Annotated in this window: 102 protein-coding genes and 2 tRNA genes (2 of these 104 cut by a window edge); 33 read left to right on the top strand and 71 right to left on the bottom strand. The window is 71.7% G+C overall.

Annotated features, from left to right (window positions below):
- Positions 1-100: the 5' portion of a glycosyltransferase gene (locus tag AOA12_RS22945; RefSeq protein WP_054679984.1), read on the bottom strand. The gene continues 1,112 nt to the left of window position 1, outside the view; only the first 100 of its 1,212 coding nucleotides appear in the window; it begins with the start codon at positions 98-100; its stop codon lies beyond the left edge, outside the window.
- Complete coding sequence (locus tag AOA12_RS22940; protein ID WP_054679981.1) at positions 97-1,473, bottom strand: lipopolysaccharide biosynthesis protein; 1,377 nt, start codon at positions 1,471-1,473, stop codon at positions 97-99. Before AOA12_RS22940 ends, AOA12_RS22945 begins: the two co-directional genes overlap by 4 nt.
- A gap of 172 nt (positions 1,474-1,645) precedes the next feature.
- Here AOA12_RS22940 and AOA12_RS03050 point away from each other — a divergent pair, with 172 nt between their 5' ends.
- Positions 1,646-2,572, top strand: a complete 927-nt coding sequence (locus tag AOA12_RS03050) for a glycoside hydrolase family 16 protein (RefSeq protein ID WP_054679978.1) — start codon at positions 1,646-1,648, stop codon at positions 2,570-2,572.
- 141 nt (positions 2,573-2,713) lie between these two features.
- On the opposite strand, the gene AOA12_RS03045 is transcribed toward AOA12_RS03050, so the two are convergent.
- From AOA12_RS03045 to AOA12_RS03035, 3 genes are all read right to left on the bottom strand, one after another.
- The gene (locus tag AOA12_RS03045; protein WP_054679975.1) at positions 2,714-3,094 is read right to left on the bottom strand and encodes a VOC family protein; all 381 of its coding nucleotides are present in this window, start codon (positions 3,092-3,094) and stop codon (positions 2,714-2,716) included.
- 199 nt (positions 3,095-3,293) lie between these two features.
- Complete coding sequence (locus AOA12_RS03040) at positions 3,294-3,590, bottom strand: transcriptional regulator (protein WP_054679972.1); 297 nt, start codon at positions 3,588-3,590, stop codon at positions 3,294-3,296.
- Positions 3,583-4,236 carry a hypothetical protein gene (locus tag AOA12_RS03035; protein WP_054679969.1) on the bottom strand — a complete coding sequence of 218 codons (654 nt, stop codon included), beginning with the start codon at positions 4,234-4,236 and terminating at the stop codon, positions 3,583-3,585. The genes AOA12_RS03040 and AOA12_RS03035 overlap by 8 nt, the downstream gene beginning before the upstream one ends.
- Before the next feature lie 89 nt (positions 4,237-4,325).
- Here AOA12_RS03035 and AOA12_RS03030 point away from each other — a divergent pair, with 89 nt between their 5' ends.
- Positions 4,326-5,261 (top strand): ATP-binding cassette domain-containing protein, encoded by a 936-nt coding sequence (locus tag AOA12_RS03030; protein ID WP_231637169.1) that lies wholly within the window; start codon positions 4,326-4,328, stop codon positions 5,259-5,261.
- On the top strand, positions 5,258-6,142 hold the full coding sequence (locus AOA12_RS03025; protein WP_054679966.1) for a hypothetical protein: 885 nt from the start codon (positions 5,258-5,260) through the stop codon (positions 6,140-6,142). Before AOA12_RS03030 ends, AOA12_RS03025 begins: the two co-directional genes overlap by 4 nt.
- Positions 6,143-6,187: 45 nt before the next feature.
- Here the strand turns inward: AOA12_RS03025 and AOA12_RS03020 are convergent, their stop codons facing one another.
- On the bottom strand, positions 6,188-6,631 hold the full coding sequence (locus AOA12_RS03020; protein ID WP_054679963.1) for an SRPBCC family protein: 444 nt from the start codon (positions 6,629-6,631) through the stop codon (positions 6,188-6,190).
- A gap of 249 nt (positions 6,632-6,880) precedes the next feature.
- A complete protein-coding gene (locus AOA12_RS03015; protein ID WP_054679960.1) occupies positions 6,881-7,357 on the bottom strand; it encodes a MarR family winged helix-turn-helix transcriptional regulator in 477 nt (158 codons plus the stop codon).
- Positions 7,358-7,771: 414 nt separating this feature from the next.
- Here AOA12_RS03015 and AOA12_RS03010 point away from each other — a divergent pair, with 414 nt between their 5' ends.
- From AOA12_RS03010 to istB, 3 genes are all read left to right on the top strand, one after another.
- Entirely contained in the window at positions 7,772-8,188 is a 417-nt protein-coding gene (locus AOA12_RS03010; RefSeq protein WP_054679956.1) for an SRPBCC family protein, read from the top strand.
- 240 nt (positions 8,189-8,428) lie between these two features.
- Positions 8,429-9,631: an IS21 family transposase gene (istA, locus tag AOA12_RS03005; protein WP_082405821.1), complete on the top strand. Its 1,203-nt coding sequence runs from the start codon at positions 8,429-8,431 to the stop codon at positions 9,629-9,631.
- Positions 9,631-10,428 carry an IS21-like element helper ATPase IstB gene (istB, locus tag AOA12_RS03000; RefSeq protein ID WP_054678490.1) on the top strand — a complete coding sequence of 266 codons (798 nt, stop codon included), beginning with the start codon at positions 9,631-9,633 and terminating at the stop codon, positions 10,426-10,428. The genes istA and istB overlap by 1 nt, the downstream gene beginning before the upstream one ends.
- Before the next feature lie 296 nt (positions 10,429-10,724).
- Here istB and AOA12_RS02995 read toward each other — a convergent pair whose 3' ends face one another.
- Positions 10,725-11,942, bottom strand: a complete 1,218-nt coding sequence (locus tag AOA12_RS02995; protein WP_054679953.1) for an MFS transporter — start codon at positions 11,940-11,942, stop codon at positions 10,725-10,727.
- Between the two features lie 74 nt (positions 11,943-12,016).
- Between AOA12_RS02995 and AOA12_RS23795 the strand changes: the two genes are divergently transcribed.
- A complete protein-coding gene (locus AOA12_RS23795) occupies positions 12,017-12,625 on the top strand; it encodes a CGNR zinc finger domain-containing protein (protein WP_054679950.1) in 609 nt (202 codons plus the stop codon).
- A gap of 78 nt (positions 12,626-12,703) precedes the next feature.
- Here AOA12_RS23795 and AOA12_RS02985 read toward each other — a convergent pair.
- The 5 genes from AOA12_RS02985 to serS form a co-directional block, all read right to left on the bottom strand.
- Positions 12,704-12,795, bottom strand: a tRNA-Ser gene (locus tag AOA12_RS02985).
- A gap of 50 nt (positions 12,796-12,845) precedes the next feature.
- A complete protein-coding gene (locus AOA12_RS02980; RefSeq protein WP_231637168.1) occupies positions 12,846-14,177 on the bottom strand; it encodes an LCP family protein in 1,332 nt (443 codons plus the stop codon).
- 174 nt (positions 14,178-14,351) lie between these two features.
- Positions 14,352-14,436, bottom strand: a tRNA-Ser gene (locus AOA12_RS02975).
- Positions 14,437-14,676: 240 nt separating this feature from the next.
- Positions 14,677-15,537: an HAD family hydrolase gene (locus tag AOA12_RS02970; protein WP_231637231.1), complete on the bottom strand. Its 861-nt coding sequence runs from the start codon at positions 15,535-15,537 to the stop codon at positions 14,677-14,679.
- A gap of 5 nt (positions 15,538-15,542) precedes the next feature.
- Positions 15,543-16,820: a serine--tRNA ligase gene (gene serS, locus AOA12_RS02965; protein ID WP_054679944.1), complete on the bottom strand. Its 1,278-nt coding sequence runs from the start codon at positions 16,818-16,820 to the stop codon at positions 15,543-15,545.
- Positions 16,821-16,855: 35 nt separating this feature from the next.
- Between serS and AOA12_RS02960 the strand changes: the two genes are divergently transcribed.
- Entirely contained in the window at positions 16,856-17,851 is a 996-nt protein-coding gene (locus AOA12_RS02960; RefSeq protein ID WP_054679941.1) for a diacylglycerol/lipid kinase family protein, read from the top strand.
- Positions 17,852-18,063: 212 nt separating this feature from the next.
- Complete coding sequence (locus tag AOA12_RS02955; RefSeq protein ID WP_231637167.1) at positions 18,064-19,098, top strand: LLM class flavin-dependent oxidoreductase; 1,035 nt, start codon at positions 18,064-18,066, stop codon at positions 19,096-19,098.
- Between the two features lie 550 nt (positions 19,099-19,648).
- Here the strand turns inward: AOA12_RS02955 and pheA are convergent.
- A complete protein-coding gene (pheA, locus tag AOA12_RS02950; RefSeq protein ID WP_231637166.1) occupies positions 19,649-20,590 on the bottom strand; it encodes a prephenate dehydratase in 942 nt (313 codons plus the stop codon).
- A gap of 81 nt (positions 20,591-20,671) precedes the next feature.
- Here pheA and pgm point away from each other — a divergent pair, with 81 nt between their 5' ends.
- Positions 20,672-22,312, top strand: coding sequence for a phosphoglucomutase (alpha-D-glucose-1,6-bisphosphate-dependent) (pgm, locus tag AOA12_RS02945; protein WP_054679935.1), 1,641 nt, complete (start codon positions 20,672-20,674; stop codon positions 22,310-22,312).
- A 397-nt stretch (positions 22,313-22,709) separates the two neighbouring features.
- On the opposite strand, the gene AOA12_RS02940 is transcribed toward pgm, so the two are convergent.
- Positions 22,710-23,801: a glycerate kinase gene (locus tag AOA12_RS02940; protein ID WP_054679932.1), complete on the bottom strand. Its 1,092-nt coding sequence runs from the start codon at positions 23,799-23,801 to the stop codon at positions 22,710-22,712.
- Between the two features lie 122 nt (positions 23,802-23,923).
- Here AOA12_RS02940 and galE point away from each other — a divergent pair, with 122 nt between their 5' ends.
- A complete protein-coding gene (galE, locus tag AOA12_RS02935; RefSeq protein ID WP_054679929.1) occupies positions 23,924-24,901 on the top strand; it encodes a UDP-glucose 4-epimerase GalE in 978 nt (325 codons plus the stop codon).
- A 348-nt stretch (positions 24,902-25,249) separates the two neighbouring features.
- Here galE and AOA12_RS02930 read toward each other — a convergent pair whose 3' ends face one another.
- The gene (locus AOA12_RS02930) at positions 25,250-26,299 is read right to left on the bottom strand and encodes a lipoate--protein ligase family protein (RefSeq protein WP_054679926.1); all 1,050 of its coding nucleotides are present in this window, start codon (positions 26,297-26,299) and stop codon (positions 25,250-25,252) included.
- A 394-nt stretch (positions 26,300-26,693) separates the two neighbouring features.
- Between AOA12_RS02930 and AOA12_RS02925 the strand changes: the two genes are divergently transcribed.
- On the top strand, positions 26,694-28,322 hold the full coding sequence (locus AOA12_RS02925) for a DEAD/DEAH box helicase (RefSeq protein ID WP_054679922.1): 1,629 nt from the start codon (positions 26,694-26,696) through the stop codon (positions 28,320-28,322).
- A gap of 473 nt (positions 28,323-28,795) precedes the next feature.
- Here the strand turns inward: AOA12_RS02925 and AOA12_RS02920 are convergent, their stop codons facing one another.
- Together AOA12_RS02920 and AOA12_RS02915 are read right to left on the bottom strand one after the other, a co-directional pair.
- Complete coding sequence (locus AOA12_RS02920) at positions 28,796-29,677, bottom strand: alpha/beta hydrolase (protein WP_054679919.1); 882 nt, start codon at positions 29,675-29,677, stop codon at positions 28,796-28,798.
- Between the two features lie 126 nt (positions 29,678-29,803).
- A complete protein-coding gene (locus AOA12_RS02915; RefSeq protein ID WP_082405880.1) occupies positions 29,804-30,358 on the bottom strand; it encodes an OsmC family protein in 555 nt (184 codons plus the stop codon).
- Positions 30,359-30,788: 430 nt separating this feature from the next.
- Here AOA12_RS02915 and AOA12_RS02910 point away from each other — a divergent pair, with 430 nt between their 5' ends.
- From AOA12_RS02910 to AOA12_RS02900, 3 genes are all read left to right on the top strand, one after another.
- The gene (locus tag AOA12_RS02910) at positions 30,789-31,220 is read left to right on the top strand and encodes a MarR family winged helix-turn-helix transcriptional regulator (RefSeq protein WP_054679916.1); all 432 of its coding nucleotides are present in this window, start codon (positions 30,789-30,791) and stop codon (positions 31,218-31,220) included.
- Positions 31,217-32,560: an MFS transporter gene (locus AOA12_RS02905; protein ID WP_054679913.1), complete on the top strand. Its 1,344-nt coding sequence runs from the start codon at positions 31,217-31,219 to the stop codon at positions 32,558-32,560. The genes AOA12_RS02910 and AOA12_RS02905 overlap by 4 nt, the downstream gene beginning before the upstream one ends.
- 138 nt (positions 32,561-32,698) lie before the next feature.
- Positions 32,699-33,721 carry an NAD(P)H-dependent flavin oxidoreductase gene (locus AOA12_RS02900; protein WP_054679910.1) on the top strand — a complete coding sequence of 341 codons (1,023 nt, stop codon included), beginning with the start codon at positions 32,699-32,701 and terminating at the stop codon, positions 33,719-33,721.
- Between the two features lie 358 nt (positions 33,722-34,079).
- Here AOA12_RS02900 and AOA12_RS02895 read toward each other — a convergent pair whose 3' ends face one another.
- From AOA12_RS02895 to AOA12_RS02885, 3 genes are read right to left on the bottom strand one after another with little or no spacing between them, the layout of a single operon-like run.
- A complete protein-coding gene (locus AOA12_RS02895; RefSeq protein WP_054679907.1) occupies positions 34,080-34,925 on the bottom strand; it encodes a transglutaminase family protein in 846 nt (281 codons plus the stop codon).
- A complete protein-coding gene (locus AOA12_RS02890; RefSeq protein ID WP_054679903.1) occupies positions 34,922-35,851 on the bottom strand; it encodes an alpha-E domain-containing protein in 930 nt (309 codons plus the stop codon). The genes AOA12_RS02895 and AOA12_RS02890 overlap by 4 nt, the downstream gene beginning before the upstream one ends.
- Positions 35,845-37,725: a circularly permuted type 2 ATP-grasp protein gene (locus AOA12_RS02885; RefSeq protein WP_082405879.1), complete on the bottom strand. Its 1,881-nt coding sequence runs from the start codon at positions 37,723-37,725 to the stop codon at positions 35,845-35,847. Before AOA12_RS02885 ends, AOA12_RS02890 begins: the two co-directional genes overlap by 7 nt.
- A 390-nt stretch (positions 37,726-38,115) precedes the next feature.
- On the opposite strand from AOA12_RS02885, the gene AOA12_RS02880 reads away from it, so the two are divergent.
- Positions 38,116-38,955, top strand: a complete 840-nt coding sequence (locus AOA12_RS02880; RefSeq protein ID WP_054679900.1) for a TIGR03620 family F420-dependent LLM class oxidoreductase — start codon at positions 38,116-38,118, stop codon at positions 38,953-38,955.
- A gap of 249 nt (positions 38,956-39,204) precedes the next feature.
- Here AOA12_RS02880 and rocD read toward each other — a convergent pair whose 3' ends face one another.
- Positions 39,205-40,425 carry an ornithine--oxo-acid transaminase gene (rocD, locus tag AOA12_RS02875; RefSeq protein WP_054679896.1) on the bottom strand — a complete coding sequence of 407 codons (1,221 nt, stop codon included), beginning with the start codon at positions 40,423-40,425 and terminating at the stop codon, positions 39,205-39,207.
- Positions 40,422-41,399, bottom strand: a complete 978-nt coding sequence (gene ddaH, locus AOA12_RS02870) for a dimethylargininase (protein ID WP_082405878.1) — start codon at positions 41,397-41,399, stop codon at positions 40,422-40,424. The genes rocD and ddaH overlap by 4 nt, the downstream gene beginning before the upstream one ends.
- Before the next feature lie 128 nt (positions 41,400-41,527).
- Here ddaH and AOA12_RS02865 point away from each other — a divergent pair, with 128 nt between their 5' ends.
- Positions 41,528-42,226, top strand: coding sequence for a hypothetical protein (locus AOA12_RS02865; protein ID WP_054679893.1), 699 nt, complete (start codon positions 41,528-41,530; stop codon positions 42,224-42,226).
- On the top strand, positions 42,223-42,936 hold the full coding sequence (locus AOA12_RS02860) for a hypothetical protein (RefSeq protein WP_054679890.1): 714 nt from the start codon (positions 42,223-42,225) through the stop codon (positions 42,934-42,936). Before AOA12_RS02865 ends, AOA12_RS02860 begins: the two co-directional genes overlap by 4 nt.
- A gap of 365 nt (positions 42,937-43,301) precedes the next feature.
- On the opposite strand, the gene AOA12_RS02850 is transcribed toward AOA12_RS02860, so the two are convergent.
- The 3 genes from AOA12_RS02850 to AOA12_RS02840 all read right to left on the bottom strand — a co-directional run bounded on the left by AOA12_RS02850 (position 43,302) and on the right by AOA12_RS02840 (position 46,267).
- Positions 43,302-44,645, bottom strand: a complete 1,344-nt coding sequence (locus AOA12_RS02850; RefSeq protein ID WP_197281045.1) for a hypothetical protein — start codon at positions 44,643-44,645, stop codon at positions 43,302-43,304.
- A gap of 43 nt (positions 44,646-44,688) precedes the next feature.
- Positions 44,689-45,576, bottom strand: coding sequence for an SMP-30/gluconolactonase/LRE family protein (locus tag AOA12_RS02845; RefSeq protein WP_054679883.1), 888 nt, complete (start codon positions 45,574-45,576; stop codon positions 44,689-44,691).
- A gap of 127 nt (positions 45,577-45,703) precedes the next feature.
- Positions 45,704-46,267, bottom strand: coding sequence for a thioesterase family protein (locus AOA12_RS02840; protein ID WP_054679879.1), 564 nt, complete (start codon positions 46,265-46,267; stop codon positions 45,704-45,706).
- A gap of 75 nt (positions 46,268-46,342) precedes the next feature.
- Here AOA12_RS02840 and AOA12_RS02835 point away from each other — a divergent pair, with 75 nt between their 5' ends.
- On the top strand, positions 46,343-46,846 hold the full coding sequence (locus AOA12_RS02835; protein ID WP_054679876.1) for a GNAT family N-acetyltransferase: 504 nt from the start codon (positions 46,343-46,345) through the stop codon (positions 46,844-46,846).
- Between the two features lie 152 nt (positions 46,847-46,998).
- Here AOA12_RS02835 and AOA12_RS02830 read toward each other — a convergent pair whose 3' ends face one another.
- From AOA12_RS02830 to AOA12_RS02810, 5 genes are all read right to left on the bottom strand, one after another.
- A complete protein-coding gene (locus tag AOA12_RS02830) occupies positions 46,999-48,423 on the bottom strand; it encodes an MmgE/PrpD family protein (protein ID WP_054679874.1) in 1,425 nt (474 codons plus the stop codon).
- Positions 48,420-49,877 carry an aldehyde dehydrogenase gene (locus AOA12_RS02825; RefSeq protein WP_231637165.1) on the bottom strand — a complete coding sequence of 486 codons (1,458 nt, stop codon included), beginning with the start codon at positions 49,875-49,877 and terminating at the stop codon, positions 48,420-48,422. The genes AOA12_RS02830 and AOA12_RS02825 overlap by 4 nt, the downstream gene beginning before the upstream one ends.
- Before the next feature lie 190 nt (positions 49,878-50,067).
- The gene (locus tag AOA12_RS02820) at positions 50,068-51,768 is read right to left on the bottom strand and encodes a cytochrome b/b6 domain-containing protein (protein WP_054679867.1); all 1,701 of its coding nucleotides are present in this window, start codon (positions 51,766-51,768) and stop codon (positions 50,068-50,070) included.
- A 2-nt stretch (positions 51,769-51,770) separates the two neighbouring features.
- Positions 51,771-52,748, bottom strand: a complete 978-nt coding sequence (locus AOA12_RS02815; protein WP_054679864.1) for an electron transfer flavoprotein subunit alpha/FixB family protein — start codon at positions 52,746-52,748, stop codon at positions 51,771-51,773.
- 10 nt (positions 52,749-52,758) lie between these two features.
- Entirely contained in the window at positions 52,759-53,535 is a 777-nt protein-coding gene (locus AOA12_RS02810) for an electron transfer flavoprotein subunit beta/FixA family protein (protein WP_054679861.1), read from the bottom strand.
- 187 nt (positions 53,536-53,722) lie between these two features.
- Here AOA12_RS02810 and AOA12_RS02805 point away from each other — a divergent pair, with 187 nt between their 5' ends.
- Entirely contained in the window at positions 53,723-54,556 is an 834-nt protein-coding gene (locus tag AOA12_RS02805) for an SDR family NAD(P)-dependent oxidoreductase (RefSeq protein ID WP_054679858.1), read from the top strand.
- A 22-nt stretch (positions 54,557-54,578) separates the two neighbouring features.
- Here AOA12_RS02805 and AOA12_RS02800 read toward each other — a convergent pair whose 3' ends face one another.
- Both AOA12_RS02800 and AOA12_RS02795 read right to left on the bottom strand, forming a co-directional pair.
- Entirely contained in the window at positions 54,579-55,367 is a 789-nt protein-coding gene (locus tag AOA12_RS02800; protein ID WP_054679855.1) for an SDR family NAD(P)-dependent oxidoreductase, read from the bottom strand.
- Between the two features lie 12 nt (positions 55,368-55,379).
- The gene (locus AOA12_RS02795; RefSeq protein WP_054679852.1) at positions 55,380-56,156 is read right to left on the bottom strand and encodes an enoyl-CoA hydratase-related protein; all 777 of its coding nucleotides are present in this window, start codon (positions 56,154-56,156) and stop codon (positions 55,380-55,382) included.
- A gap of 199 nt (positions 56,157-56,355) precedes the next feature.
- Here AOA12_RS02795 and AOA12_RS02790 point away from each other — a divergent pair, with 199 nt between their 5' ends.
- Positions 56,356-58,287 (top strand): flavin-containing monooxygenase, encoded by a 1,932-nt coding sequence (locus AOA12_RS02790; RefSeq protein ID WP_054679849.1) that lies wholly within the window; start codon positions 56,356-56,358, stop codon positions 58,285-58,287.
- Between the two features lie 143 nt (positions 58,288-58,430).
- On the opposite strand, the gene AOA12_RS02785 is transcribed toward AOA12_RS02790, so the two are convergent.
- The 6 genes from AOA12_RS02785 to AOA12_RS02760 form a co-directional block, all read right to left on the bottom strand.
- Positions 58,431-59,231 (bottom strand): SDR family NAD(P)-dependent oxidoreductase, encoded by an 801-nt coding sequence (locus tag AOA12_RS02785; protein ID WP_054679846.1) that lies wholly within the window; start codon positions 59,229-59,231, stop codon positions 58,431-58,433.
- The gene (locus AOA12_RS02780) at positions 59,228-60,130 is read right to left on the bottom strand and encodes a hypothetical protein (protein ID WP_197281044.1); all 903 of its coding nucleotides are present in this window, start codon (positions 60,128-60,130) and stop codon (positions 59,228-59,230) included. The genes AOA12_RS02785 and AOA12_RS02780 overlap by 4 nt, the downstream gene beginning before the upstream one ends.
- Before the next feature lie 53 nt (positions 60,131-60,183).
- The gene (locus AOA12_RS02775) at positions 60,184-61,266 is read right to left on the bottom strand and encodes an ABC transporter substrate-binding protein (protein ID WP_054679842.1); all 1,083 of its coding nucleotides are present in this window, start codon (positions 61,264-61,266) and stop codon (positions 60,184-60,186) included.
- A gap of 52 nt (positions 61,267-61,318) precedes the next feature.
- A complete protein-coding gene (locus AOA12_RS02770; protein WP_054679839.1) occupies positions 61,319-62,386 on the bottom strand; it encodes an ABC transporter substrate-binding protein in 1,068 nt (355 codons plus the stop codon).
- A gap of 77 nt (positions 62,387-62,463) precedes the next feature.
- Entirely contained in the window at positions 62,464-64,203 is a 1,740-nt protein-coding gene (locus AOA12_RS02765; protein ID WP_054679835.1) for an ABC transporter permease, read from the bottom strand.
- Complete coding sequence (locus tag AOA12_RS02760) at positions 64,200-65,381, bottom strand: ABC transporter ATP-binding protein (RefSeq protein ID WP_082405877.1); 1,182 nt, start codon at positions 65,379-65,381, stop codon at positions 64,200-64,202. The genes AOA12_RS02765 and AOA12_RS02760 overlap by 4 nt, the downstream gene beginning before the upstream one ends.
- A gap of 191 nt (positions 65,382-65,572) precedes the next feature.
- On the opposite strand from AOA12_RS02760, the gene AOA12_RS02755 reads away from it, so the two are divergent.
- Positions 65,573-66,487 carry an NAD-dependent epimerase/dehydratase family protein gene (locus tag AOA12_RS02755; protein ID WP_054679832.1) on the top strand — a complete coding sequence of 305 codons (915 nt, stop codon included), beginning with the start codon at positions 65,573-65,575 and terminating at the stop codon, positions 66,485-66,487.
- Here AOA12_RS02755 and AOA12_RS02750 read toward each other — a convergent pair.
- Genes AOA12_RS02750 through dctP form a run of 6 tightly spaced genes read right to left on the bottom strand, consistent with a single transcriptional unit; the run spans position 66,479 to position 71,523 of the window.
- A complete protein-coding gene (locus tag AOA12_RS02750) occupies positions 66,479-67,234 on the bottom strand; it encodes an SDR family NAD(P)-dependent oxidoreductase (RefSeq protein WP_054679830.1) in 756 nt (251 codons plus the stop codon). The genes AOA12_RS02755 and AOA12_RS02750 overlap by 9 nt on opposite strands.
- 1 nt (position 67,235) lies before the next feature.
- Positions 67,236-67,553, bottom strand: coding sequence for a 2Fe-2S iron-sulfur cluster-binding protein (locus tag AOA12_RS02745; protein ID WP_054679826.1), 318 nt, complete (start codon positions 67,551-67,553; stop codon positions 67,236-67,238).
- Positions 67,550-68,752 carry a cytochrome P450 gene (locus AOA12_RS02740; protein WP_054679823.1) on the bottom strand — a complete coding sequence of 401 codons (1,203 nt, stop codon included), beginning with the start codon at positions 68,750-68,752 and terminating at the stop codon, positions 67,550-67,552. The genes AOA12_RS02745 and AOA12_RS02740 overlap by 4 nt, the downstream gene beginning before the upstream one ends.
- Positions 68,749-69,990 carry an NAD(P)-binding domain-containing protein gene (locus AOA12_RS02735; protein WP_054679819.1) on the bottom strand — a complete coding sequence of 414 codons (1,242 nt, stop codon included), beginning with the start codon at positions 69,988-69,990 and terminating at the stop codon, positions 68,749-68,751. The genes AOA12_RS02740 and AOA12_RS02735 overlap by 4 nt, the downstream gene beginning before the upstream one ends.
- A gap of 4 nt (positions 69,991-69,994) precedes the next feature.
- Entirely contained in the window at positions 69,995-70,207 is a 213-nt protein-coding gene (locus AOA12_RS02730) for a ferredoxin (RefSeq protein WP_231637164.1), read from the bottom strand.
- 5 nt (positions 70,208-70,212) lie between these two features.
- Positions 70,213-71,523: a TRAP transporter substrate-binding protein DctP gene (dctP, locus tag AOA12_RS02725; protein WP_054679816.1), complete on the bottom strand. Its 1,311-nt coding sequence runs from the start codon at positions 71,521-71,523 to the stop codon at positions 70,213-70,215.
- 115 nt (positions 71,524-71,638) lie between these two features.
- Here dctP and AOA12_RS02720 point away from each other — a divergent pair, with 115 nt between their 5' ends.
- Positions 71,639-73,114 (top strand): aldehyde dehydrogenase family protein, encoded by a 1,476-nt coding sequence (locus AOA12_RS02720; protein WP_054679813.1) that lies wholly within the window; start codon positions 71,639-71,641, stop codon positions 73,112-73,114.
- Between the two features lie 80 nt (positions 73,115-73,194).
- Here the strand turns inward: AOA12_RS02720 and AOA12_RS02715 are convergent, their stop codons facing one another.
- Genes AOA12_RS02715 through AOA12_RS02700 form a run of 4 tightly spaced genes read right to left on the bottom strand, consistent with a single transcriptional unit; the run spans position 73,195 to position 76,706 of the window.
- Complete coding sequence (locus AOA12_RS02715) at positions 73,195-74,172, bottom strand: NAD(P)H-dependent flavin oxidoreductase (protein WP_054679809.1); 978 nt, start codon at positions 74,170-74,172, stop codon at positions 73,195-73,197.
- Between the two features lie 54 nt (positions 74,173-74,226).
- Positions 74,227-75,075, bottom strand: a complete 849-nt coding sequence (locus AOA12_RS02710; RefSeq protein WP_054679806.1) for an alpha/beta fold hydrolase — start codon at positions 75,073-75,075, stop codon at positions 74,227-74,229.
- 10 nt (positions 75,076-75,085) lie between these two features.
- Positions 75,086-75,868: an enoyl-CoA hydratase/isomerase family protein gene (locus AOA12_RS02705; RefSeq protein WP_054679803.1), complete on the bottom strand. Its 783-nt coding sequence runs from the start codon at positions 75,866-75,868 to the stop codon at positions 75,086-75,088.
- A gap of 19 nt (positions 75,869-75,887) precedes the next feature.
- On the bottom strand, positions 75,888-76,706 hold the full coding sequence (locus tag AOA12_RS02700; protein WP_054679799.1) for a FadR/GntR family transcriptional regulator: 819 nt from the start codon (positions 76,704-76,706) through the stop codon (positions 75,888-75,890).
- A gap of 174 nt (positions 76,707-76,880) precedes the next feature.
- On the opposite strand from AOA12_RS02700, the gene AOA12_RS02695 reads away from it, so the two are divergent.
- The 3 genes from AOA12_RS02695 (at position 76,881) to AOA12_RS02685 (ending at position 80,315) form a co-directional block, all read left to right on the top strand.
- On the top strand, positions 76,881-78,149 hold the full coding sequence (locus tag AOA12_RS02695; RefSeq protein WP_054679795.1) for an FAS1-like dehydratase domain-containing protein: 1,269 nt from the start codon (positions 76,881-76,883) through the stop codon (positions 78,147-78,149).
- A gap of 64 nt (positions 78,150-78,213) precedes the next feature.
- Complete coding sequence (locus AOA12_RS02690) at positions 78,214-78,981, top strand: SDR family NAD(P)-dependent oxidoreductase (RefSeq protein WP_054679792.1); 768 nt, start codon at positions 78,214-78,216, stop codon at positions 78,979-78,981.
- 68 nt (positions 78,982-79,049) lie between these two features.
- The gene (locus AOA12_RS02685; RefSeq protein WP_054679788.1) at positions 79,050-80,315 is read left to right on the top strand and encodes a cytochrome P450; all 1,266 of its coding nucleotides are present in this window, start codon (positions 79,050-79,052) and stop codon (positions 80,313-80,315) included.
- On the opposite strand, the gene AOA12_RS02680 is transcribed toward AOA12_RS02685, so the two are convergent.
- Together AOA12_RS02680 and AOA12_RS02675 are read right to left on the bottom strand one after the other, a co-directional pair.
- A complete protein-coding gene (locus AOA12_RS02680) occupies positions 80,312-80,740 on the bottom strand; it encodes an HtaA domain-containing protein (protein ID WP_054679785.1) in 429 nt (142 codons plus the stop codon). The genes AOA12_RS02685 and AOA12_RS02680 overlap by 4 nt on opposite strands.
- A 31-nt stretch (positions 80,741-80,771) precedes the next feature.
- The gene (locus AOA12_RS02675) at positions 80,772-81,794 is read right to left on the bottom strand and encodes an MBL fold metallo-hydrolase (RefSeq protein ID WP_054679782.1); all 1,023 of its coding nucleotides are present in this window, start codon (positions 81,792-81,794) and stop codon (positions 80,772-80,774) included.
- Positions 81,795-81,873: 79 nt separating this feature from the next.
- Between AOA12_RS02675 and AOA12_RS02670 the strand changes: the two genes are divergently transcribed.
- From AOA12_RS02670 to AOA12_RS02655, 4 genes are read left to right on the top strand one after another with little or no spacing between them, the layout of a single operon-like run.
- Complete coding sequence (locus AOA12_RS02670) at positions 81,874-83,073, top strand: cytochrome P450 (RefSeq protein WP_054679779.1); 1,200 nt, start codon at positions 81,874-81,876, stop codon at positions 83,071-83,073.
- Between the two features lie 35 nt (positions 83,074-83,108).
- Positions 83,109-83,873 (top strand): SDR family NAD(P)-dependent oxidoreductase, encoded by a 765-nt coding sequence (locus tag AOA12_RS02665; RefSeq protein ID WP_054679776.1) that lies wholly within the window; start codon positions 83,109-83,111, stop codon positions 83,871-83,873.
- A gap of 46 nt (positions 83,874-83,919) precedes the next feature.
- A complete protein-coding gene (locus AOA12_RS02660) occupies positions 83,920-85,200 on the top strand; it encodes a hypothetical protein (protein ID WP_054679773.1) in 1,281 nt (426 codons plus the stop codon).
- A 19-nt stretch (positions 85,201-85,219) separates the two neighbouring features.
- Positions 85,220-86,278, top strand: coding sequence for an LLM class flavin-dependent oxidoreductase (locus AOA12_RS02655; RefSeq protein WP_054679770.1), 1,059 nt, complete (start codon positions 85,220-85,222; stop codon positions 86,276-86,278).
- An 18-nt stretch (positions 86,279-86,296) separates the two neighbouring features.
- Here AOA12_RS02655 and AOA12_RS02650 read toward each other — a convergent pair whose 3' ends face one another.
- The 14 genes from AOA12_RS02650 to AOA12_RS02585 all read right to left on the bottom strand — a co-directional run bounded on the left by AOA12_RS02650 (position 86,297) and on the right by AOA12_RS02585 (position 103,222).
- Complete coding sequence (locus AOA12_RS02650; RefSeq protein ID WP_054679767.1) at positions 86,297-86,752, bottom strand: MarR family winged helix-turn-helix transcriptional regulator; 456 nt, start codon at positions 86,750-86,752, stop codon at positions 86,297-86,299.
- Positions 86,753-86,846: 94 nt separating this feature from the next.
- A complete protein-coding gene (locus AOA12_RS02645) occupies positions 86,847-88,502 on the bottom strand; it encodes a flavin-containing monooxygenase (RefSeq protein ID WP_054679765.1) in 1,656 nt (551 codons plus the stop codon).
- Between the two features lie 50 nt (positions 88,503-88,552).
- Positions 88,553-89,845, bottom strand: coding sequence for a TRAP transporter substrate-binding protein (locus AOA12_RS02640; protein ID WP_054679762.1), 1,293 nt, complete (start codon positions 89,843-89,845; stop codon positions 88,553-88,555).
- Positions 89,846-90,010: 165 nt separating this feature from the next.
- Positions 90,011-90,889 (bottom strand): LysR family transcriptional regulator, encoded by an 879-nt coding sequence (locus AOA12_RS02635; protein WP_054679759.1) that lies wholly within the window; start codon positions 90,887-90,889, stop codon positions 90,011-90,013.
- 49 nt (positions 90,890-90,938) lie between these two features.
- Entirely contained in the window at positions 90,939-92,420 is a 1,482-nt protein-coding gene (locus AOA12_RS02630) for an aldehyde dehydrogenase (RefSeq protein ID WP_054679757.1), read from the bottom strand.
- 31 nt (positions 92,421-92,451) lie between these two features.
- The gene (locus tag AOA12_RS02625; protein ID WP_082405876.1) at positions 92,452-93,588 is read right to left on the bottom strand and encodes a zinc-binding dehydrogenase; all 1,137 of its coding nucleotides are present in this window, start codon (positions 93,586-93,588) and stop codon (positions 92,452-92,454) included.
- Between the two features lie 52 nt (positions 93,589-93,640).
- Positions 93,641-94,567, bottom strand: coding sequence for an alpha/beta hydrolase (locus AOA12_RS02620; protein WP_054679754.1), 927 nt, complete (start codon positions 94,565-94,567; stop codon positions 93,641-93,643).
- A gap of 221 nt (positions 94,568-94,788) precedes the next feature.
- Positions 94,789-95,766: an NIPSNAP family protein gene (locus tag AOA12_RS02615; protein ID WP_054679751.1), complete on the bottom strand. Its 978-nt coding sequence runs from the start codon at positions 95,764-95,766 to the stop codon at positions 94,789-94,791.
- Positions 95,767-95,839: 73 nt separating this feature from the next.
- Positions 95,840-97,141 carry a hypothetical protein gene (locus AOA12_RS02610; protein ID WP_054679748.1) on the bottom strand — a complete coding sequence of 434 codons (1,302 nt, stop codon included), beginning with the start codon at positions 97,139-97,141 and terminating at the stop codon, positions 95,840-95,842.
- 52 nt (positions 97,142-97,193) lie between these two features.
- A complete protein-coding gene (locus tag AOA12_RS02605) occupies positions 97,194-98,696 on the bottom strand; it encodes an aldehyde dehydrogenase family protein (protein ID WP_082405875.1) in 1,503 nt (500 codons plus the stop codon).
- A 57-nt stretch (positions 98,697-98,753) separates the two neighbouring features.
- Positions 98,754-99,920: an acyl-CoA dehydrogenase family protein gene (locus AOA12_RS02600; RefSeq protein ID WP_054679745.1), complete on the bottom strand. Its 1,167-nt coding sequence runs from the start codon at positions 99,918-99,920 to the stop codon at positions 98,754-98,756.
- A gap of 10 nt (positions 99,921-99,930) precedes the next feature.
- Positions 99,931-101,037: an acyl-CoA dehydrogenase family protein gene (locus AOA12_RS02595; RefSeq protein WP_054679741.1), complete on the bottom strand. Its 1,107-nt coding sequence runs from the start codon at positions 101,035-101,037 to the stop codon at positions 99,931-99,933.
- Positions 101,038-101,058: 21 nt separating this feature from the next.
- Positions 101,059-102,060, bottom strand: coding sequence for an acyl-CoA dehydrogenase family protein (locus AOA12_RS02590; RefSeq protein ID WP_054679738.1), 1,002 nt, complete (start codon positions 102,058-102,060; stop codon positions 101,059-101,061).
- 10 nt (positions 102,061-102,070) lie between these two features.
- The gene (locus tag AOA12_RS02585) at positions 102,071-103,222 is read right to left on the bottom strand and encodes an acyl-CoA dehydrogenase family protein (RefSeq protein ID WP_231637163.1); all 1,152 of its coding nucleotides are present in this window, start codon (positions 103,220-103,222) and stop codon (positions 102,071-102,073) included.
- 208 nt (positions 103,223-103,430) lie between these two features.
- Between AOA12_RS02585 and AOA12_RS02580 the strand changes: the two genes are divergently transcribed.
- Entirely contained in the window at positions 103,431-104,267 is an 837-nt protein-coding gene (locus AOA12_RS02580; RefSeq protein ID WP_054679735.1) for an alpha/beta fold hydrolase, read from the top strand.
- Positions 104,268-104,293: 26 nt separating this feature from the next.
- Here AOA12_RS02580 and AOA12_RS02575 read toward each other — a convergent pair whose 3' ends face one another.
- The 5 genes from AOA12_RS02575 to AOA12_RS02555 all read right to left on the bottom strand — a co-directional run bounded on the left by AOA12_RS02575 (position 104,294) and on the right by AOA12_RS02555 (position 109,901).
- Positions 104,294-105,808 carry a class I adenylate-forming enzyme family protein gene (locus AOA12_RS02575; protein WP_054679734.1) on the bottom strand — a complete coding sequence of 505 codons (1,515 nt, stop codon included), beginning with the start codon at positions 105,806-105,808 and terminating at the stop codon, positions 104,294-104,296.
- A 31-nt stretch (positions 105,809-105,839) separates the two neighbouring features.
- Positions 105,840-107,330: a TRAP transporter large permease gene (locus tag AOA12_RS02570; RefSeq protein WP_054679733.1), complete on the bottom strand. Its 1,491-nt coding sequence runs from the start codon at positions 107,328-107,330 to the stop codon at positions 105,840-105,842.
- The gene (locus AOA12_RS02565) at positions 107,327-107,914 is read right to left on the bottom strand and encodes a TRAP transporter small permease (protein ID WP_156366365.1); all 588 of its coding nucleotides are present in this window, start codon (positions 107,912-107,914) and stop codon (positions 107,327-107,329) included. Before AOA12_RS02565 ends, AOA12_RS02570 begins: the two co-directional genes overlap by 4 nt.
- Before the next feature lie 85 nt (positions 107,915-107,999).
- Positions 108,000-108,881, bottom strand: coding sequence for a TIGR03619 family F420-dependent LLM class oxidoreductase (locus tag AOA12_RS02560; RefSeq protein WP_197281042.1), 882 nt, complete (start codon positions 108,879-108,881; stop codon positions 108,000-108,002).
- Between the two features lie 39 nt (positions 108,882-108,920).
- A complete protein-coding gene (locus tag AOA12_RS02555) occupies positions 108,921-109,901 on the bottom strand; it encodes a GDSL-type esterase/lipase family protein (RefSeq protein WP_054679718.1) in 981 nt (326 codons plus the stop codon).
- A gap of 104 nt (positions 109,902-110,005) precedes the next feature.
- Here AOA12_RS02555 and AOA12_RS02550 point away from each other — a divergent pair, with 104 nt between their 5' ends.
- Positions 110,006-110,788, top strand: a complete 783-nt coding sequence (locus AOA12_RS02550) for an SDR family NAD(P)-dependent oxidoreductase (RefSeq protein WP_197281041.1) — start codon at positions 110,006-110,008, stop codon at positions 110,786-110,788.
- Positions 110,789-110,834: 46 nt separating this feature from the next.
- Here AOA12_RS02550 and AOA12_RS02545 read toward each other — a convergent pair whose 3' ends face one another.
- Complete coding sequence (locus AOA12_RS02545; RefSeq protein ID WP_082405874.1) at positions 110,835-111,860, bottom strand: LLM class flavin-dependent oxidoreductase; 1,026 nt, start codon at positions 111,858-111,860, stop codon at positions 110,835-110,837.
- Positions 111,861-111,953: 93 nt separating this feature from the next.
- Here AOA12_RS02545 and AOA12_RS02540 point away from each other — a divergent pair, with 93 nt between their 5' ends.
- Positions 111,954-112,777 carry the 5' portion of an AMP-binding protein gene (locus tag AOA12_RS02540; RefSeq protein ID WP_082405873.1) on the top strand. Its footprint extends 766 nt past the window's final position, so 824 of the gene's 1,590 nt are visible here — the first part of the coding sequence; the start codon lies at positions 111,954-111,956; its stop codon lies beyond the right edge, outside the window.

Raw genomic sequence — 112,777 nt, 5'->3', positions numbered from 1 at the left:
CGTCGGAGAGCTCGCGAACGACGCGCTGCACGCCGCCGAGCACGTCGAGGCAGTCGGCGGCGAAGGCGATGCGCCGGGGCGCGGTGCGGGAGCGCGTCATGCGGGGGTGTGCTCCGTCTCGCGCGCGGCCGCCCCGTTCGGCGGTGTCCCGTGCGGCGGCGTCTCGTACCGGCCCTGGGCGCCGTCGCTGCTGAGCATCGCCCGCGTCATCTGGATCATCGGCACGGCGACGACCGCGAACGCGATCACGTCGGTGACGATGATGCCGACGCCCACGCCCGTGAGGCCGAACGGCCCGATCAGCAGCACGGCGCCCGCGACCGTGCCGACCATGCCGATGCACTGCATGACGACGAGCAGCCGCAGCCGTCCGAGGATGCGCGCGAAGGCGCCGTAGAGCAGCAGGATCTGCTGCAGCAGCAGGGCGGCGGCCATGCACAGCAGGTATCCCGACGATGCCGAGTATCCCGGGCCGACGAGCTGCAGCACGAGCGGGCCCAGCAGCGCGAACGCGATCAGCAGCGGCACCGCGACCCGCACCTGCAGCGCGATGATGCGGCGGGTGAGGTCGGCGCGGCGCTCGGGGTGCGCCGACGCCTCGACCACGTACGACGGGATGATCGCCGAGAGCGCGAGACCGACGGCCGACACCATGATCCAGGCGATGTTGAAGTGCGCGGCCGCCTCGGCGCCGAGGTGCTCGAGCACGATCAGCGGCACGGCGAGCGGCGCGACGACGTGCATGAGCATGATCGCGACCACGCTCGCGTGATGCCGCGCGAGCAGTCCGAGCGACGGCAGCCGTGAGATGCCGCGCCCGCGCACGGCGCGCAGCACGACGACGGCCGCGACGGCGCTCACGGCGAACGCGAGGGCCGTCCAGCTGCCCGTGACCGCGAGCGCCGAGCCCGACGCGGCGAGCAGCGGCAGGGGCGCGATCTTGAGGATCGACAGGCCGATGTTCTTCACCGCGACCGCGCGCGGCCGCTGCGCGCCGATGAGGATCGGGTCGAGCAGCGCATAGCAGGTCAGCACCGCCACCGTCAGCGGGAAGACGACCGCCTCGGCGGGATCGGCGAACAGGCTGCCGGCGGGACCGACGAGCACGAACACGACGCCCGCGCCCGCGCCCAGCACGGTCGTGCCGAGCAGCCCGAACAGGACGAGCCGCGGCGCGCGCCGGCCGGCGAGGGGCAGGAAGCGCTCGTACATCCCGCCGAGCGCGAGGCCGCTGAGCGTCGAGAGCATCGTCGCGGAGTTGATCACGGCGGACGCCCGGCCGACGACCGCGGTCGGGAAGCACTGCTCCGCGACGACCCAGAAGACGAACCCGAGCGCACCGGTCGCCGCCGAGGAGAGCGCCAGCACCAGCGCGTTGGCCTCCAGCGCCTTCGACAGGGTGCGCGCCTTCGGCAGACGGGCACGGCCGGCGCGCACACGCTCGACGATCGCGGGGACACGCAGGGTCGTCATCGGATAGAACCCCCAGGGTGGTTTTCGGGGCGGCGCGCTCTCGGAGCCGGGTACTCGCGGAGCGCTGCACGTGCGACGACGTCATCCGCCGAATTGTCGGCGCGCCGTGCTGGCAACATCCGACGATGATGTTTAGGCTACCCTAAAGACAACCGAAGATGGGTCGCCGAAGATGATCTCCCCCCTCTCATCCACGACGTCCGGCGCATGCTCCGCCCCGGGACGCCGCCTTCTCGCCGTCGTCGTCATGACGGCCGTCACCCTGGCCGGCGGCAGCTGCGCCTCCCTGTCCGCGGAGGCCGCGAGCGGCCCGGCCGTCGGCACGAACGGGCTCGTCTGGGCGGAGGAGTTCGCCCCGCCGACCTCCGGCTCCGGCGTGCGCACGACGGAGTGGCACATCGACCACCTCGCGGGCGGGTGGGGCAACAACGAGCTGCAGGCCTACACGCCGCGCACGCAGAACCTGTACGTCGACCGCGACGGCATCCTGCACATCGTCGCCCGCAAGGAGAACTACACCGACCCGCGCGGCAACACGGCGGCGTACACGTCGGCGCGCATCGAGACCGTGAAGGTCTTCCGCTACGGGCGCATCGAGTCGCGCATCAAGGTGCCCGCGGGCCAGGGCCTGTGGTCGGCGTTCTGGACGCTCGGCGCGGGCCACTGGACGACGGGCTGGCCGACGGTCGGCGAGATCGACATCGTCGAGCTGCTCGGCGACGCGGCGGTCGCGCACGCGGGCGTGCACGCGGCGCGCGGCAACGGCGGGCGCTGGAACCGGTCGGCCGATCTGCGGGCCGCCGACATCGGCGCGACGACGTTCGCGAACCAGTGGCACGTGTACGCGATCGAGTGGTCGGCGGACAAGATCGAGTTCTTCGTCGACGACGTCTCCTACCTCACGGTCGCACGCAGCTCGCTGCGTCCCGGCGAGCAGTGGGCCTTCGACAACCCCCAGCACCTGCTGCTGAACCTCGCCGTCGGCGGCAACTGGCCCGGCTCCCCCGACGCGACGACCCCGTTCCCCGCCGAGATGCTCGTCGACTGGGTGCGCGTGTACGACTCCGAGATCTCCACGCTCCCCCGCGGCACGCGCTGACGCCGTCGGCGCGCGGGGCACTCGCCGGCGCTACCGCCACCGCGTAGACCGTGCGCCGTGCAGGACGGATGGGCGATCCCGCGCGCGTCGCCCGCCCCTCAGCCCGCTGCGTGCAGATTGTCCTGCACGGCGCACAGGTCGTCACCCGTAGCTGCTGAGCTCCACGAGGTTGCCGTCGGGGTCGCGCACGTAGACGCTCCGCATGGGCCCCTGGGCGCCCTGGCGCGCGACGGGGCCCTCCACGATCGGGACGCCGTGCGCGTGCAGCTCCGCCTCCACGTCGGAGAGGTCGCCGTCGACGACGAGGCACACGTCGGCGCTGCCGGGAGCGGGGTGGGCGGCCCGCGGCAGGATGACCTCGTCGGCCTGATGCAGGTTGATCTTGTGGGGCCCGAACAGCAGGGCCGTGCGCGTGCCCGCGTACGTGTGCGGGGTCATCCCGAGGACGGTCGCGTAGAACGCGACGGTCGTCGGGATGTCCGCGACGGTGAGCACGAGATGGTCCAGACGGTCGATCTTCATCGGCATCCTCACGTCGACGTGTCGGTCCCTGTATTGTGCCCGATCCGGCCGGCAGGGATGCGGGATGCCTCTCGCCCGCGGCCGATGCGATCCGCCGCGCGGCGGCGTTCCTTCCCGAGGAGATCGCACCTTCCCGAGGAGGGATGCCGCGATATCCACCCTCGGGAACGCCATCCGCCCTCGGGAACGAAGGCGACCCTCACAGCGGCTCCTCCAGGAAGGCCCGGAGATCCCTCTTGTACACGCGAAAGGCCGTGCGTCCGTCTTCGGTCAGTCCGATGTAGGTGACAGGGCTGCGTCCTTCGAGCACCTTGCGCACGCGCACGTACCCGCTGTCTTCGAGCTTCCGCAGGTGCGTCGCGAGGTTCCCCGACGTCACGCCGAGCAAGGTCTGGAGACGCGGGAACGAGAGCTCATCGCCAGGACCGAAGGTGTCGAGGATGGCGACGATGCGGAGCCTCGCCTGCACGTGGATGACGGGGTCGAGCTCATCCATCGGTCGCTCTCGCGATCTGCCCCGAGGTGAGCCGAGGGCGCACGACCTCGAGCACCGCCAGCACGAGGAACCCGACACCGCCGACCACTCCCACCAGGAGGTTGTGCGGGGGCGCCACGGCGAGCGAGACGAATCCGACGGCCAGAGTCCAGCATCCGAAGATCAGCTGCGACCTGTCGTTCCACATCGCCGCGCCGACGACGATGAGGATGCCGACGACGAGGCAGGACGCGGCGAGCCAGTACGACAGCATCGTCTCGACCGAGACGCCCGCGCTCATGAGGCGCCATCCCAGCAGGCCCATGAGCGTGAACGCGACGCCGAAGGCGTTGCCGTAGATCGCGCCCTGCACCATGGACGGCCCGCGCGACCCGGCGCCCCGGCGCGCCGAGTGCACGGCCGACAAGACGATCGCGCCCACGAGCACCGCAGCGCCGATCGCCGCACCGGCGGCGAAGGGCAGGACGGGCCGCTCGGCCGGGACGAAGGTCGCGTAGAACGCGAGGAACCCCACGATCCACGCGACGCCCCACGTCGTGTACAGCAGCACGGGATTCGGGCTCAGGGCACGTTGGGCCTGCCGCTGCTCATCGTCGATCGCCCGCAGGATCGCCGATGGATCGCCGTCGTGCTCGCTGTCGCTCATGTTTTGTTTCTATCACATAGAGCTTTCTGACACACGCTACTTTGTGATAGAAAGTTTGCGAGATGCAGGGAGACGGAAGAGGTGTCGTCGTGAAGGAGAATCCGCAGCCGACGCTGATCGACGCACGGGAGGTCAGCAAGGCGTATCGAGGCGGCGCCCGCGTGCTCGTCGACGTCACGATGCACGTCGCGGCCGGCGAGGTGTACGGACTGGTCGGCCCGAACGGCGCCGGAAAGACCACGCTCCTGCGCACGCTGACCGGGCTCGTGGCACCGACGAACGGCAGCGTTCGCGTCGGCATCCCGGAGTCGCGCACGATCGCCGGCTCGCTGATCGAGGCCCCCGCGTTCTACCCCTCGCTCTCCGGGCGTCGGAACCTGACGCTGCTGTGCGCATACTGGGGCATCGACCCTTCGTCCGCGGATCGCGCCCTCGAACGGGTGGGGCTGAGGGGCCGGGACAGCCGTCGGCCGTTCCGTCACTACTCGCTCGGGATGAAGCAGCGGCTCGGCATCGGTGCCGCCCTGCTCGGCGATCCCGCCGTCGTCGTGTTGGACGAGCCGACGAACGGCCTCGATCCCGAGGCGATCGCGGGGGTGCGCGACATCGTGCGCGGGCTGCGAGACGAGGGATGCGCGGTGCTGCTCTCCAGCCACCTTCTCGGCGAGGTCGAGCAGGTGGCCGATCGCGTCGGCGTCCTCGCCGCCGGACGGCTCGTCGCGGAAGGCAGCATCGATGAGCTGCGGCACCGGCTCCGGGCCCGCCGGTCTGCCGAGGTCGTCGTGGACGACCCCGACGCCGCGACCGCGGTGGTGCGCGACGCGGGCCTCGCGATCGTCGACACGCTGGACCGACAGCTTCGCATCGACCTGGGCGAGACCATCGAGCCGCACGACCTCAACAGGATGCTCGTCGGCGCGGGCGTTCGCGTGAGCTCGCTCACCGAGGTCGGCGGCACGCTGGAGGCGGCCTTCTTCGACCTCGTCTCGCGCGCCGCCCCGATAGCCGAAGGAGCACACCGATGAGCACGCCGTCCGCCGTCCTCGCCCCCGCGACGCCGCGACCCCCGGGATTCGCCAGCGCCCTGCGCGGCGAGCTCCTCCTCAGCCGCCGGCGGCTCGCCCCGTGGATCTCGCTCGGCGTGTGGGCCGCGTGCATCGCCGTCTTCGCCTACCTCGTGAGCTACCTCTCGACCGTCGGCGCCGACTGGTACACGCCCGAGCAGCAGCGCCAGCTGGTGGACGCCCTGCTCCCCTCGGGCACCTCGTTCTACGTGCTCGCGTCGCTGCCCCTCTACGGGGCCCCGCAGTTCGCGATCCTCGGCGCGATCCTCGGAGCGTCCGACTATGCGCGCGGCACCATCCGCACGATCGCCGCCCGCTTCCCGGACCGCACGCCGTTGCTCACGGCCCGCCTGACGAGCCTTGTCGCCGTCTCCGCCGTCGCGGCGCTCGTCACGATGCTGACCAGCGTCGTCTCCAGCATCGGCATCGCGATCGCCGCGCAACGGGAGATCGCGTTCCCGCCGCTGGCCGATCTGGCCGTCGCGGCGACGGTGGTCTGGATCGCCGCCCTCGCGTTCATCGCCATCGGCTTCGCCCTCGGTGTCGCCACCCGCGCCGCGATCGCCGCGATCGCCATCGCCGTGGGATGGATGCTCGGTGTCGAGGCGCTGCTCATCGGCATGCTCGCACCGTCGGTCCCGGCCCTGGAGACCCTGCAAGGCCTCCTGCCGACGGGAGCGGCATCGTCGCTCGCCGCAGCGCTGGCTCCCGCCGGCCAGCAGACGGTTCCGGCGATGGTTGCCGCCACCACGCCCGGAGCTGCCGTCGTCGTGCTCGCGGCGTGGATCATCCTGGCCGGCGGCGTCAGCGGCATCCTGATGCAGAAGCGCGACCTCGCCTGAGGCGCGGGGCCGTCTCGCGCGCTCCGCGGGCGGCCTGCCGCTGACCTACCCGGCGGAGCGGAGGAGCGTCAGGTTGCGTTGCCGCAGGAGCCGTCGCAGGTAGGGGACGAGCACGAGGCGCTCGGCGACGACCCCGAACACGGGAGAGGACACCGTGACGGTGTCGGTCATTCGGCAGCCGCCGGCTGCGTCGTCGAACCGGTGCTCGTGGACGAAGGTGCGAAACGGCCCCCGCACCTGTCGATCGACGAAGCGATGCGGGCGATCGAGCGCCGTGATCTTCGAGGTCATGGTGAACCAGACGCCGAAGTGCCGCGCACGCCACGTCACCGTCTGCCCGAGCCCGATCCGCCCCGCGGTCACCCCGCCGATCGCCCGCTCGTGCGAGGGGCCCATCGACGCGACGTGCAGGTCGATGTCGAGGGAGGCGTCGAACATGGCGGCAGCGCCGACCGGGCACTCGGTCACGAGCGTGAAAGTGGATGCCATGAGATCGATCCTGGCGGATGCCGTTCTCGTTCCGCCCGGGCTTGTCCGACTCGGCCTGCGATGGGGGGTGGCAAGAGCCTTTGGACCTCGACAGGTGAACGAGGTCGTCGGTCACCGATCCCGGCATCCGGCTTCGCTTGCGCCTGCACCGGGCGACGCGCCGGAGCGGCCGGAGGTTCGATCAGCGAATCAACACCGCGGAGCAAGGCCGCCGCCCTCTCCGTACTGTGCGTCGTTCAAGCGCGTGCGTCAGTCGCGGTTGAAGCGGCGAGCAAGGGCGGCGCCGGCGTTGCTGCCGACGAGGAACGCACGCATGCGCTGCACGATATCGCGGAGAAGCTCGTCGCCGAACGCGTCGCGAAGACTCTGATCAATGGCCGCTTCAGCGGCTTCGATCTGGGGCCGGAGCCTGCGTCCCTCTTTGGTGAGCTGCAGCAGGATCTGCCGTCGATCCATCGGGTTGTCGATGCGGTCGACCAGGTCACGTTTGACGAGGGAGTCGACGAGCCTGCTAGGACTGCCGGTCTCGCACACCAGCAATCCACCCAAACCTTTGAGGGTCGTCGGGCCGTATTCACCGAGCACCAGGATCACCTCGGCCTGCGAAGGCGTGACTTCCAGCGGAGCAAGCGCGAGCGCGAGCTGCCTGTTGCCTTCACGTTGCGCCGCGAGGATCGCATAGCGCAGTTCCTGCGCGCTCACGCGGGCGGGGTGAGTGTCGAGCATCCGTGCCGGCTCCCTAGGTCTCGATACGACAGGGCCGCAGATTCGATGATGAGCCACCGACCGCAAGCGCATGCCTGATGACCACCATATCAATCCTCATCCAGGATATGCATGACATGACACCTTTCAAGCTCCTGCCTTCATCAGAAATAGATAGCCCTTTCTCATCACTCCAGTGTCGTATCATTAGATGACATACCATTTAATCTATCGACTCACGAGCGGAAGAGGAGGCCCGTGACGAAGGAACCGCCCGCGATCGGGTCGGTTGCACAGAACCTGTTTCGCCCCGATCGAGGAGGTGGTCGGAGATCGGTCGCGTGCTCGCGCCGGCCTCACCGAGGCATCGGTAGACCTCGCGCGGCTCGCCGACCTCGCATTCCCTCATCCACAGACCAGACGGAAAGCAACCCGATGAACGCCCTCACCGCACAACGCGACATCTACGCCGACCCGCAAGCCATCGCCGGCATCATCCTCAACATCGCCGAACTCGCCGACTGGAACCCCGCCCTGAACAGCACCGGCACCCCGGACATCGTCGCAAGGATCGGTCTCCCCTACCCCGTCTCCACACGCATCCCCGGCCGCGCCACCCTCACCTACACCCGCGCGACGCCGGAGCACGTCGTCTGGCAGCTGGAAGTCGCGGGCAGTACCGAGACCGGGCAATGGAACCTCCATCCACGGGGAGAGACGACCCGCGTCATCCACACGATGACGCACACCGGTGCGCTCTTCACGCTGATGCACAATGCGATGAGCAACGTTCCGACCTGGCGGCTCGACCGGCTCCAACAGCGTGCAGAGAACCGCGCGCGACTCTCGTAAGGGACGCAAAGGTCCTGCCGCTCGGGACGAAGACTACCCGCCATGACCCCGATATCCCGACGGGACCATGCCCCACGGTGCGAATGCGCGTGACCCGGCCTTGCGCGATGGACGGGACCGCGCAGCCGATCGTCTCAGCCTCCTCGGAGTCAAGCTGCGCGCGCACCTCATCTGCTGTCGACGGCGCTTGAGAACTGATCGATAGCGGCGCTCGAAAAGTGGACACTCAACGATTGGAGAGTGATCACTTTGGAAGACTGGGCGCTGATCAGGAGGCTGGCTTCGGACGGGGTTCCGAAAGCGCAGATCGCGGCGCGGTTGGGGATCTCGCGGACGACCGTGATCAAGGCGGTGAACTCCGACGGGCCGCCGAAGTATGAGCGGTCGCCGCGGCCGACGTCGTTCACGCCGTTCGAGGTGCGGGTGCGGGCGTTGCTCGCCGAGCATCCGCGGATGCCGGCGACGGTGCTCGCGGAGCGGGTTGGTTGGGAGGGCTCGATCCGCTGGTTCCGGGACAATGTCGTGAGACTGCGACCTGAGCATCACCCGGTCGACCCGGCGGATCGGCTCTCGTGGGCGGCGGGCGATGCGGCTCAATGTGATCTCTGGTTCCCGCCGCGGAAGATCCCGCTCGAGGACGGCACGACGGCGCTGTTGCCGGTGTTGGTGATCGTCGCGGCGCATTCGCGGTTCGTGACTGCGCGGATGATCCCGACCAGGAAGACGGAGGATCTGCTGCTCGGGCACTGGGATCTCATCCAACGGCTCGGCGCGGTCCCGCGGCGGCTGATCTGGGACAACGAGTCCGGCATCGGGCAGCGCGGCCGCCTCGCGCAAGGTGTTGCGGCGTTCGCGGGGACCCTCGCGACGAAGGTCGTGCAGCTGAGGCCCTACGACCCGGAATCGAAAGGGATCGTGGAGCGCCGCAACGGCTGGCTCGAGACCTCGTTCATGCCCGGCCGCACGTTCACTTCCCCGGCGGACTTCAACGCCCAGCTGGAGGGCTGGCTGGAGAGAGCGAACGCGAGGGTGGTGCGGACGATCAAGGCACGCCCGGTCGATCTGATCGGCCACGACCGTTCACGGATGCTCCCGTTGCCGCCGATCCCGCTGCAACTGGGCTGGCGAGAACGAGTCCGCCTCGGGCGGGACTACTACGTCCGCCTCGACGCGAGCGACTACTCCGTCGATCCCGCCGCGATAGGCCGGTTTGTCGACGTAATCGCCGATCTCGACCGTGTTCGGGTGCGCCTGGAGGACAGGCTGGTCGCTGACCACGCGCGGGTCTGGGCGCGCGGCTCCACGATCACCGATCCCGCACATCTGGAGGCCGCGAAACGGCTGCGGCAACAGTTCCAGACCCCACGTCCTGATCCCGTTGATGACCTGGCGCGTGATCTCGCGGACTACGACCGGGCGTTCGGGATCGAAGGAGTCGCCTGATGGCTACCTCGAAGACCAGCGAGTCGGTGAAGCAGATCACCTACCTCGCCGGCGCACTCAAGGCACCCCGGATCACGGAGGCCGCAGCCCGGATGGCGGACCAAGCACGCGACGCCGGGTGGTCGTTCGAGGACTACCTCGCCGCCGTCCTCGAACGCGAAGTGAGCGCTCGCAACGCTTCCGGCGCGGAGCTGCGGATCAAAGCGGCCGGGTTCCCGAGCCGGAAGACGCTCGAGGACTTCGACTGGGACGCGCAACCAGCCACTCGGCAGCAGATCGCGGCGCTCGCTTCGGGAGGGTTCCTCCTCGAAGCGCAGAACGTGGTCCTGCTCGGCCCTCCCGGAACCGGGAAGACCCACCTCGCGACCGCGCTCGGAATCGTCGCCGCCCGCCACGGGCACCGAGTGCTGTTCGCGACCGCGACCGACTGGGTCACCCGCCTCACCGACGCCCACCGGCAAGGCAACCTCCCGAAAGAGCTCGCCCGGCTGCGGCGTTACGGGCTGATCATCGTCGACGAAGTCGGCTACCTCCCGTTCGAACAAGACGCAGCGAACCTGTTCTTCCAACTCGTCTCCAGCCGCTACGAGCACGCGTCACTGATCCTGACCTCGAACCTGCCGTTCTCCAGCTGGGGAGGGGTCTTCGGCGACCAGGCCGTTGCCGCCGCGATGATCGACCGCATCGTTCACCACGCCGACGTCCTCACCCTCAAAGGCGCCAGCTACCGACTCCGCGGCCGCGGCATCGACAGCCTCCCCAGCATCCGCACCACCACCGACGAAACACCTAGCTAGACTGCCCGCAACCGTTCACTTTTCGAGCGCCGAAAGCGTCCAGAGTTCGAGCGCCGCCGACATCTGCCACTGCGGCAGCGGTGAGCAGCAGGGACCTCCTCGAGTCAGACAGCCGCCTGGGGTCGTCGCCGGGTTCGCCCCGGAGGCCGCTCTCAGGTCACGAGCAGCCGAGGCGACGCTCGAACACGCGGCGATCCTGCGGGCACCAACGGACGGAGACCCGGACCTCGGCGCGTGAACATCATGTGAGCGGACAGTCAGACCGCCCCGAGCCCGAAGGCGCGAAGAGACACCCGTCACCCCCGTTCCGCCCGGCGCAGCGCCGACGTCGTCACGCGCGGGGCGAGGAGGCACGCCGCGATCGCGAGACCGACGGCGACGACGACGAACGTGGGACGGATGCCGAGGACGCTGCCCAGGATGCCACCGGCGAGCGCTCCGAGGGGCACGACGCCCAGCACGATCAGGCGGTAGGCGGCCGTGACCCGTCCGAGGAGCGCGTCGGGGACGGCTGCCTGACGCAGCGTGGAGACGACGATCTGGTTGCACGCGGTGGCGACCGCGGCGAGGAACATGGTCGCCAGCACGAGGACGAGGTCGTCGGACACCCCCAGCGTCAGGTAGCTGATCGCCGGCACGAGCGCGGCCGCCCAGGTCACGGGCCCTCCGCCGATCCGCCGGATGACCTTCTCGGCCAGCAGCGATCCGAGGATCGCACCGGCCGCCGGCACGGAGAGGAAGAGCCCGTACGCCGCCTCGGGCACGCCGAGCGGGCCGGTCGCGAGCAGGACCAGGATGGCTCCGGTCGCGGTCGCGAAGAAGTTGATCGCCGCGGAGATGAAGGCGACGCGGCGCAGGAGACGGTGGCCCCAGAAGAAGGCCCACCCGTCCCCGATCTCGGCCAGGACCGAGGCGGATGCGACACCCGGCATCCTCTCGTGCGCCGTCGGCAGGAGTCGCGGGAGCAGAAGCGCGGCGAGACCCGCGACCGCGAAGAGCCCGGCGCTCGTGAAGAAGGCGAGCGTGGCCGCGATCGCCATGAGGGCCGAGCCGACGGGAGGGCCGACGAAGGCGTCGATGACGGACTGCGTGGCGAGGAGCCGGCCGTTCGCACGCTCGAGCCTCTCCCGGGGCACGACACGGGGCGGGACCGTGAGCGCGGCGTTGTCGACGAGCGTCTCCGCGGCCCCCGCGACGAAGACCGCCGCGTAGAGCAGCCAGATGCTCTCCCAGCCCAGCGCCACCGCGGTCGCGAGGAGGGCGAACCCGGCGCCGCGCAGGAGGTTCCCGCCGACCAGGATCCATCGACGGTCCATCCGGTCGGTGAGGGCGCCCGCGGGCAGCGCGAACAGCAGCCGAGGCAGGAACTGCGCCACCGTCATCCCCGCGACGGCCAGCGGATCGCGCGTCAGCGCCGCCATCAGCAGCGGCGCCGCAGCCGCCAGGATCCCGTCGGCCGCGTTCGACGTGCCCTGTGACGCCCACAGGGCGCCGAACGGTGACGGTCGCCGCATCCCTAATTCCCTATTCACTAGAAAGACATTAGGCACTAGGCTAACAGCCAAGAGCGAGCTGAGGAATTAGGATCATGGAACTGCCGAGAGTCACGCCGTCGAGACTGGGCGGCGACGTCGCGATGGACTTCTTCAACACCGTCGGCTGGCGGCTCGACCCCGCACGGCGACACGAGGGACTGCCCACCTATCCGCACCTGCTCTCGTGGACACAGCAGGTCGGACTGCTCTCCGAGGCCGAGACGCGGTCACTGGCCCGGCAGGCGGACGAGCGGCCCGAGGCCGCGGCCGCCGAGCACGCCCGGGCGATCGAGCTGCGCGACGACACCTACGACGCGCTCACCGACGATCGCGAGCCCGCTGCCCTCCAGCAGCAGCTGCCGTCGGCACACGCCCACAGCCAGCTGCGGCGCACACCCGGCGGCGCATGGACCTGGGCTCCCGCACCCCTCGATCTCGCGACCCCCCGGCACCGCCTCGCCCTCGAGCTCGCGAGACTCCTGACGTCGGACGCGATCCTGCGGTTCCACCGCTGCGAAGACCGGCACTGCGGCTGGGTCTTCCTCGACACCTCCCGCCTGCACAACCGCCGGTGGTGCAGCTCCGCGGACTGCGGAAACCGCAACCGCGTGCGCGCCCACTACGCGCGCACGAAGACGGGGGCGCGGGGCGAAACCGAGTGAGGGATGCGCTCAGGATGCCGAAGACTCGCGATGCTTCGCCGGAGGAGACCGGGAAATGCAGTCCGACCAGGGAAAATATGGCGGAGACGGAGGGATTTGAACCCTCGGTCCCCTTGCGAGGACTCCACCTTAGCAGGGTGGTGCACTAGGCCTGACTATGCGACGTCTCCGTGGCATCCGACGCGCGGACGCACCAGAACATCATAACCCGACGCGCGGCTCACTCGGGAACAGTGCAGGTGACCTGGAGGGCGGTCTGTCCCGTGATGCTGCCGGGCAGCACCGCGGTGCCGGCGGGCACGGTGGGCTCCTCCGTGACGGGCGGCTCCTCGACCGTGCCGTCCTCGCCCGGCTCGCCCTCGACGGGCTCGCCGTCGGCGTCGGGCTCGGTCGGCGTGGGCGTCGCCGTGGACTCGCCCGGAGCCTGCGCGTCGCCGACGACCTCGGTGCCGTAGCCGCCGCTCGTGCCGCCCGTGAGCATGAGCGACTGGTTCTCGGCGAGCGCGGCGAACAGCACGTCGGCATCCTCGACGACGGGCAGCACGCGCATGCCGCCCTCGGCGTACACGGTCGGGTACTGCACGAACACGATGTCCTCGAACGGCACGCTGCGCACGGCCATCGCGATCTGCACCATGGTCCAGGGGTTCGCGAGCGAGCTGCTGACGAGCAGCTGCGGCGGCGAGCTGTTGACCTGCTTGAGCGCCGTCGTCGCGAACGTGTAGAGCACCTGCGGGTTGTTCAGCACCCCGTCGGACTGCAGCTTGCGCACGAGCGAGCTCATGAACTGCTGCTGGTTCGAGATGCGGCCCAGGTCGGAGCCGTCGCCGATGCCGTGCCGGATGCGCAGGAACTGCAGCGCCTCGGCGCCCTGCAGCGTGTGGTGGCCCTCGGTCAGGTGCAGGCCCGTGTGGGTGTCGCTGATCTCGCCCGAGACGCACACGTCGACGCCGCCGATCGCGTCGGACATGTTGATGACGCCGGTCCAGCGGATCGCGGCGGCGTACTGGATCTCGACGCCCGTGAGCTCCGAGATCGTCTTCGCCGAGCACGCCAGCCCGCCGTAGAAGTATGACGCGTTGAGCATGTCGGTCGACGGGTAGGTCTCGTTGCCGTCGGCGTCGGTGCACGACGGGATGTCGACGATCATGTCGCGCGGGAACGAGACGACCGTCACGCGGCGCGGCTCGTCGCTGATGTGCACGAGCATCGTCACGTCGTTGCGCTCGCCGCCCTCGTCCTCCGCGCAGCGCGGGAACAGCGCGAGGTCCTGGCCCTCGCACGAGTCGGTGCCGACGAGCAGCAGGTTGACGCCGCCCTCGATCTCGCCGACGGCGGGCAGGTCCTGGCTCGCGGTGCCGATGTCGACCGACGTCTCCTCGACGGCCCGCGCGGCGTCCCACACGGTGAACGCGCCGACCAGGCTCGTGCTCAGCACGACCACGACGACGGCCGCGCCGAGCACCGTGAGCAGCTGCACGAGCGGATGCGGCTGGGTGAGGATGCCGTGCCGGGCGACGGGCCGGTGACGCGGGGCCTTCCTGGGGCTCACGGGCATCCTTCTCGTGTCATTGTGCGGAGGGTGTGGGATTCGTCCCTCCCGCCTCTCCGCGGATCGCTTCGCGCTCCGTGGAGCCTCCTGGCGGCAGGGGCCCACCCGAAGGTTCGAACCCGCTGCCCCGGACGGTGTGCCCGCGACCCCCTTCGGGGGCCTCGGTCACACCAGCGGAGGGTGTGGGATTCGAACCCACGGGGCATTGCTGCCCACCGGTTTTCAAGACCGGATCCTTCGGCCGCTCGGACAACCCTCCCGGCGGAGCCTGCCGGCATCCGTCGAACGGCGTCGAGTCTAGTCGAGGCATCCGCCGTCCATTGTCGCGCGGGCGGCTGTGCGCCCCCTGCAAGACGGCCGAGCGGCGGCGGAGCGGCCGCGCCGACGCGCGCACGACTCAGGAGGAACCCCGCGTGCGGCGGCCCGGAGCCCGCCCGCAGCCCGTTCTTCCTGAATTGTGCACACCGCCGCGCGCCACGAGGCACGGTCGGCGGGCGCTCTAGAGCCGGCGGAGGATGTCGGCGACGCCGCCGTCGTACACGCTCGCGGTCGTCTCGGTCGCCTCGAGGCGCACCTCCTCGGGGCCCTGCCCCATCGCGATCGCCCGGCCGCCGCCCTGACGCGCCCAGCGGAACATGCCGATGTCGTTGCGGCCGTCGCCGAGCACCATCACGTTCTCGGGCGCGAAGCCGAGCTCCTGCCGCACGCGCTCGAGCGCCGTGGACTTGTCGACGCCCTGCGGCGCGATGTCGAGCCACGCCGACCATCCGACCGAGTACGACACCTCCGACAGGCCGATGCGCGCGACGCGCTCCATGAACTCGCCGTTGGTGTTCTCGGTCGAGACCACGACGACGCGGCACACGGGCTCGCCGGCGAGCTCCTCGAAGGTCACGCGGCGCGCGCCGGCGAGGTTCCAGTCGTGCACGTGCTCCGTGTACTTGCGCGAGCCGTCGGCCAGCTCGACGAGATAGCTGCCCTCGGGCAGGTGCTCGCGCAGCAGCGTGAGCACCTCGGTCGCGTCGAACGTCTCGACGCGGTGGCGCACGTACCAGTCCTCGTCGGCGAAGTCGCCGCCCATGCGCTTGAGGGTCACGGCCCCGTTGGAGCACACGACGTACTCGGGCTCCAGGCCCAGCACGTGCACGACGCCCCGGGTCCCCGACCACGACCGTCCCGTGGCGATCATCACCTCGTGGCCCGCGCGGCGCGCGTGCGCGACGGCGTCGACGACGCCGGGGCTCAGCGACTCGTCCTCGAGCAGCACCGTGCCGTCGACGTCGAGCGCGATGAGCAGCCGATCGGTCCGCCGGGGCTCGGCCTCCGCGGGCCCCGTCGGCACGGGACCCGTCGGCAGGATGCCCGTCACGCGATCGGCTCCGCGACCTCGATCCCGCCGAGATACGGACGCAGCGGCTCGGGGATCACGACCGATCCGTCGGCGCGCTGGTGCGTCTCGAGCAGGGCGACGAGCCAGCGGGTCGTCGCGAGAGTGCCGTTGAGCGTCGCGACGTGCTGCGTCCTGCCGCCGCCCTTCTCACCGGAGGGGCGGTGCCGGATGTCGAGCCGGCGCGCCTGATAGGTCGTGCAGTTCGAGGTCGACGTGAGCTCGCGGTACGCGCCCTGCGTGGGCACCCACGCCTCGATGTCGTACTTGCGCGCGGCGCTCGACCCCAGGTCGCCGGCCGCGACGTCGATCACGCGGTACGCGAGGCCGAGGTCCTGCATCATCCGCTCCTGCAGCTCGACGAGGCGCACGTGCTCGGCCTCGGCGTCGTCGGGCGACGCGTAGACGAACATCTCCAGCTTGTTGAACTGGTGCACGCGGATGATGCCGCGCGTGTCCTTGCCGTACGAGCCCGCCTCGCGCCGGTAGCACGTCGACCAGCCCGCGTAGCGCTTGGCGCCCGCGGCGAGGTCGATGATCTCGTCCATGTGGTAGCCGGCGAGGGGCACCTCGCTCGTGCCCACGAGGTACAGGTCGTCGGCCTCGAGCCGGTACACCTCGTCGGCGTGGCTGCCGAGGAAGCCCGTGCCGCGCATGACCTCGGGCCGCACGAGCGTGGGCGGGATCATCGGCACGAAGCCGGCCTCGACGGCGCGCTGCAGCGCGAACGACATGAGCGCGTACTCCAGGCGCGCGCCGATGCCGGTGAGGAAGTAGAACCGCGAGCCCGACACCTTGGTGCCGCGCTCCATGTCGATCGCGCCGAGCCTCTCGCCGAGCGCGAGGTGGTCGAGCGGCTCGAAGTCGAAGGATGCCGGCTCCCCGTGCGTGCGCAACGTGACGAAGTCGTCCTCGCCGCCCGCCGGCACGCCGTCGATCACGACGTTCTCGACGAGCGCGAGCGCCTGCCCCGCGGCGTCCTCCGCCGCGGTCACCGCGAGCTGCGCCTGCTTGACGCGGTCGCTCAGCTCCTTGGCCTGCGCGACGAGCGCGGCCTTCTCGTCCTTCGGCGCCTGGGCGACCCGTTTGCCGTGCGCGTTCTGCTCGGCCCGCAGCTCCTCGAACGCGGTGATCGCCGCGCGCCGGGCGCGGTCGGCGTCCAGCGCCGCGTCGACGGTCTCGGGCGACAATCCGCGCGCCCGCTGAGAGCTCTTGACCAGGTCGGGGTTGTCGCGCAGAAGGGCCAGATCGATCACCCGGTCAAGCTTACCCGGCGGGGTATCGTTGGCCCATGACGACGAGCTCCCCCGCACCGCGACGTGCGGCGCTCGTCTACAACCCCATCAAGGTCGACGCCGCGCGGCTGCGCGCGCAGGTCGAGGCGGCGTCGGCGGATGCCGGCTGGCATCCGCCCCTCTTCTTCGAGACGACCGTCGACGACGTGGGCGAAGGCCAGGCCCGCGCGGCGCTCGACGCGGGCGCCGCGGTCGTGCTCGTCGCGGGCGGCGACGGCACGGTGCGCGCGGCCAGCCAGGCGATGGCGGGGTCGGACGTGCCGCTCGCGATCGTGCCGAGCGGCACGGGCAACCTGCTCGCCCGCAACATCCGCCTGCCGCTCGACGACGCCGACGCGATGGTCCGCGCGGCGTTCGACGGCGAGACGACCCGCATCGACGTGGGCTTCGCCCGGCTGCGCCGGCCCGACCGGGAGGTCGACGAGTTCGCGTTCGTCGTCATGGGCGGCATGGGCCTCGACGCCGCGATGATCGCGAACACCAGCGGCAGTCTGAAGAAGCGCGTCGGATGGGTCGCGTACGTCGACGGCGCCGCGCGCTCGCTCGTGCGCGCGAAGCCGTTCTCGATCATGTACCAGCTGCCCGGGCACCGCATGCACCGCGCGAACGTGCACAGCGCGCTGTTCGCCAACTGCGGCTCGCTGCCGGCGGGGCTCGAGCTCATCCCCGAGGCGTCGGTCTCCGACGGCGAGCTCGACGTCGCGCTGTTCCAGCCGAAGGGCGCGTTCGGCTGGCTGCTCGTGTGGCGCCGCGTGGCCTGGGACAACAGCGTGCTGCGACGCTTCCGCGCCGGCCGGCGCGTGCTCGCGCTGCGCACGGCCGACAACGCCGTGATCTACGCGCGCGGCACGGGCATCGACATCGCCGCCGCCGAGCCGCGGCCCGTGCAGCTCGACGGCGACGAGTTCGGCGAGGCGACGCACGTCGCGGTGCGGGTCGTGGCGGGCGGCCTGCTCATCGCGGTGCCGCGCGGGCATCGCGTACGGGGCTGAGTTCGCGGAGCGGCGCCTTTCCCCGCACTCATCTGCTCCTGCTCACCTCATTGCTCCTGCTTACCTCATTGCTCTCCTGCTCGCCTCATTGCTCTCCTGCTCAACCGCGGCAAAGTGCGCGTGCTGGGTCCCGTAGGCCGCAGTTTGCCGCGGTCGAAGCCCGGGGAAGAGAGACGGGAATGCGAGCGGGATGCGAGGAGTTGCATCCTTCGATGACTCCCGAGATCTCGGTTCTTGACCTCGTCCCCGTGCGTGCCGGACAGACGAGCGCCCAGGCGGTCGCGTCGTCGCTCGCGCTCGTCGAGCTCGCCGACCGGCTCGGCGTGCGCCGCTACTGGTTCGCCGAGCACCACAACATGCCCTCGGTCGCGTCGACGTCGCCGCCCGTGCTGGCCGCCGCGGCCGCGATGCGCACCGAGCGCGTGCGCCTCGGCTCGGGCGGCGTCATGCTGCCCAACCACTCGCCGCTCATCGTCGCCGAGCAGTTCGCCGCGCTCGAGGCCCTCGCGCCGGGGCGCATCGACCTCGGCATCGGCCGCGCGCCCGGCAGCGATCCCGTCATCACGCAGCTGCTGCGCCGCAGCGGCACGACGAGCGACGTCGACCGCTTTCCCGAGCACGTGAACGACATCCTCGCCCTCGCCTCCCCCACCGGCGCGACCGTGCGCTTCGTCTCGGGCGAGGAGTACCGCGTGCTCGCGACGCCCGCCGCGGGCGGCCTGCCGGAGGTGTGGCTGCTCGGCTCGAGCGACTACTCGGCGCAGCTCGCCGCCGCGCAGGGCCTGCCGTACGTGTTCGCGAACCACTTCGCGGGCGAGGGCCTCGAGCGCGCGCTGCAGCTCTACCGGTCGCAGTTCCGTCCGTCGGAGATCGCGGCCGAGCCGCGTACCTTCATCACGGCGAACGTCATCGCCTCCCCCACGGCGGAGGAGGCCGAGGAGCGCATGCTGCCCTACGCGCGCATGATGGCGCGGCTGCGCGGCAACCGTCCGATGGCGCCGCTGGAGACCGTGGAGCAGGCGGCCGCCGCCGAGACCGAGGACCACTTCGCGGCACCCCTCATCGACGCGCTGCGGCGGCGCTGGTTCGTCGGCGCGGGCGCCGAGGTGCGCGAGCGGCTCGCCGCGTTCGCCGCGCAGCACGGCGTCGACGAGGTGATGGTCTCACTCGTCGCGGGCGCCTACGACGCCGAGCCCGTGGATGCCGCGCCGGGCCGCGTGCAGACCCTCGAGCAGCTGTTCTCCTGACGCCCGCGGGCCCTGCTCCTGGCGCCCTCGCCCCCTGGTGTCCTCGCCTGGCGTCCTCTGCTAAGCCCTGGATAAGCCCTGGAACCTTTGCCCTGCGGCATCCCCGCCTCGGGCATCCCTCCCCTGTGGCATCCCTGTCACGGGCATCCCTACCCCCTGGCATCCCTACCCCCTGGCCTCCCTACCCCCTGGCCTCCCTAAGCCCTGGGTTTCAACCGCGGCAAACTGCGGGTCGCATACTCGGGTACCCGCACTTTGCCGCGGTTGGGCAAAGGGACCCCACCATCCCCAAATTTCAACCGCGGTGAATTGCGCATCACGCGCGCCCGCACCCGCACTTTGCCGCGGTTGACGGGGAAGAGGGAAGGAGGCCCAGAAGGCAAGAGCCCAAGAGAGCAAGAACCCAGGGAGGGCAAGAACCCAGGGAGGGCAAGAACCCAGGGAGGGCAAGAACCCAGGGAGGGCAAGAACCCAGGGAGGGCAAAAAGGCAGGGCAAGAAAAACCGGGGCAAGAAAAAAGGGAAGCCCCCGAACCCCGGGGCGGCAGGGGTCAGGCCTCGGGGGCGCCGGAGAGCAAGGCGCGGAGCCAGTCGCGCGCCTCGACGAACACGTCGTCGCCGTAGCGGTCGCTGTAGCGCACGACCTGACGGTCGGCGCGCGGGTACGAGCCGAGGTAGATGACCTTCGGCGAGAAGCGGCGCAGGCCCAGCAGGGCGTCGGCCATGCGCTCGTCGCGGATGTGCCCGTCGGCGTCGATGATGAAGCGGTAGCGTCCGAGCGCGTCGCCGATGGGACGCGACTGGATGAGCGACAGGTTGATGCCGCGCGTGGAGAACTGCTCGAGCAGCTCGAGCAGGGCGCCCGCGTGGTCGTCGGGCAGCTCGGCGATGAGCGACGTCTTGTCGGCGCCCGTGGGCGGGGGCGGCGGCGCGGTGCGCGAGACGAGCACGAACCGGGTGACGGCGTTGGCGTTGTCGCCGATCTCCGAGGCGAGCAGCTCCAGATCGTGGTGCTCGAGGATGCCGGGGGCCGCGACCGCGGCATCCGCATCGCTCGAGCCGTCGAGCAGGCCCATCGCGGAGGCGACGTTGCTCGCGGCCGGCAGGTGCTGGTGGCCGGGGACGTGCTCGCTCAGCCAGTGCAGGCACTGCGCGTAGGCGACGGGGTGCGCGGCGACGAGCGAGACGTCCTCGATGCGCGTGCCGGGCCGGGCGACGAGCACGAAGTTCACGGGCACGAGGTACTCGCCCACGATCCGCAGGCCCGGCATCGTCGCCAGGGCGTCCTGCGCGGTCGACACGCCGCCGTCGATCGAGTTCTCGATCGCGATCATCGCGGCATCCGATCGCCCCTCGACCACGTCGCGCAGCGCCTCGCCGACGTTGTGCACGGGATGCCAGTGCTGACCGCGCGCCTCGGGCACTTGCGCGAGCGCCGCCTCGGTGAACGTGCCGGCCGGGCCGAGGTAGCTGTAGGTGCGGTGCGTCGTCACGGGCCCTAAGCCTAACCCTCGCGCGCGCAGGAGCGTACCGGACGATGGCGCGACGGCACCCCAGGGGGCAGACTGTCTGTTATGAGCCGCGCTGGACATCCCGCCGAAGAATCCGACCTCGTCGACATCGACGAGCTGATCGCCGCCTACTACGACCGCAAGCCCGATCCCGCCGTGCCCGCGCAGCGCGTCGCCTTCGGCACGAGCGGCCACCGCGGCTCGAGCCTGTCGACGAGCTTCAACGAGGACCACATCCTCGCCACGACCCAGGCCATCGTCGACTACCGCGCGGGCCAGGGCATCTCGGGCCCCCTGTTCCTCGGACGCGACACGCACGGCCTCTCCCGCCCCGCGGAGCGCTCGGCGGTCGAGGTGCTCGTCGCGAACGGCGTGGACGTGCGCGTCGACGCCCGCGACTCGTGGGTGCCGACGCCGGCGCTGAGCCTCGCGATCCTCACCTACAACCGCGGCCGCGCGCTGGACGACCCGGGCCGCGCCGACGGCATCGTCGTGACCCCGTCGCACAACCCCCCGCGCGACGGCGGCTTCAAGTACAACCCGCCGCACGGCGGCCCCGCCGACACCGATGCGACCAGCTGGATCGCCGACCGCGCCAACGAGCTGATCGCGGCGGGCCTGGAGGGCGTGCGGCGCGTGCGCTTCGCCGACATCGACGCGTCGGGCCTCGGCACCTACGACTACCGCGAGGCCTACGTCGCCGATCTCGCGAACATCATCGACCTGGATGCCATCGCCCGCGCGGGCGTGCGCATCGGCGCCGACCCGCTCGGCGGCGCCTCGGTCGAGTACTGGGCGCTCATCGGCGAACGCTACGGGCTCGACCTCACGGTCGTGAACCCCGAGGTCGACCCGACGTGGCGGTTCATGACCCTCGACTGGGACGAGAAGATCCGCATGGACCCGTCGTCCCCGTCGGCGATGGCGTCGCTCGTCGCCCGGCGCGACGAGTTCGACGTGCTGACCGGCAACGACGCGGATGCCGACCGGCACGGCATCGTGACGCCCGACGCAGGGCTCATGAACCCCAACCACTTCCTCGCGGTCGCGATCGACTACCTGTACCGGCACCGCGACGGCTGGCCGCAGGATGCCGCGATCGGCAAGACCCTCGTGTCGTCGATGATCATCGACCGCGTCGCCGAGTCGCTCGGCCGTCGCCTCGTCGAGGTGCCCGTCGGGTTCAAGTGGTTCGTGCCGGGCCTCATCGACGGCTCGGTCGCGTTCGGCGGCGAGGAGTCGGCGGGAGCGTCGTTCCTGCGCAAGGACGGCACCGTGTGGACGACCGACAAGGACGGCATCATCCTGTGCCTCCTGGCCGCCGAGATCGTCGCCGTCACGGGCAAGACGCCGTCGCAGCGCTACGCGGAGCTCGAGGCCGAGTTCGGCGCCTCCGTGTACCAGCGGGTGGATGCCGTGGCCACGCCCGAGCAGAAGGCGACGCTCGCGAAGCTCGCACCCGAGGCGGTCACGGCGACCGAGCTGGCCGGCGAGCCCATCGTCGCGAAGCTGTCGCACGCGCCCGGCAACGGCGCGGCGATCGGCGGCCTCAAGGTGCAGACCCAGCATGCCTGGTTCGCCGCCCGCCCGTCGGGCACCGAGGACGTCTACAAGCTCTACGCCGAGTCGCTGCTCGGCGCCGACCACCTCGCCCAGGTGCAGTCCGAGGCCCGCGCCGTCGTGTCCGCCGCCCTGGGCGGCTGACCGCCCGGGGGCGGCGGACACCCCGCTGGTTGAGTAGGGCCCGCCGGAGGCGGGACCGTATCGAAACCCCTGTAACGGACCGTTACACGGATCTCGATACACCCGCGGCTGCGCCGCGGGCACTCGATCAGCGGGCGTACGACGCATCCCACCCCGCTGGCCGCACCACCCACCCACCCCGCTGGTTGAGTAGGGCCCGCCGGAGGCGGGACCGTATCGAAACCCCTGTAACGGACCGCTACACCGATCTCGATACACCCGCGGCTGCGCCGCGGGCACTCGATCAGCGGGGGAAAAGGCACCCCACACCCACCCCCGCCGCCGGCCGTACCACCCACCCACCCCGCTGGTTGAGTAGCCGCCGCAGGCGGCGTATCGAAACCCACCCCACGGACCGTTACGCGGATCCCGACACACCCGCGCGGAGGACCGCGGCGGCGGTGCGGAGCCACTGGGCGGGGGCGCGGAGGGCGGCGTCGGCGGAGCCGGCGAGGGCGGTGAGCGAGACGGATGCCGCGAAGCCCGACAGGTCGGCGTCGTCGGCGATGCGGCCCGCCACGAGCGCGACGGGCACGCCCGCGCACCGGGCGCGCTCGGCGACGAGCGCGGGCACCTTGCCGACCGCCGACGACGCGTCGTAGGAGCCTTCGCCGGTCACGACGAGGTCCGCGCCCGCGATCGCCTCGTCGAGTCCGATCAGTTCGGCGACGGCGGGGGCCCCGGGCTCCAGCCGGCCGCCCCACGCGAGCAGCGCGAACCCCGTGCCGCCCGCGGCGCCCGCGCCCGCCTCCGCCGGGTCGACGCCCACCAGTCCCGCCCATCGCGCGAGCGCCGCGTCGGCCACGGCGACGCCCTCGGCATCCAGGCCCTTCTGCGGGCCGAACACCGCCGCCGCACCGGCGGGCCCGCACAGCGGGCTCGTCACGTCGGAGAGCACCCGCACGCCGCCCGGCGGCAGCGGCCGCAGACCGTCGAGGTCGACGGATGCCGCCTCGCACAGGCCTCGCAGGCCCGCTCCGGCCGGCGATCCCGCGGCGTCCAGGACCCGCGCGCCGAGCGCCCGCAGCATCCCCGCCCCGCCGTCGGTCGACGCGCTCGACCCGATGCCCAGCACGAGGCGCGAGACCCCGGCGTCGATCGCCGCGGCGATCGCCTGTCCGAAGCCGAGGGTGTCGGCATCCCACGGTCGCAGGCCGTCGCTCAGCAGCTCGATCCCGCTCGTCGACGCGAGCTCGACGACGCCCGTGCCGTCCGGCAGCAGCAGCCAGTGCGCCGCCACGGGTCCGTCGTGCGGCCCGCGCACCGTGACGGGAACGCGACGGGCGCCCGGCACGGCCGCGGCGAAGGCGTCGAGCGTCCCCTCGCCGCCGTCGGCCATCGGCCGCAGCACGGCCCCGTCGCCCCACCCGTCGGCGAGCGCCGCGGCGGCGTCGGCGGCCGTGATCGATCCCTTGAATCCGTCGACGGCGACGACGACCCGCGCGCTCATACGTGCAGCCTGCCACACCCGCTCTCTCCCGCATTCGTCGTCACAGGCGCTCGTCGTCAACAGGCACCGGCGGATAGGCTTTCGGGGGCGATCCGCCCGGCATCCCGTGTGAAGGAGTCTCCATGTCCTGGCTTGTGACCGGCGGTGCCGGCTACATCGGCGCCCACGTCGTCCGCGCGCTCTCCAGCGCGGGGCTCGCGCCCGTCGTCATCGACGACCTCTCCAGCGGCCACGCGGAGTTCGTGCCCGACGGCGTGCCGTTCGTGCGCGGCACGATCCTCGACCGCGAGCTCGTCACGCGCGCCCTCGCCGAGCACGACGTCGAGGGCGTCATCCACGTCGCGGGGTACAAGTACGCGGGCGTCTCGGTGCAGCGTCCCCTGCACACGTACGCGCAGAACGTCGAGGGCACGCGCGTCGTGCTCGAGGCGATGGCGGATGCCGGAGTGCACAACATCGTGTTCTCGTCGAGCGCCGCGGTGTACGGCACGCCCGACGTGCCGCTCGTGACCGAGGACCTGCCCAAGCGTCCGGCATCCCCCTACGGCGAGTCGAAGCTCATCGGCGAGTGGCTCATCCGCGACCAGGCCGTCGCGACCGCCGACTCGGAGCACCCGCTGCGGCACACCTCGCTGCGCTACTTCAACGTCGTCGGCTCGGCCGACCCGAGCGTGTACGACACGAGCCCGCACAATCTGTTCCCGATCGTGTTCGAGAAGCTGATCGCGAACGAGACCCCGCGCATCAACGGCGACGACTACGACACCCCCGACGGCACCAACGTGCGCGACTACGTGCACGTCGGCGACATCGCGGCGGCGCACGTCGTGGCGGCACAGCGACTGCTCTCGGGCGCGCCGATCGAGGCCGCCTACAACCTCGGCTCGCAGAACGGTCTGTCGGTGCGCGAGATCATGGATGCCGTGGCGCGCGTCACCGGCATCCCCTTCACCGCTGAGATCGGCCCCCGCCGGCCCGGCGACCCCGACCGCATCGTCGCGACGGGCGACCTCGCCGCGCGCGACCTCGACTGGGCGATGCGCTACACGGTCGACGAGATGGTGCGCACCGGCTGGGAGGCCCGCCGCGCGGCGCTCTGACGCGGCGGTTCGTGTTCGTCCTCGAGGGCGGGGTCGGCTGCGCTCCCGCTGGTCGAGTGCTCGCGGCGCAGCCGCGAGCGTATCGAGACCCGTGTAGCGGACCGTGGGAAGGGTTTCGATACGCGCGCTGACGCGCGCTACTCAACCAGCGGGAGTGTGTGCACCTCACACCGCAGGACCCGCCCTCCCGACTCCCGCTGGTCGAGTGCTCGCGGCGGAGCCGCGAGTGTATCGAGACCCCTGTCACGGTCCGTGGGAAGGGTTTCGATACGCGCGCTGACGCGCGCTACTCAACCAGCGGGGGTGTGCGGGCCGCGCAACCAGCGGGGGTGTGCCCTCGCCACCCCGCTACGGCACGCGGTGCAGCCAGGTGTCGGTCGCGAACTTCGCGGCGACGAGCGCCTCGGCCTCGGCGTATTCCTCTGCGGTGATGTGTCCCGGTGCGGCGCCGTAGAGGGTCGTGAACGTCTGTGTGAAGCGCTCGATGATCGCCTCGCGCGGCAGGCCCGTCTGGCTGCGCAGCGGGTCGACGCGCTTGGCGGCCGAGACGGTGCCCTTGTCGCTGAGCTTCTCCCGACCGATGCGCAGCACCTCGGTCATCACCTGGCCGTCCATGTCGTAGCTGAGCGTCGCGTGGTGCAGCACGCCGCCGTTGGCGAGGCGCTTCTGCGCGGCGCCGCCGATCTTGCCCTGCGGCGAGGCGATGTCGTTGAGGGGCTGATAGGTCGCCTCGACGCCGACCGAGCGCAGCGCCTGCAGCACCCAGTCGTCGAGGAACGCGTACGAGTCGGCGAACGTGAGCCCCGCGACGAGGGATGCCGGAACGTACAGCGAGTACGTGATGATCGCCCCCGCCTCCATGAGCATCGCCCCGCCGCCCGAGATGCGGCGCACGACGTCGAACCCGTGTCGTGCCGCTCCCTCGGGGTCGACCTCGTTGCGGTACGACTGGAACGAGCCGATCACGACGGCCGACTCGTTCCACTCCCAGATGCGCAGGGTCGGCTTGCGGCGCCCGTCGCCGACGCGCGTCGTGAGCACCTCGTCGAGGGCGAGGTTCATGCGCGGCGACACGGCGGGCTCGTGCACGATCTCCCACTCCAGCTCGCGCCAGCCGGGCGCCGTGACGAGCGCGCGCCGCACGACCGTGCCGACCGCCTCGGGGGTGAAGCCGAGCAGCTGGGCACCCTCGGGCAGGGCGGCCCGCACCGCGGCGGCGATCGCCGCGGCATCCGTCTCGACGGGCAGGCCGTTGACGGCCGCGTCGATGTCGGCGAGGGCGTCGTCGGGCTCGAGGAAGAAGTCCCCGGCCAGGTGGAAATCGGCGATGCGCCCGTCGCGGACCTCGAGGTCGGCGACGACGAGCTTGCCGCCCGGAACCTTGTACTCACCGTGCATCCCCCCAGCCTACGTTTCGCGAGGGTGCCTTTCGCTCTCGCGAGGGTGCTGATTGTTCTCGCGAGGGTGCTGGTTGTTCCCGCGAGGGTGCTCCGGTGCGTCGCCCCAAAGCACTCCCGCGGGGATAACTGGCACCTTCGCGAAGATATCCAGCACCCTCGCGACCACAACTGGCACCCTCGCGACGACAACCAGCACCCTCGCGGAGCTCGCGGTCGGCGGGCGCTGGTAGGCTGGGGATGCGGCCCTCGCGCCGCTGCGTCGTCGTCACGACTCCCGATCACCGCACCACGTGCGATCGCGGCTTCTTCTTGCGAACGGCGAACCGATGCGCACTCCTGCGCCGTCGCCCCTCCGCGCCGCCTCCTCGCGTGCGCCCCAACGAAAGCACTGCATGTCTTCCTTCCTCTCCCTCGGCGTGCCCGAGAACCTCGCCGCGGTGCTCGCGGCCGACGGCAAGACCGAGCCGTTCCCCATCCAGCGCGACACGCTGCCCGACGCCCTCGCCGGCCGCGACGTGCTCGGCCGCGGCCGCACCGGCAGCGGCAAGACCATCGCGTTCTCGCTGCCGCTCGTCGCGCGTCTCGCGGGCGGCCGCCGCGCCGGCCGCGGACGCCCGCGCGGCCTCGTGCTCGCGCCGACCCGTGAGCTCGCCACCCAGATCACGGCGACGATCGCACCGCTCGCCGAGGCCTCGGGTCTCACCGTCACGACGATCTTCGGCGGCGTGAGCCAGCGTCCGCAGGAGCAGGCGCTCGCGCGCGGCGTCGACATCGTCGTGGCATGCCCCGGCCGGCTCGAAGATCTCATGAAGCAGAAGCTCGTCGATCTCGGCGCCGTCGAGATCACCGTGCTCGACGAGGCCGATCACATGGCCGACCTGGGCTTCCTCCCCGGCGTCACGCGCATCCTGGCGGCGACGCCCGCGGGCGGCCAGCGCCTGCTGTTCAGCGCGACGCTCGACCGCGGCGTCGACGTGCTCGTGCGCCGCTTCCTGCAGAACGAGGTGCGCCACGAGGTCGACGAGAGCGGCGTGCCGCAGGGCGAGATGACGCACCGCGTCTTCGTCGTGCCGGATGCCGACCGCAAGAACACCCTCGTGCGCCACCTCGCGTCGGGACGCGGCCGCCGCATCCTGTTCACGCGCACCAAGCACCAGGCCAAGCGCCTCGCCAAGCAGCTCACGGCATCCGGCATCCCCGCTGTCGACCTGCACGGCAACCTCTCGCAGAACGCCCGCGACCGCAACCTCGCCGCCTTCGGCGCGGACACCACGGCCGGCGGCGTGCGCGTGCTCGTCGCGACCGACGTCGCGGCCCGCGGCGTGCACGTGGACGACGTCGAGCTCGTCGTGCACGTCGACCCGCCCACCGAACACAAGGCGTACCTGCACCGCTCGGGCCGCACGGCGCGCGCCGGCGCGGAGGGCATCGTCGTGACGGTCGTGCTCGACGAGCAGCGCCGCGACGTGAAGGACCTGCTGCGCAAGGCGCACATCCGCGCCGACCTCGAGCCCGTCGAGCCGCACGGCTCCGAGGTGACGGACCTGGTCGGCGAGCCCGCCGAGCACGTCGCCCCGACGGCCCCGGCATCCGGGACCGCCTCGGGTGCGCGATCGGGCGGATCGGGCACGAGCGGATCGCGAGCGCGATCGGGCGGATCGGCACGTGGACAGCGCTCGGAGCGCGGCTCCGCGAGCGGCGCGTCCCGCGAGCAGGCTCCCCGTGCCGAGCGCACAGCGGATGCCGCGGGCTCGGGCTCCCGTCGCCGCCGCGGCTCGGGCGGCCAGGGCCGCGACCGGGGCGCCGCGCAGGGTCAGGGCTCCGCGCCCGCCGGCCAGGCGAAGGGCCAGGGCTCCGGCCAGCCGAAGGGCGCCGCACGCGCATCGCAGGCCCGCGCCGGCCAGCCGGCCGCCACGACGCCCCGCACGGCGTCCGGCCGCCCGACGATCGGCAGCACCGTCGCCGACATCCGCGCCGCCGGCACCTCGCGCGGCCGCGGCACCCGCCGCGCCCGCGGCTGACCGCCGCGGCCGGCGGGCCCGACGCGTAGCCGTTCACGACGCCCCCACCACCCCGCTGGTCGAGTGCCCGCGGCGAAGCCGCGGGCGTATCGAGACCCTTGTAGCGGACCGTTACACCGGTTTCGATACGCGCGCTCCGCGCGCTACTCAACCAGCGGCGGGGGTGAGCACACCGACCGTCCGGTCGCAGCCGCCCCACCCCGCCGGTCGGGTCCCGGCGACCGACCACCTTTCCACCACCCCCGCTGGTCGAGTGCTCGCGGCGAAGCCGCGAGTGTATCGAGACCCGTGCAGCGGACCGTTACACCGGTTTCGATACGCGCGCTCCGCGCGCTACTCAACCAGCGGCGGGGGTGAGCACGCCGACCGTCCGGTCGCAGCCGCCCCACCCCGCTGGTCGAGTGCTCGCGGCGAAGCCGCGGGCGTATCGAGACCCCTGCCACGGGCTGCTGCTCAGCGCACCCGCCGCTCGGTCAGGCCGCGGGGAACCGTGCGTCGAGCCAGGCGAGGAGGTCGGCGCGCACCTGTGCCTGGCACGTGTCGTTGAAGATCTCGTGGCGGGCGTCGGGGTAGACGAGCGTCGTCACGTCGGTGAACCCCGACCGGGTGCGATACGCCTCGGCGAGCCGGTGCACGCTCCGCGGCCCGCCCACGGGGTCGTCACGGCCGACCATGAGCAGCACGGGCACGTCGGGCGCCACGTCCTTGCCGGGACGGTTGCGCCGCGGCATCCCGAACAGGCGTGCGGCGTCGGCGACGCCGAACAGCTTCGCGAGCGGCGTCGTCGTGGTCAGCGGGTCATCGAGAAAGGCGCGCCCGACCGACAGGTCGGAGGCGAGCCATTCGGTGCCGAGCGCATCGGGCGCCTTCCAGCGGGCGTTGAGGTCGCCCGCGTTGAGCGATCCCGGCCAGCGCAGCGACGAGCCCGACAGCACGAGCGCGTCGTAGGCCTCGGGCCGCTCGTCGAGCATCATCTGCGCCATGAACGACCCCCACGAGTGTCCCAGCAGCACGAGCGGCAGGCCGGGGTTCTCCGCACGGATGAGGTCGGTGAACTGCTCGCACGCCGCCACGGTCGCCCGCAGGCCGCCGACGCCGAGCGTGCCCAGGCGGGAGTGATCGCCGCCGTGCTGCTCCACACCGGTGCGCCCGTGCCCCCGGTGGTCGTCGGCGTACACCGCGTACCCGGCCGCGGCGAGCGCCTCGGCCAGCACGCGGTAGCGGCCGGCGTGCTCGCCGACGCCGTGCAGCAGTTGCACGACCGCCCGCGCGGGCCCCTCGGGAACGTAGCGGTCGTAGTGGATGCGGATGCCGTGGGCATCGGTGTAGGTATCCGTGGCAGCGCCTACCGTCATGCCGCGAGTCTACTGACGCGGCATCCCGGGCGGCCAGGGCGAGCGACCGGGACTATCCGGCATCCGGCGACGCGAGATCAGGATGCGCCGCAGACTCCTGATCTCGCAGAGCGACGACGACGCGCGTCAGACCAGCTCGCTGGTGACCGGCGTCGCGTTCTGGAACAGGTCGCCGACGGGGCAGTTCGCGTCGACGGCGCTCCGCAGCTGCTCGTAGCGCTCGGCGCTCTCGGGCCCGGTCAGCTCGACGCGCAGGCGCACGGCCTGGAAGCCGGGACGCACGGTGTCGTCCTTGCCGAGCAGTCGCGCGGCGTCGAGGTCGCCTTCGGCGGTGATGCGGATGTCGTCGAAGGGGATGCCGAGGACCTCGGCGTAGAGCCGGTACACGACGATCTGGCATCCGATGAGGGCGCCGAGCGCGTACTCCACCGGGTTGGGGGCGACGTCGTCGCCGCCGAGGGGCGCGGGCTCGTCGACGACGAACTCGTAGCGGCCGGCGCGCACGCGCGAGGCCACGGCGCCCTCGCCGCTTCCCGTCGCACGGAAGGTGAGGTGCGCGCTCGTGCGGTCGGCGTCGATGCGGTCTGACCAGGCGGCGCCCGCGGCGCGCAGTCGCTCGCCGCGCTCCGCGGCCGTGATCTCGGGGACGTCGGTGCGGACGAGGGTCTCGGAGGTGCTCATAGCCCCGACCCTAGACACCCGAACACCGCTCGCCCGAACCACCCGTCACGCGGAGTCACCCGACGACACGCAACGTCATCCTCGGTGTCACGCCCCGTCATCCGACGCCACGCAACGTCATCCCCCGGCCACATCCCCCGGCTGCATCCACGGCCACACCCCGCGGCCGCCCCACACCCCATCGCCCCGCCATCCGCACTCACAAGACCGCGAGACTGCATCTGTGCGCCGAGACTGCCATCCAGACGTGCAGTCTCGGCGCACAGATGCAGTCTCGGCGAGGAGTTGCATACCCGCCGGGGCGCCGAACGGTGGGGCACCGCACACCTGGGGCACCGCACACCTGGGGCGCCAAGACCCCCGCGCGCGGCGCGCCAAGACGCCCGAAACATTTACTTAGCGAAACTAAACTGATATCCTTGATCATCGTATGGAATCCCGTGACATCCTCTTCTCCGAAGCGTCCGACCTGCGCATGGCGGTCTTCCGGCTCGCCCGGCGCCTGCGCTCGCAGCGTGCCGTCGACAGCATGAGCGACGCGCACTTCGCCGTCCTCGCCGCCCTCTCCGTGCACGGCCCGCACACGCTCGGCGCCCTCGCGGAGCGCGAGCGCGTGTCGGCGCCGTCGATGAACCGCACCGTCAACTGCCTCGCCGAGGCCGGCCACGTCTCGCGCACGCCCGACGACACCGACCGTCGCAAGGTGACGATCGACCTGACGGATGCCGGGCGCGAGGTCGTCGCCGAGACCGTGCACCGGCGTGACGCCTGGCTGCGGGAGGCCCTCGACGAGCTGACCGACGAGCAGCGCGGCATCCTGCAGCAGGCCGCCGTCATCATGCGGCAGGTGGCCGCCCGATGAGCGCGATGTTCCGTTCCTTCTCCGTCTTCAACTACCGCGTGTGGTTCATCGGCGCGCTCGTCTCGAACATCGGCACGTGGATGCAGTCGACCGCGCTCAGCTGGGTCGTGCTCACCGAGCTGACCGACGGGGACGCCGGCGCGATGGGCCTCACGATGGGCCTGCAGTTCGCCCCTCCCCTGCTGCTCGTGAGCGTCACCGGCTGGTTCGCCGACCGCTTCGACCGCCGCCGGCTGCTGCTCGTGACGCAGGTGCTGCTGCTGCTCCTGGGCGTCGCGGTGGGCGCGCTGCTGCTCGCCGGTCTCATGACCCTGCCGCTCATGTACGTGTTCGCGTTCGCCCTGGGCCTCGTCGCCGCGTTCGACGCGCCGGCGCGGCAGGCGTTCGTCTCCGACCTCGTGGCGCTCGAGAACGCCTCGAACGCCGTCGCCCTCAACGCCGCGTCGTTCAACGGCGCGCGCATGATCGGCCCCGCCGTCGCGGGCGTCGTGATCGTCGCGGTCGGCACGGGCTGGGTGTTCCTCATCAACGCGCTCACGTTCCTCGCGATGATCGTCGCGCTCAGTCTCATCCGCGTCGACGAGCTCATCCCCCGCGCCCGGATGGCGGGCCGGTCGCGGCTCACCGACGGCATGCGCTACGTCGCGGGCCGGGCCGACCTCGTCGTCACCTTCACGATGGTGTTCCTGCTCGGCGCGTTCGGCATGAACTTCCCGATCTTCGCGTCGACGATGGCGCTGGAGTTCGGGCACGACGCCGACGGCTACGGCCTGCTCAGCTCGATCCTCGCGATCGGCTCGCTCGCGGGCGCCCTGCTCGCCGCCCGTCGCGACCGCGCCCGCATCCGGCTCGTCATCGCCGGCGCCGGGATGTTCGCGGGCGCGATCACGGTCTCCGCCTTCATGCCCACCTACTGGCTCTACGCGTTCGTGCTCGTCTTCACGGGATTCGCCGTGGTGACGACGCTCACGACCGCGAACGGCTACGTGCAGACGACGACCGACCCCGCCCTGCGCGGGCGCGTGATGGCGCTGTACATGGCGATCCTCATGGGCGGCACGCCCATCGGCGCGCCGATCGTCGGCTGGGTCGCGGCGCAGTTCGGCCCGCGCGCCGCGATCCTCATGGGCGGCGCGACGGCGTTCCTCGCCTTCGCGGTCGGCCTCGTCTGGCTCGTCACGTCGGGGCGCCTGCACCGCGAGGAGGGCCGGCGCTTCGCCCTCACGCTCGACGAGACGCGGCCCATGCCCATCATCGCGCGCGAGGAGTTCAGCGACGAGGTGGCCGGCACGACCGCCATCCCCGTCGCCGAGGTGACCCGCCCCGTGCGCACGGAGTAGCCCGCGTCCGTTGCCGAGGGGATCTCGCGGTGCCGAGGGCCGCACCCGCGGCATCCGCCCTCGGGAACGCGAGATCTCCTCGGCAGGGAACGTGTCACAGTGACCCCGGATGCCGCGGACGCGGGCCATGCTGAACACATGGCGCTTCTCGACCTCGACGTCCCGATCGTGCTCGGCCCGTTCGGCGGCATGAGCTCGCTCGAGCTCACCGCCCTCGTCAGCGACGCGGGCGGCCTGGGCTCGTACGGCCTCTACGGCTACGACCCCGCCCGCATCGCCGACACCGTCGCGCGGCTGCGCGCGCTGACCGAGCGGCCCTTCGCCGTGAACCTGTGGATCCCGGTCGGCGACGAGGTCACGCCCGGCGGCGACCTCTCGGGGCCGCTCGCCACCGCGCGTCCGCTCTACGACGAGCTCGGGCTGCCCGTGCCGGGCGACGTGCCCGAACGCTACGGCGTCGACATCGAGGCACAGCTCGACGCCGTGCTCGAGGCGCGTCCGCCCGTGCTCAGCCTCGTGTTCGGCATGCCGCCCACGGCGTTCGTCGACGAGGCCAGGAGCCGCGGCATCCGTCTCGTCGGCACCGCGACGACGGTCGCCGAGGCGGTCGCGATCGAGGAGGCGGGCGCGGATGCCGTCGTCGCGACGGGCCTGGAGGCGGGCGGCCACCGGGTGTCGTTCCTGCGCGACGCGGCGGACTCGCTCGTCGGCACGTTCGCGCTCGTGCCGCAGGTCGTGGATGCCGTGCGCATCCCCGTCATCGCCGCGGGCGGCATCGCCGACCGGCGCGGCGTCGCGGCCGCCCGGGCGCTCGGCGCGAGCGGCGTGCAGGTCGGCACGGCGTTCCTGCGCACCCGGCAGTCGGCGGCGTCCGACGCGCACCGGGCGGCGCTGGCGCGCATCGCCGCCGACGACACCGTGCTCACGCGAGCGGCGACGGGGCGCCTGGCCCGCGGCATCCGCAACCGCCTCATCGACACCGTCGAGGCCGGGCCGATCGCGCCGTTCCCCGCGCAGAGCTGGGTCATCGGGCCCGTGCGCACCGAGGCGAACCGCCGCGGCCTCGGCGAGCTGCAGTCGCTCTGGGCGGGCCAGGCCGCCCCGCTCGCCCGCCTCGACGACGCCGGCGACGTGTTCCGGGAGCTCGCCGCGGGGTGGTGACCCGGCCCCGCTGGTCGAGCAGCCGCACCCGCACCTGCGCCACACACCCCCGCTGGTTGAGTAGCCGCCGAAGGCGGCGTATCGAAACCCGTCTAACGGACCCTGGGAAGGGTCTCGATACACTCGCGGCTCCGCCGCGAGCACTCGACCAGCGGGATCAGACGCACCCGCAACCCACACCCGCACCTGCACCTGCGCCACACACCCCCGCTGGTTGAGTAGCCCGCGCAGCGGGCGTATCGAAACCCGTCTAACGGTCCGTTAGGAGGGTCTCGATACACTCGCGGCTCCGCCGCGAGCACTCGACCAGCGGGAGAAGAGGAGCTCCGACGGAGGCGGACGGCCAGCGCTGTGCGCCCTACGCCTCGCGGGTGATGGTGACCTGCACGTGCACGTGGCCCTTGTGCGGGCCCGCGTACACGCCGCGCAGCGGCGGCACGTCGCCGTAGTCGCGGCCGCGGCCGACGAGCACGTGCCGGTCGCCGATCTCGGCGCCGTTGGTCGCGTCGAAGCCCTGCCAGGCGCCCGTGAACCACTCCACCCACGCGTGCGACTCGCCCTTCACGGCCACGCCGATCTCGGCGTTCGCGTTCGGGTGCAGATAGCCCGACACGTACCGCGCGGGGATGCCGACGTGCCGCAGCGCGCCGATCGTGATGTGCGTGATGTCCTGGCACACGCCCTTGCGCGTGACCCACGCCTCAGCGGCGGTCGAGTGCACCTCGGTGACGCCGGGCACGTACGCGACGGCCTCGCCGATCGCCGTCGCGATCGCGACCGCCGCGTGCCCCGGGTCGTCGTGCTGCGCCGCGATCGCGGTCGCGATCTCGGCGACCTCGGCGTGCGGAGCGGTGCGCGGCGACTGCGTGAGCATCTCGACGGTCGACACCAGGCGCTCGGCCTCGCGGGCCAGCCGGTCCCACGTGCTCGCGAAGAGCTCGAGCGGCCGCGGGCGCACCTCGACGAGCGAGCGCGCCGTGATGCTCAGCGACTCGTGACGGGCGAGCACGTCGAACGAGGCGACGCGCGTGCCGAAGTAATCGACGAACTGGTTCACGTGCGTCGCGGGGTCGATGTCGAGCTGCGACGTGAGCACGAACTGGCTGTCGGTCGAGCTCGGCAGCATGCGCGCCTCGTTGTACGAGGCGCCGACCTCGCCCTGATACGTGAACCCGGTGGCGTGCTCGATGCGCAGGCGCTTCATGAGGTCTCTCCGATCCAGCTCGGCTCGGCGTGTGTGGGGAAGAAGCGCGCGCGGATCGCCTCGGACGCCTCGCGGGTCACCATCTGCACGCGCTCCATCTGATCGGGCAGCTCGGCGAGCAGTTCCGACACCGGACGGTACTCGAGCTCGGCGCGCATGCGGCCGAGGGCGCGGAGCACCGCGTTCGAGTAGCCGACGCGGTCGGCGGCGGGCTCGATCGCCCGCATGCAGTCCTCGGCGCGGTGGATCGAGTACGTCACCGACCGCGGGAAGAGCCGGTCGAGCAGCAGGAACTCCGCCGCGTTGCTCGCGCTCGGCATCCCCCGATACGTGCGCACGTAGGCCTCGTGCGCGCCGCACGAGCGCAGGATCGTCGTCCACGAGGGGCCCGACGCCTCGGTGAGCGACCGCGTCGCCAGCATCCGCGCGGTCATGTCGGTGCGCTCGATCCAGCGTCCCAGGGTGAGGAACTGCCAGGCCTCGTCGCGGCTCACCGACGACTCGGTGATGCCGACGGCGAGCGCCGACCGCGAGCGCACCCATCCGAAGAACTCGTGCACCTTCTCATCGTGCAGCCGGCGCGGCACGCGCGAGTACGTCGTGTTCAGCGTCTCCCACAGCTCGCTGGAGACGATCTCGCGCGCGCGGCGGGCGTTCTCGCGCGCCGCCTGCAGCGAGTACGCGATGCTCGACGGGTTGGTGCGGTCGACGGCGAGCTGGTTCAGCACGTCGCGGCGCGTGACGGGCTCGCCGCTCGTGGGCTGCGAGCCCATGACGCCCAGCAGCGACCGGCACGCGGTGTCCTCGTCGATCCACGGGTCCTCCAGCAGCAGCTGCAGGTGCACCTCGAGGATGCGCGCCGTCCCGTCCGACCGCTCGATGTACCGCCCGATCCAGAACAGCGACTCGGCGATGCGACTCAGCATGACGCGCCTCCTTCTGCCTCTTCCGCCTCTTCCGCCTCGCGAGTCAACCCGTTCTCGTCGAATCCACCTGCTCCGCGCGCAGATCTCGTATTGACTCGGCGCGAGCGGGTTGACTCAGCGAGCGATGAACGCGAGCGGGTTGACTCGGCGAACGATGGACGCGCGAGGGCGGATGACTCCGCGAGTGATGGACGCGCGAGGGCGGATGCCGCGGCATCCCGGCCCTGCTGTTGCTGCTGCTCCTGCTCGGAGCTGCCGCGCGGGGCGTCCTGCGGGGCATGGGCGTGCGGGGGCTGCGCGTCGTAGATGATCGTGATCGCCTCCGTGACCGCCGACTGGTCGGCGACGATCTCGGCGGTCGACGGGCGCTGCACGTATTCGCCCAGGCCCGGGGCGGAGCCGCCGACGACCCACGTGTCCTTCGAGCCGCCGCCCTGGCTGGAGTTGACGACGAGCTGTCCCTCCGGCAGCGCGACGCGGGTGAGGCCGCCGGGCAGCACCCAGATCTCGTCGCCGTTGTTGACCGCGAACGGCCGCAGGTCGGCGTGCCGGGGACGCATGCCGTCCTCGACGAGGGTCGGGATGGTCGAGAGCATCACGACGGGCTGCGCGATCCAGCCGCGCGGGTCGGCGATGAGCCGCTTGCGCAGCTTGTCCAGCTCGGCGGGAGACGCGTCGGGGCCGACGACGAGGCCCTTGCCGCCCGAGCCGTCGACGGGCTTGACCACGAGCTCGTCGAGCCGGTCGAGCACCTCCTCGAGGGCGCCGGGGTCTTCGAGCCGCCACGTGTCGACGTTCTTGAGGATCGGCTCCTCCGACAGGTAGTAGCGGATGAGGTCGGGCACGTACGTGTAGAGCAGCTTGTCGTCGGCGACGCCGTTGCCGACCGCGTTGGCGATCGTGACGTTGCCGAGCCGTGCGGCGAGCATGATGCCGGGCGCGCCGAGCATGGAGTCGGGGCGGAACTGCAGCGGGTCGAGGAAGTCGTCGTCGACGCGCCGGTAGATGACATCGACGCGCCGCGGCCCGCGGGTGGTGCGCATGAACACCTTGCCGCCGATGCACTGCAGGTCGCGCCCCTCGACGAGCTCGACGCCCATGAGCCGGGCCAGCAGCGTGTGCTCGTAGTAGGCGGAGTTGTAGACGCCCGGCGTGAGCACGACGACGCAGGGATCGTCGATGCCTGCGGGGGCCGACGCGCGCAGCGCCTGCAGCAGCTTGGTGGGATAGTCGCCGACGGGCCGCACGCGCATCGACACGAACAGCTCGGGCAGCGTCTGCGCCATCACGCGGCGGTTCGAGATGACGTAGCTCACGCCGCTCGGCACGCGCACGTTGTCCTCGAGCACGCGCATCTCGCCGTGCTCGTCGCGGATGAGGTCGATGCCGGCGACGTGGATGCGCACCCCGTTGGCCGAGTGGATGCCGTGGGCCTGCCGGTAGAAGTACTGCGACGAGGCGATGAGCGCGGCGGGCAGCACACCGTCGCGCACGCAGTGCTGATGGCCGTAGGCGTCGTCGAGGAACGCCTCGAGCGCCCGCACGCGCTGCTTCACGCCCGACTCGACGTGCGACCACTCGTCGTACCGGATGACGCGCGGGACGGCATCCAGCGGGAAGGGCCGCTCCTCCCCCGCGAAGTCGAAGGTCACGCCCTGCGCGAGGTACGAGCTGGCGAGCGCCTCGGTGCGTCCGCGCAGCTCCTCCTGCGTCATCTGCGCGAGCGCCTGATGAAGCTCACGGTAGGCCGCGCGCGACTGTGCCGGAGAGCCGGAAGAGGCGGAATCCGCGAACATCTCGTCGAACGGCGGCACTCCCGAAGCCGTCTTCCGCGGCGCCGCGGAGGCCCCGTATCCATCGAAGAGGTCACCCATGGCATGAGCCTAGTAGGCGGGACGTTTCGGGCATATGTCGTTCTGCGCGACGCCCGCGGCCCGGGCGTGGCGCGCCGTCGCCCGGGGTCGCGGCGAGTGCTCGTGGACGGTCGTGGCCGCCTCGCCGTGCCGGTGGCGGCATCTTCTGCCCGGGGCTTTCCGGTGCCGCGAGGACGTGGGCGGTCGTGGTCGCGTCGGGCCCCGGCATCCGGCCACGACCGTCCAGGAGATCGCGGGGCGGGGCGCCCGCGCGGGGAGGGATGCCGGGAGGCGGGAATGCCGGGGGCGGTGGACGCCGGGAATGCGGAGGATGCCGGGAATGCGGTGGCCCTGACCCCGGTTGGCGTCGAGAGGGCGTGTGACGACGCACGACGAGAGAGGAACCGCACGATGAGCGCATGGACCGACACCCTCGGAGCCGTCGGCGTGTGGCGAGGGGTCACCGAGACCGACGCGCCGCTCGCCGCAGAGATCGAACGGCTCGGCTACGGCACGCTCTGGCTCGGCGGCTCGCCGCGGGCCGATCTCGTCGCGGCGGAGCGCCTGCTCGACGGCACGGAGCGTCTGCGCGTCGCGACCGGCATCGTCAACATCTGGATGTCGGATCCCGGCGAGCTCGCCGCGTCGTACCACCGCATCGAGCAGCGGCATCCTGGCCGGCTGTTCGTGGGCATCGGATCGGGCCACCGCGAGATGACCGCGCAGCGCGCGCGGCCGCTGCAGGCGATGGCTCAGTACCTCGACGCGCTCGACGCCGGCGGCGTGCCCGTCGAGCGGCGCCTCGTCTCGGCGCTGGGGCCGCGGATGCTGGAGCTCGCGGGCGCCCGGAGCGCGGGGACGCACCCCTATCTCACGGTTCCGGCGCAGACCGCGCAGGCCCGCGCCGCCCTCGGCCCCGCCGCGCTCGTCGCACCCGAGCAGACGGTCGTGCTCGAGGCGGATGCCGCGGTCGCGCGGCAGCACGCGCGCGCCTTCCTCGGCCGGTATCTGCGCCTCTCGAACTACGCGAACACGATGCGCAGCGGCGGCCTCACCGACGAGGACATCGCCGACGGCGGCAGCGACCGCCTCGTCGACGAGATCGTCGCACACGGCGACCCCGCGGCCGTCGCGTCCCGCGTGCGACAGCACCTCGCCCAGGGCGCCGACCACGTGTGCGTCCAAGTGCTGCCGGCATCCGCCGACATCCGCCCCGCCCTCGCCGCCCTCGCGACCGCGCTCGACCTCTGACCGCCTGGTCTCCCCTCCCCCTGGGGCATCCCCTACCCTCCCCTGGAGCCCCCTGGGGACATCCCCTCAAGAACTTCAACCGCGGCAAAGTGCGGGTACCCCAGCCCGCGACCTGCACTTCCCCGCGGTTGGGCGGGAAGGCTACCACTTCAACCGCGGCAAAACGCGGGTGCGGGCCCGGGCGACCCGCACTTTGCCGCGGTTGAACGCGCGAGGCGGGCTCAGGCGACGAGCGAGGCGCAGCCGGGGTCAGGCGTCGAGCGCCACGCGGAGTTGCTCGACGGCCCAGTCGAGCTCGGTCGCGCGGACGACGAGCGGCGGGGCGATGCGCAGGGTCTGGCCGTGCGTGTCCTTCGCGAGCACGCCGCGCTCGGCGAGGCGCTCCGCGACCTCGCGGGCGGTGCCGCGCGCCGGGTCGATGTCGACGCCGGCCCACAGGCCCGCGACGCGCACCGCGGTGACGCCGTGGCCGACGAGCCCGTCCAGCCGCCCGGCGAGGTGCTCGCCCAGCAGCGCCGCGCGCTGCTGGAACTCCCCCGACGCGAGCATCTCGACGACCTGCAGCCCCACGGCGCACGCGAGCGGGTTGCCGCCGAACGTCGACCCGTGCTCGCCGGGGCGGATGACGCCGAGCACGGCCTCGTCGGCGACGACGGCCGACAGCGGCACGATGCCGCCGCCCAGCGCCTTGCCCAGCACGTACACATCGGGCACGACGTCCTCGCGGTCGCACGCGAACGTCGTCCCGGCGCGGCCGAGCCCCGACTGGATCTCGTCGGCGATGAACAGCACGCCGTGGCGGTCGCAGCTCTCGCGCACGGCGCGCAGGTAGCCGTCGGGCGGGATGATCACGCCCGCCTCGCCCTGGATCGGCTCGATCAGCACGGCCGCCGTGTCGGGACCGATCGCGGCGTCCAGCGCCGCGGCGTCGCCGTAGGGCACGGCGACGAATCCCGGCGGGTACGGGCCGAAGTCGTCGCGCGCCGACGGGTCGTCGCTGAACCCGACGATCGTGGTCGTGCGGCCGTGGAAGTTGCCGTGCGCCACGACGATCTGCGCGGCATCCTGCGCCACGCCCTTGACCCGGTACGCCCACGCGCGCGCGACCTTGATCGCCGTCTCGACGGCCTCGGCGCCCGTGTTCATCGGCAGCACGAGGTCCTTGCCGCACAGCTCGGCGAGCGCCGTCGCGAACGCGCCGAGGCGGTCGTTGTGGAACGCGCGGCTGGTGAGCGTGACACGGCCGAGCTGCGCGGTCGCGGCGGCGAGGAGGGCCGGATGCCGGTGTCCGAAGTTCAGGGCCGAGTACGCCGACAGCAGGTCGAGGTAGCGCTTGCCCTCGGCATCCGTCACCCAGGCGCCCTCGCCGCTCGCGATGACGACGGGCAGCGGCAGGTAGTTGCGGGCCAGGTGGTCCTTCTCGGCGGCGATGATGCGCACGCTGGCGGTGTCGAGGGTGGGCATGTTCATGACCTTTCGCGAAGTTCGAGGGTGCAGCACTTGATCCCGCCGCCGCCGCGCAGCAGCTCCGACAGATCGACCGGCACAGGGGTGTAGCCGCGCTCGCGCAGCCGGGCCGCGAAGCCCGTCGCGCGCGGCGGGACGAAGACGTGGGCGCCGTCGCTCGCCGCGTTCAGGCCGAAGACGGCGCCGTCGGCGGGCGAGACGCGGATCGCGTCGGGATAGCGCTCGGCGAGCACCCGCTGCGACGCGTCGTCGAACGCCGACGGCAGGTAGGCGATGTTCGCGTGCGGGACGCCGTGCGGCCCCGCCGCCGGATCGGGCACGGGGACGGGATCGAGCACCGCGACGGCCGTGTCGAGGTGGTAGAACCGCGGATCGACGAGGGTGAGCGAGACGACCTCGCGCCCGAAGACGTCGGCGACCTCGCGGTGGCTGTCGGGCGCCGAGCGGAACCCGGTGCCGGCGAGGATCACGTCGCCCGCGAGCAGGAAGTCGCCCTCGCCCTCCTGCACCGTGCGGGGCTCGATCACCTCGAAGCCGTGCGCGGCGAACCACTCCATGAACGGCCGCTCCTCGCCGCGGCGCTCGTCGACGCGGAAGCGCACGCCGAGCGCGCGTCCGTCGACCACGAAGCCGCCGTTGGCCGTGTAGACCATGTCGGGCAGCCCCGGCACGGGGTCGATGAGCTCGACCGCATGCCCCAGCCGCACGTACGCGTCGTGCAGCGCCTGCCACTGCGCGAGGGCGCGCGCCGTGTCGGTGGGCGTGGCGGGATGCATCCACGGGTTGATGCGGTAGCTCACCGTGAAGTGCTCGGGACGGCACATCAGGTAGCGGCGCCGCTGCGCCGTGCGCCCAACGGGCTGCGCGTGCGTGGCCGGCTGCGCGTGTGCGACGGGCCGCGCCGCGCGCTCGGCTGACGGGGTGGTGCCCTCGACGGGCTGAACGGATGCCGCGGATGCCGCGTGCTCGACGGACATATCGCTCCTCGATCTCTGATCGGCGGGCGGCGGACGCTGTCCTCGGGCCCGGCGGAGCTCTGCATGAGCCATCGTCTCGGGCACGCCTCTGTCATTCTCGCACGGGCGTGCCGCCGTAGGCTGGATCGGTGACCACGTCCGAGCCCCGCCGCAGCGACACGGAGAGCGGCGGCGACGGCGCGCCGCTGCGCCGTCGCCGCGTGCGCGAGAGCCACGGCACGCGCGTGCGCAAGCTCGCCGACCGGGTGCCCACGGCGTGGTTCGCGACGATCGGCACCGCGCTGTTCCTCGCCGCCACGGCGGCGTTCGGCGGGTTGAACACGGCGGTCGCCGACGAGACGCCGGTCGTCGAGCTGTCCGCGGGCGAGACGCACGCGAACGACCAGTTCTCCACGACGGTCGTGCGCGCCCTGCTCATCGACCACCTCTCCCCGGCCGGCGTCTTCGCCGACGACGGCAAGCGCGCGCTCGTGCTCATCGTCGACGTCGAGAACGTGTGGGACGCGCCGCAGCGCACGATCGGCGTGCTCGGCGGCTTCTCCGACACCCTGCGCATCGCCGAGCTCGGCGACCAGAAGCCGGCCGGCGCGGCGCGCATGGACGACCAGACGCGCGACCCCGAGCTGCAGCCGGGCCTTCCCGCGCAGCTCGCGTTCGCCTGGCAGGTGGATGCCGACGCCTTCGCCGAGGGCGACGAGATCACGATCGTGCTGCACGACCAGACGATGCACACGGGCGTGCTCTTCGTCGAGGGCCGCAGCTGGGGCGATCCCGTCGAGCGCGCCCGCGTGACCGTGCGCCTCGACGATGCGGGAGCGCCGTCATGACCGAGACCGCGGGCGAGACCCCGACCGAGGACGCACCGCAGACCGCTGGCGCCGATCCCGCCGAGACGGGCACGACCGTGCGGGGACGCACGAGACCGTGGATGACATGGGCCGCGGCGATCGCGCTGCTCGCGGTCACGTGGGGCGTGGCGCAGATCACGCCGCCCTCCCGCGCGGCCGAGGCCCCGTTCGTCGTCGCGGCGCAGGTCGGCGAGCAGGCGGTGGGCCGCGATCTGGTGGTCACCGTCACCGGCATCCGTCTCAGCGACGGCGCGCACGGCACGTCGGCCGCCGACAGCCGGATGCGCTGGGAGGCGGAGGGCACGTGGCTCGTCGCCGACCTCGTCGCCGAGGCCCGCGTGAGCGACTTCGGCGCCCTGCTCTCGCTGCAGGAGCTCGTCGTCGACGGCGTGCACTACTCCGCGAGCGACCGGCCGGTGTCGGCCCGCGGCCTGCAGCTGCGCACGGCGCTGCCGCAGGCGGGCGGCATCGCCTTCGAGCTGCCCGCGCGCGCCGCCGCGGCGGACACCGCCGTGCTGCGGCTGGGTCTCGACCGCGACGACCGGCTCGACTCCGTCATCGAGCTGACGATCGACCTGCCCTCCGTGGAGCGGGTGACGGATGCCGAGGTCCGCGTGCCGGAATGGACGGCCCCCGGGCAGTCGACGACCGGCTCCCCCGCTCCCGAGCCCTCCGGGGGCGCATCGTGAGCTGGCTGCGTCGCAACGCCCTCGCCCTCGGCGTGCTCGTCGTGCTGCTGGGCGCGTCGGCCGCCATCGTCGGCGGCGTGCCGTGGCGCGCCTACCACGGGGCATCCGATGCGATCGTCGTCGACGGCACGGCGACGCTCGCCGGGGCGACCTTCTCCGACGGGCGCCTCGAGCCGCTGCCCGGCGACAGCGACGTCGAGGTCGCGCCGGGCGCCGAGGGGCTCGTGTTCGTCGTGGACGTCGATCCGGGCGACACGCCGCCGCTCTGCCTGCCCCCGCTGCTGCGCGAGCAGGCCGGCGCCGGGCGCGAATGGTCGGTCAGGCCGACGTACTGGTCCGACCCGGATCGCACGACCGGGTGCCGGTCAGACGTCGACGCCCCCTACACGATCGCGACGCCCTTCGTCGTCCCCGCCGGCACGGGCCCCGTCTTCGTCGACCTCAGGGTCGCCGAGGAGGGATCCTTCCTGCGCTTCGCCTTCGACCGCTGAGGCGGCCTCCGCCGGCGCGAGCCGCCGCAGCGTGACGTCGTAGGCCGCCGCGACGAGGGAGATGCGCACGGGCTCGATCAGCAGCGGGGGGATCATCGTGAGCGCCGGCCACAGCACGACCCAGAAGGCATCGGCGTCGTGCGGTCCGAGCAGGCGCGTCACGCCGATCAGCACGAGCTGCTGCACGAGCAGCAGCACCGTGAACAGCAGCACGTACGACGAGATGAGCAGCGGCCCCGCGCGCCACATCAGCACGACCGCGCGACCGATCGGCCGGAAGCGCGACACGACGTCGCCGACGACGTCGTTCAGCCGGCGACGCAGCCAGCCCGGCGCGACGCGGTAGCGCTCGCGCGCCGTCTCCACGAGCCGGCCCGACAGCTGCGGCGCCTGCGCCGCGACGGCCTGGCCGTAGATCACGCCGGCGATCGTGAGCCACGCGAGCGGCAGCAGCACGAGGCCGCCCGCCTGGCCGACGAGCCACAGCACGGCATCCCAGGCCCACGCGAGCGGCGCGATCCGTTCGCCCAGCCACGCGCGCGCATCGGCGAGCCACACCATGCCCTGCCGTTGCTGCACCCACCCGGAGAAGCCGCCGATGAGCTCGGACAGCACGAGCACCGAGAAGAAGACCCACACCGTCTCGAGGTACACCGCGAGGATGTCGACGGCGCGCGGCAGCCGGTCGCGATGACGCTTCAGCAGCAGTCGCGCGACGAACGCGACGACGATGAGGGCGAGCACGAGCGGCCCCGTGCCGAGGTCGTCGATCGTCCCCTCGGTGAGCACCTCCTGTCCCGTGACGATGCTCTGCATGCGCAGCCCGCTCTGCACGCGCAGCGCGCGGGCGATGTAGTCGATGACATCGTCGCTGAGCATCTTCCATGCCGCGTAGAACGCGAAGAACGGGAGGATGCCGCCGAGCAGCGCATCGACGAAGGCGCGTCGCCGGTCGCGCGGCGCGGCCGGTCGCGGGGCGAGCGCGTTCAGCGTCGCGAGCCCGTCGCGCACGACGAGGAGCATCGCGACGAACGAGACGAGACGCGCGAGCACCGCGAGGGGCAGGATGAGCAGGCCGCCGAGCGCCGTGAACGCGCCGACGAAGGCCGCGAGCTCGATGACGAGGTATCTGGCGAGGAGGCCGGCCAGGTACCACGCCAGGAGGGCGGGCCAGTGCATCGCCAGCACCCGGCCGGCGCGCGCGAGCATCGGGACCATGAGACCACGCTAGCGCGGCCGGCACGGGGCGCCGGCCGCCGCGTCAGGCGGCGGGGACCTCCACGCGGGTCGCGATGATGCGGCCCTCCGTGGTCTTCTTGCGCTCCTCGGGGTCGAAGCCGGGCGCGACGCAGAGGAACAGCGTGTGACCGTCCTCGCCGCCGAGCGCCGCGGCGAAGACGCCGTCGTTCGGGGCGATCTCGTCGACGACGCCGCGCTCCGGGTGCACGCGCAGCACGCGCCCGTGGGTGAAGTCGGCGACCCACACGGCGCCCTCGGCGTCGACAGCCGAGGTGCCGTCGGGCGCGACGGCCAGGTCGCCGAGCGCGCCGAACGCGTCGGTGTTGTCGGTGGGGTCGCCGAACCGCGCCCATTCGCGACGGCCCGTGAGGGTGCCGTCGGGCTGCACGTCGAAGGCGGTCAGGCGGTTCGCGTACGACTCGCTGATCACGAGCACGTCGTCCTTCACGAAGGTGCCGCCGTTGGGGAAGTACAGGTCGTCGGCGGCGACGGCGACCGTGCCGTCGGGGTCGACGCGGAGGAGCGTGTTGGACCGCACCGCGTCGCCTCCGAACAGGTCGAAGCCGAAGTGGCCCACGTAGGCGTGGCCCGCACGGTCGACGGCGAGGTCGTTCATCCAGCCGACGATGCGCCCGTCGAGATCGGCGTGCACGACGAGGCTGCCGTCGTGCTCGCGGCGCAGCAGCTTGTACTCGAGCATGCTGCTGATCAGGAGCCGCCCGTCGGGGAGCCAGCCGAGTCCGGAGGGCTGGTCGTCCAGCTGCGCCTCGAGGCGCAGGTCGGTGCCGTCCTCGCGCACCGACTGCACCCGGTGCGTGTAGAGGTCGGAGAAGAACAGACGGCCGTCGTGCCAGCGCACGCCCTCCGTGAACGTCTGACCTTCCACCACGTTGTGGAACTCGCGAGCCATGTCATCCTCCTGAACGACGCTGTTTGCACAAAAAGTATTCGATATCGAATCTACAAGAAGAAGGCACGGCAAGGCCTCTCGCGGGGACGGCAACGCGGACGATGCGGGGGTCAGCGCCGGAGCATCGCTACCAGGTCCACACGCTGGGCGCGGGCGCCTTCGTGGAGGGCAGCGCGGATCCCTCGGCCCACGCGCTCACCCACGCCGGCAGCGGCGGAAGGTCGTCGGGCCGGCCGACGGCCGCGAACAGCTCCTGCATCGGGAGCACGCCGCCCCCGCGGCGCAGGAACCGCGCTCGCACGATCATCTCGGCGTACACCTCGCCGTCGACCACGGCGCGGTGTACCTGATAGACGGCCTTGTCGTCGTGCCCGAGCAGCCGCGTCTCGACCGTGAAGCGCTGCCACAGCTCCAGCGACTTGCGGAACGACACGGTCTCGGCGGCGACGACCGCGTACCAGCCGCGCGCGTTCATGGCATCCCACAGGCCCGTGCGCACGAGCAGGTCGAAGCGCCCGAGGTCGAACAGCGAGGCGTAGCGCCCGTTGTTCATATGCCTGAGCAGATCGATGTCCGTCGGCAGCGTGCGCAGCCGGATCCGGCCCACCGACGTCATCGGCATGCGCCCCTTGCGACGCAGCAGCATGCGGGCTCGCAGCAGCGTGAGGATCGTTCTCCACCATACGTTCACCCGCAGGATCGTACTCGTCCACCCTTGCCGACAGCCGATTTCGCGATTGCTCGGAGCGCACGTAGAGTACCGGCCATGGTAGCCGAGCTCATCGATGTGATCGTCCGCCCCGTGCGGAGTGTGGATGCCGAGGCGCTCGGCCGCGTGCACGCACAGTGCTGGCATCAGACCTACGACCACCTGATCAGCACCGCCGCCCTCGAGAAGGTGTCGCCGCGCCGCCTGGCCGAGCTGTGGACGCACTGGGCCGACCAGGGCGACGACTACCGCATGGTCGCCGCGCTCGTCGACGGCGAGATCGTGGGCTTCGCCGGCTCGGGTCCCGCCCGCGAGAGCGACGCCCCCAGCGAGCGCGAGCTGTACTTCATCTACCTGCTCGACTCGTTCCACGGCACGGGCATCGGCCAGAAGCTGTTCGACGCCGTGATCGACGCCGGCGAGGGCGTGTACCTGTGGGTCGCGGAGGACAACCCCCGCGCGCACCGCTTCTACGTGCGCAACGGTTTCGTGCTCGACGGCCACTCGCACACCGAGCCCTTCCTCGGCGAGTCGCTCACCGAGGTCCGCTTCGTCCGCTGACACCCCCACGTTTCCCTCGCACCGCGAGATGGTGGGTTTCTCGCCGAGACGGTGTCCACCGTCTCGGCGAGAAACCCACCGTCTGGGCGAAGAGGACACCACGTCGGCGATAAGCCCACCGTCTCGGCGGAGGAGGGCGCGGGGCGGGGCCGTCAGGCGGGGGTGACGGCGCGGATGAGGGCGGGCATGGGGTCGTCGGCGGCATCCAGCTCGGCGACGACCGCGATCGCGTCGGCGATCTGATCCGGCGAGAGACGGCCGGCGGCGTTGGTCTCGAACTTGGCCGCCAGCTCCTGCCAGCTCATCGCGGTCGACGGATCGTCGGTGGGCGTCCCCTTGGGGATCTCCCCCTCCTCGACGAACACGCGCCCGCGGGCGGTGATCTCGACGCGCGAGGGACGCACGCGGTGGTCGCGGCCGTAGGCCGACGCCCACTCGGGATGCGGCTCGAACGCGACGCGCCCCATGAGGGCGAGCACCGACGGATCGTTCACCGTCTCCGGCGCCTGCCAGCGCGGACCGGGCGCGATGCCGTGAGCCGCGAGCGCGAGCCCGTGCGCGATGCTGAACTGCGCGTCGACGACGTGCCCGATGTCGCGGTTGAGCCACAGCGGATGCTCGACCCATGCCTCGCCCCATGCGCGGATCGACTCGATCTCGCCGGCGGCGATGCCGTTGTCGGCGACCGCCTTGGCCGTGACGTCGAGCAGGCCGTGCAGCACGCGGCAGTGCGGGTAGGGCTTGTAGACCTGCTCGGCGGGGAAGCCCCAGCGCTCACCGAGGTCGCGAAGGATCTCCGAGGGCTCCCAGCGCCCCGTCGCGATGAAGCGCGCGTAGCCGAACTCGGCGTCGTCGAGCACCTGCCGGTCGCCGCGATGCCCGAGCTCGGCCATGCAGGCGGCGGTGAGCGCCGACTGCGTCAGCGCCCCCGCCAGGAGGTACTTGAACGTCGTGGCCGGGGCGTGCGCCAGCCACGTGCGCATCGTGTTCGGCGGCGCGATCGTCGGGGCCAGCGCGAGCGCGCTCGCCAGGGTCTCGGCATCCTGCCCGCGCAGCATGCCGACCGCCGCGGTCGCGCCGAACACGGTGCTGCTGAACCCGAGCACGGGCGACAGCACGATCTCGCCCTCGGGCGTGACAGTGCGGTGATAGTCCATCGCCTTGCCGAGGCGGTTGCTCATCTCATGCGCCACCGCGACGGCCGCGATGAGCCGCCGACCCGAGCTGCGGCGCGCCTCGGCCTCGGCGAGCGCGCCGGGCAGCACGTAGGGCACGACGTGCCCCGGCGGCAGGACCGCGTCGTAGTCGAGGGCGTTGATGAGCTCGCCGTTCGCGAAGGCGGCGCCGAAGACGCTCGAGCGGTGCCGCGTGCCCAGGATCGCGGCGTCCGTGCCGCCGGCCCCGAGCAGGCGGCCGAAGTCGATGCCCGCCGCGCCCTTCGGGTGGTCGGTCGCCCCGATCGCACAGCCGACCGAGTCGAGCACGAGCCTCTTCGACTCCTCGACCACGACGTCGGGCAGCGTGTCGAACGCGCTCTGCAGCGCGAAGGCCGCGAGCCTGTCGACGATCGTGGTCACGGCGCCGACAGCCTCGCCGCGTAGTCGGCGCCGATGCCGTACGACTTGATCTCGACGTACGCCTCGAAGCCCTCGACGCCGGCCTCCCGGCCGATGCCGCTGGTCTTGAACCCGCCGACGGGAGACTGGAATCCCACGACGTTGCCGTTCAGCTCCACGGTGCCGGTGCGCATGCCGCGCGCCACCTCGAGCGCGCGCCCGACGTCGGAGGCGAAGACCGAGCCGCTCAGGCCGTAGTCGGTCGCGTTGGCGATGTCGATCGCCTCGTCGACCGTGTCGTACTCGAGCACCGACAGCACGGGCCCGAAGATCTCCTCGCGGGCGATCGTCATGTCGGGCGTGACGTCGGTGAACAGCGTCGGCTGCACGAACCAGCCGTGCTCCAGGTCGGCGGGGCGTCCGCCGCCCGTGACGAGCCGCGCGCCCTCGTCGCGGCCGACGCCGATGTAGCGCTCGACCATCGTCCGCTGGCGCTGAGCGACGAGCGGGCCGATGTCGGTCACGGCATCCTTCGGATCGCCCACGTGCAGCGACTCCAGCATGTCGACGACGCGGTCGACGAGCTCCTTCTTGCGCGAGCGCGGCACGACGATGCGGGTCTTGTTGCTGCACACCTGACCGCTGTTGCGCAGCGACAGGGCGCGGATCTGCGGCAGCACGATGTCGAAGTCGGCGTCGTCGAGCACGACGGCGGCCGACTTGCCGCCGAGCTCCAGCGTGACGCGGCGCAGGTCGCGCCCGCACACCTCGGCGATGCGACGGCCGGCCGCCGTCGACCCCGTGAACGAGACCTTGTCGACGCCGCGGTGCGAGATGAGGTACTCGCTGCTCTCGCGGTCGGCCGAGACGATGTTCAGCACGCCGGCCGGCAGTCCCGCGGCCTCGGCGGCGTCGGCGTAGAACCGTGCCGACAGCGGCGTCTCGGGCGACGTCTTCAGCACGACGGTGCAGCCCGACAGCAGGGCCGGGCCGAGCTTGAGCGAGGCGACCAGCAGCGGCGCGTTCCACGGCACGACCGCGGCGACGACCCCGACGGGCTCGCGCGTGATGAGCGAGGTGCCCATCGCCCCGGGGCGCACCTGGCTCCACTGCACCTGCGGGGCCGCGTCGATGAACGCGTCGAGCATGAGTCGCGGTCCCATCGCCTGCATGGTCTTGGAGAGCGTGATGGGGCAGCCCATCTCCTCGGTCACCGCGAGCGCGATCTCCGCCTCGCGCTCGGCGAGGTGCGCCGTGAACCTCTTCATCGCCGCGATGCGCTCGTCGAGCGTCAGGCGCGGCCAGGGGCCCCGGTCGAACGCCTCGCGGGCGGCCGCGACCGCCCGGTCGACGTCCTCCCGCGACGCGTCGGGCACCGTGCCGATCACCTGCTCCGTGTACGGAGAGATCACGTCGATGCGTGCGGTCGAGAGCGGCTCCACCCAACGTCCGCCGATGTACAGGCCTTCGGTCATCATTGACTCCTCGCGTCTCGGTCGGCCCTCGCCGTGGCGCCGACTGCTGCCGACTCTACCAAGAATGCATCAAATATTTCATGCGCGCGGTGCCCTGTCCCCGCAGGCCCCCGAGGGGACGGATGCCGAGAAGCGCATCGCGCCGGCATCCGAAGAGAGGATGCCGGCGCGATGCGCGGGGATGCCGTGATCAGCGGCCGCTGACGTTTCCGAACAGTCGGGCGATCGGGCTGAGCACCAGGGGGCGCGCCGCGATGACGGCGCCGACGGTGACGACGAGCGACAGGAAGAAGAGCCAGAAGCCCGTCCAGTTGGCGGCGTACTCGACGCCGTCGACCGATCCCTGTGCCGCGAACATATGGTTGAGGTTGCGCAGCGCACCCGTCGCGAACACCAGGATCACGTGGATGATGATGAACGCCACGAAGTAGAGCATCGCGGGGAAGTGCAGCTTGCGCACGAACTCGAGGGGCAGCAGGTTGCTGAGCTTCTCGTTGTTCTTCGGCCACATCGCGCTCATCCGGAATCCGGTGATCGCAGAGATCGGCGCGGCGATGAAGATCGTCGTGAAGTAGGCCAGCTGCTGCAGCGAGTTGTAGTTGACCCAGCCGTTCTCGGTCGGCCAGTCGAGCGACACGTAGTGCAGCGCCGCCGACAGCGCGTTGGGGAAGACCTCCCAGCTCGTGGGGACCACGCGCATCCACTGCCCCGTCACGAAGAGCAGCACGATGAAGACGGCACCGTTGACGAGCCACAGGACGTCGAGCGACACGTGGAACCACTGCGTGAGGCTCATCTTGCTCTTCGGGTTCTTCTTCGACGACCAGAACGCGGCCGGACGCTTCTCTCCGCGAATCTGCAGACCCGAGCGGATGATGAGCGTCATCAGGAAGAAGTTGAGGAAGTGCTGCCAGCCGAGCCAGGCCGGGAAGCCCACGGGAGCGCCCTCGGGCAGGTGGTACTCGCCCGGGAAGCGCGCCTGGAAGTCCTGCATGAACTCGAGGCTCAGCAGGAAGCGCACGGCGACCACGGCCATGGCCGCGAGCAGCAGCAGCGCGGCACCGCCGAAGAGCACGACGATCGCCCACTGCCCCTTGCTGAACGGGCCGATGAGCGTGCGCTCCACGGGCGCGGGGCGCGTGTCGGCGTTCTTGCCGGCCCACACCGTGCGCGGCAGCGTCAGCGGCGGGCGCGGACCCTCGGCGACGGCGACGGGTGCCGCGGCCGGAGCCGGGGCGGCGGCAGCCGCGGGAGCAGAAGCAGCGGCGGGAACGCCGGCGGCCGGAGCCTGCGCGACCGGGGCGGCGGCGACGGGCGCTGCGGCGACCGCCGCGACGACCGTTCCGGCCGGGGGCCACGGGTCTCCGCCGGCCGTGCGCGGCAGGCCGCGACGCACCGACGACCCCGCGGGGGCCAGCTGCACGCCGGAGCCTCCGGCGGCCACGGCGACGGGCGCAGCCGCGGCGGGCGCGGCGGCGGCCTCCGCGGGCGCGGCGACCTCGGCGGGCGCGGCAGCGGCGGGCGCCACGGCCGCGGCGGCGGCCGGAGCCGCGGCGACGACGACGGTGGATGCCGGGGGCCACGGCTCGCCGCCGGGCACACGCGGCAGCCCGCGCCGCAGCGTCACCGTGGCCGCCGGAGCGGCCGCGACGACCGGCGCCGCAGCGGCAGCCGGGGCCTGCGCGGCCGGAGCCGGGGCCTGCGCGGCCGGGGTCTCGACGACGGGCGTCGCCGCGGGAGCGGGGGCCTCGGCCGCCGGGGCCGCGGGAGCGGTCACCGGGGCCGCAGCCTGCGCGGCGACCTCAAGGGGGGCGTCGCCGGCGGGCGGCCACGGGTCGCCACCGGGGCGCCGGGGCAGCCCGCGCCGGAGTGTCGCGCCGTATGTCGCCATGCTTACTTCGCCTTGTTCGCCTCGAGGGCGGAGATCAGCTGCGGGACGACCGTGAACAGGTCGCCGACGATGCCGAAGTCGGCGACCTCGAAGATCGGCGCCTCGGCGTCCTTGTTGATGGCGACGATGGTCTTGGACGTCTGCATGCCCGCCTTGTGCTGGATCGCGCCCGAGATGCCGAGGGCGATGTAGAGCTGCGGCGCCACGGACACGCCCGTCTGGCCGACCTGGTGCGACTGCGGGATGTAGCCCGCGTCGACCGCGGCGCGCGAGGCGCCCACGGCCGCGCCGAGCGCGTCGGCGAGCTGCTCGACGAGAGCGAACTGGTCCTTCGAGCCGAGGCCGCGACCGCCGGAGACGACCTTCGCGGCGCCGCGCAGCTCGGGCCGCGACGAGGTCGCGACGAGCGCCTCGAACGACTCGACGACGGCGGCGGGCTTGTCGGAGGCCGTGACCTGCAGCGCCTCGACCTGCACCGGCTTCGCGTCGGCGCGCGCGTCGACGGCGCCCTGGCGCAGCGTCACGACGAGCGGGCCGAACGTGGCCGCGCTCGTGACGTTGTACGCGCCGCCGTAGACGGAGTGCTGTGCGACGATGCCCTCGTCGTCGCGGGCGACGCCCACGGCGTCGGACGCGATCGCAGCGCCCACGCGGGCGGCGAAGCGGCCCGCGATGTCGCGGCCGTCGATCGAGTTGGAGACGAGCACGGCGTCGGGACGCACGAGCTCGACGGCGGCGGCGAGCGCGTCGACCGCGCCGGCCGAGAGCGCCTTGGCGTCGGCGGGCGTCGAGGTCAGCACCGTCGCGGCGCCGAGCCCCGCCGCGGCGGCGGGCAGGTCGGCGTTGTCGGAGACGACGAGGGCGACGGGCGTGCCCACGAGCGAGGCGGCGCCGAGCAGGCCGGCGGACGACCCGGCGAGGGCGCCGTCGGGCGTGACGTCGAGCAGGACGAGGATCGAGTCTGCGGCGAAATCGGTCATGGTGTGCTCCTTACGCCAGTCGGTTCTCGATGAGGTATGCGGCGAGCTTCTCGCCCGCGTCGCCCTCGTCGACGATCTTGATGCCGGCACCGCGCGGAGGCTTCTCGCTGATGGCGGTCACGATCGACTGGGGAGCGACCGTCGGGTCGATCTCGACGCCGAGGTCGGCCAGCGAGACCGTCTCGAACGGCTTCTTCTTGGCCGCCATGATGCCCTTGAAGTTGGGGAAGCGCGCGTCGGGCAGCGCCTCGGTCACGGAGATGACCGCGGGCAGGTCGGCCTTGACGGTGGCCACGCCGGCGTCGGTGACGCGGGTGCCCGTGACGGAGGACTCCGAAATCTGCACGGAGGTCAGCGCGGTCGCGTGCGGCACGCCGAGGTGCTCGGCGATCATCGCGGGGATGAGCCCGCCCGAGCCGTCGGTCGACACGTTGCCCGTGATCACGAGGTCGAAGCCGGTGCGCTTGACCGCGGCGGCGAGCGCCTTGGCGGTCACGCCCAGGTCGGCGCCGGCGAGGGCCTCGTCGGCGACCTGCACGGCGCTGGCCGCACCCATCGCGAGCCCCTTGCGGATCGAGGCGGCCGCTGCCTCGGCGCCCATGGAGACCACGACGATCTCCGTCCCCGCGTTGGCGTCGGCATACGTGAGCGCTGCTTCGAGCGAGCGCTCACCGATCTCGTCGAGCACCCGCTCGGACGCCTCACGATCCGCGAGCCCGGTCTCCAGGCTGAGCTTGCGGTCGGTGTATGTGTCCGGAACTTCCTTGACTAGGACAACGATCTTCATCGGCCACCTCCGGGGCTATATTCTGCCATGTCTCAGGCAACTCACATGACCACGGCCGCCCGCCGCTGTATAAGGGTGACCTAACCCGGCGGCGGGCGATCCGGCGGCGTGGTCGCCGAGCCGCGCGACGTCGATTCGACGCAGCACCGGACCACCATCGAGATAATCAGGCAGCTAATCTATCTCTATGGACCATCTCACCGATCGCACCTGGCTCGTGACGGGCGCGTCGTCGGGCCTGGGCGAGGCCATCGCCCGGGCCGCGCACGCCGCCGGCGCCCGCGTCGCCGGAACCGCGCGCGAGCTCGGCCGCCTCGACGGGCTCCCCCGCGACGAGCGGATGCTGCGCGTCGCCCTCGACCTCGCCGATCCGGCATCCGTCGACGCCGCCGTCGCACGCGTCGAGGCGGAGCTGGGCCCCGTCGACGTCGTCGTGAACAACGCCGGCTACGGCCTGCTCGGCGCCGTCGAGGAGACCTCCGAGGCCGAGGCGCGCGCCCAGTTCGACGCGAACTTCTTCGGCCCTGCGCTGCTGACCTCACGACTGCTCGCCGGGCTGCGCGCGCGGCGGCGCGGCGCGATCGTCAACGTGTCGTCGGTGAGCGGCGTGCGGGGCGCCGTCGGCTCCGCCTACTACGCGGCGTCGAAGCACGCCCTCGAGGGCTGGTCGAACGTGCTGCGCGTCGAGCTCGCCGACCACGGCATCCCCGTGCTCGTGGTCGAGCCGGGCGCCTTCCGCACGCAGTTCTTCGGCCGCTCCCGCGTGCTCACCGCCGATCGGCTGCCCGGCGTGTACCCCGGCGTCGACGCCCGCCGCGCGGCCGAGGTGGATGCGACGGACGCCCAGCCGGGCGATCCCGAGCGCGGCGCGGCCGCGATCCTGCGGGCGCTCGCCTCGGATCCGCCGCCCCGCCGGCTCGTGCTCGGCACGGGCGCGGTGCGGCTCGTGCGCGAGACGTTCGAGGAGCGCCTCGCGGAGGTCGGCGAGTGGCGCGCCGTCTCGGAGTCGGCCGACGGATGACGCCGGCCGGCTCCGGCACGGGTCAGCTCGCGTAGACGAAGCGCTTGGCGGTGCCGCCGTCGACCAGCAGCGCCTCGCCGCTGACCCACGCGGACTGGTCGGTGAGGAAGAACATGAGCGCCGAGGCGATGTCGCTCGGCTCGCCGGGGCGCCCCAGGGGCGTGCGCTCCGTCCAATACTCGTAGAAGCCGTCGTCACGGTGACGCTCCTGCATCCGCGGCGTGCGGATCTGGCCCGGCGAGACCGCGTTGACCCGGACGCGCGGCCCGTACTCGACGGCGGCGCTGCGCACGAGGTTCAGCAGACCGGCCTTCGCGGCCCCGTACGCCGCGTGCTGCGGCGCCGATCGCAGGCCCGAGACGGAGCCGACGAAGACGATCGATCCGCCGTCGGTCATGACGCGCGCGCCGAGCTGGAGCACGTAGAACGCCTGCGTGAGGTTGAGCCGGAGGGCCCTCTCCCAGTCCTCGTCGGCGTACTCGTCGATCGGCGTGAGCTGCGACGCGCCGATGATGTCGGCGATGCCGTGGATGCGGCCGAACTCCGCCTCGATCTCGCCGAAGAGCCGCTCCACGTCGGCACGGCTCGTGACGTCGGCGGCCTTCGCGGTCCCGCCCGTCTCCGCCGCGGCGGCCTCGGCGAGACCCCTGTCGAGGTCGAGGCAGATGACGTGCGCCCCGAGCGCGGCGGCGGCCCGGCTCGTCTCCAGACCGATGCCCTGGCCCGCTCCGACGACGAGGACGGTGCGGCCGTCGAGCCGCGTGCGCGCAGCGTAGTCGACGACGGCCGTGTCCGGGTTCTCTGTGCTCATCGGTCCAGCCTCTCAGCGATGACGGAACTGCGGCTCGCGGCGGTCGCGGAACGCCGCCATGCCCTCGGACCTGTCGTCGAGCGCGAACATCGACGTGAACAGGTGTTTCTCGTACCGCAGACCCTCGGCGAGCGTCGTCTCCTGCGAGGAGAGGAGCGCGGCCTTGGCGGCGTAGACGACGGGGCGGGACCTCGCCGCGATCCCCTCGGCGACCCTGGTCGCCTCGGCGAGCAGCTCGTCGGCGGGCACGACGCGCGAGACCAGGCCGGCCCGCTCCGCCTCCTCGGCCCCCATAAGCCGTCCGGTGAGCACGAGCTCGGCGGCCTTGTAGCGGCCGATCGCGCGCGGCAGACGCTGCGTGCCGCCGATGCCGGGGATCACGCCGATGTTCACCTCCGGCTGCCCGAACCGGGCGGTGTCGGCCGCGAGGATGATGTCGCACATCATCGCGAGCTCGCATCCGCCGCCGAGCGCGAAGCCCGCGACGGCGGCGATCACGGGCGTGCGCAGGCGGCCGAAGTCGCCCCACGTGACGAAGGGGTCGTCGAGGTACATGTCGACGAAGTCCTTGTCCGCCATCTCCTTGATGTCGGCGCCGGCCGCGAAGGCCTTCTCCGAGCCCGTGAGCACGATCGCGCCGATGTCCGGGTCGCCGTCGAGCTCCCGGCCCGCGAGGACGATCTCGCGGATCAGCTCGGCGTTCAGCGCGTTCAGCGCCTCCGGCCGGTCGAGGGTGATGTACCCGACTCCGTTGCGGCGGTCGACGAGGATCGTCGCATACTCCGTCATTGGTCCTCCTGGGTGCGCAGCTGGGTGCGCAGCGCTTCGATGTGCATTCAACTTAGTGCAAATGGTAAACTTATTGCACCCATAGTACGAACACCGGCATCCGTTCTCCTGAGCCCATGCCGGCGGCCGACGCAAGGATGCCGTCCCCGTCGACACTGTGGGGCGATTCGAGGACGATAGCCAGGGAGGCCAGCCGAGCATGACCATTGCAGAGACACAGTCGGAGAGCACCGACGAGACCACGCGGGAGCAGGTGCAGCGCGCGATCGCGCACGCCGACCTCAACGCGCTGCGCCTCGCGATCTACCAGGCGACGGGCGACGCCGATCTCCTCGACGTGCGCCTGACCAGGGTCGCCCAGCGCGGCGGCTCGGTAACGAAGATCGACGTGGACGAGCGGGACGCGCAGAAGGTCAAGGACGCGGCGCTCGCGTTCCTGCTCGACCGCCCCGCCGGCTTCACGCCGCGCGTGCCCACCGATGACGAGGCGCGCGCGATGATGGAGAACTTCTGGGACCACAGGATCGAGAGCGACGACGAGTTCGTCTTCCGCCGCGACATCCTCGCATTCGACGAGTTCACCCGGCCGGCGGAGTGGCACGTCGACGAGCCTCGGATCCCCGAGGGCTTCCGCGTCGCGATCATCGGCTCCGGCTTCAACGGCCTGATCCTCGCGATCCACCTGCAGCGCCTCGGCATCCCCTACACGATCTTCGAGCGCCGCGGCGAGCTCGGCGGCACGTGGAGCATCAACACGTATCCCGACGTCCGCGTCGACACCCTGAGCTTCGGATACCAGCTCAGCTTCGTCAAGGACTACGACTGGACCGAGTACTTCGCGACCGGCGCCCAGGTGCGCGACTACATGGAGCACGTCGCGAAGGAGCTCGGCGTCTATGAGCACATCCAGTTCCACAGCGACGTGAAGAGCGTCGCCTACGACGAGAAGAGCGGCACGTGGACGCTCGACATCGAGCTCGACGGCGGCCGCGAGCAGACGCACGCCTCGGTCGTCGCGGCGGCGACGGGCCTGTTCAACGCCCCCGCGAAGCTCACGATCCCCGGCGCCGAGACCTTCCGCGGCGACATCCTGCACACGACCGCATGGCCCGAGGGCTATTCGCTCGAGGGCAAGCGCGTCGCGGTCATCGGCAACGGCTCCACGGGCGTGCAGACGATGCCCCGCATCGCCCGCGAGGCGCAGCACGTCTACACGTTCGTGCGCACGCCGCAGTGGATCAGCCCGCGCGAGAACTACGGCATGCCGCTCGAGGAGGAGACCCGCTGGCTGCTCAAGAACGTGCCCTACTACCGCAACTGGATCGTGTACTCGACCGTCGCGATGGGCCTGTCGACGCAGGCGATCCAGGAGATCGACCGCGACTGGGTCGCACAGGGGGGCCTGTTCAACGAGCGCAGCGACCAGTTCCGCAAGAACCTCACCGACTACATCTACGGGCAGCTCGAGGGGCACCCCGAGCTCGCCGAGCAGCTGATCCCCGACTTCCCGCCGATGGCACGGCGCATGATCGTCGACAGCGGCTGGTATCGCGCCCTCACGCGCGACAACGTCGATCTCGTGCGCGACCCCATCGAGCGCATCTCGGAGAAGGGCATCGTCACGGCCGACGGCACCGAGATCGAGGTCGACCTGATCGTCTCGGCGGTCGGGTTCGCCGTCGACAAGTACCTCTGGCCGATGGAGGTGCACGGCCGCGGCGGACGCTCCATCGAGGACAAGTGGAACGCCTACGACGGCCCCCGCGCCTACCTGGGGATGCTGGTGCCCGAGTTCCCCAACTTCCTCGTCCTCTACGGCCCGAACTCGCAGCCCCGCTCCGGCTCCTCGATCCAGGCGTGGTTCGAGCAGTGGACGCGCTACATCGCACGGCTCATCGTCGCGACGATCGAGGCGGGCAAGAGCAGCTTCGAGGTCACCGAAGAGGCCCTCACGCGATACAACGACGAGATCGACGAGGCGTCGAAGGACCTCGTGTGGTCCGACCCGACATCGCGTGAGCGCAACTACTACATGCGCGGCGAGCGCAACCTGGTCAGCTCCCCCTGGCGCGTGGAGGACTACTACCGCCGTCTCGACACCCCCGACCTGACCCACTTCGACCTGCGCTGACCCGCACGCCCCGCTTCCGCACCTCCCCGCGAGACTGCATCAGCGGGACGAGACTGCACGCCTGAACGGCAGTCTCGTCGCGCTGGTGCAGTCTCGCCTTTTCGGGGGGGGCAGGCGAGGGGGCGAGGCGGCGAGGGGGTGGGTCAGTAGCCGACGGGGTCGCGGTAGGGGCCGGCGAGGTGGCCGCCGTCGACCGTGAACTGGGCGCCCGTGCAGTACGACGACTCGGCGGAGGCGAGGAAGAGGGCGAGCGCGGCGACCTCGTCGGGCTCCCCCATCCGGGCGATCGCCTGCCGCGAGATCGTGCCGCGCAGGCGCGCGCCGCGTGCCGCGTCGGCGAACGACGCGTCGACGATGGGCGTGCGGATCACCCCGGGATGGATGGAGTTCACCCTGATGCCCAGCGGCCCCAGCTCGGGCGCGATGGAGCGCGTGAGCCCAGTGAGCGCGGTCTTGGCCGCCGCATAGCTGGCGACCCCGGCGATGCCGGCGAGACCGTCGATCGACGAGATGTTGACGATCGAGGCCCCGCCGCCGCTCTCCCGGCCGCTCTCCTCCAGCAACGGCAGCATCGCGCGCATCCCGTAGTAGGCGCCGTGCACGTTGACGTCGAACAGCCGGAGGTGGTCCTCGATCGGCAGCGCGTCGAACCGCCCCGCGACCGGCGACCCGATGCCCGCGTTGTTGACGAGCACGTCGAGACGGCCGAAGTCGCGGGAGACGTGCTCCGCGGCATCCGCCCACTCGTCGACCCGGGTGACGTCGAGGTGCCGGTAGACGGCGCGCCCGCCGATCGACCGCGCCAGCTCCGCGCCGCGCGCGTCGTCGACGTCGGTGAGGACGACGACGGCGCCCTCGGCGGCGAAGAGCCGGGCCTCGGCGGCGCCCTGGCCGCTCGCGGCGCCCGTGATCACGGCGATGCGGCCGTCCAGGCGACCGGTCATCGCAGCTGGTCCTCATAGAGCGTCGTGCCCATCCGCGCCGGGACGAACGGGGCGACGAGCGTCGCCTCACCGCGCCCGCCGCGGTGCGCGAGCTCGATCTCCTGTTCGAAGAAGTCCCAGCACGCGCGCGGATCCTCGGTGAGGAACCACAGCACGGTGACGCGCCGGCCCTCGTTGGCCACGCCCTGCAGCGCGGCGTAGTTCTCGGGCTTCATGCCCTTGAACGGCGGGTTCACCCGGAACAGGATGGCGCACCACACGGGGCCGCCGGGCGTGATGCGCGACGGCAGGTGCTCGTCGAGGATCCAGTCCTCGAGCGCCCCGCGCTCGTCGGCGCTCGGCGCGTCGAAGACCTCCAGCACGAGGCCCGGCGACGGGTCCATGAGCGAGAACATGTCGTGCGGCACGGTCTCGTCGACGTACACGGTGCCGACGCGGTCCTGGAACGACGTGAAGACGTGCGTGCGGTCGCGGTTCACGTCGCCGATCGAGACGAGGTAGCTGTTGGCCGCGCTGGTCCACCGCTTGTGCTCCTCGACGCGCCCCTGCGTCACCCAGTAGGTGCCGAGGTATTTGCCGTTCTCGAGCGGCTCGGCGACGGGCGACGTCGCGGGGCGCCGCAGCTCCTGCAGCGCGCGCGGGGCGACCCAGCGCCGCCCCGCGAACATCCACGGCTCCTGCAGCGCGCCGTTGAAGAAGTGGCTGTCCTCGTACCACCGGTTGTATGCGTGCTCGTGCCCCTCGTGGGGCTCGACCATCGTGATGAGGGCGTGGCCCAGGACGGGGGTGTGCGGGCCGTCCCACGGGAGATCCGTGTACGGATCGCCCGTGGGGACGTGCCCGCGGTCGGCCGCGCTCTCGCGCGGGGGCTCGGGGGGTGTGCGTCTCACGATCGCCATGGACGGTCGCCTTTCTCTCGGGTCCTCTTGCGTCTTCTCTCCGCCGCCGGCCGCTACTGCAGGCGCAGCAGTTCGACGACGCGGGGCAGGTCCTCCTCCACCTGCTGCGCGCTCGGCGGCGCGACGGCGTCGGCGGGCAGGCTCAGCACGCCGCCGCCGAGGTCGCCCAGCGGCGACGCCGAGACCTCCGCGGAGTTGTAGATGCGCGACCCCTCCTCACCGACGAGCCACTGCACGAACAGCCGGCCCGCGTTCGGATGCGGGGCGTCGGCCACCAGGGCGACCCAGTTGCGGCCCGTCACGGTCGGCTCGCTCGGCGTGACCATCGCGAGCGGCAGCCCCTGGTCGATCGACGGCTGCGTCGACCCGGGCGTGCCGGCGATGAGCAGCCCGCCCTCGCCCGCGCCGACGAGCTGCGTGCCGGGCACGGTGCTCGCGGTGAGCAGGAAGTCCTGGTCGGCGATGGCCTCGAGGAACGGCTCGCCGAGCCCCTCGTCGCGCAGCAGCACGCTCCAGTACTGCGCCCACGCGTTCGAGCCGCGGGGGTCGGCGATGACGATCTGGCCCTTGAGCTCCGGTGCGAGCAGGTCCTCCCATGTCTGCGGCGCGACGTCGCCGAGCACGTCGGTGTTGTAGACGATCACGGGCAGGTTGACGCCCGTCGTCAGGCCCGCGCCGCCGGGCAGCGCGAACTCGGCCGGATAGCCCTCGAAGTCGGCCGGGTCGAGCGTCTCGGTGAGGCCCTGCTCGTGCATGTCGACGAAGAAGGTCTCCGCGACCGTGAGCAGCACGTCGGCCTGCGTGTTCTCCGCCGCCGCCTCGGCCTGGAAGCGCTGCGCGATCTCGTTGCTCGTGAGGCGGACGACGTCGACCCGCACGCCGTACTCCTCCTCGAACGCCTGCGCGACCGTCTCGGCTCCCGTCGGGGTGGTCCCCGTGTACCACGTGAGCGAGCCCTCGGCCTGCGCCGCCTGCACGAGGTCGTCGGCCGTCTCCGACCCGGTCGCCGCGGGGTCGGGGGCGTCGCCCGCACCCGGCGAGCACGCGGCGAGGGCCAGGGCGCCCGCGACGGCGAGGGCGGCGGCGGACGTACGGCGCGCGCGGCGGGCGAGGGGGGTGTGCGTGAGCGTGATCATGATGCTCCTCCGGTGTTCTGTGGGGCGACGTGCGGGTCGGGCGACCGCGCCGTCAGAGGCCGAGCAGTCTGAGCACCTCGGGCAGATCGGCCTCGATCTGCTCCGGGTCGGGAACGGTCACGCCCTCGGGCAGCGGGATGGCGCCCGGGATGTCGCCGAGCACGGATGCCTGCTTGTGCGCCTCGTTGTAGACCGACTGCCCCTTCTCGCTGAGCGCGAAGTCCAGGAACAGCCGCGCGGCGTTCGGGTGCGGCGCCTCGGTGGCGATCGCGGCGTACTGCAGGTAGACGTGCGCGGGGTCGGACGTGATCGTCTGCTCGAGCGGGGCGCCCGCGGCGATCAGCTCGTCCTGCGTCGACACCGTCGATCCGACGAGCACGCCGCCCTCCCCCGAGCCGACGAGCTGCGCGCCGGGCACGGAGCTGTCGACGACCTGGCGGATGCCCTGCGCGGCGAACTCCTCGATGAAGGCGGGTCCGTATCGCTCGTCGTGCAGCAGCACGCTCCAGAATCCGGCCCACGCCTGCGACGACCGCGGGTCGGTGAGGATGATGTTGTCCTTCAGCGCGGGGTCGATCAGGTCCTCCCACTCCGTGAACTCGTAGTCGGGGAGCACCTCGGTGTTCCACACGATGACGTCGGGACCGATGCCGATCACGGCGCTCGCGCCGTCGTCCTGGATGTACTCCGCGGGAAAGCCCTCCAGCGACGGGATGTCCTGGGCGGTGAGGTCGACCGACCAGTCGTTGGCCCGCGCGGATTCGAAGAACGCCGCATTGACGGTGCTGAACACGTCGACCTGCACGTTCTGCGCGCTCACCTCGGCCTCGACGCGCTGCGCGAGCGGGGCGCTGGTGAGGCGCTGGATCGTCACGGCGATGCCGTACTCGTCGGTGAACGCGTCGGCGAGCGCCTGCGCGGCCGACTCGGTCGAGCCCGTGTACCAGACGAGCGATCCCTCCGCCTTCGCGGCCTCGATCAGCTGCGCGTGCCCGGTGTCGCCGCCGGGCTCCGACGTCTCCGGCGGCGTGTCGCCCCCGGTCGACGAGCAGCCGGCGACGGTCATCGCCGCGGCGACCGCGAGGGCGGCCAGCGCCAGTCTTCCTGCCGAACGCTTCATCCTGTGTCTCTCCTTCGTTGGTGCACGGGTGCGCGGATGCGCGGGGTCGTCTCTGTGCGGGATGCCGCGGGCCCGCGTCAGCGGCCTCCCCGCCTGTTGCCGAAGAACATCAGCAGCAGCGTGACGGTGGTCGTGACGACCGTCATGATCACGCCGAGCGCGGCGATCGTGGGGAAGGTGCCGTTCTGCCAGAGGTCGATCATCACGAAGCCGACGACCGGCGCCCCGGTGCCCGACAGCAGCGCCGAGCCGGTGACCTCGCTCATGTTGAGCACGAACAGCACGACGGCCCCTCCCGCCAGGCCCGGGAGCATGAGCGGGAGGATGATGCGGGTCAGGGTGCGCACCTCCGACGCGCCGCTCATCGCGGACGCCTCGCTGAGCTCCCTCGACAGCTGGGCGTACGAGCTGGATGCCGACACGTAGGCCTGCGGCATGTAGAACACGATGTAGGCGAGCAGCAGGATCAGCAGGCCGCCCGACATCCGGAACGGCGGCGGCGCCAGGGCGGCGAGGAACGCCACGGCGATGACGAGGTGCGAGAGGCCGCCGGGCGCCTTGGCGAGCGCATCGAGGGCGCGCGCGAGGAAGCCGCCCCGGGTGGCTGCGTAGAGGGTGATGAGCGTCGCGACGACCAGGGTGATGAGCGCGGCGGCGACCGACAGCACGATGCTGTTGACGAGCGCGAGGCTCGTGATGCGGTTGTCGAACATCACGGTCTTGTAGGCGTTGAGGCTCAGCCCCTCGAACGTGATGACGGGCGACCAGTAGCCGCGCAGCGAGACGTAGACGAGGCCGAGCAGCGGGATGACGGACGACAGCGCGACGAAGACGATCATGATCGTGCGCGCGACGATGTCGCCCGCGACTCCGAGGTCGACCTTGGCCGCGCCGACGCCGCGGCCGCCGATCTGCGCGTGCCCGCCCTTGGTGCCGAGCCATCGCTGCAGCACGGAGAGGGTGACGACGACCACGAGCAGGAAGGCGCTCAGGGCCACGGCCTCGGCGAGGTAGGGCGGATACGACTGGGTCAGCAGCGTGTACACGCGCACCGCGAGCACGTCGATGCGGGCGCTCGTCCCCACGATCACGGCGATCGAGAAGGTGCCCAGGCCGATCACCAGGCCGATGAGCACGCCGCCGAAGATCGCCTGACGGATCGCGGGGATGGTGACGCGGAACAGCGTCGCGACGGGTCCGCGCCCCGAGACGCGCGAGGCCTCCTCGAGCGCGGGGTCCAGCCGCGACAGCGCCGCCGAGACCGGCAGATAGATGAACGGGATGATGTTCAGCATGTAGAGGAAGACGAGTCCGCTGAAGCTGAAGATGTTGATGGGCCCCTCGGCGGGCGCGATGCCCAGCGGCGTCAGGACGTAGTCGCGGAGCGCGACGTTGAGGATCCCCGCGCGCGGTGCCAGCAGGAACACCCAGCCGACCGTGCCCGCGAGGGTGGGGACCAGCAGGGGCGTGAGCGGCAGCACCGAGGCGATGAATCCCAGCCGCGCCGACGTGCGCTCGTTGAGCCACGCGAATCCGACGGCGATCGCGACGGCGAGCACGGTGGAGAGCACGACGACGATCGCGGTGTTGAGGAACGTCTGGCCGATGTCGGGCAGCGCGAGCGCGTTCGCGAACGGCTCCACGCCCGGAGTGTCGCCCGTGACGAACACCTGGATGAGCACCGTCGCGATCGGGAAGACCAGCAGCACGCCGAACGCGAGGCCGAGCACGATCGCGACGATGTCGAGCGGCCGCAGCCGGACGCGGGCCTTCCGCCGCGGCGCCGCGACCGGGGGAGCGATGTCGACGATCGTCATCGCTCGTCCTCGACGGGGAAGACGCGCAGGTCGTCGACGTCGACGTGCACGTGCACGCGCTCACCGCGGGCCAGCGACACCGTGCGCGGGGTCTGCACGCGGATCTCGCCGTCGCCCGTGTCGACGATGGCCTCCGAGTGCGAGCCGAGGAAGCGGCTGAGCAGGAACTCGCCCGGGATGCGCAGGCCCGGCCGATCGGCCGGCTCGCCGAGCACCGTGCGCTCAGGGCGCCAGATGACGTAGACGTCGTCGCCCGCCGCGACCGCGCGACCGCCCGTCGGCAGCGGGAGGACCTGGTCGTGCTCCACGCCGCCGACGTGGGCGACGAGCGTGTCGTCGCCCACGCGCGTCACGCGGGCGCGCACCTCGTTGGCGACGCCGACGAACTTGGCGACGTACCGGGATGCCGGGTGCTCGTACACCACCTCGGGGCGGTCGAGCTGGGCGATGCGTCCGTTGCGCAGCACGGCGACGCGGTCGGCGAGCTCCATCGCCTCCGCCTGGTCGTGCGTCACGTAGATCGCCGTGAAGCCGATCCTCGCCTGCATCTCGACGAGCTGCAGGCGCAGCTCCTCGCGCACCTTGGCGTCGACGTTCGACAGCGGCTCGTCGAACAGGATCAGGCGCGGCTCGCCCACGAGGGCCCGCGCGAGCGACACGCGCTGCTGCTGACCGCCCGAGAGCCGGCCGGGCAGCTGGCCGGCGACCTCCGAGACGCCGACCATCGCGAGGGCGCGCTCGACGCGCTCGCGCCGTTCGGCGCGCGGCACCTTCGCCGACTCGAGCGGATAGGAGACGTTGCGGGCGACCGTGAGGTGCGGCCAGAGCGCGTAGCTCTGGAAGATCATGCCGAGCTTGCGCCGCTCGGGCGCGACCTCGATCTCGCGCGCCCCCGCGCCCTTCTGCACGACGCGCGAGCCGAGGATGTCGATGGCGCCCTCGTCGGGCGACTCCAGGCCGGCGATGCAGCGCAGCAGCGTGGTCTTGCCGCATCCCGACGGACCGAGCAGCACGATGAACTCGCCCTCGGCGATCGTGAGCGAGATGTCGTCGACGGGCTTGATCAGCGTGCCGTTGGCGCGCTTGAACGACTTCGTGACGTTCTCGATCGTCAGCGCGGCCGGCGGCGCCGTCGCGGCCTTCCCCGTCTCCGGCGTGATCGTCGACTGCTGGGTCATCGCACACTCTCCCTCGAGTCGGTCGCCCTTCGTCGCGGCGACCTAAACAGTTATCTTATACAACTATGTCTCGCATGCACAGTGGTGCACCCTTTCACATGGACAGCACACAGGGTAACCTCCAATCATCTGTATCAGTTATCTAATAAGCGACGCACACCGCTCGCACCCGCTCGGCCGAGGGAGAAACGATGAAGAAGAAGCTGCTCGTCACGGGCGCGTCCGGACAGATCGCGGGCGCGCTCGCCGGCTCCCTCGCCGCGCGCGGCCACGAGGTCTGGGGCGTCGCCCGCTTCGGCGACGAGGAGCGGCGCCGCGAGATCGAGTCCCGTGGCGTCACGACGCGGCGCGTCGACCTCGCCGACCCCGACTGGAGCGGCATTCCCGCCGACTTCGACCACGTGCTGCACCTCGCCGTGCAGATGGGGCCCAGCACCGACTGGGACCGCGCGATCGAGGTCAACGCGCTCGGCACGGGCGCCCTGATCTCGCACTTCCGCGCGTGCGCGTCGATCCTGTCGATGTCGACGACCGGCGTGTACCGCCCCCATCCCGACCCCTGGCACCGCTACGTCGAGACCGACCCGCTCGGCGACCCGATCAGCCCCACGACGCCTACCTACGGCGTGTCAAAGATCTCCCAGGAGGCGGTCGCACGGTTCGCCGCGCGCGAGTTCGGCGTGCCCGTCGTCATCGGCCGCATGAACGCCTCGTACGGACCCGGAGGCGGGCTCGCGATGAAGCACCTGGAGAGGCTCCTCGCCGATGAGACCATCACGCTGCGCCATGACCCCGCCCCCAACCAGCCGATCTTCGAGGAGGACATCGCCGACCACGCGCTCGCGCTGCTGGAGGCCGCGACGGTGCCCGCGCTCATCGTGAACTTCGGCGGCGACGAGACCGTGACGGCGCAGGAGTGGATCCGGTACATGGCCGACCTTGTCGGAAAGACGCCCCGGATCGAGATCGCCCAGATCCCCGGCAGCCAGCCCGGCATCGCGCTCGACGTGTCCAAGCGCATCTCGATCACCGGGCCCGACCGGTTCCACTGGCACGACGGCATGCGCGCGATGGTCGAGTCGCGGCTGGCGCGCGCGTCACACTGACAGCTGGTAGCCGCCTGAGACGCGCAGGACCTCGCCCGTGACGAACGAGGCGGCGTCGGAGCACAGATAGCGCATGGCGGCGACGACGTCGCGCACCTCGCCGGTGCGGTGGACGCACTGCCTGTCGCGCGCGAACGTCGTGAACATCTCCTCGGGGAAGTCCTCGCGGATGCGCTCGGTCGCGATCAGACCGGGGGCGATCGCGTTGACCCGGATGCCGTCGGCCGCGAGCTCCTGGGCGAAGGAGACGGTCAGCCCGCGGACCGCGAGCTTCGACACGCCGTAGGCGTTCGCGCTGTTGAACCCGGCGACCGAGGAGAGGTTGACGATCGCCGCGCCGTCGCGATCCCCCATCAGAGGCCGGAAGGCGAGGGTGCACACGATCACGCCCATGACGTTGGTGTCGAACAGGCGGCGCGTCCGTGCGACGCCGAGCTCGCCGAAGGCGCGGTTGTACTCCGCGCTGTGCAGTCCTGCGTTGTTGACGAGGACGTCGACGCCGCCCCACTGCTGGCCGATCCGCCGTGCGACATCGGCGATACCCGCCTCGTCGGCGACGTCGCACCCGAACGGAAGGGCGTCGCCGCCCGCGTCCCGGATCGATGCGGCGATCCCGGCGGCGCGAACGCCGTCGAGGTCGAGCACCGCGACCCGGGCGCCGTCGGCCGCGAGATCGCGCACGAATGCCTCACCGAATCCCGCGCCCGCGCCCGTGACGACCGCGACCTTCCCCGCAAGGCTCGGCATGTCAGTACTGCGTCTCGGGCACGCGCACGACGACGGGAGCCTCACCGACCACCATCTGGCACGACAGCCGCGAGCCCTCCTCGCGCGGCGCGGCGGTGCCGTCGAGCATCTCGTCTTCGAACTCGTCGGGCTCGCCGAACAGCTCGCGGCACGACTCGTCGACGAAGACGTGGCACGTCGAGCAGCTGAGCTGCCCGCCGCACTCGCCGACGATCCCGGGCACCGCGTTGCCGATCGCGACGCTCATGACCGTCTGGCCCACGTCGCCCTCGACGACCACCGGCTCGCCGTCCGGCTGGACGAACTCGACCCTGGTCATGACTTCGCGACCCACAGCTTCTCGACGCCGTAGTTGGTCGAGCGGTCGTGCATGGGCACCTCGTCGACGGGGACCGCGAGGCGCAGGTCCGGGAAGCGCTGGAGGGTCTTCGTGAGCACCGAGGTGATCTCCGCGCGCGCGACGTTCTGCCCGAGGCACTGGTGCACGCCGAAGCCGAAGGCGACGTGGCGCAGCGCCTGGCGGTCGAAGTCGAGAGCGTCGGGGTTCTCATACATCCGCGGATCGCGGTTCGCGCCGACCAGGGAGAAGACGACGAGGTCGTCCTTCTCGAGGGGCGTGCCGAGGAACTCGAAGTCGGTCGCGGCGCGGCGCGCAAGGCCGAAGTGCACGATCGTCAGGAAGCGCAGCAGCTCCTCGACGGCCGTGCCCACGGGCTCGCCGCTCGCGAACGCGGCGCGCGCCTCGGGCATCGTCAGCAGCGTGAGCATCGACAGCGAGATCATCATCGTCGTCGTGTCGTGGCCGGCGACGAGCAGGAGCCCGCCGATGCGCACGAGGTCCTCGTCGGTGATCTCGAAGTCGGCCTCCTTCTGCTGCTGCAGCAGCTCGGCGAGGAGCCCCTTCGTCGCACCCTCGCTGCGCTTGCGCTCCAGGAGCGTGCGGATGTAGTCGAAGATCCACTTCTGGTCCTGCTCGCGCAGCGCCTGCGCGCGGTCCATGTCCATCATGTTCGCCGACACGGTGTTGAACGCCGCACGATCCTCGACGGGCACGTCGAGGATCTCGCAGATCACGAGCGACGGCACGCTCAGGGCCATGTCGGCCACGAAGTCGAACTCGTCCGGCCCCGCCGCGATGCGGTCGAGGTGCTCGTCGACCGTGCGATCGATGAACTCCTGCAGGTTCTGCCGGATGTAACGCACCGAGAAGCGCGCCGTGAGGAGCCGGCGGTACTTGTGGTGCTCCTCGCCGTCCATGTTCACGAAGGTGCCCGCGAAGGGCGTCTTGGTGTCGGGGTTCGCGTCGGCCACCTCGTACCGCGGGCGGCCCTGGGCGACGAAGTTCGGGTTGCCGAAGCCGGCGACGACGTCGTCGAACCGGGTGACCAGATACCCCTCCATGCCGTTGGGGAAGCGCACGCGCGCCATCGGGTCGCTCTCTCGGATCTCCGCGTAGATCTCGGGCGGGTCGAGCTTCGACGGCCGCTCCGTCGGCATGCGGTCCCACGTGGTCGTCATCGTCCGTCTCCTTCTTCTTCGTTCGCCGCGTCGATGCGGGCCTTCGCCGCCTGGATGCCCCGGTTGACGGCGCTGGACTTCGCCCAGCCGATGTAGGGGGTGATCTGGAGCATGATCTCGTCGAGCTCGGCGTACGAGAACTCGCTGTTCACGAGCCCGCCGTACACCTGCGTCTCGATGAGGTCGCCCCGCCCGAGCTGGGCCGTCGCGCCCATGACGAGGAGGCGCCGCTCGCGCAGCGAGAGGCCGGGCCGGCTCCAGATCTCCGCGAACAGGTGCTCGACCGTCTCCCGGTTGTAGGGCGACCCGTCCTGCCGCACGGCGAGGTCGTGGAATCCGGGACCGTAGACGCGGTCCATCCATCGCCGCCCGGTCTCGTATGCCGACTCGTCCTCACGGGGCTCGTCGCCGAGGTCGTGCCGCAGGCCGAGGGTCTCGGCCCGCGTGCGGATGACGAACTCGGCGAGATCGGAGGGCGCCTGCGCCTCGCGCGCGAGCTCCACCGCGGCAGACAGGTCCTTCTCGATCAGACCCGACACCCGCTCCCGGCGCGGGCGGGTGCCCTCGCCGAAGCCGATCTCGTCCTCCAGCAGGAACATCGTGCGGCCGTCCGGATCGGCGGTCTCGATCGCCTCGCGCAGCCTGGCCGGGTCGACGCCGGCCGCCCGCAGCAGCCGCACGGCCGCCGAGGCGACGGTCCAGCTGCCGTAGGTGACGAGGTTGCGCGCGATCTTGGTCGCCATCCCCGCCCCGACGCCGCCGCAGCGCACCGCCGCGGCCGAGAGCGACGCGACGGCGTCGAAGACGCCGTCGCCCCCCTCCAGGCCGACCAGCGACACGACGCTGTGCGCCGTGTCGGGCGCCATGCCCGGCACGGTCGTGACGCCGCAGTCCGCGAACGCCACGCCGGCGCGGGCGCACTCCTCCGCGAGCTCTCGGATCGTGCCGAGATCCACCGTGCTCGTCACGGCGACACCGAGCCCCTCCCGGGCCGACGAGAGCACGCCCGCGTCGCCGAGGAGCGTCTCGCGCACCTGCGCGGCCGTGAGCACGCACACGATCACGACGTCGGCCTCGCGGCCGACCTCGGCGGGGCTGCCCGCACGCTCGGCCCAGGGCACGGCGGCGTACGCCTCGTCGACGACGTCGTACGCGACGAGCCGGTCACCGCGCTCGCGCACGCTCGCCGCGAACCTCCGGCCGATGTGGCCGAGGCCGATCACTCCGATGGTCGCCATGCGCTCACTCCTCGCCGACGGCGATCGCCTGCGCCGGGCACCGCAGCGCCGCAGCGGTCGCCGCCGCCTCGTGCTCGGCGGGCACCGGATCGATGAGCAGCATCGAGCGGCCCTCGTCGAGGTCCTGGTCGAACAGGTCGGGGGCGGCGAGCACGCACTGGCCCGCTCCGACGCATCGATCGCGATCGATGCGGACGTCGATGGTCGCGGAGGACACCGGCATCACTCCGGCCGGTCGGAGCTCTGCGCCTCGAGGACGAGCTCGGCGTACGCCTCGAACTCCTCGATCGTGGGCTCGGCGTCGGAGTAGGCGTCGACGAGACCCTGGTAGCTGTCGCCCCAGCCGTCATAGCCGGCGTCGTGGAGCCGGCCGATCCAGCGCTCGCCCGTCGTGCGTGCCGCGTCGGCGAGCGCATCGGGGTCGGCGAAGTGGCTCGACGAGCGGATCTCGCCCAGGATCTCCTCGTTCGCGGCGTGCAGCGCCTCGCGCGCCGGCTCGTCGAGCTCGAGGATGGAGCCGCCCGCGGCGTCCACGACGTCGAGCGCGACCTTGATCGTGGCGTAGTTCTGCGCGATGGTGCCCGCGATGTAGGTCGGCAGCAGGTCGAAGAGCAGCTGGCGGGCGACGAGCGGCAGCTCGTCCCACACGCGCTGGGCGACCAGCAGCGTGGAGGCGGTGAACGAGAAGGTCGACGGCGCGTCCATCACGACGTGCGGCGCGACCTCGATGATGCCGCCGGTGTTCGCGGCCTGCGGCCCGCTGAGCGCACAGTCGATGACGCCGCGCTCGAGGCCCTCGTACTGCTCCTGGTAGGACATCGAGACCGGCTCCATGCCGAGGGCGCGGGCCTCCGCAGACTTCACGCGGCCCGAGACGGCGATCTGCCCGCCCTGCAGCGCCGCGAGCGTGTCACGCGGCTCGGAGCAGAAGATGGCCGCGAGGTTGCCGCTCTCGACCCACAGCAGCGGCACGAGGCCCTCGGCCTCCCACTCCTCGCGGAACTCGGGGTGGCTCGAGGCGATCTCGGTGAGCGTGCCGGTGGTGGCCATGTAGCCGATCGGCGCGCCGACGCCGGCGACCGAGACGTTCTCGAGCATGGCGTTGGCGGGGAAGATGTCGGGGCTGTACCCGGCGGAGGCGAACGCGATGTCGAGGCGGCCGTCCTTCAGCGCGTTCGGGACCTCCGCGAACGGCGCCGCGGCGAGCGAGTAGGCGATGTCGAACGTGATCTTGCCGCCGCTCCACTCCTCGACCTGCGCGAGGTAGCGCTCGCGCGCCTCGTTGGTCAGCGAGCCGAGCGGACCCGCGAGCTGCGTGCCCAGGATGATCGGGTCGACGTCCGCGAAGGCGGCGATGTAGTCGTCCTTGCCTGCGCCGGCCGGGAGACCGCCGACGGCGGCGGGCGACGTGTCCTGCGGATCCGACGTCTCCGCCGGACCCTCGCTCCCGCCGGAGCATCCGGCCACGAGAACGGTGGACATGAACAGTGCTGTGACCGCGAGCGCCGAGCGCCCCCGTCGATGTGATCTCAAGTCCCAACTCCTTCGTCAGGTGTCGCAGGTATGAACCATATAGATTAATAAATGTACTGCATTGGGTCGCCGATGTCACACGGCGGCCCGGCACGGACCCAGCAAAGGAGCAGGCATGACCGAGAACAGGCAAGCCATCGACCGCACACCGCCCCCGGTGCACCTGCGGATCGGCGCGGAGCGGCGAACGGCCGGCTCCGGCGGCGCCCACGAGCACATCGACCCCGCGACCGGGGCGGCGAACGCCGCCATCCCCCTCGCGGGACCCGCCGAGGTGAACGAGGCCGTCGCCGTCGCGCAGGAGGCCTTCGAGTCGTGGCGGCGCACGAGCCCGGCGATCCGTCGCCGACTGCTGCTCACGCTCGCCGACCTCATCGAGCAGAACGCCGAGGAGTTCGCCCGCCGCGGCGCCCTCGACAACGGCACGCCGCTGCTCTACGGCCGCGGGTTCCCGATCAACGCGGCCGAGTGGACGCGCTACTACGCGGGCTGGGCCGACAAGATCCTGGGCGACGTGAACGGTCTCCCGACGGCGGACGGCGAGTTCGGATACACCATCGCCAAGCCCTATGGCGTGATCGGGATCATCATCACGTGGAACGGCCCGCTCATCTCGCTCGCGATGAAGATCCCCGCCGCGCTGGCAGCCGGCAACACCGTCGTGGTCAAGCCCTCCGAGCTGACCCCGTTCAGCGCCGAGCTGTTCGCCGACCTCGTCGAGCGCGCGGGCTTCCCCGCCGGCGTCGTGAACGTCCTGCCCGGCGACGCCGCAGCGGGCCAGGCCCTCGTCGAGCACCCGCTCGTGCGCAAGATCAGCTTCACCGGCGGACCCGCCACGGCACGAAGGATCCTGCAGTCGGCGTCGGCGACGATGAAGCCGACGCTGCTCGAGCTGGGCGGGAAGTCGGCCAACATCGTGTTCGACGACGCCGACCTCGACGACGCGTGCGCGATCGGCACGCGGTTCTCGCTCATCGCGCTCGCGGGGCAGGGCTGCGCCTTCGCCACGCGGATGCTCGTGCAGGACACGGTCTACGACGAGGTCGTCGCCCGCGTGACGGCGATCGCCGAGTCGAACCGTCCCGGCGACCCCTTCGAGGAGGGCGTGCTGACCGGTCCCGTCGTGAACGAGGACGCGGTCCACCGCATCCTCGGGATGATCGAGCGCGCGCAGCGGGACGGCGCGACCCTCGTCACCGGCGGCCACCGCATCGGCGGCGAGCTCGCGGACGGCTACTACATCGAGCCGACCGTCTTCACCGACGTCGACCCGCAGTCGGAGCTCGCGCAGACCGAGGTGTTCGGCCCCGTACTCGCCATCTTCCGCTTCCGCACCGAGGAGGAGGCGCTCGAGCTGGCCAACAGCACGCCGTACTCGCTCTCGTCGTACGTGCAGACCAGGGACCTCAACCGCGCGATCCGCCTCGCGACCGAGCTGCATGCCGGGCAGACGCTCATCAACGGCGCCACGAACCTGCGCGTCGCGCGCCCGTTCGGCGGCTTCGGCATCAGCGGCGTCGGCAAGGAGGGCGGCCGGCACGGCCTGGAGGAGTTCCTCCAGGTCAAGAGTGTCGGCATCGTCGTCGGCTGACGATCCCCGGAGGATGGAGAGGAGCGCCCTCGCCGATGCGAGGGCGCTCCTCTTCTTCGTACGTCCTCTTCCCGCAGGGCTCAGACGACGAGCGCGGGGAGGCGTCGCGTCATGATCTCCTCGGCGTCCGCGACGATCGTGCGCACGACGTTCTCGACCGAGTCGACGTCGTGGATGACGCCCTGCGCCTGGCTCGCCCACCACATGCCGTCCTCCATGTCGCCGGCGCCCAGCACGCGCTCGCGGCCGCGGACGCCCGCGGCCAGGTGGGCGACGTCCTTGAAGGTCGCGCCCGGACGGCGCCCGATCTCGGCGATCTCGAGCGAGATCGAGTTCTTGGCCACGCGCGACGAGTTCGAGAACTCGCGGAACACGATGACGGTGTCGGTCTCGTCGTTGGCGACGATCTGCCTCTTCACGTTCTCGTGCACGGGGGCCTCGTTCGTCGCGACGAATCGCGTGCCCATGTTCACGCCGCAGGCGCCCAGCGCCAGGGCCGCTGCGAGACCGGCACCGCTGCCGATCCCGCCGCTGGCGATCACGGGGATGTCGAGCGCGCGCGCCGCGGCGGGGATGAGCACGAGCCCCGGGACGTCGTCCTCGCCCGGCGCGCCCGCGCACTCGAAGCCGTCGATGCTGATGACGTCGACGCCCTTCCTCGCCGCCGAGAGGGCGTGCCGCACGCTCGTCGCCTTGTGGATCACCTTGACGCCGGCGGCCTTGAACGCCGGCAGGTGGGGGGCGGGATCGGCCCCCGCGAGCTCGACGACCTTGATCCCCGACGAGATGATCGCGTCGCGATAGGCCTCGTGCGAGACGGGCTTGAGCGTGGGCAGGATCGTGAGGTTGACGCCGAACGGACGGTCCGTCATCTCGCGCGTCCGCTCGATCTCGCGCACGAGGTCCTCGGGCGTCGGCTGCGTGAGGGCCGTGAGGAACCCGAGGGCGCCGGCGTTCGCGACGGCGCCGATCAGCTCCGCCTTGCCGACGCCGAGCATGCCCCCGCACGTGATGGGATGCTCGATCCCGAACATCTCCGTGAACTCTGTCTTCAGCATGGACACTCCGATGCGTCTCGCGTGGTCTGGATATATATAACTAATATAGCCCTTTTATCGCGAGCCTGCATCGATCGCCGAGGAGATGATCCGGGCCGTCGCCTCCGGCGAGTCGGCGGGAAGATGATGCCCGCCCCCGGGGACGACGTGCGTGTCGAGCGGCGCCGAGACGGTCTCCGCCAGCACGCGCGCGTACTCGGGCCCGCTGATGATGCCGCTCGCCGAGCCCCATGCCGCCGTGACGGGGATGTCGACGCGCGCGAGCCGGTCGAGGATGTCGTCGCCGACGAGCGGCGGGATCCCACGGTGGTCGTACTTCCACCGCCAGCCGCCCGGGGCGGGCTCGAGGGCGGCGCCGGCGAGCAGGCTCCGCAGCGGCTCGTCATCGAGCTGCTGCGGCGGCGACAGCCGGAACCTCTCGACGGCCGCCTCGCGGTCGTCGAACACCGCGGGCGACGAGCGCGTGCGCAGGGGCGGACGCTCCGTCTCGCCGCGCGCCCACAGCCGCGCCTCCAGCAGCACGAGCCGAGCGAAGCGGCCCGGCGGCGCGATCGCGGCGGCGACCGCCGCGATCCGCCCGCCCATGCTGTGGCCGACGAGCACGACCGGTGCGGAGGACGAGAGCTCGCCCGCGACGTCGATGACCTCGCCGGCCCACGTGTCGGCGTCGTACCGGTCGCGGTGCGCGCTGTCGCCATGACCGCTGAGGTCGAGCCAGGCGACCCGGCAGCGGGGTGCGAGCAGCGGCACGACCCGCGCCCACCAGTGACGGTGCGCGCGGCTGCCGTGCACGAGCAGCACCGGCGGCCCGTCGGGCGCCCCGCCGATGCCGTAGGAGATGCGCGCACCGCCGCTGACCACGGTGCCCGTGACGGGCAGCGGCGCGACCGGTTCGGTCGTCATGCCGCCCCGCTCAGGAGCGACGGCTCAGGCGAGCGGTCGCCTCGGCGAACTCGGGGCTCGTGAGGAGCTGCCCCTGCTGCGCGCCGAGCGTCGCGAACTCCTCCTCCAGTCCGTGGTCGACCCGGCGGCGGAACGCCGCCTTGGTCCGCTGCAGCGCGAGGGGCGGCAGCAGCGCGAGCCGTCGCGCGGTCTCGACGGCGAGGCCACGCACGTCGCCGTCCGCCGCGATGCCGTTGACGAGGCCCCACGCGAGCGCGGTCTCGGCATCGACGCGACGGCCGAGCAGCAGCATCTCGGCCGCCCTGCCCGAGCCGATCACCTCGGGCAGGCGATGCGCGCCGGCCATGCCGGGGATGAGCCCGACCTTGAGCCACGTGCTCTCGAACTGCGCGTCGGGCGCCGCGTACCGCAGGTCGCAGGAGAGCGCCAGGTCGAGCCCCGCCCCGAGGGCATGCCCGTTCACAGCGGCGATGACCGGGACGGGCGCGTCGCGGATCGCGCGCACGAGACCGTGGAAGCTCGTGTAGATGGCGTCGGAGACGATCGCGCTGCCCTCGGCGGCGATCGCCTGCAGGCTGGGGAGGTCACCGCCCGCGCAGAACGACGGGCCCTCGCCGGCGATGACCACGGCGCGCGCGCCTGCGCCCCGTGCCCCCGTGACGGCGGCGCGCAGCGCGTCGACCGTGCCGACCGTGAGCGCGTTGCGGCGTTCGCTGCGGTCGAGGACGAGCAGGCGGATCTCGCCGGCGTCCTCGATCCGCACGTCCGCGATGGGTGCGGGGGCGTCTGTCATCTTCTCTCCTCTGGTCGGCTCAGTCGAACAGCTCGACGATCGACTGCGACTCGCCGCGGCCGGTGAGGATCTTGCTGGAGACCTCCATGTGGGTCTGCCAGTGATCCGCGGCCGCCGACGCGTCGCGCTGCTCGATCCGCTCGATGAGCTTCTGATACGAACGGAGCGACTTGCGCACCGTCTCGGCCGTCTGCGGATGATCCACGGTACGGACCACCGTCTCCTCGGCATGGCGTTCGATGATCTCGCTCAGCAGGGACCATTGCAGGTACAGCGCACGGTTGCGCGACCGCTCCACGAGCATCTGGTGGAAGCCCAGCGACAGGTCCGACCACTCCTTGAGCGCCGCGGGATCCTTCTCCCTGACGGCGGGCACGAGGTCGGACATCTGGGTCATGACGTCGTTGAGGTCGATGAGATCCTGCTTCACGCGCCGGCCGGCGAGCAGGCGTGCGGCCGCGACCTCGGTGACCGATCGTGCCTCGAAGATCTCGCCGATCGTCGTGCGCTGCATCTGCAGGAGCAGTCCGACGTAGCGGGTCGCCGTGGACAGCTCGGGCGTCATCACCTGCGCCCCGCCGCGCGAGCCGCGGCGGATGCTGATGAGCGACTCCGTCTCGAGGATGCGGAACGCCTCGCGCAGCGTCGGCCGCGAGACGCCGAACTGCGCCATCAGATCGGCTTCCGAGGGCAGCGAGTCACCCTCTTTCAAGTCGCCCTGGACGATGCTCTTCCGGATGCTGGCGGCGATGATCTCGGCCGTCTTGGGCGCCCTGACCAGCCGGCCCACGTTCAGCACGCGACCGCCGGCACCATTCGGGGATTCTGCGAGAGACATAAGAACCCACTCCTCACGTTTGGTTAAGAAGGTTACCTGGGTAAGCCCTTGGGAAGGAGTCACCGGCACCCCCGGAATCTTGCGTCGCGTGCTCGAACCATCCTATATAGTAAAATGATTCTACTGAGGTTGCTGGATGGCCCCCATGGTCACGAGTGCAAGGAGAGACCATCAATGTCGAACGTCACCGAGGCCACGGAGTCCACGTCCACGCGGTTCCAGGAAGCCGACATCGAGCAGGCGCAGAAGCTGGTCGGGGCCTACTTCCCCACCCAGAAGCACGAGCACTTCCGCACCGCCACCCCCGACGTGATCCGCAACTTCGCGACCAGCTACGGCGACGACAACCCGCTCTACACGGATGACGAGTACGGCGTGTCGACCCGGTGGGGCTCGCAGATCGCGCCGCCGCTCATCGGCGTCGCGGTCAACACGGCGCTGGAGGGCGACCGACGGCCCAAGGAGCTGCGGCGCCCGGCGTTCCGCAACATCCAGGTGTTCGTCTCGGGCAGCTCGTGGGAGCACCACCGCCCCGTCCTCCCGGGCGACCGGCTCTTCCAGTTCGAGGGGTTCGAGAAGGTCGAGGTCAAGGAGTCGGAGTTCGCCGGACGCTCGGTCATCGTCACGCGCCGCCACGTGCGCATGAACCAGGATGCCGACGTCGTGTCGGTCGCGCGCATGATCGCGATCCACACCGAGCGCGCGGGCGCACGCGACGACTCCAAGCGGCCCGCCTTCGAGCCCGCCCGCTACTCGGCGGCCGACATCGACGAGCTCGACGCCGCCTACGCCGCCGAGCGTCCCCGCGGCGCCGAGCCGCGCTACTGGGAGGACGTGCAGGTCGGCGACGCGATCGAGCCCCGCGTCAAGGGGCCGCTCACGACGACCGACATCGTCGTGTTCCACGCCGGCGGATACGGCTTCACCCCCTACGGCCTCTACACGTCGCGCCTCGCGTTCGCCAACCGCCGCCGCATCGGCCCGTTCTACGTGCCGAACGAATACGGCATCCCCGACGTCGCGCAGCGCGTGCACTGGGACGCCGACTGGGCGCGCTCGGTCGGCACCGCGACCTCGTACGACTACGGCATCCTCCGCGACACCTGGCTGAACCACGCGCTGACCGACTGGATGGGCGACGACGGCTGGATCGTGCGGTTCAGCAGCCAGATGCGCAAGTTCAACTACCTCGGCGACGTGCACCGCATCACGGGCGAGATCGTCGCGAAGCGCGTCGACGACGGCGGGCGTCATGTCGTCGACGTCGAGCTGCGCGGCACGAACCAGCGCGGCGAGGTGACGTGCCCCGCGACCGCGACGATCGCCCTGCCCACGCGCAGCGGCGGACAGGTCGTGCTCCCGCCCGTCGATCAGGCGACCGCCGACATGGCGGCGGAGTTCATGGCCCGGCACCGCGAGCTGCTCGCAGCGCAGCGGGGCTGAGCACACGCGGCCCGGCACTCCGCCGAGGCCGTCCCGCGCAGAACCGGCAGTTCGAAGGAGAACCATGGTGACACCCACATCCGCTCAGCGCTTCGACGGGCGCACCGTCGTCGTCACGGGCGCCGGCAGCGGCATCGGCAGGGCGACGGCCGAGCGCCTCCTCGCGGAGGGCGCGACCGTCGTGGCCGGCGACGTGAACCAAGAGCGCCTCGACGAGCTCGCGGCCGCGGCGGCGACCGAACGGCTCGTCGTGCGCGCCGGCGACATCACCGACCAGGCGCACATCGACGAGCTCGTCGCGCTCGCGGGCGACGAGCTGTTCGGCCTCGTCAACAACGCGGGGATCATGGACGGCTTCGTCCCCACGGGCGAGATCCCCGACGACCTCTGGGAACGCGTCTTCGCCGTCAACGTCACGGCGCCGATGAAGCTGATCCGCGCCGCGTTGCCCGCCATGCTCGAGAGCGGCGACGGCCGCATCGTGAACGTCACGAGCGAGGCCGGCACGCGCGCCGGCGCGTCGGGCACGGCCTACAGCGCATCGAAGCACGCCGCCGTCGGCCTCACGAAGAGCACGGCGTTCTTCTACGGTCCCCGCGGCATCCGCTGCAACGCGGTCGCGCCCGGCCGGGTCAAGACGAACATCCGCGACACGGCGGCCCCGAGGTCGCCGTGGGCGTGGGACCGCGTGCAGCCCGTGATCGCGCCCGTGCTGGAGCCTGCCGCCGATCCCGCCGAGCTCGCCGCGGTCATCTGCTGGCTGCTCAGCGACGACTCGTCGAACATCAACGGCGTCAACCTCTTCTCCGACGCCGGCTGGTCGACGATGTAGACCCCTCTGGTCGGAGCACCACCGCCCCGCCTGCACACCCATCACGACACAGTTCAAAGGAGAGCTCCATGTCCCTCGTCACCGATGCCGAGACCTTCGAGTCGCAGGTCCAGCGGCTCTACGCGTCCGACCCCGCGCTGATCGCCGACCCCTACCCGCTGTACGCCCGCATGCGGCGCGAGCACCCCGTGTTCCGCATGGGCCCGCTCGTGAGCGTCGCGACCTACGACGGCGTCAAGCACGTGCTGGGCCATCCGGAGGTGTTCTCCTCCGAGCGCGCCGAGAGCACCGCCTTCGTCGCACGCCGCGACGAGCTGACGCCCGAGCAGCGCGTCAAGTTCGACGAGTTCCTGGCGTTCCTCGGGCTGTGGCTCCCCTTCAACGACGAGCCGGCGCACTCCGAGATCCGCGGTGCCGTGCGCGAGGCGTTCACGCCGCGCAAGGTCAACGAGATGCGCGAAGAGATCCAGGCGATCGTCGACGAGCTGCTCGACCGGGCCGCCGCGCGCGGCGAGCTCGACCTCGTGCCCGACTTCTCCTACCCGCTCCCGCTGCGCGTCGTGAGCGCCCTGCTCGGGGCGCCGCAGGAGCGGATGGCCGACATGCGCGAGTGGAGCGATCAGATCGCGATCGCCGTCGGCACCAACTTCTCCAACATCGACGCCGCGCACGCGGCGATGGAGAGCTTCCGCGAGCTGGTCAGGGATATGGTCGCCGCACGCCGCGCCAGCGGTGACGCCTCGGGCATCTTCGGCGCGCTCGTGCTGCCCGAGGGCGACGCCGCCATCAGCGACGACCAGATCGTGTCGATGTGCGTCCTGCTGCTGTTCGCGGGGCACGAGACCACGACGAACCTCATCGGCAACGCCCTGCTGGCGCTGTTCGAGAACCCCGACCAGCTGCAGCGGCTGCGCGAGGACCCCGCCCTCATCCGCGGCACGATCGAGGAGATCCTGCGCTACAACAACGCCGTGCAGGTCGCGCACCGCACCGCGATCGCCGACACCGACATCCTCGGGTTCCCCGTGAAGAAGGGCGAGACCGTCCGCGTGCTGTTCGGCGCGGCGAACCGCGACGAGTCGGTGTTCGACGACGCCGAGCGGTTCGACATCGCCCGCAAGACCTCCACGCGCCACCTGGGCATGGGCTACGGCATCCACAGCTGCCTGGGCATCTGGCTCGCCAAGCTCGAGGTCGACATCGCCCTGACCACGCTGCTCGACCGTTTTCCCGACCTGCGGCTCGATGCGAGCGAGGTCGCCTGGAACCCCGTGCTCACGCTGCACGGCGCGAAGAACATCCGGTTCGTGCTCGGACCCGAGCGTCAGCGCTAGCCGGCGCCGATCCGCACGGGATCGATCGCCGTTCCCGCGAAGTACTGCGGGCCGAGCACGTCGGCGCCGCGCGGCAGCAGCTCCGCGGTCCATGCCGCGTCGCCGGCCGGCGTGAGCCGGGCCATCGCGACGCGACGGTCGTCCATCGGGCTGAAGACGGTCAGCAGCGCCCCCTCGACGTCGCTCTCGACCCACGGGTCCGACAGCTCGATGCGGAGCATGCCCTCGTGCGCGGTGAACTCCAGGCTTCCCCGGAACCGCCGCACGCCGTCGGCGCCGCTCCCGTCGGCGGCGAAGACGAAGACCTGCTCGTCGTCTGCCACGGCGCCGTCGAACGCCCGCAACAGGCCGTCAGGCACGCCGGCGACGTACCGGACGAGACTGCGCTTGACGCCCCAGCGCAGAGGGGCCGCGTCGCCGCTCATGATCCGATCCTAACGAACACGCGCGCCGTCCTCAGCCCGCCACGACCGCGTCGTCGTGCCACTCCCACCGCCGCGGAGAACCCGCCGCGGGCCCCAGGCGCCCGAACTCCAGCCCGGGGAAGTGGGTCGACCCCACCCACGCCTCGGTCGTCTCGATCAGCCGCAGGAGGTCGCGCTTGGTCGCGTCGGCGCGCACCCGGTCGACGTCGGCGTTGATCCCGAAGCCGGGAACGGTGAGCTCCAGGGGACAGTGGATCGTGTCGCCCGTGACGATGCCCCGCTCGCCGCGCGACGACAGCACGACGAGGGCGTTGCCCGGCGTGTGCCCCGGCGCGTGCACGAGGTCGACGCCCGGGGCGATCGTGCGGTCCGACGACCAGGGCTCCAGCCGGGAGAGGACGGGCTCCATCCGCTCCCTCGTCGGGGCGACGCCGTACATGAGCATGAAGTGCCGCTCGTCGTCGGCGTGCTCCCCCAGGAAGTGCGCGACGTCCTCTTCGTGCGCCCACACGCGCGCGTTGGGGAAGAACGGGCGATCTCGGTGCGAGACCCACCCCATGTGGTCGCAGTGCAGATGCGTGACGACGACGTCGGTCACGTCGGCGGGCGCGACTCCCAGGAACGCGAGCGAGTCGGCGAGGTGCCCGTACTCGACCGTCTCGGCGGCGAGCCCGCGCAGGCGCCGCTCGATCTCCGCGTCGGCGCGCCCGAGGGCGCGGAAGCGCTCCCGGTAGGCCTCAGCGAGGGCGCGATCGCCCGGGTCGGGCACGTGCACGCGGGAGGGGGCCTCGTGGGGACCCAAGCCGGCGTCGAGCAGGATCACGCGATCGCCGGTCCGCACGAGGTGCGCGCCGAACCAGACGTCGAGACCGCCGTCGCCGGGCAGATACCGGCGATGGTCCGCGAGCTCCTCCTCGGGGAGGGCCGAGACGCCCGGCGGCTCCTTGATGCGCGTGCGGCCGTCGTAGACCGCCCGCACCTCGAGGTCGCCGATCGCGACGACCCGGCGGCTCGCTGTGCGACGCGACGCGTCGGGTGACTGCTTCCGTGTCATAGAAGTAGTATACCTAGTTTAATTATTTGTGCTACTGTCCCAGAACGTCCCACAACGAGGTGAAGACACGGAGGCACCCATGTCGGAGAACCCTGCGACGACGATGTTCACGTCGCGCCGCGACCTGAACGACCGCTTCACGCCCGCGTGCGAGCTCGCGGACGCCCGCGATCGCGGCGAATGGCCCGAGATGAGGTTCCGCCTGCCGCAGTACACCGAGGACTTCCGCGCACGCGGCGTCACGCGCGTCGACGAGGTCCGCCAGGTGCTCGGGAGCCCGGACTTCGTGATGGGGCTGACCGGCGACCGCTCCCCCGGATCGCTGGCCGGACAGCCGGGCGTGCTCCTCTACACGAACGGCGCGGAGCACGCGCGCCTGCGCCGCATGCTCGCCCGCTCGTTCACCGTGCGGCGCGTGGAGGCGCTGCGGCCGCGGATCGAGGAGATCGTCGCGCGTCTCCTCGACACGATCGACACCCCGCGTCGGCAGGCCGACCTGTTCGCCGAGTACGCCCTGCAGATCCCCACCCAGGTCATCTGCGAGCTGCTCGGCGTCCCCTACGAGGACCGCGCGGAGTTCCACGCGTGGGCGCCAGTCATCATGGACCTCGGCCAGTCGCGCGAGACGGTGACCGCCACGATCCGCGCCGTGCACGACTACGTCGCGGTGCTCGTCGAGGCCGCACGCCGCGCGCCCGGCGACGACCTCATCGGCGCCCTCGTGCGCGACCACGGCGAGAGCCTCTCCGACGAGGAGCTCATCGGCCTCGCGATGTTCGTCTTCATCGCGGGCCACGACACGACGTCCAACATGATCTCGCTGAGCATCGTCGCGCTGCTCGACCACCCCGATCAGCTCGCCGCGTGGCGCGACGACGACGGGCTCACGAAGGGCGCCGTCGAGGAGCTGCTGCGCTACGTGTCGTCGAGCACCTCGCTGCCGAACCGCCTCGCGGCCACCGAGACGCACGTCGGCGACCGCGTCGTGCAGGCCGGCGAGCGCGTCGTGGTGTCGCTCGTCGCCGCCAACCACGACCCGCAGCTCGTCGGCGCGTCGTCCGGCCTCGACATCCGCCGGTCGCACGTGCGCCACGTCGCCTTCGGCTACGGCGAGCACCAGTGCCCCGGACAGCACCTCGCCCGACTGGAGATGTCGATCGCGATCCCCGCGGCGCTGCGCCGCTTCCCCGGGATGGTGCTCGCAGTGCCCAAGGACGCCCTCGGCTGGCGCCCGCACGCCTCCGTCTACGGCCTCGCAGAGCTGCCGGTGCGCTGGTGACCGGCGACGGACCGGCCCGCCCCGAAGGAGAGAAGATGACCCTCGACACCCGCTCGCGCCGCTTCGCCGGCAGAACCGTCGTCGTGACCGGCGCGGGCTCCGGCATCGGCAGGACCACCGCGATCCGGCTCGCCGGCGAGGGCGGCCGCGTGGTCGCTGTGGACGTCGACGGATCCCGCCTCGAGGCGCTCGCCGCCGAGCATCCCCTTCTCGACCTCGTGACGGTCACGGCCGACCTGACGGACGAGGACGACGTGCAGGCGGTCTTCGCCGCCGCGGGCGAGACGGTCGACGCCCTGGCGAACGTCGCGGGCGTCATGGACCGGTTCCTCCCCCTGCACGAGCTCGACGACGCGACGTGGAGCCGCGTCATGGACGTCAACGTCACCGCCGTCATGCGGATGTGCCGCGCGGCGATCGTGCGCATGCTGCCTGCGGGCCGCGGCGCGATCGTGAACATCAGCTCCGAGGCCGGCATCCGCGGCTCGGCCGGAGGCCTCGCCTATACGACGTCCAAGCACGCCGTGCACGGCATCACCCGCAACTGCTCCTTCATGTACGCGGACAAGGGCATCCGCGTCAACACCGTGGCGCCGGGCCCGACGAGCGGGTCGAACATCGACCCGACGCGCGGCTCCGAGTACGGCGCGGCGTACATCGACCACATCCAGCGGACGATCATGCCCCCGTTCGCGCGCTCCTCGGCGCTGGCCGCCTCGATCGCCTGGCTGCTCAGCGACGAGGCCGAGAACGTCACGGGCGTGCTGCTGCCCTCCGACGGCGGCTGGTCCGCCATCTGATCGCGCCACACCACCCGATGCACCCCACCTCCGAGAGGACAGTCCCATGTCGATGAAGACGAAGAGCGGCCGGGCGGCCGCGGGAGCGGCGGCGCTCGCCGCCGCGACGGCGCTCGTGATCAGCGGCTGCGCGAGCGGCCCCGACCGGGCGGCGGACCCGCCCGCCGAGAGCCCGTCGGCCGGCGGCGTGCCGTTCGGCGCGTCGATCGACGAGTATCGCGCCGCGTTCGCCGGCCTCGAGCCGATCGCCCTCACCGTCCAGATCGACGGGCCTCCCGGCGGGATCGCGGGCGTCGGGCGCGCCGCCTACTTCGAGGCTCTGGAGGAGTGGTCCGACGGCAGGCTCGACGTCGAGATCTTCTACGCGACGGCGATCGCGGGGCCGACCGAGGTCGACGATGCGCTCGCGGACGGCCGGCTCGACATGGTCAACATCCTGCCGACGTACCAGCCCGACGTGCTCGCCGAGAACGCCGCCGTCTCCGAGCTGGGCTTCGCCGGGCCCGGCGGCCTCACCGGTGCACTGGTCTGGTCGGCATGGATGACGGAGGTCGTCTACGCCGACCCCGCGTATGCGCAGGAGTACGAGGACCTCGGCGTCAAGATGCTGCTGCCGAACGTGCCGCAGTGGGCGACGTTCTCGCAGCCGCTCATGTGCGCCGGCGCCCCGCGGCAGAGCCTCGACGAGATCGCGGGGGCACAGGTCGCCGCGAGCGGCGCGGCGAAGTCGGCGCAGGTGGCGGGCCTCGGCGCGACCCCGGTCTCGATCCCGTGGCTCGAGCAGTACGAGGCGCTCGAGCGCGGCGTCGCGAACTGCAGCGCGTCGAGCATCTCGGCCGCGGCCAGCGGGCTCTACGAGGTCGCCCCGCACATGACCCTCGACACCGAGGTCACGTTCGCGGCCGGCGGTCCCGTCATGGCGATCAGCCTCGACACGTGGGAGTCGCTGCCCCTCGTCGCGCAGCAGCTCGTCTTCGACCGGCTGGACGTCCTCATCCACGAGGAGCTCCTCGCCGGCATCCGGAACGTCCAGGAGGTCGTCGACGCGGCCGCCGCGCTGGGCGGCGAGCTCGTGCCCTACGCCGACGACGCCCGCGCGGCGTTCCAGGCCACCGACCTGAGGCTCCTCGACGCGTTCCGCGCCGACGGCGTCGACGTCGACGCGGTCGTCGCGGCGGCCGAGAAGTGGGAGCGGATCGTGGGCGAGCTCGGATACGGGTTCGGCGACGACCTCCGCGCGGTGCTCGCCGAGGCCCGGGAGGTCGACTCGGCCGCCTACATCGACCGGCTCTTCCAGGAGGTCCTCCTGGCGCACCGTCCCGAGTGAGCAGGGAGGACGGACGAGGATGAAGCTCGGCATCGAGATCGACTGGCAGCGCGCCCGGTTCGACGTCAACAGAGAGCGGCTCGTGCTCGCCGACGAGCTCGGCTACGACATCGTGTTCGCCGCGGAGTCGAACGGGTCGGACGCGCTCACGCCCCTCGGCTACGCGCTCGCGGCGACCGAGCGCATCGGCGTCGGCACGCGGATCGCGCAGAACACGGCACGCACCCCGTCCGCGCTCGCCATGGCGTTCCAGACGCTGCGGCACATGGCCGGCGACGAGCGGCCGATCATCGCCGGCCTCGGCAGCTCCAACCGCGTCAAGACCGAGGCCTGGCACGGCGTCGGCTGGACCTCGCCCTACTGGCGGATGCGCGACTACGTCGCGATCATGCGCAAGGCCTTCCGCGGCGAGCCCGTGACGCACGAGGGACGCGTGCTCTCCGTGCCCTACCGGGGTCCCGGCGCGCTCGACGACGCGGAGCCGCTCGAGCCGATCCTGCAGACCGATCCGGACATCCCGATCATGTTCGGCGGGGGCACGGAGCTCATGCTCCGCAACGCCGCCGAGATCGCCGACGGGCTCCTGCCCAACGGGGGATGGTCGCCCGGGATGACGAGCGTCTACCGGCCGCTGATCGAACGCGGGCTCGCGCGGCGCGAGAACCCGCCGGCTCCGGAGGACTTCCCGATCTGGGCGCACGTCGACGTGCTGGTCACCGACGACGTCGCCGCCGGCATCCGGGGCTTCAAGCGCTACGTCGCACGCTGGTGCGGCGGCCATCCGGGCCCCGGCGGGCAGCGCGAGCTGATGACGTGGCGCGGGTTCGGCGAGGCCGCGGACCGCATCGTCGAGCTCTACCGGGCGGGCCGCGTCGACGAGGCGGAGGCGGCCGTGCCCGACGAGTACATCGACCGCTGCTGGCTCATCGGATCGCTCCCGCGCATCGTCGCGCGCTGGCGCGCGGAGTGGATCGACGACGGCTGCAACCTCATCGTGCGCACCGACAACTGGCCCGGCGCCGTCCCCGCCGGCAACGAGGTCTACGCGCCTCTCATCCGCGCCCTCCGCGAGGCGTGACGGCGGTGCGCCGCCGCATCAGTCCGCGCGGCGCACGATCTCGGTCGCCCTGCGCAGGATCGCGTTCTCGCGGGCGCTCAGCGCCGGGAGCACGTCGTCGAGCCGGCCGAGGAACGCCCGGAAGTCGGCGATGCCCGCGTCGGTGATGCGCGCGAGCTGCGCGCGGCCGTCGCTCGGATCCGGTCGCCGCTCCACGAGCCCCTCGGCCTCCAGGACGACGAACACCTTCGCGACGCCCGCCTGGCTGATCTGCTCGTACGCGGCGAGATCCGACAGCCGCGTCTCGCCGAGGTACGCGAGCGCGCCGAGGATGCGATACTGCGCGCTCGAGCGCTCTCCCTCCGCACGCCGCGCCGCGCGCCGGTAGAGCCGATAGCTCTCGTTGACGAGCACCTGCAGCGCGCTGCGCTCGTGCACCTCGCGGGTCCACTGGCTGCCCGACGCGTCGGCGCCCGGATCTTCTGCTGCCGTCATCGACCAGAGGCTCCTTCCCCGCCACGCAGGCGTGGCCTCGGCTGCCAGCGTAGCGAGGAAGGGCGCGGATCCGAACTCCGCGCGAGGCGCGGCGTCAGCCGGTCGCGACGCTCTCGCGCGGCGACGCGGCCGACCCCGCGGGGTCACGCAGCACGAAGCCGGGATAGCCCGCCGCGGCCTCGTCGTCGCAGATCCCGCGATACCTGTCGGTGCCCGCGGCGAACATGACGAAGCGACGCGGCTTTCCCGGCACGTTCGAGCCCAGGTACCAGTTGTCGGTGCGCGCGAACATCGTGTGCGCGCCGATCTCGTCGATCTGCCGCGCCCACGCGTCCTCGGCCTCGGCGCGCGCCTCGATCTCGGCGATGCCGTCGCGCTCGGCCCGGCGCAGCAGCTCGGCGAGCCAGTCGACGTGCTGCTCGATGGAGTGCACCATGTTGCTCAGCACCGACGGGCTTCCGGGCCCCGTGAGCACGAACATGTTCGGGAAGCCCGACACGGCGATGCCGAGATAGGCCGTGGGGCCCGCCGACCAGTGCGCGGTCAGCGGCACGCCGTCCCGTCCGCGCAGGTCGATCGCCGCGAGCGGCCCGCTGAACGCGTCGAACCCGGTCGCGAGCACGAGCACGTCGGCGGGCACCTCGCCGGAGGCGAGCTCGACGCCGCCGGGGCGCAGCCGCACGATCGGGTCGCTGCGCAGGTCGACCAGGCGCACGTTGTCGCGGTTGAAGGTCTCGTAGTAGCCGGTCCCCACGCACGGACGCTTGCCGCCGAACGGATACGTCACGGGCGACAGCAGGCGGGCGACCTCGGGGTCGTCGACGGCCGCGCGGATCTTCTCGCGGATGAAGTCGGCGAGGTAGCCGTTCGCGACGTCGTCGCGCTGCGTGTCGGCGAAGATCCGCGACATGCCCACGCCGCCGACCTGCCAGCCCCGCTCGAACGCCTCCCGCCGCTCCCGCTCGTCGACGTCGACGGCGTTGCGCGTCGGCGTCGGGCCGGGCTGACCGGTCGGCGAGCGGTGCGCGAGGTCGCGACGCTCCGCGTACGCGGCCTTCTCCGCGGCCAGCTCCTCCGCCGTCAGCAGGCGGTTGCGGGCCGGCAGCACGTAGTTCGGCGTCCGCTGCAGCACCGTGAGCGACGCGGCCTCTGCCGCGAGCTCCGGGATGACCTGCACCGCCGACGAGCCCGTGCCGACGACGACGACGCGGCGTCCACGCACGTCGACCGGCTCGTGCGGCCAGCGCCCGGTCTGCAGCACCGTGCCCTCGAAGTCGTCGATGCCCTCGATCGCCGGCTCCAGGGGCACCGAGAGGGTTCCCGTGGCCATCACGAGATAGCGCGCCGTCCAGTCCTCGCCGCGGTCGTCGCGCACCCGCCAGCGTCGTGCGCGATCGTCCCAGTGCGCCGCGACAACGCGCGTCGAGAACCGGTACGACCGGCGCAGGTCGAACCGGTCGGCGACGTGCTCCAGGTAGCGGAGGATCTCGGCCTGCGCGGCGTACCGCTCGCTCCAGACCCATTCCTGCTCCAGCTCGGGGCTGAAGGAGTACGAGTAGTCGAGGCTCTCGACGTCGCACCGCGCCCCCGGGTAGCGGTTCCAGTACCAGGTGCCGCCGACGTCGTCGGCGCCTTCGAAGCCCTGGATCGACATCCCCAGCCCGCGCAGGCGATGGGTCATGTACAGGCCGCTGAACCCGGCTCCGACGACGACCGCGTCGACGGCGTGCGGTGTGTGGGTGGCGGTCATGTCCGTTCCTCTCCTCGTGGATCCGCCGGTCGTCTCCTCGGGCCACCCGCTCATGCGGCCGGCCGGCGGTCGGCCAGGAACTCGGTGAACAGGGCGTCGAGGATCGCGTCGAAGTCCGCCGGCGTGGGCGCCGTGCCGCGCAGGTACTCGGCGAGGTCTCCCTGCGGCAGCCCGTACTCGGCGATGCGGTCCTGCCACTCGTCGGCGATCTCGACGAACCGGTCGACGTCGACGCCGTCGAGGCCGCGCGCGGCCATGTCGGCGAGCAGCTTCTCGTTCGCGGCCCGCAGCGCGGCGCGCGCGTCGGCCTCGAACGGCACGAGTCCGCCGCCGTGCGACTCGAGCTTCGCGAGCATCTCCCCCGCCCCGCCGAAGTCCTCCGTCCACGCGGTCGTGAACAGCACGTCCATCCGGTCGAACAGCAGCTGCCGCGCGACGAGGGGCAGCTCGTCCCACCGGTCCTTCCCGAAGGCCAGTGCGGTCGGGATGTTCGCGAACGCGACGTCGGTGTCGGCGGAGGCGAAGGGGATCAGCGGGTCGAGGCTCGCCGACTGGATCGCCGAGAGGGGCGTCACGTAGCAGTCGACGACGCCGCGCTGGAGCCCCTCGTAGACCTCGGTCCAGGGGAGTGTCACGGGGGTCAGCCCGAGCCCGCCCGCCTGCGCCTGGTTGGCGGCGCTGCCCACGGCGGCGATGCGCCCGGAGATGCCGGCGGCCGAGTTCGCGTAGTCGTCGGAGCACGCGAGGATGAAGATGGCCGACAGGATGCCGTTGTGCGTGGGCGCCAGGATGTGCACGCCCGCGTCCTCCCATTCCTGATAGAAGACGTCGTTGTCGGCCATCACCTGCATCATGAAACCCGTCAAGGCGGTCGCGCCGCTCGGCCCGTAGGCGGTGAGGAACCCGGCGTCGCTGAGGAGCCGGTTGTAGGGGTACACGTCGGGCTCGAAGCCCGCGCCGACCGCGAAGTTGAGGTCGAGGCGACCATCGGCGAGCGCGTTGTCGCCCTCGGTCGGGTCCATGACGATGCCGTTGCCGTAGGCGACCTCGAAGGTGATCCGGCCGCCCGACCACTCCGTGACGGCGTCCATGTACGCCTCCTTGGAGACGTTGCTGATCGAGCCCTCGGCACCGCCGAGCTGCGTGATGAGCGTGATCTCCTCGACGTCCTCGAACGCCGCGAGGTACTCCTCCTTGCTCGCGCCGTGCGCGACGCCCGCCGCAGCGGCGACGTCGTCGGCGTCCTGCGCGGGGTCGGCGGACGCGCACCCCGCGAGGAGGGCGGCGGCGGTCAGCAGCGCCAGCACCGGCACGGTGCGGCGGTGGGGCGGGGGCATCATCATCGACAGCTCCTGAGGCTCGTGGCTGCGGGACCGCAGCGTCGCCGCGACGTCGTCGTCGGGCGATTCCTCGAACGCTAACCCGGTGCCTCCGGGGCGTCCATCGCAAAAGACGCACACGCCCGTTGACGAGGACGCAAGCCCGGAACCGGGCGCGGCGACGCCCGCTCAGGCGGGCACGCGCTCGGGCGCCGCCGGGTCGAGCATGGCGGCGAGCCGCGTCGACGGCCCCGCGCCGATCATCGCGGGCCGCCAGGTCGCGACGATCGACGCGACGGGCGCGGTGATCGGCACCCGCACGAACTCGGGACCCGAGAACACGCGGGCCGTCGGCACGATGTCGGGCGTCGTCACGAGCGCGGCCGCGCTCTCCAGCAGCACGCGCGCCGCGATCCGCGAGATGTCGTCGTCATAGTGCAGGTGGCCGGGAGAGCCCATCGAGGGCTCGCGATAGGGACGCCCGCCCTCGGTGAGCAGGCACAGCCTCTGGCCGCGCAGATCACCCAGGTCGAGGGACGACCGCCCGGCGAGCGGGTGGTCGCGCGCGACCGCCAGGTACGAGGGCACCTCCTGGATCGGCACGGCGATCTCGTCGGTGCCGAGCGGGGCGGCGAACGAGACGGCGAGGTCGATCGCGCCGCTGACCAGGAGCGACCGCTGCTCCGAGAAGCGGATCATCCGCACGACCGCGGGCCGGCCGGGCAGCACCGACGGCAGGATCTCGACGACGCGGTCGGGCAGCGACGGGTTCAGCACGCTCGGGATGCCGATGACGAACGGCCGCGCCCCGCTCATGTCGCGCACGCTGCTGCGCATGCGGTCGATGCGGTCGACGACGGCGCGCGCGTGCGGGAGCAGACGCTCGCCCTCCTGCGTGAGCGTGAGCTCGGCCTTGCCGCGCACGAGGAGCGCGACGCCGAGCGTCTTCTCCAGCTGCTGCACGCCCCGGCTGACCGCCGACACGCTCACGTGCGCGATCTCGGCCGCGCGGGAGAAGCTCCGCTCGTCGACGGCCAGCACGAGATACCGCAGCTGGTGGAGTTCCACGATCCCTCCTCTTCGAGGACGCCCCGCCGGCCGGGCGCGCGACGCGGGCTCAGGCGCTCCTGCCGAGCTGGATCTGCTTGTACTCCAGCAGCGCCTCGACGCCTTCGTAGCCGCCTTCGCGCCCGATGCCTGACATCTTGTACCCGCCGAAGGGAATGCTCAAGCACGCCCCCGACATGTTGATGCTGATGCTGCCGGCCTCCAGTCGTCGCGCGATGCGCAGCGCCCGCTCCTGGTCGCGGGTGAACACGCCGGCGGCGAGCCCGTAGTGCGTGTCGTTGGCGATGCGCACGGCGTCGTCCTCGTCGTCGTACGCCTGCAGGACGATGACGGGCCCGAAGACCTCCTCGCGGACGATGCGCATGTCGGAGGTCACGTCGGCGACCAGGGTCGGCTGCACGAAGTATCCGCGTTCGAGCCCCGGGGGCCGTCCGCCCCCGGTGACGATCGTCGCGCCCTCGGCACGGGCGACGTCGATGTACGACTCGACCTTGCGCCGGTGGGTCTCGGTCACGAGCGGGCCGATCTGCGTGGCCGGATCGGCGGGATCGCCGATGACGAGGCTCCCGTAGAAGTCAGCGAGGGCCGTGCGCCACTCGGCCTCCCGCGACCTCGGCACGAGCAGCCGCGAGTAGGTGACGCACACCTGACCGGACTGCCCCATGGTGCCGGGGAACAGCAGCGGAGCGTCGGTCGCGGGATCCATGTCGTCGAGGATGATCCCGGGCGATTTGCCGCCCAGCTCGAGCGTGACGTCGGCCATGTGCTCGGCGGCGTCCTTCATGATCGCCACCCCCGACTCCGTGCTCCCCGTGAACGAGATGTGGCGGAACTCGTCGCGCCGTGTGAGGGGGCCGAGCGCCTCGCGTCCGCCGGGCAGCAGGCTCACGAGGCCCGCGGGAACGCCGGCCGCCTGCAGCGCCTCGGCGATGGGGAAGCTGGCCAGGGGGCTCTCGGTCGCGATCTTGACGACGATCGGGCAGCCCGCCAGCAACGCCGGGGCGATCTTGACGATGCTGATCGGGAACGTGGAGTTCCACGGCACGATCCCGAGCACGGGTCCGACCGGCTCGCGGATCACGAGCGCGTCGATGCCGCCGATCGACCGGCGCTCGGGCCCCTGCGGCAGCTGTCGCGCGAAGTCCTCGTGCGCGCGGAGGATCCCGCCGCCGCGTGCGGGCAGCATCCGGCCGGCGACGAGAAGACCCCCGAAGTCGCGCGTGTAGTACTGCGCGATCTGCTCCGTGCGCGCCTCCAGCTCGTCCGCCACGCGGCTGAGCACGGCGGCGCGCTCGACGTAGTCGAGGTCGCGCCACTCGCTCGAGTGGAACGCGTCGACGGCCGCCGCCACGGCACGCTCGGCGTCGCGCTCGTCGGCCTGCGGGATGGAGCCGATCACCTCCTCCGTGGCCGGGTCCACGATGTCGATGCGCTCGTCTCCCGAAGGCTCCACCCATTCGCCGCCGATGAACAGCCGGTCCCGGCTGAACGAGACCTCCGTGCCGGTCTCCGCTGCGGTCGTGATGCTCATTGTCCCGTCTCCTCTCGTCGGGTCGGATGTGTCAGTCGAAGACGATCACGGTGCGGCCGACGGTGCTGCCCGCGAGCATGTCGGCGTACGCCTCGTTGATCCGGTCGAGCGGGATGTGCGCCGAGACGAGGTCGTCGAGGTTGAACCGTCCCTGGAGGTACAGCTCGGCGTAGTAGGGGATGTCGACCTTGAAGTTGGTCGAGCCCATCTTCACCGCCCGCACGGACGCCTCGGTCGACAGGCTGTCGGCCGGCAGCGGGAACGTGCTGCCCACCGGCTGCATGCCGATGAGGTAGACCGTTCCACGGGCGCCGAGCACCGCGTAGGCCTGCTGCAGCGGGCCGGGGAGGCCGGTCATCTCGAAGGCGTGGTCGACGCCGCGTCCGCCCGTGAGGGCGCGGATCTCGGCGACGACGTCCTGCGTCGCGCCGTTGATCACGTGGGTCGCGCCGAAGCGCCGGGCGAGCTCGAGGCGACCGTCCTCGATGTCGACGACGATCACCTTCCTCGCGCCGACGATCGCGGCGGCCTGCGCCGCGCTCAGCCCGACGCCGCCGGCGCCGAAGACGACGACCGTCTCGCGGGGCCGCACGTCGGCGCTGCGCAGCACGGCGCCGGCGCCGGTGACGACGCCGCAGCCGAGCACGGCGGCCCGGTCGAGCGGCACCGCGGGGTCGACCCGGACGAGCTGGCTCTCGTGGATGAGCGCGCGGTCGCTGAAGCCGCCCAGGCCCTGCATCTGCCACACGTAGCCGCCGTCCCGCGTCACGCGCGGTGCGGCGCCGGGCGAGCGCTGGGAGGACTGGGGGTCGAGGCACTGCACGCGCTCGCCCTCCAGGCACTTCTCGCATCGGCCGCACGACGGCACGACGCACGCGACGACGTGGTCGCCGACGGCGACGTCGACCACCCCGGGGCCGACCTCCCGCACCACTCCGGCGATCTCGTGCCCCAGCAGCGCGGGCAGCGGATGGCCGTAGTCGTTGACGACGAAGTTCCAGTCGCTGTGGCAGAGGCTCGACGCGCGGATGTCGACCAGCACCTCGCCGTCGCCGGGCGCGCTGACGTCGACCTCGGTGATCGTGAACGAATGGCCCTCGCGGTCGACCAGGAGCGCGGCGCGCGCCCGGGTCGTGCCGTCGATCGCGTCGTGTGCGGCTGTGGACATGTCTCTCTCCTTCGAGCGGTGATCGTGCGGGGTCGCGGCGGGACGGCCGTGCTCAGTCCAGGTGGTCGCGCACGTGCGCGACGAGGTAGTCGATCGCCGCGGCGCTGCCCGGCAGCACGTTGACCATCGTGAAGAACCCGTGCATCTGCCCGTCGAAGACGCGCACGTCGCGCAGCGCCCCGACCTCGCGCAGGCGCTCGGCGAACGCGGCGCCCTCGTCGAGCAGCGGGTCGTGCTCCGCGAGGGCGACGACGCTCGCCGGGAACCCCGACAGGTCGGGCACGCGCAGCGGGCTGATCTCGGGGTGCGCACGGTCGCCGTCGCCGACGTAGTGCTCGAAGAACCACTCCATCGCGGGCTTCGACAGCATGAGCTGATTGGCCGGGTCGACGTACGACGGGCGACCCGTGTCGCTGTCGGTCACGGGGTAGACGAGCAGTGCGAGCTCGATCGCGGGACCGCCGGCCTCGCGCGCCCGGAGCGCCGTGACGATCGCGAGGTTGCCGCCTGCGGAATCGCCGCCGACGAGCAGGGGCACCCGCTCGCCCGCGATCGCCTCGACGTTCTGGTCGACCCACCGCAGCGCGGTCCAGGCGTCCTCGACGGCCGCGGGGAACGGGTTCTCCGGCGCCTTGCGGTAGTTGACCAGCACGACGGCGACGTCGGCGGCCGCGGCGATCGTGCGCCCGAGCGCGTCGAAGCCGACGATGTCGGCGAGCACCCATCCGCCGCCGTGGTAGTAGGTCAGCACGGCCTTCGGCCGCGTGCGGGGGCGGAGCACCCGCACCACGAAGGAGCCGCCGTCGGCCGCGGTGAGCGTGATGTCCTCGCTCGAGGCCATCTCGGGCCCGCTGCCGTACATCGCCTCGCTGCCGGCGCTCGCCTCGCGCGCCTCCGCGGGCGTGCTCTCGTGCAGGGGCTTCCGCCCGGCTGCGGCTGCTGCGGCAAGAAAGGACTGTGTCGCTGAATCGATCGCCATCGAAGATCCCTCACTGAAACGGTCGGAGCCGACGACGCACGAGGATCGTCGCCTCTTGCGACGGACCACCTGCTCGACTCCCTTGACGAGACGCTGGTACTGCTCCGCCGAGCAAAACAAACGGCGAAAACGAAGTCAACGAACCGGAGGCCCGTTCAACCAAGGCGCACACATGCCTCAACCGCAGCGCAAACGCCGGCCCCTTCGGCATCGCGCGGGCATCACACGGGCCGGAGGAAGCGACGTGTCCCGCCGCGCACGAGCGGCATCGCGCGGAGCACGAACCGGTTCCAGGAGGGGTCGGCGGCCATCGCCGTGCGGAAGCCCTTGACGTGTTCCAGCGACGGGAACTCCCATGTCGACTGCACCTCGGCCTCGCGGTAGCCGTCGTCGATCGTCCGCCAGCGATGCCGCAGCACGGCGCCGGCGCGCGCGAGCGAGACGTCGTACTCGCTCTCGAGCAGCGAGACGTAGGCATCGACGTCGCCGGGCGCCAGCCGCGCCGTCACCGTGTAGAGCGACGGCTCCGCGTCCTCGGGCACGGCGGGCTCGGGCGGCGCGGGCGGCAGCGCGAACGGGTAGGTCAGCACGAGCACGGAGCGCACGTCGACTCCCAGGCGGCGCAGTCCGTCGCGGTTCGAGGTCGCGATGCCCGCGGGCGTCGCGAGGTATGCGCGCAGGGCGGCCTCGTCCTCGAAGCCCTGCTCCCAGATGTGCGACCACGTCAGGCCGCGGGAGCCCTTGCTCGACTTCCAGACCACCTCGTCGGTCGAGAGCACCGACAGCGGCATGTGCGGGCCGGCCGCCGCGTACTCCTCCAGGGGTCCGGCGTCGGCGCCCTCGCCGAGGTTCATCAGCAGCACGCGGCGCACCCCGCGCTCCAGGCGCGGGACCCCCTCGGGCATGCGGTACCGCATGGCCGCGTAGTCGTGCGAGATGCGCTCGGGGCTGTCGCCGAGCAGGAAGTCGTCGATCGTCGCGACGTGGTACGGATGCACCATGTAGGGCCCCGTGTAGGTCTCCTCGTCGCGGAAGGTCATCTCCCACACGACGGTCCTGCTGTGCAGGTCGACGGCGGCGAACGAGTCGTGCAGCCCGGCGATGAAGCGCCCTGACTCGCCGAGCGCCCGGACGAGGTCGTCGATCCGCTCGTCCGGGACGCCCGGATCGATCGGGAGCACATAGAACCTGCGGATCATCCTGTCCTCCACCCCCGTCGATCGCGAAGGGGCCGGTGCGGGGCGGCCGGGGGACGCCGCCCCGCACCGTGTCTCAGGAGGCGGGCCGCTGATCGGCCAGCACGTGCTCGAAAAGGTACGTCACGAACGCCTCCGGGTCGTATCCCTCGTAGTCGCTCGAGTCGACCGCGTACTCGACGAGGCCCGTGTCGCCGTAGCCGAGCTCGTCGACGACGATGCCGCGCCACTTCTCGGCGAGGTCCTGCAGTCCCGCGACGTCGACGCCGTCGGGCGCGCCCGCCTCGACCTTCTCGATCAGCGCGGTGTTGGCCGCCTCCAGGGCGCTACGCGCGTCGGAGGCGAGCGGGGAGACGGTCGCGAAGTCGCCGAGGTACGACGCGACACCGTCCATGCCCGCGATCGAGCTCTCGATCATGAAGACGTCGAGGCGGTCGAAGAGCAGCTGCTTCGCGACGAGCGGCAGCTCCTCCCACACCTGCTGGCCGACGCCGACGTACGACAGGCTCACCGCGAGCGGCACCTGGTCGATGACGCCGTGCTGGGCGACGGGCTGGATGCTGGCGGCCTGCAGGCCGCCGAAGCTTCCGCTCCCGCAGTCGACGACGCCGCGCTCGAGGCCCTCGTAGAGCTCGTTCCACGGCATCGTGATCGGCGACATCCCGAGCGCCGTCAGCTGCGCCGTGAAGGCGGAGCCGCTCGCCGAGACGGAGCGCCCGGAGAGGTCGGAGAGCGAGCCGTCGGTCGGCTCGGCGCACGCGAAGAGCGAGTTGCCGAGGAACGGGCTGCCCTGGTCGGCGAGGAGGATCACGATGCCCGCCTCCTCCATCTCGGCCTGGAAGACCTCGTCGGTCGCGAAGGCCTCGCTCATCCAGCCGGCGCGCACGAGCTGCGAGAACGCACCCGCGGGGCTCACCGTCGACAGGTCGTTGAGCACGGTGTTCACCGGGTAGATGTCGGGCTCGTAGGAGGGCAGCACCGAGAAGGAGATGTCGAGGCGCCCGTCGGCGAGCGCGTTGTCGGCCTCGGTCGCGGCCGCGACGATGCCGTTCGCGTAGGCCATCTCGATCTTCAGCTTGCCGCCCGACCACTCCTCGACGGCCTTGATGTACGCCTCGCGCCCGAGGTTCTGCGGAGCGCCCTCGGCGCCGCCGGTCTGCGTCTGCAGCGTGATGGGCTCGATGTCCGCGAAGGCGGCGATGTACTCCTCCTTCGTCGCGCCGAACGCCAGGCCCTCCGCCGTGGGGGCGGCGTCGCCGCCCGGCTCGGACGGCTCGGGATCCGACGACGAGCAGGCGGCGAGGCCCGCGACGGCGAGGCCGCCGGCGAGCGTCACCGCCCAGATGCGCCGGTGCCAGGTGCTTCTCGGTGTGTTCATGGGCGTGATGCCTTCCGTGTCAGGGTCTCTGCTGTGTGTTCCGGGGCGGCGGTCAGCGCGCGATCGAGACGGCCTTGTAGTGCACGAACTCGTCGAGGCCGATCCGGCCGCCCTCCTTGCCGTATCCGGAGATGCCGACGCCGCCGAAGGCGACGGCCGGCTCGGTCTCCTGGATCTTGTTGATGTTCACCGCGCCGGCGCGCAACGCGTTGCCGAGGCGGATCGCGCGCGTGACGTCGTTGGTCCACGCGTAAGCCGAGAGGCCGTACGGCAGCGCGTTGGCGAGCGCGACCGCCTCCTCCTCGGTCGTGAACCGGAAGACCGAGACGACCGGGCCGAAGACCTCGCGCGTCGCGAGCGCGCTCGAGGGGTCGACGTCGCCGAAGATCGCGGGCTGCACGAAGAAGCCGTCGGTGCCCTCGATGCGGTCGCCGCCCCATTCGAGCGTTCCCGCCCCGTCCTCGCGCGCGCGGTCGATGTCGTCGAGCACCTTGCGGAAGTGCGCGGCGTGCCCGAGCGGGCCCATGTACGTGCCCTCCTCGAGCGGGTCTCCGATCCTCAGCGCTCCGGCGACGGCCTTGGCCCGCTCCATGAACGCGTCGTAGACGGAGTCCTCCACGAGCACGCGGGTGGGCGCGGCGCACACCTGGCCCGTGTTGCCGCATGCGAACCCGATGGTCGCGGCGACCGCACGGTCGAGGTCGGCGTCTGCGAAGATCAGGTCGGCCGACTTGCCGCCCAGCTCGAGCACCGCCGGGACCAGTCCGTCCGCGAGCGTGCCCGCGATGCTCCTGGCCGTCTCCGGACCCCCCGTGAAGCTGACCTTGGCGATCGCGGGGTGCGAGATGAGCGCCTGGGCCGACTCCTTGCGGCCGTTGACGAAGTTGACGACGCCGGGCGGGAAGCCGGCCTCCTCGACGAGCTCCATGAAGCGGATCGCCGACCACGACGTGAACTCGGTCGTCTTGATCACGACCGTGTTGCCGGCCGCGAGGATGGGCGCGAGCTTCCACGAGATCGAGAGGAAGGTGAAGTTCCACCCCGCGATCGCCGCGACGACGCCGAGCGGCTCGGGCACGGAGTAGGTGAGGCTCGTGTCTCCCGCCGCCTGGTACACCGTGCCGGTGATCTTGTCGGCGTACCCGGCGTAGTGCCGGTACCACCGCGCGGCCGTCGGCACCATCGAGTGTTTCATGAGCGGCACGGGCGTGCCGATCTCCAGGGCGCCGATGACGCCGAGGCGATCGCCTTCGGCATCCACGAGGTCGGCGAGCCGGTGCAGCAGGCGCGCCCGCTCGAGCGCGGGCGTCGCCGCCCACGCGGGGAAGGCCGCGGCCGCCGCGGCGGCCGCTTTCCCCGCCTCGGCGGCGCCCGCGAGGGGCACCGACGCGATCACCTCGCCCGTGGTCGGGTCGACATGCTCGTAGGTGCCGCCCGAGGCGCTCGTCAGCGGCTCGCCGCCGATGATGAGCCGCCCCTCGGGCAGCTGTGCGGCCGCCTCTCGGTGACGGGCGCGGATGTCGTCGGTGATCTGCACCGTGGGGTTGGGGCTCATGGCGTTCTCCGTACTGTCCTCGTCGACAACACGACCCTTTTCGCGGGGGGATCCCGCTCAGCGCGCAGGCATCGCCGGGTCGTAGGGAAGCTGCAGCACCTGCTCGGCGATCGTGTTCCGCTGGATCTCCGCGGTTCCGGCGCCGATGGTCGATCCGCGCGTCCGCAGGTAGCCGTACACCCAGCGCCCGCCCTCGAGCGCCTCGCGGGAGTCGTACAGCCCCTCGCGGCCGAGCAGGTCGAGCGCGAGCTCGTGCAGCTGCTGCTCGAAGAGCGAGTTCGACAGGCGCGACACCGACGAGATCGGTCCCGGCTCGCCGTTCTCGATGATCGACTGGATCATCCGCATCGCGCTGATCTGCATGACGCGCACGCGCATGTCGGCGTCGGCGAGCCGCTGCCGCACGACGGGGTCCTTGCTCGCGCCGATGCTCCGCGCGAGGTCCAGGATCTCGTCGACCTTGCGCCGGTAGAACGCGGCCTGCTTGAGGGCGCCGCTGGAGCGTTCGTGGCCGAGGGTCGTGCGCGCGATGCGCCACCCCTCGTTCTCCTCGCCCACGCGGTTCGCGACGGGCACGCGCACGTCGTCGAAGAACATCTCGCAGAAGGCCGTGCCCCCGGTGATGTCCCGCAGCCGGCGGATGTCGACGCCGGGGCTCGACAGGTCGATCAGCAGGTAGCTGATGCCGTCCTGGCGCGTTCCTGGCTCCCCCGTGCGCACGAGCACGAAGGCCCAGTCGCACAGATCGGCCTGCGTGTTCCACACCTTCTGGCCGTTGACGACGTAGTGGTCGCCGTCGCGACGCGCGGTCGTCCGCAACGACGGCAGGTCGCTGCCCGCGCCGGGCTCCGAGAAGCCCTGCGCCCAGATCTCGTCGGCACGGAGCATGGGGCGGATGAACCGCTCACGCTGCTCGGGGGTGCCGTACTTGATGATCGTCGGGCCGGCCATCGGCACGCCGTTGCCGGGAGGGGCGGGAACGCGGGCACGCGCGAGCTCCTCCTGGTAGATCAGCTGCTCCCGGAACGAGAGCTCCATGCCGCCGTACTCCTTGGGGTAGCTCGGGCCGGCGTAGCCGTTGTCGTAGAGCGCCGCCATCCAGCGGCGGCCCCACTGCGAGCGGCCGGACCGGTCCTTCGGCGGCTTGCCGAGGTCGACGCTCTCCAGAAAGCCCCGCAGCTCCGCGCGGAACCGCTGCTCTTCTTCCGTCCAGTTGAGTTCCATCAGGCCTTCCTCACAGTGCCAGCGCGACGGCCAGCGCCTCGCGGTGTTCATGCGGCTCGCCGAAGACCGCGTGCGACGACTTCGCGCGGCGCACGTAGAGGTGCGCGTCGTGCTCCTCCGTGAAGCCGATCCCGCCGTGCAGCTGCAGCATCTGCTGCGCCGCGAACAGCGACGCCTCCGAGCACATCGCGCCCGCCGTCAGGCCCGCGACGTACGCCTCCGACGACGAGTCCGAGATGGCCGCGCGAGCCAGCGTGAGCGCCGACGACGCGTTCTCGACGGCGACCAGCACGTCGGCGAGGCGGTGCTTGACGGCCTGGAACGAGCCGATCTTGCGGCCGAACTGCTCACGCAGTCCGACGTAGTCGACGGTGCGCTCGAGGCAGACGCGCGCCGCGCCGACCTGCTCGGCCGCGAGGCCGGCGAGGGCGACCGTGCGCGTGTGCGCGATCGCCTCGTCCGCCGCGCCCAGCGTGCCGACGGCCTGTCCGGCCGCGCCGTCGAGCTCGATCGTCGCGAGCCGGCGCGTGCGATCGGTCGTCGTGAGCGACGAGCGCGTCACGCCCGGCGCGTCCGCGGGAACGGCGACGAGCGACAGGCCGTCGCCGCTGCGTGCGACGACGAGGAGGAGGTCGGCGATCCCGCCCGAGAGCACGTACCTCTTCGTGCCGGTGACCCTGACCCGGTCGCCGTCGGCCGTCGCGGTGGTCGCGATGTCGTCGCCGTAGGGTCCCTCGAACAGCGCGAGCGTGGCGATGAGCGAGCCGTCCGCGATCTGCGGCAGGAGGCGGCCCTGCGCCTCCTCGTCGCCCGACGCCGCGATCGCGGCCGCGGCGATCACGGCCGAGGCGAGGAACGGCCCCGGATACAGCACGCGGCCGAGCTCCTCCAGCACGAGCACGCTCTCGGCGAAGCCGAACCCGCCGCCGCCGTGCTCCTCCGGCACGCCCAGTCCCTGCAGGCCGAGCTCGCCGGCCATGCGCTGCCACACCGCCCGGTCGAAGCCCTCGTCGCTCTCGACGACCTCCCGCACGTGGACGATCGAGGACGTCCGCTCCAGGAACTCCCTCACGGATGCCTGCAGCTCACGCTGCTCCTCAGACCAGTTCAGGTCCATGCGATCTCCTTCTCCGGTCTCTCACCACTTCGCGTCGTCGACGGCCGCGAGCGCCTCGAGGTTCCACCGTGTGGAGCCCGCGAGATACGACAGCGACTGCGCGCGACGCACGAAGTGATAGGCGCCGGTCTCGTGCGAGAAACCCATCCCGCCGTGGTTGACGATGTTGTCGGCCGCGTTCTGCGTCGCGGCCGTGGCCGCGACGGTGCGCGCGCTCGTGATCTGCAGCACGTCGGGCGCCTCGGCCGAGCTGAGCGCCGCGTAGACGGTCTGGAAGTGCGCCTGCTCGGCGCGGGCCGCCATGTCGGCGCAGCGGTGCTTCACGGCCTGGAACTGACCGATCGGCTTCCCGTACTGCTCGCGCGTCTTCGCGTACGCGGCCGACATGTCGCGCGTGGCCGCCGCGATACCCGAGTGCATCGCGGCGACGAGCGTGCTCGCCAGCCACCACCACCGGGCGTCCTCGCCCACCGACCGGGCCTCCACGCCGTCGAGCTCGACGAAGGCGACGGGCGCGCCGGGGTCGGCGGGTTCCGGCGCGCGCAGGCCCAGGCCCTCCGACGGCACGAGCGCGACGGCACCGGGCGAGGCGAACAGCACCCATTCCGACTCCGGGTCGAACACGCGGAAGCGGCCCGACACCGACGGCCCGACGACGGCGCCGGGATCGCGCGCCTCGGCCCAGGCGACGCGCGCCTCGCCGGAGATCAGCGCGCCGGCGAGCTCGTCGTCGCCGGCCGCGGCCGCGATCTGCGCCGAGACCGTCGTGGCCACGAGCGGGCCCGCCGTGAGGAAGCGCCCGAACTCGGCGAAGACGAGCACCTGCTCGGCCAGGCCCAGCCCCAGTCCGCCCTGTTCCTCGGGCACCGCGATGCCGAACAGGCCGAGCTCGGAGAGCCCCGACCACACCGCGTCGTCCGGGGGAAGGCCTCCCGACGCCGTGGGCGGCACGCCGCTCGCGGCGAGGACGTCGCGCACGGCGTCGACGATCTCCCTCTGATCGTCCGATGGCAGCAGATCCATGTCGTCTCTCCTAGCGATCCTTGGGCAGGCCGAGAACGCGCTCGCCGATGATCGTTCGCTGAATGTCCTTCGTGCCGGCCGCGATGACGGCGCGGAAGCTGTTGAGGTAGCCGAGCGACCACCGCCGGTCGGGCTGTGCGCCGCCGTCGAGCGCCGCGTCGCCGACGATCTCCTGCGCCAGGCCGAAGACGCGCTGCGTCAGCAGGCCGAACGAGAGCCGCACGATCGACGACTCGGGTCCGGGGCTTCCCGTGCGGGCCACGCGCGAGACGGTCGCGTAGTTGAGGGCGCGCAGGGCCGCGACGTCGGCGCGCAGCGCCGCCAGCTCGCAGCGGATGCGGTCGTCGTCCCACGCGCTCGCCGCGGCGTTCCACGAGCGCTTCTCCTTGGCGACCTGGATCAGCTCCTCGACCGTGCGTCCGAGCTCGACGATGTCGGACATGAAGGCCGTGCCACGCTCGAACGAGAGCGTCGACATCGCCACGCTCCATCCGTCGTCGATCTCGCCGACGACGTTCGCGAGCGGGATGCGCACGTCGGTGTAGAACACCTCGCAGTACTCCTCCTCGCCGCGGATGTTGCGGATGGGGCGCACCTCGATGCCGGGGGACGACATGTCGCACACGACCCACGTGATGCCCCGGTGCTTCGGCGCCGTCGGGTCGGTGCGCACGAGCAGCTCCTGCCGGTCGGCCAGCTGCGCGTAGCTCGTCCAGATCTTCTGCCCGTTCACGACGAGGTGGTCGCCGTCGATCTCTGCCCGGGTGCGCAGGCTCGCCAGGTCACTGCCCGATCCGGGCTCGCTGAACCCCTGGCACCACACGACGTCGCCGCGCAGGATCGGCGGGAGGTACTCGGCCTTCTGCGCGTCGGACCCGCGGGCGATGAGGGTCGGCCCGGCGTGCGCGAGCCCCACGAACGCCGTGCCGACGTGCGGCGCCTCGGCGCGCGCGTACTCCTCGTACCAGACCAGCTGCTCCATCAGCGACAGGTCGCGCCCGCCGTACTCGCGCGGCCACGCGATGCCCGCCCAGCCGTCCTCGTACTGCTTGCGCTGCCACGCCAGGTCGTACTCGCGCACCGCCGGGCCGAACTCGGGGCGCGGCTCCGAGGGCACGTTGGCGCGGAGCCAGGCTCGGGCGGCCTGACGAAACTCTTCCACGTCGGCTGAGAATGTGAGATCCATCGTCCGCCAGTTCCCCGGCCCGCGACCTCGGGTCACAGGCGATTGCTCGGACCTCGCGATGCCGCATGTCATGCGAGGCAATTGGTTAGTAGATTAAACTGTATCGCCTGACGGTTGCCCGGTCAAAACGACCCGGCGCACGCCGAGCCGCGGCAGCCGTCTCGAGTCTGAAACGAGGTAGACATTGGAAATCGATCTCCCCGGCCGCGTCAGCGTCGACGGCGCCGAGATCCGCTACGGGGTGAGCGGCTCTGGATCGCCGGACGTCCTCCTGGTGCACGGCAACGGCGCCCATCACCTCTGGTGGCATCGCGTCGCGCAGCTGCTCGAGCCGCGTCACCGCCTCATCACGCTCGACCTGTCGGGTCACGGCGACAGCGATCACCGCCCCGAGTACACGCCGACGCTGTGGAGCCGCGAAGTGGCCGCCGTGCTGAACGCCGTCGGATCCGAGGGCGCCCTCTACGTGGGGCACAGCATGGGGGGACGACTCGCCTTCACGTTCGGGTCGCAGTTCCCCGAGCTCACGCGGGGCGCCGTCGTCTTCGACTCGAGCGTGCGTCCGCCAGGACGCTACCGGCGACGCCCGGCCGGCTTCGCGCAGAAGCCGCTGAACGTCTATCCGTCCTACGCCGAGGCGAAGGCCCGCTTCCGCCTGCTGCCGGCGCAGCCCGAGCTGCCCGCCGAGATCACCGACCCCATTGCCGACTACTCGATCCGCGCCGTGCCCGGCGGATGGTCGTGGAAGCACGACCCCCGGTCGCTCCTGCGCTTCGAGGACGCGAAGGTCGACGCAGAGGCGAGATCGCTGCGTGCCCCGCTCGTATACGCGTACGGCTCGGAGAGCGTCATCGTCGACGACGAGCTGGCCGACTACGTGCGGTCGGCCGTGCCGTCGCTGCATCGCCTCGAGCGCATCGAGGGCGGCCACCACCACCTCGTGCTCGACCACCCCGAACGCTGCGCGCGCATCATCGCCGAGACGGCGGCGGGCCTCGGCGACATCGCCGAGGCCCGCTGAGACCGGGTCGGCGGGACCGCGATCGATCAGGTCGACGCGGTCCCGTCGAACAGGGCCCTCACGTCCACGAGACTCACCTTGAGCGCGGGCGTGCGCGGCATCTCGTCGACGATGAGGAACTCGGCCGGGACCTCGTACGGGATGAGCGTCGCGCGGGCATGCGCCTCGAGGTCGGCGACCGTCAGGCGCGAGCCGGGAACGAGCTCGACGGCCGCGACCGGCACGGCGCCGAGCCGCTCGTCGTCACGCGGGATGACGGCGGCGACCGCCACCTCGGGATGGGCCTCGAGCGCCTTCTGGATCGAGCCGCGGTGCACCTTGAAGCCGCCGCGGATGATCGCGTCGTCGGCGCGGCCGGTGACGAAGACGAAGCCGTCCTCGTCGACGCGCCCGAGATCGCTCGTGGTCGTCCATTCGTCATGCCCGAGCTGCGCCGTGCGCACCTGCAGGGTGCCGAGCTCGCCGGGCGGCAGCGCCTCGCCGCTCTCGGGGTCGAAGGCACGAACCGACACGCCCGGGAAGGCGCGGCCCACGCTGCCGCGCTTGCCCTCTCCCCACTGCCGGTAGTCGCTCAGCGTCCACGCCGCGATCGCGCCCGCGAACTCCGTCGCGCCGTAGGTCGTGAGCACGGGCACGCCGAAGCGATCGCGGAACGCGTCGGACAGCTCCGGCGGGCACGGCGCGGTGCCGCTCGTGACGGCGTCCAGGCTCGACAGGTCGGCGGGGTCGACGTCGGCCTCGAGGATGGAGCGCAGCGCCGCGGGAACGACGCTCGCGATGCGCGGCCGGTGCGTGCGCACGGCCGCCACCCAGTCGGGCACGCGGAACTTCTCCAGCAGCACAAGCCGCCGGCCCGCGTACAGCGTGTTGAGCGCAGCCCACAGGCCGCCGATGTGCACGAGCGGAGCGGTCACGATCGAGACGCCCGAGCTGAGCCGCGGCTGCGTCGGGTCGCCGTCGACACCGCGCGCCTGCGCTGCCATCGACGTGTCGAACTGCACGTCGCGCAGGCTCACGCGCTTGGGCGGGCCGGTCGTGCCCGACGTGAGGATCTCCACCGCGACGCCCGGGTTGAACGCGTGCTCCGGCCACGTGAACGCGTGCTCCGGCCACGGTCGCGCCTCGCCGCCGCCCGAGAGCGTGCCGTCATCGCCGACGGTCACGAGCAGGCCGCTCTCCGTGACCGCCTCCGACACCTCGTCGGCACCGAAGACGCCCTCGCCCCCGAACACGATCGGCAGTGCCGACCGGCGCACGTCGGCGGCGAGCCGCTCGGCCGGCTGCATGGGGTTGAGCGTCGTGATGACACGCCCGGTCGCGAGCAGGCCGAGCACGATCGCGACGTACGCGGGGCGGTTGTGCAGGGCGACGCCGACCCGGGCCCCGGGCCCGAGCCCCGCGGCATCCGCGCGCGCCACGGCGTCGCTCGCCACCCGGTGCAGGTCGCGCCACGTCCACCACGCCTCGGCGCCGACGCAGACCGCCTCGGCGTCGCGCGGCGCGTGCTCCAGCAGGGAGGACAGTCGATCGCGCATGCGCATCGATGGGATTCCTTTCGTCGGAGGTCTCTCGCTAGTTCGCCGACATCGCCGGCAGGAACTCCACGAGGTCGGGGAAGGCGATCAGGATCAGGAGCACCAGGAGCGCTCCGGGGATCACGTAGAGCACGGCCTTGAAGACGTCGACCAGAGAGAACTTCACGCCCTGGTTGACCTGGGGGTCCTGCGTGAGCCCGTGGATCAGGTACAGCAGCACGCCGACGGGCGGCGTGAGCACCGCCAGCTCGCCCATGATCACCGCGAACACGCCGAACCACAGCAGCGAGATGTCGAGCGACTCGAGCGTGGGGATCAGCACGGGCACCGTCAGGACGAGCATGGGGAGCGTGTCCATGCCGGTGCCGAGCAGCAGGTAGATGAGCATCATCACGAGCAGGAAGGTCCAGCGGTTCAGGCCCGCGTCGGAGATCCAGTCGGCGAACAGCTGCGAGATGCCGGTGAGGGTCAGCATGTCCGAGAGCAGCATGGCGCCGAGGAGGAGGAAGAAGATCATCCCGGTCGTGTTGAGCGTGCCCCACAGCGAGCTGCGGATGGCCGTCCAGCTCTTCGCACGGAAGGCGTGCACGAGCGCGAGCACGAGCGCGACGCCCGCGGCGGCCGCGCCGGCCTCGGTGGCGGTGAACACGCCGCTGAGCATGCCGCCGATGACCACGATCATCAGCACCGGGACGGGCCAGGCGCGCACGACCGACAGCAGCGTCTGGCCGACCGAGGCACGATCGGCCCGATTCAGGCTGCCGCCGCCCTTGCGGCCCATCACGACCGCGATGCCGACGAAGATGACCGCGAAGACGAGCGCCATGAGGATGCCGGGCACGACGCCGGCCAGCAGCTGGGGGCCGACGGGCACCTCGACGATGCCGGCGTAGATGATCATCAGGATGCTCGGCGGGATCAGCTGGCCGGGCAGGCCGGCGGCCATGACCGCGAGCAGGGCGACGCGGCGGTCGTAGCCGACCTTCATCATCTCGGGGATCGAGACGCGGCCGAGGGCGTAGGTGGTCGCCGAGGTCGAGCCGCTCACGGCGGCGAGACCGGCGCCCGCGAGGTTGGTGCCGACCGCGAGCCCGCCGGGCAGCCACCACAGGCAGCGGCGCACCGCGAGGAAGAGGTTGTCGGTCAGTCCCGTCGCACTCAGCAGCATGCCCATGAGCACGAACATCGGGATGACGCTGTACGACCACGAGGCCACGTCGGAGAAGCCCGACGAGCCCAGGATGCTCTCCACGAGGCGGAAGCCGCGCAGCGCCCACATGCCGAGGATGCCGGGCACCGCGGTCGCGAGCGCGATGGGGATGCGCAGGAAGATCATCCACAGCATCAGGCTGAGGCCGAGGGCGCCCACCAGCTCGCGCGAGTCGACGACGAACATCCCGATCGCGCTCGCGACGGCGAGCACGATGAACAGGTAGAGCGTCCAGCCCTTGGGCCGCAGGCGCAGGGGCTTCGGGCGCGCGCCGAGCGGACTGAGTCGCACCGTCGAGGTGTCCAGGACCTGGCTCATACGAGGCTCTCCTTGAGCTCTTCCTCCATGAGCTCCTCAAGGGACTCATCGAACGTGTCTGCGGGGCTGCGCCACGCGCGCCAGGCCTGGATGATCAGGATCACGGCCATGCCGGCGAAGGCGAGCGGGATGATGAAGTACGCGGGCCACGCGGGGATGTCGGTGTAGCCGGCGTGGATGCCCTTGTTCTGGGCGTAGAGGGCCTCCTGCAGCGCGAACCACGCCCAGAAGAGCATGAACGCGGCCGCGAAGAGGCGAACGCAGATCGTCAGCCACCTCTTCGCACGGTCGGAGAACCAGCCGTAGAACAGGTCGGCGTCCACGTGCTGGCCGACCATCTGCGCGCCCACGAAGCCGATGCCGGCGACGAGCGGCATGAACCAGTACTGCGTCAGCTCGATCGACGCCGGCAGCGAGAACCGCAGCGTCGTGCGCGTGACCGCGTTGGCCACGACGTACACGAGCATGACCAGCAGCACCAGCGCACCCGGCGCGAGGAGGACGATCTCGAGCACGCGCTCCCATCGCGCGGGACCGAGCCGGCGACCGGCCCGGTACTGACTGCTCTCAGGCTCGTCATTCATGTCTTCCACCTCGGGCCCTTCTCCATCGAAGTAACAGTGAGCAGTTTGAGTTTAATTATATTACTCTAAAGATGCTCGCACCGTGTCACACCTGCGCGCGGAACGGCTCCAGCACGTCGCGGGCGAACGCGCCGATCGCGGCGACCTTCTCGTCGAGCGGCGCCTCCATTGCGGCCTGACGGTCGAAGGGGTGCACCTGCACGCTCGCGACACCGAGCGCCGCCAGCTCGGCGAGCGCCGCGACGTCGGCGGGCTCGGAGAGGATCGCGTTCACGTGGAAGCCCTCGAGCGAGCGCCCGTGCTCGGCGAGCGCCGCGCGCACCCGCGGAAGGATCTCGTCGCGATACTGCGCAAGGGTCGCGGGCATCGCGATGTACCCGTCGCCGAGACGCGCGGCTCGCGCATAGGCGGCGTCCGAGTGCCCGCCGACGAGGATCGAGGGCGGCACGGGCGGCGTCGGCGCCATGTCGATGGGGTCGAACGCGTAGCGACGACCATTGTATGACGCGGGCTTCCGGGTCCACACGGTGCGGAGGATCTCGATCGCCTCGTCCGTGCGGCGCCCGCGCGTGCGGAACTCCTCTCCGACGAGGGCGAACTCCTCGGCCATCCAGCCGACCCCGACGCCGAAGTGGAACCGGCCGGGGAAGAGCGAGCCGAGCGTGCCGACGCTCTTCGCGACGAAGAGCGGATGGTGCAGCGGCAGGATGTAGACGTGCGTCATGAGCTCGAGCCGCGTGCACGCCGCGACCGCGCTCAGCGCGACGAGCGGCTCGGGCCACGGTGTGACGTCGATCTTCCACGGCACGCTGCCGTCGGCGGTGCCGGGGTAGTCGGTGTCGACGACGGCGGGGCTGGCGAGGTGATCGGGCAGCGCGAGCCCGTCGAAGCCGTGCCCGTCCGCGGCGCGCGCCACCTCGAGCAGGTGCTCGGCGGGCTGGAACCCCGCTCCGAGAAAGATCCTCATCGTCATCGACTCCTCATGTCTCGTGCCGCTCGCGGTCGCTCACCGCGACGACGGGAGCAGTCCGGCGAGCACGTCGCCCACCGCCGCCGCGATCCGCTCGTGTCCCGCAGGACCCGGATGGACGCCGTCGACGAGGTCGTCCGGGTCGATCACGGCCGCCCCGGGCACGAGGACGATGCGCGTGTCGCCCGTCGCGTCGGCGAGATCGCGCACGCCGCGCTCGATCGCCGCGCGAAGGTCGGCCAGGGTGGCCCCATACCGGTTCGGTGCGGCCTCGGCGTCGGGCCGCACCACAGGGCTCAGGCACACGATGGGCAGCTGCGGCGCGGCGTCCCGGATCGTGCGCAGGAAGAGCCGGGCGGTCTCCGCGATGAGGCGGGCGTCGGTCGGCGCCGATCCCCAGGCGTTGGTGCCCCACGCGACGACGACCGCGTCGCCGGGGGCGTCCGCGACCGCGATCGCGGCCTGCGTCTCGCCGCGGGCACTGCCCGCGAAGCCGAGGTTCACGACGTCCCAGCCGTGCCGGCGCCCCATGACCGACGGCCAGCCCAGGCCGGGGCGCGGAACCGTCCAGCCCTGCGTGATGGAGTCGCCGTAGGCGACGATCGAGGGCACGGGCGGCGGCGGGGCGATCTCGCCGTCGAGGGCCTCGACCGTCGCGCCGACGATCTCGCGCCCCTCGGGGAGATACGCGCGCACGACCGTGTCGGCCGGGCGCGGAGGGAGCTCGATCACGGCTGCGCCGTCGCGGTCGAGCGCGACGTCCGAGACGAACGCCTCGCCCGCCCAGACCGCCGCGCCGCCGGACTGCCCCGGCGAGGGCACGTCGGCCGGGGCGCCCTGCGCGATCCGCAGGCGGACGGCCGCGGCGTCGCCGCGGAAGGCGAGGTGCAGGCCGGCGGGCACGCGCGCGGCGCCGACGGTGTCGACGGGGAGCTTCGCGGCCTGGGCCTGCGGAAGGCGGGAGCCCGCGGCGAGCGGCAGGCCCGCGAGCAGTCCGCGCAGGAGTCCCTGTGCCATCGCAATGCCTCCCCGACGATCAATACATCTAAATAGGTGAACTATAACAGGCTACCCTGGAGAGCGCCGGGGGTCCAACCCCGAGGAGAGAAAGGACTCAGCCTGTGGCCGAATACATCGAGGAGACGCCCGACTACCCCACCCTGATGCGCATGGACGGCCGGCACGTCGTCGTGCTCGGCGCGGGCCAGGGCATCGGCAGGCAGACGGCCGTGGGCGCCGCGAGCCTGGGCGCCCGCGTCACGTGCGTCGACCTGGACCGGGAGCGCGCGGCCGCCGTCGCCGCGCAGGTCGGCGGCATCGCCCTGTCGGGCGATGCGACCGTGCGCGACGACATGCAGCGCATCGTCGACGACGCCGTCGCGGCGCACGGCCCCGTCCACGGGGTCGCCGACATCATCGGCCTCGCCCAGTGGGGATCGATCGACGCGATCGACGACGACAACTGGTACCGCACGCTCGACCTCAACCTGCGTCACGCCTTCCTCGCGCTCCAGCTCTGCTCGCGGGCGATGACCGAGGGCGGCTCGATGGCGTTCGTCGGCTCGGTCTCGGGCTTCCGCTCCGCCCCCCATCACGCCGCGTACGGGGCCGCGAAGGCGGGCCTGATGAACCTGATCGGCACCGCGGCGGTCGAGCTCGGGCCCGACATCCGCGTGAACGTCGTCGCGCCGGGGCAGACCGTGACCCCGCGCCAGGCCGTGCGCCACGCCGAGCCCGGCTACTACGAGGAGCGTGCCCGCCTGCACCCCCTGGGACGCGTCGGGCGCCCCTGCGACATCGCCTCGGCCCTGCTGTTCTTCCTGTCCGACCTGTCGAGCTGGGTCACGGGCCAGACGCTCGTCGTCGACGGCGGCGCCGGGCGCAACTACCAGTACCCGAGCTGACGACGAGACCCCCTCGCGCGGCGGCGTCGCGATCCGGCATCCGGGATCAGGCGCGCCGCGCGGAGAGGCTCGGCAGCACGCGATCCCGCAGCAGCGTCATGCTCTCGAAGGCCACCTCGGGGTCGACGCCGGCGACGAGCGGATGCAGAGTGAAGACGCCTGACCCGTCGAGCGCATCGAGGGCGTCGACGGCCTGCTCCGGCGTCACGACGACGTGTGTCCCGGCCGACCACACGTCGGTCTCCTCCTGCTCACCGGCGATGATGGTGACGTCCGCATCCCATTGCCGGTAGGCGTTCTGCTCGTGCCGCACGTGCGGCTCGAGCAGGGCCCTGGTCCGCTCCGGGTCGAGCGACACGTGCAGCGAGAACGGGCCGACGCGGCGCCGATGGTCGCCGGGCGCCTTCCCGAGCCGCTCGCACTCGGCGACGTACTCGTCCAGCACGGCGGGCGTCGACGGGTCGAAGCCGTCGGCGATGCGCGCGGCGCGGCGGGCGGCGAGCGGCGTGCTGCCGCCCATGATGAGCGGAGGCCCGCCCGGCTGCACAGGGACCGGGCGCACGAGCGCGGGACGCCCCTCGACCTCGAAGGGCTCCCCCCGCCATGCCGTGCGCAGGACGCCGATCGACGACGCGAGTCGCGTTCCGCGGCCCGCGAACGGCACGCCGAGCATCTCGAACTCGACCGCGCGGTAGCCCGCGGCGACGGTCGCCTCCGCACGCCCCGCACTGATGACGTCGAGCACCGCGAGGTCCTCGGCGACGCGCAGGGGATCGTGCAGGGGCAGGATGAGCGCGGAGAACCGGATGCGTGCGCGCCGCGTGCGCGCCGCGATGGCTCCGGCCATCACCGTGACGGCGGGCAGGTAGCCGTCGTCGGCGTGGTGGTGCTCCGAGACGGTGATCCGCTCGAAGCCGGCCCCGTCGGCCAACTCGGAGAGCACCAGCGCGGCCTCGTAGAGCTCGGCCGGCGGCGTGCCGAAGGCGGGCGCCCGCAGGTCGAAGCGCAACGCCAGCGCGGGCCCACGGCGGCGCGGGAGCCGGTCATCCATCGACGGTGATGCATCACACATACTTGTCAGTATAATAATATTACTACTGAAGGTGCACGTGCCGCCCGGCGCGCACGGCCCGTTCTGACGACATCAGAAGGGAACCCCGGCGAAGTGGCCGAGACGAACACGACCATCGACGAGACCTCGACCGTGCCCGAGGCACTCGCGGCGACCAGCCTGTACGACCTTCTCCGCACCGCCGCCGGCGATGCCGGGCAGACCGTGATCGAGTACCGCACGCCCGACGCGCGCACGGATCTCACGGTCGGGCAGCTGCTGTCCCGCGCCGAGCACGTCGCCGCCGGACTGCGCGCCCGCGGCATCCGCGAGGGCGACGTGATCTCCGCGCAGCTCTCCAACCGCCCCGAGGCCACCGTGCTGCAGCTCGCGGCCGTCATCCTCGGCGCGACGCTCGCGCCGATCGTCCCCGTCTTCGGGCCGCGCGACGTCGCCGCCGTGCTGCAGGACGCGCGGCCCGCGCTGTTCGTCACCGAGCGGGGCTGGGGAAAGTTCGACTACCTCGCCGGGCTGGACAGCCTGCCCGCGGGCCTGCTCCCCGAGACCGTCGTCGTCGGGGGCGCCCCGGGCCGCGTCGACTGGGACGACCTCGAGGGCACCGCGGAGCGCGTCTCCGACCTGCCCGCGCTCGACCCCGCCCGGCCGTGCCTCATCATCTACACCTCGGGGTCGACGGGCATGCCCAAGGGCGTCGTGCACACCGTCGGCAGCATCTTCGCCGAGGTGCTCGACTTCGACTACCGCGCGCACGGCGACAGCGATCGCGACGTCTACCTGCAGGGGTCCGCAGCGGGTCACATCGGCGGGTACATGTTCCCGTGGCGTGCGATCCGCTACCGCATGAAGACGATCGTGATGGACGGCTGGAACGCCGCGCTCGCGTGCCGGCTGGTCACCGAGGAGCGCGTGACCGCGAT

Source organism: Microbacterium sp. No. 7 (assembly GCF_001314225.1).
Classification (GTDB): domain Bacteria; phylum Actinomycetota; class Actinomycetes; order Actinomycetales; family Microbacteriaceae; genus Microbacterium.
Note: the sequence above shows the minus strand (reverse complement) of the source record. Positions and strands in the feature narration are given on the sequence as shown.

Excerpts from the sequence above, each read along its gene's own strand:
- AOA12_RS22940 (WP_054679981.1), bottom strand. The coding sequence starts at position 1,473 with ATGACGACCCTGCGTGTCCCCGCGATCGTCGAGCGTGTGCGCGCCGGC.
- AOA12_RS03050 (WP_054679978.1), top strand. The coding sequence starts at position 1,646 with ATGATCTCCCCCCTCTCATCCACGACGTCCGGCGCATGCTCCGCCCCG.
- AOA12_RS03045 (WP_054679975.1), bottom strand. The coding sequence starts at position 3,094 with ATGAAGATCGACCGTCTGGACCATCTCGTGCTCACCGTCGCGGACATC.
- AOA12_RS03040 (WP_054679972.1), bottom strand. The coding sequence starts at position 3,590 with ATGGATGAGCTCGACCCCGTCATCCACGTGCAGGCGAGGCTCCGCATC.
- AOA12_RS03035 (WP_054679969.1), bottom strand. The coding sequence starts at position 4,236 with ATGAGCGACAGCGAGCACGACGGCGATCCATCGGCGATCCTGCGGGCG.
- AOA12_RS03025 (WP_054679966.1), top strand. The coding sequence starts at position 5,258 with ATGAGCACGCCGTCCGCCGTCCTCGCCCCCGCGACGCCGCGACCCCCG.
- AOA12_RS03020 (WP_054679963.1), bottom strand. The coding sequence starts at position 6,631 with ATGGCATCCACTTTCACGCTCGTGACCGAGTGCCCGGTCGGCGCTGCC.
- AOA12_RS03015 (WP_054679960.1), bottom strand. The coding sequence starts at position 7,357 with ATGCTCGACACTCACCCCGCCCGCGTGAGCGCGCAGGAACTGCGCTAT.
- AOA12_RS03010 (WP_054679956.1), top strand. The coding sequence starts at position 7,772 with ATGAACGCCCTCACCGCACAACGCGACATCTACGCCGACCCGCAAGCC.
- istB (WP_054678490.1), top strand. The coding sequence starts at position 9,631 with ATGGCTACCTCGAAGACCAGCGAGTCGGTGAAGCAGATCACCTACCTC.
- AOA12_RS02995 (WP_054679953.1), bottom strand. The coding sequence starts at position 11,942 with ATGCGGCGACCGTCACCGTTCGGCGCCCTGTGGGCGTCACAGGGCACG.
- AOA12_RS23795 (WP_054679950.1), top strand. The coding sequence starts at position 12,017 with ATGGAACTGCCGAGAGTCACGCCGTCGAGACTGGGCGGCGACGTCGCG.
- AOA12_RS02960 (WP_054679941.1), top strand. The coding sequence starts at position 16,856 with ATGACGACGAGCTCCCCCGCACCGCGACGTGCGGCGCTCGTCTACAAC.
- AOA12_RS02955 (WP_231637167.1), top strand. The coding sequence starts at position 18,064 with ATGACTCCCGAGATCTCGGTTCTTGACCTCGTCCCCGTGCGTGCCGGA.
- pgm (WP_054679935.1), top strand. The coding sequence starts at position 20,672 with ATGAGCCGCGCTGGACATCCCGCCGAAGAATCCGACCTCGTCGACATC.
- AOA12_RS02940 (WP_054679932.1), bottom strand. The coding sequence starts at position 23,801 with ATGAGCGCGCGGGTCGTCGTCGCCGTCGACGGATTCAAGGGATCGATC.
- galE (WP_054679929.1), top strand. The coding sequence starts at position 23,924 with ATGTCCTGGCTTGTGACCGGCGGTGCCGGCTACATCGGCGCCCACGTC.
- AOA12_RS02930 (WP_054679926.1), bottom strand. The coding sequence starts at position 26,299 with ATGCACGGTGAGTACAAGGTTCCGGGCGGCAAGCTCGTCGTCGCCGAC.
- AOA12_RS02925 (WP_054679922.1), top strand. The coding sequence starts at position 26,694 with ATGTCTTCCTTCCTCTCCCTCGGCGTGCCCGAGAACCTCGCCGCGGTG.
- AOA12_RS02920 (WP_054679919.1), bottom strand. The coding sequence starts at position 29,677 with ATGACGGTAGGCGCTGCCACGGATACCTACACCGATGCCCACGGCATC.
- AOA12_RS02915 (WP_082405880.1), bottom strand. The coding sequence starts at position 30,358 with ATGAGCACCTCCGAGACCCTCGTCCGCACCGACGTCCCCGAGATCACG.
- AOA12_RS02910 (WP_054679916.1), top strand. The coding sequence starts at position 30,789 with ATGGAATCCCGTGACATCCTCTTCTCCGAAGCGTCCGACCTGCGCATG.
- AOA12_RS02905 (WP_054679913.1), top strand. The coding sequence starts at position 31,217 with ATGAGCGCGATGTTCCGTTCCTTCTCCGTCTTCAACTACCGCGTGTGG.
- AOA12_RS02900 (WP_054679910.1), top strand. The coding sequence starts at position 32,699 with ATGGCGCTTCTCGACCTCGACGTCCCGATCGTGCTCGGCCCGTTCGGC.
- AOA12_RS02895 (WP_054679907.1), bottom strand. The coding sequence starts at position 34,925 with ATGAAGCGCCTGCGCATCGAGCACGCCACCGGGTTCACGTATCAGGGC.
- AOA12_RS02890 (WP_054679903.1), bottom strand. The coding sequence starts at position 35,851 with ATGCTGAGTCGCATCGCCGAGTCGCTGTTCTGGATCGGGCGGTACATC.
- AOA12_RS02885 (WP_082405879.1), bottom strand. The coding sequence starts at position 37,725 with ATGGGTGACCTCTTCGATGGATACGGGGCCTCCGCGGCGCCGCGGAAG.
- AOA12_RS02880 (WP_054679900.1), top strand. The coding sequence starts at position 38,116 with ATGAGCGCATGGACCGACACCCTCGGAGCCGTCGGCGTGTGGCGAGGG.
- rocD (WP_054679896.1), bottom strand. The coding sequence starts at position 40,425 with ATGAACATGCCCACCCTCGACACCGCCAGCGTGCGCATCATCGCCGCC.
- ddaH (WP_082405878.1), bottom strand. The coding sequence starts at position 41,399 with ATGTCCGTCGAGCACGCGGCATCCGCGGCATCCGTTCAGCCCGTCGAG.
- AOA12_RS02860 (WP_054679890.1), top strand. The coding sequence starts at position 42,223 with ATGACCGAGACCGCGGGCGAGACCCCGACCGAGGACGCACCGCAGACC.
- AOA12_RS02850 (WP_197281045.1), bottom strand. The coding sequence starts at position 44,645 with ATGGTCCCGATGCTCGCGCGCGCCGGCCGGGTGCTGGCGATGCACTGG.
- AOA12_RS02845 (WP_054679883.1), bottom strand. The coding sequence starts at position 45,576 with ATGGCTCGCGAGTTCCACAACGTGGTGGAAGGTCAGACGTTCACGGAG.
- AOA12_RS02835 (WP_054679876.1), top strand. The coding sequence starts at position 46,343 with ATGGTAGCCGAGCTCATCGATGTGATCGTCCGCCCCGTGCGGAGTGTG.
- AOA12_RS02825 (WP_231637165.1), bottom strand. The coding sequence starts at position 49,877 with ATGACCGAAGGCCTGTACATCGGCGGACGTTGGGTGGAGCCGCTCTCG.
- AOA12_RS02820 (WP_054679867.1), bottom strand. The coding sequence starts at position 51,768 with ATGGCGACATACGGCGCGACACTCCGGCGCGGGCTGCCCCGGCGCCCC.
- AOA12_RS02815 (WP_054679864.1), bottom strand. The coding sequence starts at position 52,748 with ATGACCGATTTCGCCGCAGACTCGATCCTCGTCCTGCTCGACGTCACG.
- AOA12_RS02810 (WP_054679861.1), bottom strand. The coding sequence starts at position 53,535 with ATGAAGATCGTTGTCCTAGTCAAGGAAGTTCCGGACACATACACCGAC.
- AOA12_RS02805 (WP_054679858.1), top strand. The coding sequence starts at position 53,723 with ATGGACCATCTCACCGATCGCACCTGGCTCGTGACGGGCGCGTCGTCG.
- AOA12_RS02800 (WP_054679855.1), bottom strand. The coding sequence starts at position 55,367 with ATGAGCACAGAGAACCCGGACACGGCCGTCGTCGACTACGCTGCGCGC.
- AOA12_RS02795 (WP_054679852.1), bottom strand. The coding sequence starts at position 56,156 with ATGACGGAGTATGCGACGATCCTCGTCGACCGCCGCAACGGAGTCGGG.
- AOA12_RS02790 (WP_054679849.1), top strand. The coding sequence starts at position 56,356 with ATGACCATTGCAGAGACACAGTCGGAGAGCACCGACGAGACCACGCGG.
- AOA12_RS02785 (WP_054679846.1), bottom strand. The coding sequence starts at position 59,231 with ATGACCGGTCGCCTGGACGGCCGCATCGCCGTGATCACGGGCGCCGCG.
- AOA12_RS02780 (WP_197281044.1), bottom strand. The coding sequence starts at position 60,130 with ATGGCGATCGTGAGACGCACACCCCCCGAGCCCCCGCGCGAGAGCGCG.
- AOA12_RS02775 (WP_054679842.1), bottom strand. The coding sequence starts at position 61,266 with ATGATCACGCTCACGCACACCCCCCTCGCCCGCCGCGCGCGCCGTACG.
- AOA12_RS02770 (WP_054679839.1), bottom strand. The coding sequence starts at position 62,386 with ATGAAGCGTTCGGCAGGAAGACTGGCGCTGGCCGCCCTCGCGGTCGCC.
- AOA12_RS02765 (WP_054679835.1), bottom strand. The coding sequence starts at position 64,203 with ATGACGATCGTCGACATCGCTCCCCCGGTCGCGGCGCCGCGGCGGAAG.
- AOA12_RS02760 (WP_082405877.1), bottom strand. The coding sequence starts at position 65,381 with ATGACCCAGCAGTCGACGATCACGCCGGAGACGGGGAAGGCCGCGACG.
- AOA12_RS02755 (WP_054679832.1), top strand. The coding sequence starts at position 65,573 with ATGAAGAAGAAGCTGCTCGTCACGGGCGCGTCCGGACAGATCGCGGGC.
- AOA12_RS02750 (WP_054679830.1), bottom strand. The coding sequence starts at position 67,234 with ATGCCGAGCCTTGCGGGGAAGGTCGCGGTCGTCACGGGCGCGGGCGCG.
- AOA12_RS02745 (WP_054679826.1), bottom strand. The coding sequence starts at position 67,553 with ATGACCAGGGTCGAGTTCGTCCAGCCGGACGGCGAGCCGGTGGTCGTC.
- AOA12_RS02740 (WP_054679823.1), bottom strand. The coding sequence starts at position 68,752 with ATGACGACCACGTGGGACCGCATGCCGACGGAGCGGCCGTCGAAGCTC.
- AOA12_RS02735 (WP_054679819.1), bottom strand. The coding sequence starts at position 69,990 with ATGGCGACCATCGGAGTGATCGGCCTCGGCCACATCGGCCGGAGGTTC.
- AOA12_RS02720 (WP_054679813.1), top strand. The coding sequence starts at position 71,639 with ATGACCGAGAACAGGCAAGCCATCGACCGCACACCGCCCCCGGTGCAC.
- AOA12_RS02715 (WP_054679809.1), bottom strand. The coding sequence starts at position 74,172 with ATGCTGAAGACAGAGTTCACGGAGATGTTCGGGATCGAGCATCCCATC.
- AOA12_RS02710 (WP_054679806.1), bottom strand. The coding sequence starts at position 75,075 with ATGACGACCGAACCGGTCGCGCCGCTGCCCGTCACGGGCACCGTGGTC.
- AOA12_RS02705 (WP_054679803.1), bottom strand. The coding sequence starts at position 75,868 with ATGACAGACGCCCCCGCACCCATCGCGGACGTGCGGATCGAGGACGCC.
- AOA12_RS02700 (WP_054679799.1), bottom strand. The coding sequence starts at position 76,706 with ATGTCTCTCGCAGAATCCCCGAATGGTGCCGGCGGTCGCGTGCTGAAC.
- AOA12_RS02695 (WP_054679795.1), top strand. The coding sequence starts at position 76,881 with ATGTCGAACGTCACCGAGGCCACGGAGTCCACGTCCACGCGGTTCCAG.
- AOA12_RS02690 (WP_054679792.1), top strand. The coding sequence starts at position 78,214 with ATGGTGACACCCACATCCGCTCAGCGCTTCGACGGGCGCACCGTCGTC.
- AOA12_RS02685 (WP_054679788.1), top strand. The coding sequence starts at position 79,050 with ATGTCCCTCGTCACCGATGCCGAGACCTTCGAGTCGCAGGTCCAGCGG.
- AOA12_RS02680 (WP_054679785.1), bottom strand. The coding sequence starts at position 80,740 with ATGAGCGGCGACGCGGCCCCTCTGCGCTGGGGCGTCAAGCGCAGTCTC.
- AOA12_RS02675 (WP_054679782.1), bottom strand. The coding sequence starts at position 81,794 with ATGACACGGAAGCAGTCACCCGACGCGTCGCGTCGCACAGCGAGCCGC.
- AOA12_RS02670 (WP_054679779.1), top strand. The coding sequence starts at position 81,874 with ATGTCGGAGAACCCTGCGACGACGATGTTCACGTCGCGCCGCGACCTG.
- AOA12_RS02665 (WP_054679776.1), top strand. The coding sequence starts at position 83,109 with ATGACCCTCGACACCCGCTCGCGCCGCTTCGCCGGCAGAACCGTCGTC.
- AOA12_RS02660 (WP_054679773.1), top strand. The coding sequence starts at position 83,920 with ATGTCGATGAAGACGAAGAGCGGCCGGGCGGCCGCGGGAGCGGCGGCG.
- AOA12_RS02655 (WP_054679770.1), top strand. The coding sequence starts at position 85,220 with ATGAAGCTCGGCATCGAGATCGACTGGCAGCGCGCCCGGTTCGACGTC.
- AOA12_RS02650 (WP_054679767.1), bottom strand. The coding sequence starts at position 86,752 with ATGACGGCAGCAGAAGATCCGGGCGCCGACGCGTCGGGCAGCCAGTGG.
- AOA12_RS02645 (WP_054679765.1), bottom strand. The coding sequence starts at position 88,502 with ATGACCGCCACCCACACACCGCACGCCGTCGACGCGGTCGTCGTCGGA.
- AOA12_RS02640 (WP_054679762.1), bottom strand. The coding sequence starts at position 89,845 with ATGATGATGCCCCCGCCCCACCGCCGCACCGTGCCGGTGCTGGCGCTG.
- AOA12_RS02630 (WP_054679757.1), bottom strand. The coding sequence starts at position 92,420 with ATGAGCATCACGACCGCAGCGGAGACCGGCACGGAGGTCTCGTTCAGC.
- AOA12_RS02625 (WP_082405876.1), bottom strand. The coding sequence starts at position 93,588 with ATGTCCACAGCCGCACACGACGCGATCGACGGCACGACCCGGGCGCGC.
- AOA12_RS02620 (WP_054679754.1), bottom strand. The coding sequence starts at position 94,567 with ATGGCGATCGATTCAGCGACACAGTCCTTTCTTGCCGCAGCAGCCGCA.
- AOA12_RS02615 (WP_054679751.1), bottom strand. The coding sequence starts at position 95,766 with ATGATCCGCAGGTTCTATGTGCTCCCGATCGATCCGGGCGTCCCGGAC.
- AOA12_RS02610 (WP_054679748.1), bottom strand. The coding sequence starts at position 97,141 with ATGAACACACCGAGAAGCACCTGGCACCGGCGCATCTGGGCGGTGACG.
- AOA12_RS02605 (WP_082405875.1), bottom strand. The coding sequence starts at position 98,696 with ATGAGCCCCAACCCCACGGTGCAGATCACCGACGACATCCGCGCCCGT.
- AOA12_RS02600 (WP_054679745.1), bottom strand. The coding sequence starts at position 99,920 with ATGGAACTCAACTGGACGGAAGAAGAGCAGCGGTTCCGCGCGGAGCTG.
- AOA12_RS02595 (WP_054679741.1), bottom strand. The coding sequence starts at position 101,037 with ATGGACCTGAACTGGTCTGAGGAGCAGCGTGAGCTGCAGGCATCCGTG.
- AOA12_RS02590 (WP_054679738.1), bottom strand. The coding sequence starts at position 102,060 with ATGGATCTGCTGCCATCGGACGATCAGAGGGAGATCGTCGACGCCGTG.
- AOA12_RS02575 (WP_054679734.1), bottom strand. The coding sequence starts at position 105,808 with ATGCGCATGCGCGATCGACTGTCCTCCCTGCTGGAGCACGCGCCGCGC.
- AOA12_RS02570 (WP_054679733.1), bottom strand. The coding sequence starts at position 107,330 with ATGAGCCAGGTCCTGGACACCTCGACGGTGCGACTCAGTCCGCTCGGC.
- AOA12_RS02565 (WP_156366365.1), bottom strand. The coding sequence starts at position 107,914 with ATGAATGACGAGCCTGAGAGCAGTCAGTACCGGGCCGGTCGCCGGCTC.
- AOA12_RS02560 (WP_197281042.1), bottom strand. The coding sequence starts at position 108,881 with ATGAGGATCTTTCTCGGAGCGGGGTTCCAGCCCGCCGAGCACCTGCTC.
- AOA12_RS02555 (WP_054679718.1), bottom strand. The coding sequence starts at position 109,901 with ATGGCACAGGGACTCCTGCGCGGACTGCTCGCGGGCCTGCCGCTCGCC.
- AOA12_RS02545 (WP_082405874.1), bottom strand. The coding sequence starts at position 111,860 with ATGTGTGATGCATCACCGTCGATGGATGACCGGCTCCCGCGCCGCCGT.